83 protein-coding genes, 26 pseudogenes and 1 riboswitch (1 of these 110 running past the window's edge) are annotated in these 115,343 nt (G+C 52.0%); of the genes and pseudogenes, 54 read left to right on the top strand and 55 right to left on the bottom strand.

What is annotated here, in order from left to right:
• Positions 1-291, bottom strand: partial view of an ABC transporter ATP-binding protein gene (locus tag DO97_RS12430; protein WP_036533805.1) — the 5' portion only. The gene continues 705 nt to the left of window position 1, outside the view; only the first 291 of its 996 coding nucleotides appear in the window; it begins with the start codon at positions 289-291; its stop codon lies beyond the left edge, outside the window.
• 26 nt (positions 292-317) lie between these two features.
• Entirely contained in the window at positions 318-1,739 is a 1,422-nt protein-coding gene (locus tag DO97_RS12425) for a PP2C family protein-serine/threonine phosphatase (RefSeq protein ID WP_036533802.1), read from the bottom strand.
• 365 nt (positions 1,740-2,104) lie between these two features.
• On the opposite strand from DO97_RS12425, the gene DO97_RS12420 reads away from it, so the two are divergent.
• The 3 genes and pseudogenes from DO97_RS12420 to DO97_RS31225 all read left to right on the top strand — a co-directional run.
• A complete protein-coding gene (locus DO97_RS12420) occupies positions 2,105-2,356 on the top strand; it encodes a hypothetical protein (RefSeq protein ID WP_162182991.1) in 252 nt (83 codons plus the stop codon).
• On the top strand, positions 2,353-3,453 hold the full coding sequence (locus DO97_RS12415; protein WP_052128689.1) for an AI-2E family transporter: 1,101 nt from the start codon (positions 2,353-2,355) through the stop codon (positions 3,451-3,453). The genes DO97_RS12420 and DO97_RS12415 overlap by 4 nt, the downstream gene beginning before the upstream one ends.
• Before the next feature lie 72 nt (positions 3,454-3,525).
• Positions 3,526-3,636 (top strand): annotated as a pseudogene (locus DO97_RS31225) (IS5/IS1182 family transposase); the annotation flags it as partial.
• Between the two features lie 31 nt (positions 3,637-3,667).
• Here the strand turns inward: DO97_RS31225 and lpxB are convergent.
• The 6 genes and pseudogenes from lpxB to purC form a co-directional block, all read right to left on the bottom strand.
• Positions 3,668-4,885: pseudogene (lpxB, locus tag DO97_RS12410) on the bottom strand (lipid-A-disaccharide synthase).
• Positions 4,885-5,709 (bottom strand): acyl-ACP--UDP-N-acetylglucosamine O-acyltransferase, encoded by an 825-nt coding sequence (gene lpxA, locus DO97_RS12405; protein WP_036533797.1) that lies wholly within the window; start codon positions 5,707-5,709, stop codon positions 4,885-4,887. Before lpxA ends, lpxB begins: the two are co-directional and overlap by 1 nt.
• Before the next feature lie 95 nt (positions 5,710-5,804).
• A pseudogene (gene fabZ / locus DO97_RS31220) lies at positions 5,805-6,319 on the bottom strand (3-hydroxyacyl-ACP dehydratase FabZ).
• Between the two features lie 64 nt (positions 6,320-6,383).
• Positions 6,384-7,239 (bottom strand): annotated as a pseudogene (gene lpxC / locus DO97_RS12395) (UDP-3-O-acyl-N-acetylglucosamine deacetylase).
• Positions 7,240-7,289: 50 nt separating this feature from the next.
• Positions 7,290-9,497 (bottom strand): BamA/TamA family outer membrane protein, encoded by a 2,208-nt coding sequence (locus DO97_RS12390; RefSeq protein WP_081980737.1) that lies wholly within the window; start codon positions 9,495-9,497, stop codon positions 7,290-7,292.
• Between the two features lie 225 nt (positions 9,498-9,722).
• The gene (gene purC, locus DO97_RS12385) at positions 9,723-10,463 is read right to left on the bottom strand and encodes a phosphoribosylaminoimidazolesuccinocarboxamide synthase (protein WP_036533790.1); all 741 of its coding nucleotides are present in this window, start codon (positions 10,461-10,463) and stop codon (positions 9,723-9,725) included.
• Positions 10,464-10,688: 225 nt separating this feature from the next.
• Between purC and DO97_RS12375 the strand changes: the two genes are divergently transcribed.
• Complete coding sequence (locus tag DO97_RS12375) at positions 10,689-10,913, top strand: hypothetical protein (RefSeq protein ID WP_156120556.1); 225 nt, start codon at positions 10,689-10,691, stop codon at positions 10,911-10,913.
• Between the two features lie 41 nt (positions 10,914-10,954).
• On the opposite strand, the pseudogene DO97_RS31215 reads toward DO97_RS12375, so the two are convergent.
• A pseudogene (locus DO97_RS31215) lies at positions 10,955-12,452 on the bottom strand (glycosyl hydrolase family 57).
• 285 nt (positions 12,453-12,737) lie between these two features.
• Here DO97_RS31215 and glgA point away from each other — a divergent pair.
• Positions 12,738-14,213: a glycogen synthase GlgA gene (gene glgA, locus DO97_RS12360; RefSeq protein ID WP_036533781.1), complete on the top strand. Its 1,476-nt coding sequence runs from the start codon at positions 12,738-12,740 to the stop codon at positions 14,211-14,213.
• A 27-nt stretch (positions 14,214-14,240) separates the two neighbouring features.
• On the opposite strand, the gene DO97_RS21105 is transcribed toward glgA, so the two are convergent.
• The 3 genes from DO97_RS21105 to DO97_RS12345 form a co-directional block, all read right to left on the bottom strand.
• Positions 14,241-16,256: an ATP-binding protein gene (locus DO97_RS21105; RefSeq protein ID WP_052128688.1), complete on the bottom strand. Its 2,016-nt coding sequence runs from the start codon at positions 16,254-16,256 to the stop codon at positions 14,241-14,243.
• Positions 16,257-16,269: 13 nt separating this feature from the next.
• Entirely contained in the window at positions 16,270-16,989 is a 720-nt protein-coding gene (locus DO97_RS12350) for a response regulator transcription factor (RefSeq protein WP_036533779.1), read from the bottom strand.
• A gap of 199 nt (positions 16,990-17,188) precedes the next feature.
• A complete protein-coding gene (locus DO97_RS12345) occupies positions 17,189-17,878 on the bottom strand; it encodes an esterase/lipase family protein (protein ID WP_036533776.1) in 690 nt (229 codons plus the stop codon).
• A 246-nt stretch (positions 17,879-18,124) separates the two neighbouring features.
• On the opposite strand from DO97_RS12345, the gene DO97_RS12340 reads away from it, so the two are divergent.
• On the top strand, positions 18,125-18,532 hold the full coding sequence (locus DO97_RS12340) for an NINE protein (RefSeq protein ID WP_036533774.1): 408 nt from the start codon (positions 18,125-18,127) through the stop codon (positions 18,530-18,532).
• A 40-nt stretch (positions 18,533-18,572) separates the two neighbouring features.
• Here DO97_RS12340 and DO97_RS12335 read toward each other — a convergent pair whose 3' ends face one another.
• Complete coding sequence (locus tag DO97_RS12335; RefSeq protein WP_162182992.1) at positions 18,573-19,352, bottom strand: class I SAM-dependent methyltransferase; 780 nt, start codon at positions 19,350-19,352, stop codon at positions 18,573-18,575.
• A 138-nt stretch (positions 19,353-19,490) separates the two neighbouring features.
• Between DO97_RS12335 and DO97_RS12330 the strand changes: the two genes are divergently transcribed.
• A complete protein-coding gene (locus DO97_RS12330; protein WP_036533770.1) occupies positions 19,491-20,003 on the top strand; it encodes a ComEA family DNA-binding protein in 513 nt (170 codons plus the stop codon).
• A 7-nt stretch (positions 20,004-20,010) separates the two neighbouring features.
• Here the strand turns inward: DO97_RS12330 and lepB are convergent.
• Positions 20,011-20,584: pseudogene (gene lepB, locus DO97_RS31210) on the bottom strand (signal peptidase I).
• A 146-nt stretch (positions 20,585-20,730) separates the two neighbouring features.
• On the bottom strand, positions 20,731-23,697 hold the full coding sequence (locus DO97_RS12320) for a tetratricopeptide repeat protein (protein WP_081980735.1): 2,967 nt from the start codon (positions 23,695-23,697) through the stop codon (positions 20,731-20,733).
• A 417-nt stretch (positions 23,698-24,114) separates the two neighbouring features.
• Here DO97_RS12320 and DO97_RS12315 point away from each other — a divergent pair, with 417 nt between their 5' ends.
• Positions 24,115-24,858: a peptidylprolyl isomerase gene (locus tag DO97_RS12315; protein ID WP_036533876.1), complete on the top strand. Its 744-nt coding sequence runs from the start codon at positions 24,115-24,117 to the stop codon at positions 24,856-24,858.
• Here DO97_RS12315 and DO97_RS12310 read toward each other — a convergent pair.
• Both DO97_RS12310 and DO97_RS25155 read right to left on the bottom strand, forming a co-directional pair.
• A complete protein-coding gene (locus DO97_RS12310; protein ID WP_204368612.1) occupies positions 24,848-25,549 on the bottom strand; it encodes a glycosyltransferase family protein in 702 nt (233 codons plus the stop codon). The genes DO97_RS12315 and DO97_RS12310 overlap by 11 nt on opposite strands.
• A complete protein-coding gene (locus tag DO97_RS25155; protein ID WP_204368611.1) occupies positions 25,539-25,835 on the bottom strand; it encodes a glycosyltransferase family 2 protein in 297 nt (98 codons plus the stop codon). The genes DO97_RS12310 and DO97_RS25155 overlap by 11 nt, the downstream gene beginning before the upstream one ends.
• Before the next feature lie 143 nt (positions 25,836-25,978).
• Between DO97_RS25155 and DO97_RS12305 the strand changes: the two genes are divergently transcribed.
• The gene (locus DO97_RS12305) at positions 25,979-26,650 is read left to right on the top strand and encodes a DUF2301 domain-containing membrane protein (RefSeq protein ID WP_036533767.1); all 672 of its coding nucleotides are present in this window, start codon (positions 25,979-25,981) and stop codon (positions 26,648-26,650) included.
• Positions 26,651-26,698: 48 nt separating this feature from the next.
• Here DO97_RS12305 and DO97_RS12300 read toward each other — a convergent pair whose 3' ends face one another.
• Positions 26,699-27,688, bottom strand: coding sequence for an SPFH domain-containing protein (locus DO97_RS12300; protein ID WP_156120555.1), 990 nt, complete (start codon positions 27,686-27,688; stop codon positions 26,699-26,701).
• Complete coding sequence (locus DO97_RS12295; protein WP_156120554.1) at positions 27,685-27,900, bottom strand: hypothetical protein; 216 nt, start codon at positions 27,898-27,900, stop codon at positions 27,685-27,687. Before DO97_RS12295 ends, DO97_RS12300 begins: the two co-directional genes overlap by 4 nt.
• A 642-nt stretch (positions 27,901-28,542) precedes the next feature.
• Here DO97_RS12295 and rpsB point away from each other — a divergent pair.
• The 3 genes from rpsB (at position 28,543) to DO97_RS12280 (ending at position 31,209) form a co-directional block, all read left to right on the top strand.
• Positions 28,543-29,334 carry a 30S ribosomal protein S2 gene (gene rpsB, locus DO97_RS12290; protein WP_036533763.1) on the top strand — a complete coding sequence of 264 codons (792 nt, stop codon included), beginning with the start codon at positions 28,543-28,545 and terminating at the stop codon, positions 29,332-29,334.
• Positions 29,335-29,380: 46 nt separating this feature from the next.
• Positions 29,381-30,121 (top strand): translation elongation factor Ts, encoded by a 741-nt coding sequence (gene tsf / locus DO97_RS12285; protein ID WP_036533760.1) that lies wholly within the window; start codon positions 29,381-29,383, stop codon positions 30,119-30,121.
• Positions 30,122-30,252: 131 nt separating this feature from the next.
• A complete protein-coding gene (locus DO97_RS12280; RefSeq protein WP_036533758.1) occupies positions 30,253-31,209 on the top strand; it encodes a hypothetical protein in 957 nt (318 codons plus the stop codon).
• Between the two features lie 4 nt (positions 31,210-31,213).
• On the opposite strand, the gene DO97_RS12275 is transcribed toward DO97_RS12280, so the two are convergent.
• Complete coding sequence (locus tag DO97_RS12275; protein ID WP_036533756.1) at positions 31,214-32,683, bottom strand: AAA-like domain-containing protein; 1,470 nt, start codon at positions 32,681-32,683, stop codon at positions 31,214-31,216.
• Between the two features lie 1,265 nt (positions 32,684-33,948).
• On the opposite strand from DO97_RS12275, the gene DO97_RS21100 reads away from it, so the two are divergent.
• From DO97_RS21100 to DO97_RS12255, 4 genes are all read left to right on the top strand, one after another.
• Complete coding sequence (locus DO97_RS21100) at positions 33,949-34,914, top strand: hypothetical protein (RefSeq protein ID WP_052128686.1); 966 nt, start codon at positions 33,949-33,951, stop codon at positions 34,912-34,914.
• Positions 34,915-35,478: 564 nt separating this feature from the next.
• Positions 35,479-36,108: an SGNH/GDSL hydrolase family protein gene (locus DO97_RS12265; RefSeq protein WP_036533754.1), complete on the top strand. Its 630-nt coding sequence runs from the start codon at positions 35,479-35,481 to the stop codon at positions 36,106-36,108.
• Between the two features lie 209 nt (positions 36,109-36,317).
• A complete protein-coding gene (locus DO97_RS12260) occupies positions 36,318-36,902 on the top strand; it encodes an HD domain-containing protein (RefSeq protein WP_036533751.1) in 585 nt (194 codons plus the stop codon).
• Between the two features lie 405 nt (positions 36,903-37,307).
• Positions 37,308-37,718 carry a hypothetical protein gene (locus tag DO97_RS12255; protein ID WP_156120553.1) on the top strand — a complete coding sequence of 137 codons (411 nt, stop codon included), beginning with the start codon at positions 37,308-37,310 and terminating at the stop codon, positions 37,716-37,718.
• Between the two features lie 28 nt (positions 37,719-37,746).
• Here the strand turns inward: DO97_RS12255 and hisF are convergent.
• From hisF to DO97_RS31205, 4 genes and pseudogenes are all read right to left on the bottom strand, one after another.
• Positions 37,747-38,518, bottom strand: a pseudogene (gene hisF / locus DO97_RS12250) (imidazole glycerol phosphate synthase subunit HisF).
• Positions 38,512-38,935: pseudogene (queF, locus tag DO97_RS12245) on the bottom strand (preQ(1) synthase). The pseudogenes hisF and queF overlap by 7 nt, the downstream one beginning before the upstream one ends.
• Before the next feature lie 74 nt (positions 38,936-39,009).
• Positions 39,010-39,471: a hypothetical protein gene (locus DO97_RS12240; RefSeq protein ID WP_036533747.1), complete on the bottom strand. Its 462-nt coding sequence runs from the start codon at positions 39,469-39,471 to the stop codon at positions 39,010-39,012.
• 15 nt (positions 39,472-39,486) lie between these two features.
• A pseudogene (locus tag DO97_RS31205) lies at positions 39,487-39,848 on the bottom strand (Spx/MgsR family RNA polymerase-binding regulatory protein).
• A gap of 69 nt (positions 39,849-39,917) precedes the next feature.
• On the opposite strand from DO97_RS31205, the pseudogene DO97_RS12230 reads away from it, so the two are divergent.
• Positions 39,918-41,217: pseudogene (locus DO97_RS12230) on the top strand (inorganic phosphate transporter).
• Here the strand turns inward: DO97_RS12230 and DO97_RS12225 are convergent.
• The 4 genes and pseudogenes from DO97_RS12225 to DO97_RS21095 form a co-directional block, all read right to left on the bottom strand.
• Positions 41,218-44,469 carry a valine--tRNA ligase gene (locus DO97_RS12225; protein WP_036533745.1) on the bottom strand — a complete coding sequence of 1,084 codons (3,252 nt, stop codon included), beginning with the start codon at positions 44,467-44,469 and terminating at the stop codon, positions 41,218-41,220.
• A 420-nt stretch (positions 44,470-44,889) separates the two neighbouring features.
• Positions 44,890-46,489, bottom strand: a pseudogene (locus tag DO97_RS31200) (B12-binding domain-containing radical SAM protein).
• A gap of 473 nt (positions 46,490-46,962) precedes the next feature.
• The gene (locus DO97_RS12215) at positions 46,963-48,549 is read right to left on the bottom strand and encodes a B12-binding domain-containing radical SAM protein (RefSeq protein WP_036533742.1); all 1,587 of its coding nucleotides are present in this window, start codon (positions 48,547-48,549) and stop codon (positions 46,963-46,965) included.
• 425 nt (positions 48,550-48,974) lie between these two features.
• Complete coding sequence (locus tag DO97_RS21095) at positions 48,975-49,328, bottom strand: RsmG family class I SAM-dependent methyltransferase (protein ID WP_072016438.1); 354 nt, start codon at positions 49,326-49,328, stop codon at positions 48,975-48,977.
• Positions 49,329-49,630: 302 nt separating this feature from the next.
• Here DO97_RS21095 and DO97_RS12205 point away from each other — a divergent pair, with 302 nt between their 5' ends.
• Positions 49,631-50,068: an acyl-CoA thioesterase gene (locus tag DO97_RS12205; protein WP_036533739.1), complete on the top strand. Its 438-nt coding sequence runs from the start codon at positions 49,631-49,633 to the stop codon at positions 50,066-50,068.
• Positions 50,069-50,334: 266 nt separating this feature from the next.
• Entirely contained in the window at positions 50,335-51,219 is an 885-nt protein-coding gene (locus DO97_RS12200; RefSeq protein WP_036533736.1) for a universal stress protein, read from the top strand.
• 15 nt (positions 51,220-51,234) lie between these two features.
• On the opposite strand, the gene DO97_RS12195 is transcribed toward DO97_RS12200, so the two are convergent.
• On the bottom strand, positions 51,235-51,465 hold the full coding sequence (locus DO97_RS12195) for a hypothetical protein (protein WP_036533731.1): 231 nt from the start codon (positions 51,463-51,465) through the stop codon (positions 51,235-51,237).
• A gap of 127 nt (positions 51,466-51,592) precedes the next feature.
• Positions 51,593-53,107, bottom strand: coding sequence for a helicase C-terminal domain-containing protein (locus tag DO97_RS12190; protein ID WP_036533728.1), 1,515 nt, complete (start codon positions 53,105-53,107; stop codon positions 51,593-51,595).
• Between the two features lie 529 nt (positions 53,108-53,636).
• On the opposite strand from DO97_RS12190, the gene DO97_RS21085 reads away from it, so the two are divergent.
• Both DO97_RS21085 and DO97_RS27690 read left to right on the top strand, forming a co-directional pair.
• The gene (locus DO97_RS21085; protein ID WP_052128683.1) at positions 53,637-55,361 is read left to right on the top strand and encodes a serine/threonine-protein kinase; all 1,725 of its coding nucleotides are present in this window, start codon (positions 53,637-53,639) and stop codon (positions 55,359-55,361) included.
• Between the two features lie 4 nt (positions 55,362-55,365).
• Positions 55,366-55,548, top strand: coding sequence for a DUF8082 domain-containing protein (locus DO97_RS27690; RefSeq protein WP_476703522.1), 183 nt, complete (start codon positions 55,366-55,368; stop codon positions 55,546-55,548).
• Between the two features lie 23 nt (positions 55,549-55,571).
• On the opposite strand, the gene DO97_RS12180 is transcribed toward DO97_RS27690, so the two are convergent.
• Positions 55,572-56,477, bottom strand: coding sequence for a c-type heme family protein (locus DO97_RS12180; protein ID WP_338038633.1), 906 nt, complete (start codon positions 56,475-56,477; stop codon positions 55,572-55,574).
• Between the two features lie 104 nt (positions 56,478-56,581).
• On the opposite strand from DO97_RS12180, the gene DO97_RS12175 reads away from it, so the two are divergent.
• Positions 56,582-57,439, top strand: a complete 858-nt coding sequence (locus tag DO97_RS12175; RefSeq protein WP_036533722.1) for a phosphate/phosphite/phosphonate ABC transporter substrate-binding protein — start codon at positions 56,582-56,584, stop codon at positions 57,437-57,439.
• 218 nt (positions 57,440-57,657) lie between these two features.
• A complete protein-coding gene (locus tag DO97_RS12170) occupies positions 57,658-58,164 on the top strand; it encodes a DUF8082 domain-containing protein (RefSeq protein ID WP_036533719.1) in 507 nt (168 codons plus the stop codon).
• Positions 58,165-58,183: 19 nt separating this feature from the next.
• Here the strand turns inward: DO97_RS12170 and pdhA are convergent, their stop codons facing one another.
• The gene (pdhA, locus tag DO97_RS12165) at positions 58,184-59,218 is read right to left on the bottom strand and encodes a pyruvate dehydrogenase (acetyl-transferring) E1 component subunit alpha (RefSeq protein WP_036533717.1); all 1,035 of its coding nucleotides are present in this window, start codon (positions 59,216-59,218) and stop codon (positions 58,184-58,186) included.
• A 247-nt stretch (positions 59,219-59,465) separates the two neighbouring features.
• Between pdhA and DO97_RS25150 the strand changes: the two are divergent.
• The 3 genes and pseudogenes from DO97_RS25150 to DO97_RS12150 all read left to right on the top strand — a co-directional run.
• Positions 59,466-60,726: pseudogene (locus DO97_RS25150) on the top strand (J domain-containing protein); the annotation flags it as partial.
• A 188-nt stretch (positions 60,727-60,914) separates the two neighbouring features.
• On the top strand, positions 60,915-61,763 hold the full coding sequence (locus tag DO97_RS25145) for an ARC6/PARC6 family protein (RefSeq protein ID WP_204368609.1): 849 nt from the start codon (positions 60,915-60,917) through the stop codon (positions 61,761-61,763).
• Positions 61,760-62,722 (top strand): AEC family transporter, encoded by a 963-nt coding sequence (locus DO97_RS12150; RefSeq protein ID WP_036533704.1) that lies wholly within the window; start codon positions 61,760-61,762, stop codon positions 62,720-62,722. Before DO97_RS25145 ends, DO97_RS12150 begins: the two co-directional genes overlap by 4 nt.
• Positions 62,723-62,743: 21 nt before the next feature.
• Here DO97_RS12150 and malQ read toward each other — a convergent pair whose 3' ends face one another.
• The 3 genes and pseudogenes from malQ to DO97_RS31195 all read right to left on the bottom strand — a co-directional run bounded on the left by malQ (position 62,744) and on the right by DO97_RS31195 (position 66,834).
• Complete coding sequence (gene malQ, locus DO97_RS12145) at positions 62,744-64,261, bottom strand: 4-alpha-glucanotransferase (RefSeq protein WP_036533697.1); 1,518 nt, start codon at positions 64,259-64,261, stop codon at positions 62,744-62,746.
• A 62-nt stretch (positions 64,262-64,323) separates the two neighbouring features.
• Positions 64,324-65,350, bottom strand: a pseudogene (locus DO97_RS12140) (ABC transporter permease).
• Positions 65,351-65,475: 125 nt separating this feature from the next.
• A pseudogene (locus tag DO97_RS31195) lies at positions 65,476-66,834 on the bottom strand (UDP-N-acetylmuramoyl-tripeptide--D-alanyl-D-alanine ligase).
• A 311-nt stretch (positions 66,835-67,145) separates the two neighbouring features.
• Between DO97_RS31195 and DO97_RS12130 the strand changes: the two are divergent.
• On the top strand, positions 67,146-68,438 hold the full coding sequence (locus DO97_RS12130; protein ID WP_204368608.1) for a hypothetical protein: 1,293 nt from the start codon (positions 67,146-67,148) through the stop codon (positions 68,436-68,438).
• 81 nt (positions 68,439-68,519) lie between these two features.
• The gene (locus DO97_RS12125) at positions 68,520-69,347 is read left to right on the top strand and encodes a transporter substrate-binding domain-containing protein (protein WP_052128682.1); all 828 of its coding nucleotides are present in this window, start codon (positions 68,520-68,522) and stop codon (positions 69,345-69,347) included.
• Between the two features lie 120 nt (positions 69,348-69,467).
• Here DO97_RS12125 and DO97_RS12120 read toward each other — a convergent pair whose 3' ends face one another.
• Positions 69,468-70,910, bottom strand: coding sequence for a dolichyl-phosphate-mannose--protein mannosyltransferase (locus tag DO97_RS12120; RefSeq protein WP_052128681.1), 1,443 nt, complete (start codon positions 70,908-70,910; stop codon positions 69,468-69,470).
• A gap of 265 nt (positions 70,911-71,175) precedes the next feature.
• On the opposite strand from DO97_RS12120, the gene DO97_RS12115 reads away from it, so the two are divergent.
• Entirely contained in the window at positions 71,176-71,598 is a 423-nt protein-coding gene (locus tag DO97_RS12115) for a cyclic nucleotide-binding domain-containing protein (RefSeq protein WP_052128680.1), read from the top strand.
• A gap of 85 nt (positions 71,599-71,683) precedes the next feature.
• Positions 71,684-72,568, top strand: a complete 885-nt coding sequence (locus DO97_RS12110) for an SDR family oxidoreductase (protein WP_036533694.1) — start codon at positions 71,684-71,686, stop codon at positions 72,566-72,568.
• On the opposite strand, the gene DO97_RS12105 is transcribed toward DO97_RS12110, so the two are convergent.
• Positions 72,565-73,164, bottom strand: a complete 600-nt coding sequence (locus DO97_RS12105; protein ID WP_072016437.1) for a MiaE family protein — start codon at positions 73,162-73,164, stop codon at positions 72,565-72,567. The genes DO97_RS12110 and DO97_RS12105 overlap by 4 nt on opposite strands.
• A gap of 249 nt (positions 73,165-73,413) precedes the next feature.
• Between DO97_RS12105 and DO97_RS27685 the strand changes: the two genes are divergently transcribed.
• From DO97_RS27685 to DO97_RS12095, 4 genes are read left to right on the top strand one after another with little or no spacing between them, the layout of a single operon-like run.
• A complete protein-coding gene (locus tag DO97_RS27685) occupies positions 73,414-73,578 on the top strand; it encodes a ferritin-like domain-containing protein (protein ID WP_275575012.1) in 165 nt (54 codons plus the stop codon).
• Between the two features lie 10 nt (positions 73,579-73,588).
• Entirely contained in the window at positions 73,589-73,894 is a 306-nt protein-coding gene (locus tag DO97_RS27680) for a ferritin-like domain-containing protein (RefSeq protein ID WP_275575011.1), read from the top strand.
• A gap of 19 nt (positions 73,895-73,913) precedes the next feature.
• Positions 73,914-74,036 carry a hypothetical protein gene (locus DO97_RS27675; protein WP_275575010.1) on the top strand — a complete coding sequence of 41 codons (123 nt, stop codon included), beginning with the start codon at positions 73,914-73,916 and terminating at the stop codon, positions 74,034-74,036.
• 23 nt (positions 74,037-74,059) lie between these two features.
• Complete coding sequence (locus DO97_RS12095) at positions 74,060-75,388, top strand: homoserine dehydrogenase (protein WP_036533688.1); 1,329 nt, start codon at positions 74,060-74,062, stop codon at positions 75,386-75,388.
• A gap of 35 nt (positions 75,389-75,423) precedes the next feature.
• On the opposite strand, the gene gatC is transcribed toward DO97_RS12095, so the two are convergent.
• From gatC to DO97_RS12080, 3 genes are all read right to left on the bottom strand, one after another.
• Positions 75,424-75,705 (bottom strand): Asp-tRNA(Asn)/Glu-tRNA(Gln) amidotransferase subunit GatC, encoded by a 282-nt coding sequence (gene gatC, locus DO97_RS12090; RefSeq protein ID WP_036533685.1) that lies wholly within the window; start codon positions 75,703-75,705, stop codon positions 75,424-75,426.
• Between the two features lie 63 nt (positions 75,706-75,768).
• The gene (locus tag DO97_RS12085; protein ID WP_036533684.1) at positions 75,769-76,290 is read right to left on the bottom strand and encodes a photosystem I assembly protein Ycf3; all 522 of its coding nucleotides are present in this window, start codon (positions 76,288-76,290) and stop codon (positions 75,769-75,771) included.
• A gap of 88 nt (positions 76,291-76,378) precedes the next feature.
• The gene (locus tag DO97_RS12080) at positions 76,379-76,651 is read right to left on the bottom strand and encodes a hypothetical protein (RefSeq protein ID WP_036533682.1); all 273 of its coding nucleotides are present in this window, start codon (positions 76,649-76,651) and stop codon (positions 76,379-76,381) included.
• 98 nt (positions 76,652-76,749) lie between these two features.
• Here DO97_RS12080 and DO97_RS27670 point away from each other — a divergent pair, with 98 nt between their 5' ends.
• The gene (locus tag DO97_RS27670) at positions 76,750-76,881 is read left to right on the top strand and encodes a hypothetical protein (RefSeq protein WP_275575009.1); all 132 of its coding nucleotides are present in this window, start codon (positions 76,750-76,752) and stop codon (positions 76,879-76,881) included.
• A gap of 459 nt (positions 76,882-77,340) precedes the next feature.
• Positions 77,341-80,112 (top strand): DUF3536 domain-containing protein, encoded by a 2,772-nt coding sequence (locus DO97_RS12070; RefSeq protein ID WP_239651695.1) that lies wholly within the window; start codon positions 77,341-77,343, stop codon positions 80,110-80,112.
• Positions 80,113-80,422: 310 nt separating this feature from the next.
• Here the strand turns inward: DO97_RS12070 and DO97_RS12065 are convergent, their stop codons facing one another.
• Entirely contained in the window at positions 80,423-80,647 is a 225-nt protein-coding gene (locus tag DO97_RS12065; protein ID WP_204368607.1) for a cyclic di-GMP-binding domain-containing protein, MshE-related, read from the bottom strand.
• 244 nt (positions 80,648-80,891) lie between these two features.
• On the opposite strand from DO97_RS12065, the pseudogene DO97_RS31190 reads away from it, so the two are divergent.
• Positions 80,892-80,999, top strand: a pseudogene (locus DO97_RS31190) (IS1/IS1595 family N-terminal zinc-binding domain-containing protein); the annotation flags it as partial.
• Positions 81,000-81,422: 423 nt separating this feature from the next.
• Here DO97_RS31190 and tkt read toward each other — a convergent pair.
• The 4 genes and pseudogenes from tkt to DO97_RS12045 all read right to left on the bottom strand — a co-directional run bounded on the left by tkt (position 81,423) and on the right by DO97_RS12045 (position 86,362).
• Positions 81,423-83,430, bottom strand: a pseudogene (gene tkt, locus DO97_RS12060) (transketolase).
• Between the two features lie 50 nt (positions 83,431-83,480).
• Positions 83,481-84,762 (bottom strand): annotated as a pseudogene (fabF, locus tag DO97_RS12055) (beta-ketoacyl-ACP synthase II).
• 84 nt (positions 84,763-84,846) lie between these two features.
• Positions 84,847-85,092: an acyl carrier protein gene (gene acpP / locus DO97_RS12050; protein ID WP_036533677.1), complete on the bottom strand. Its 246-nt coding sequence runs from the start codon at positions 85,090-85,092 to the stop codon at positions 84,847-84,849.
• Positions 85,093-85,498: 406 nt separating this feature from the next.
• Positions 85,499-86,362, bottom strand: coding sequence for a hypothetical protein (locus DO97_RS12045; RefSeq protein ID WP_036533674.1), 864 nt, complete (start codon positions 86,360-86,362; stop codon positions 85,499-85,501).
• A gap of 370 nt (positions 86,363-86,732) precedes the next feature.
• Here DO97_RS12045 and DO97_RS26610 point away from each other — a divergent pair.
• The 5 genes and pseudogenes from DO97_RS26610 to DO97_RS12025 all read left to right on the top strand — a co-directional run.
• Positions 86,733-87,398: pseudogene (locus tag DO97_RS26610) on the top strand (protein kinase domain-containing protein); the annotation flags it as partial.
• Between the two features lie 241 nt (positions 87,399-87,639).
• Positions 87,640-88,479 carry a WD40 repeat domain-containing protein gene (locus tag DO97_RS12035; protein WP_072016436.1) on the top strand — a complete coding sequence of 280 codons (840 nt, stop codon included), beginning with the start codon at positions 87,640-87,642 and terminating at the stop codon, positions 88,477-88,479.
• On the top strand, positions 88,448-88,552 hold the full coding sequence (locus tag DO97_RS24415) for a WD40 repeat domain-containing protein (protein WP_072016435.1): 105 nt from the start codon (positions 88,448-88,450) through the stop codon (positions 88,550-88,552). The genes DO97_RS12035 and DO97_RS24415 overlap by 32 nt, the downstream gene beginning before the upstream one ends.
• Positions 88,553-88,702: 150 nt before the next feature.
• A pseudogene (xth, locus tag DO97_RS12030) lies at positions 88,703-89,486 on the top strand (exodeoxyribonuclease III).
• 12 nt (positions 89,487-89,498) lie between these two features.
• Entirely contained in the window at positions 89,499-90,386 is an 888-nt protein-coding gene (locus DO97_RS12025) for an SDR family oxidoreductase (protein ID WP_036533672.1), read from the top strand.
• A 104-nt stretch (positions 90,387-90,490) separates the two neighbouring features.
• On the opposite strand, the gene metK is transcribed toward DO97_RS12025, so the two are convergent.
• The 3 genes from metK to DO97_RS12010 all read right to left on the bottom strand — a co-directional run bounded on the left by metK (position 90,491) and on the right by DO97_RS12010 (position 93,704).
• Positions 90,491-91,759 (bottom strand): methionine adenosyltransferase, encoded by a 1,269-nt coding sequence (gene metK / locus DO97_RS12020; RefSeq protein ID WP_036533670.1) that lies wholly within the window; start codon positions 91,757-91,759, stop codon positions 90,491-90,493.
• Positions 91,760-91,962: 203 nt separating this feature from the next.
• Positions 91,963-92,703 (bottom strand): HAD family hydrolase, encoded by a 741-nt coding sequence (locus DO97_RS12015; protein WP_036533669.1) that lies wholly within the window; start codon positions 92,701-92,703, stop codon positions 91,963-91,965.
• 17 nt (positions 92,704-92,720) lie between these two features.
• Positions 92,721-93,704 (bottom strand): 30S ribosomal protein S1, encoded by a 984-nt coding sequence (locus DO97_RS12010; RefSeq protein ID WP_036533668.1) that lies wholly within the window; start codon positions 93,702-93,704, stop codon positions 92,721-92,723.
• Between the two features lie 187 nt (positions 93,705-93,891).
• On the opposite strand from DO97_RS12010, the gene folP reads away from it, so the two are divergent.
• Positions 93,892-94,785, top strand: a complete 894-nt coding sequence (gene folP, locus DO97_RS12005) for a dihydropteroate synthase (RefSeq protein ID WP_052128675.1) — start codon at positions 93,892-93,894, stop codon at positions 94,783-94,785.
• Here folP and thiC read toward each other — a convergent pair.
• Positions 94,782-96,155: a phosphomethylpyrimidine synthase gene (thiC, locus tag DO97_RS12000; protein ID WP_036533846.1), complete on the bottom strand. Its 1,374-nt coding sequence runs from the start codon at positions 96,153-96,155 to the stop codon at positions 94,782-94,784. The genes folP and thiC overlap by 4 nt on opposite strands.
• 6 nt (positions 96,156-96,161) lie before the next feature.
• Positions 96,162-96,255: riboswitch (TPP riboswitch) on the bottom strand.
• Between the two features lie 138 nt (positions 96,256-96,393).
• Between thiC and DO97_RS11995 the strand changes: the two genes are divergently transcribed.
• The 3 genes and pseudogenes from DO97_RS11995 (at position 96,394) to DO97_RS11985 (ending at position 99,577) form a co-directional block, all read left to right on the top strand.
• The gene (locus tag DO97_RS11995; RefSeq protein ID WP_036533667.1) at positions 96,394-96,756 is read left to right on the top strand and encodes a single-stranded DNA-binding protein; all 363 of its coding nucleotides are present in this window, start codon (positions 96,394-96,396) and stop codon (positions 96,754-96,756) included.
• Positions 96,757-97,311: 555 nt separating this feature from the next.
• Positions 97,312-98,323: pseudogene (locus DO97_RS11990) on the top strand (Fe(3+) ABC transporter substrate-binding protein).
• Between the two features lie 234 nt (positions 98,324-98,557).
• The gene (locus DO97_RS11985; protein WP_036533666.1) at positions 98,558-99,577 is read left to right on the top strand and encodes an HMA2 domain-containing protein; all 1,020 of its coding nucleotides are present in this window, start codon (positions 98,558-98,560) and stop codon (positions 99,575-99,577) included.
• 178 nt (positions 99,578-99,755) lie between these two features.
• On the opposite strand, the pseudogene DO97_RS11980 reads toward DO97_RS11985, so the two are convergent.
• Positions 99,756-101,427 (bottom strand): annotated as a pseudogene (locus DO97_RS11980) (ABC transporter permease).
• Positions 101,428-101,587: 160 nt separating this feature from the next.
• Here DO97_RS11980 and DO97_RS31185 point away from each other — a divergent pair.
• Positions 101,588-102,762: pseudogene (locus tag DO97_RS31185) on the top strand (ABC transporter ATP-binding protein).
• A 970-nt stretch (positions 102,763-103,732) separates the two neighbouring features.
• Here the strand turns inward: DO97_RS31185 and DO97_RS23935 are convergent.
• Positions 103,733-103,942, bottom strand: a complete 210-nt coding sequence (locus tag DO97_RS23935) for a hypothetical protein (RefSeq protein ID WP_156120551.1) — start codon at positions 103,940-103,942, stop codon at positions 103,733-103,735.
• Between the two features lie 491 nt (positions 103,943-104,433).
• Between DO97_RS23935 and DO97_RS11965 the strand changes: the two genes are divergently transcribed.
• Entirely contained in the window at positions 104,434-104,865 is a 432-nt protein-coding gene (locus DO97_RS11965; protein WP_036533662.1) for an ester cyclase, read from the top strand.
• Between the two features lie 235 nt (positions 104,866-105,100).
• On the opposite strand, the gene DO97_RS11960 is transcribed toward DO97_RS11965, so the two are convergent.
• From DO97_RS11960 to DO97_RS11955, 3 genes and pseudogenes are all read right to left on the bottom strand, one after another.
• Positions 105,101-106,180: an O-linked N-acetylglucosamine transferase, SPINDLY family protein gene (locus DO97_RS11960; RefSeq protein WP_239651694.1), complete on the bottom strand. Its 1,080-nt coding sequence runs from the start codon at positions 106,178-106,180 to the stop codon at positions 105,101-105,103.
• Positions 106,107-107,348 carry a tetratricopeptide repeat protein gene (locus DO97_RS21065; protein ID WP_239651702.1) on the bottom strand — a complete coding sequence of 414 codons (1,242 nt, stop codon included), beginning with the start codon at positions 107,346-107,348 and terminating at the stop codon, positions 106,107-106,109. The genes DO97_RS11960 and DO97_RS21065 overlap by 74 nt, the downstream gene beginning before the upstream one ends.
• Positions 107,345-108,452: pseudogene (locus tag DO97_RS11955) on the bottom strand (TIGR03032 family protein). The gene DO97_RS21065 and the pseudogene DO97_RS11955 overlap by 4 nt, the downstream one beginning before the upstream one ends.
• 198 nt (positions 108,453-108,650) lie before the next feature.
• Here DO97_RS11955 and DO97_RS31180 point away from each other — a divergent pair.
• The 6 genes and pseudogenes from DO97_RS31180 (at position 108,651) to DO97_RS21050 (ending at position 114,740) form a co-directional block, all read left to right on the top strand.
• A pseudogene (locus tag DO97_RS31180) lies at positions 108,651-109,524 on the top strand (MBL fold metallo-hydrolase).
• 323 nt (positions 109,525-109,847) lie between these two features.
• Complete coding sequence (locus tag DO97_RS22230; RefSeq protein ID WP_204368606.1) at positions 109,848-110,288, top strand: DUF4129 domain-containing protein; 441 nt, start codon at positions 109,848-109,850, stop codon at positions 110,286-110,288.
• On the top strand, positions 110,285-111,472 hold the full coding sequence (locus DO97_RS11940; protein WP_052128670.1) for a DUF4350 domain-containing protein: 1,188 nt from the start codon (positions 110,285-110,287) through the stop codon (positions 111,470-111,472). Before DO97_RS22230 ends, DO97_RS11940 begins: the two co-directional genes overlap by 4 nt.
• A 45-nt stretch (positions 111,473-111,517) precedes the next feature.
• Positions 111,518-112,496: pseudogene (locus DO97_RS31175) on the top strand (AAA family ATPase).
• Positions 112,493-113,810, top strand: a pseudogene (locus DO97_RS11930) (DUF58 domain-containing protein). The pseudogenes DO97_RS31175 and DO97_RS11930 overlap by 4 nt, the downstream one beginning before the upstream one ends.
• A gap of 369 nt (positions 113,811-114,179) precedes the next feature.
• Positions 114,180-114,740, top strand: coding sequence for a type IV pilin-like G/H family protein (locus tag DO97_RS21050; protein ID WP_052128669.1), 561 nt, complete (start codon positions 114,180-114,182; stop codon positions 114,738-114,740).
• Between the two features lie 157 nt (positions 114,741-114,897).
• Here DO97_RS21050 and DO97_RS11920 read toward each other — a convergent pair.
• The coding region (locus DO97_RS11920) for a transposase (protein ID WP_036533660.1) at positions 114,898-115,343 on the bottom strand (446 nt) is incomplete at its 5' end.

Genomic DNA, 115,343 nt, shown 5'->3' with positions numbered 1-115,343 from the left:
AAAATGCAGAAACCCTTCGACGGTCATTTCGGGATAGAGGGGGGGCGTTTCGGGCAGGTAACCAATTTGTCGCCGCACCGCCATGGAGTTCTCGTGCACCTCCCAGCCCGCAATTCGGGCAGTGCCTTCGGTGGCAGGGAGATATCCGGTTAAGATGCGCATGGTGGTGGTTTTGCCAGCCCCATTGGGGCCCAGAAAGCCCAGAATTTCACCCTGCTCTACCCGAAAGGTGACATCGGTAATGGCACGATGGGTGCCGTAGGTTTTACTGAGATGTTCAACTTCAATCATCGATGTCTACCCACTTACCTATCACTTCAGCTGCTGACCGCTTGAGGTTTCACCTGCATCACAATCAAGGTCATATCATCTTCGTTACAGCGATGGGAGCCAATAAACTGCTGTACCTGATCAAATAGATACTCTAGAATCTCTTGGGGGTTCAAGCAATGCTCACAGGCCCAGCGAAAGGCGCGGATCAGATTCTCTTCATCAAAGCGATCGCCACTTTGATTCCCCGCATCGGTGAACCCATCGGTGTAATAGATTAAGGTATCACCGGGGGAGAGCTGCACCTGAGCATCCTGGTATTGGGTACTGGCATCTAAGCCAATCAACATTCCCAGGGTATCCAGGCGTTTAATGGTATTCGTTGCCGCCTGCCAGAGTAAGGGCGGATGATGAGCCGCATTGCTATAGTGGAGAATCTGGGTTTGGGGGTCATATTCGGAATAAAACAGGGTAACGAAGCGGTGGGAATTTTCTAGATCTGCGTAGTACACCAAGTTCAGATGTTGCAGAATCCGGGCGGGGGAGTGGCCGTTTAAAACCTCAGCCCGCAGCATTCCCCGGGTCATGGTCATAATCAGCCCCGCCGGGACGCCCTTACCCATGACATCCCCGATCGCCAACCCCCAACAACTGGACTGGCTATCTTCTACCGGGCTAGCGGCATGATGGACGGGAATGAAATCGTAGTAGTCGCCCCCGACGCGGTTGGCTGTTTTGCAATGAGCTGCTAAGGCCACCCCAGCAATTTGGGGACACTGGCGAGGCAGGAGTTGGCGCTGAATTTCCGCCCCAATTTCCAACTCCCGATCCAACCGTTCCTTATTGCGCAGCTCGATCTTGAGTTCCTCATTGGCGATCGCCACCGCAGTTTGATCGGCAACGAGACGGACTAACTTTTGCCGGGTTTCAGTCCAATCGTAGGTTGGATCTTCGCTAAAGACGTAAAGTCGTCCGCGTTCCACATTTTTGACGAGAATCGCAGTGCCAAACAGTTGAATCTCCGACCCCAGATAATGACTCACTTGATAGTCCAGTGCCGCCATGCCTCTGTAGGTGGGGATCACCCCGGTGGGGCCAGGGGTGGCAGTTGCCAACGAGGTAGTCGTTACCTGGCGGGAAACGGTTTCCAGTGCCCTGCGGATATCTTGACAGTGGGAGCTATCTTGACAATGCAGACGTGCCAAACTCACCTGACCGTTAGGTTTGAATAAAAATAATGCCCCCCCGTCTGCATCGGTGACGCGGCTCGCCATCAGCGGGATCAGTTCCAAAAATTGGTTTAAATTGTTAAAGCTGCGGAGGGCATAGCCGAGAGAACTAAGCAAGTCCTGGGTTTTGTGCTGTTCCCGGTGTAACCGAGCCACCAGTTCCTTCAAGGCAAACACGGGGGTCGAATTGCTTCGATCCGCAGGCTGGGGTGACGATTTAGGAGCAGGTACAGTCGTCATGGGGCTAAGACAGCTTGTTCACACAGGTGGGAAAATCGGGAGGAGGCCAACCCCTCCCCCAAAGCCAGATCTCTTTCCTCCGGTCAGATAGCTTAACACTATCTGGCGACCCGATCGGAGGCTTAATAGTTGACAAGTACCAATAAAACACGTTAACCCACCAGAAGGAGATCTATCAGCCATTGGCAAGGGCATTGATCCTTGCAATTGCGTAGTTTGCACCTCATTCTAGCGAATGTGTTGATTTTGTTAATAATATTTTCAATTGTGAGCAATTTTACAGGGGTTGTTATTGTCGGCTCACAGTTGTAGATGTGACTGTAGATCTCACTGGATCTGATTTGAAATTCCTATTTTCCCTGCTGATGCGTAGTAATCTGAGTTTTCTTAACAAAGTCCTGCTGCTTTCTGTCTTGCTATCCCTGCTGATCAAATATGGTGGCAAACTGCTGCCCCTGAACGCAACGTCTACGACGGCGGCGATCGCGGTGGTCGTGCCGACGCTGATCATGGCGGCGATTTTAGGTTGGCGCGCCCGACGATTCTCGATCACAGGCAATGCTCAAAGACAGCTCTGGGAGCAACGCGAACCTTCATCAAGGGAGTCTGGGCTGTGAAATTTGGCGCATGGCTGGGTTTGATCGCATTGATGCTGTCCTTATACATCCTGTGGCAGATTCGACAGTTACTGTTACTGGTGTTTACCGCCGTGGTGCTGGCAACGGCGCTCAATCGTCTGGCCCGGCGCTGGCAACGGCTGGGAATGCAACGACCCTGGGCGGTGCTCGCAGCGGTAGGCGTTCTCGTGCTGTTCTTCACCCTGGTGTTTTTTCTGATCGTGCCGCCGTTCACGGAACAGTTTCAGGAGCTCCAACTGCTGGTGCCTCAAGGACTCGACCGGATCACCCACTGGTTGAATAGCTTTAAGGTGCAGTTGCCCCAACAGGTGGAGGAGGTGATCCCCGACAGTGAACATCTGTTGCAGCAGATGCGCCCCTACGCAAATCGGTTGCTGGGGGGGTCGCTGGTGCTGGTTTCTGGGTCCTTGAATTTTGTGTTAAACCTGCTGTTGCTGCTGGTCTTGGCCCTGATGTTTCTGGCCAACCCGCAAGGCTATCGCCAGCTGTTCATCCGGCTGTTCCCAGCCTTCTATCGCCCTCGGATGGCGGAGATCTTAAGTCACACGGAAACTGCCCTGGCCGCTTGGATTGTGGGGGCACTGATGAGTATGGGTGTGATCTCGATTCTGAGTTGGCTGGGGCTGTTCCTATTACAGGTAAAACTCCCCCTTGCGAATGCCGTGCTGGCGGGGCTGCTAAATTTTATCCCCAATGTGGGGCCAGCCTTTAGCGTCGTGCCGCCCATGGCGATCGCCCTCTTGGATGACGGTTTGAAGGCCGTATTTGTATTGATTCTTTACTTTGGCATCCAGCAGTTTGAAAGTAGTCTGCTGACACCCTACATCATGGCGCAGCAGGTGGCCTTGCTCCCTGCCCTCACCTTACTGTGCCAAGTCTTTTTTGCCACGATCTTCGGCTTTTTTGGCTTGGTGATGGCGATTCCCTTAACGGTGGTGGGGCAGGTGTGGCTGCGGGAAATTCTCGTCAGAGATGTGCTGGATCAATGGGGGGGGGGTCAGTGGCCTGGGTCAGTTGGTGGCGGTGAAGGTTCCCCCGGAGGTGCCGATGACGGCGGCAGATCAGGGTTCTCCTAAACCCCTCGCATCCTCCCCCCAAGCTCCAGAGGACTCTGTGGTTTAGAGCCAGGAAATCGCCTATCCATTCCCATGGCCACCAGATGGAGACTGAGTGAGTCAGGGGTGTGCCGTCTGATCCATAAAGTAGAAGCCTTACTGATGAGATCTGGGAAGTTTCGTCTGCCCGGGAAAAAGCAGTTATATCAGAACGCTTACACCTGGGAGGTTGTAGTCATTTTGATTGACGCAATAGGTCTAGTTTCAAAATTGCCAGAGCTGCGCGATCGGCAACTCCAGGCTCCCCCAAAGACTGCCGCATGGCTTGATAGTCCTGCTGAATTTGCTGCCGTCGAGTAGGGTTGAGGAGGAGATCTAAGGATTCCCGGACAATATTGGGAGCGGTGGCCTTTCCCTGGAGTAATTCCGGCACAATCGGGCGCATTGTCACCAGGTTAGGGGGGGCCATGAAGGGAATGGAGAACTTCAAGAGATGCTGCGCCACCCAAGCGGTGAATGGACTAACCCGATAGATTACCACCTGGGGTACCTGCATGAGAGCGATTTCCAGATTCACCGTGCCAGATTTAGTGATGGCTAAATCCGCCGCCGCGATCGCACAGCGCCGTAACCAATCCCCTTGGGGATGCCCCCTGTCTGGCACCAGTTGGGCCCGTAACCCAGCAGCGGCGATCGCCTGTTGCAGGTGAGCACGATAGGCTTCTAAAGAAAGGGGAATCCAAAATAAGGGTTGCTGGGGGTCAGTATTGGGGATCTGGGCTTGCAGCTGACGGGCAGCTTCTAGGATCACGGGTAATAAAGTCTGCAACTCCTGCTGGCGAGAGGCGGGTACCAAGGCGATCGCCCATTGATTGGGGGCAATGCCCAAGGCCAGCCGCGCTTGTTCTCGACTGGGAGCTGTGGACATTTGATCCAACAGGGGATGCCCAACCCAGGTAACCGCCGCCCCTTGCTGCTGATAGTAATGGGCTTCACCGGGAAACACTGCCAGGAGCTGATCGGTGAACTGGACAATCCGCCGAGTATTGCGTTGATTCAGGGACCACACCCATTCCTGGGGGGTCAATGTAGTAGACGATGGGCACCTGGGGATAATGCTGACGGGCAAACCACCCAATGCCAAGATTTGGCCCCATATAGTCAATCAGGACAATCACATCGGGGGAGTACTGCCGCAGATAGCGTTTGGCTTGGCGCTGCACGGTCAGGGTTGGCAGCAAATAGGGGAGGGATTCCAGGAGTCCAATGGAGCCAATGTGGCTGGGTTTTCCCCAACAGGGTCGACCCCTGCCGCTGCCATGCGATCGCCGCCGAGGGCGGCAATTTCCAAGGGAATTCCCAGTTGCTGAGCTTGACGACGCAAAGCAGCAATTAACAGCGCACCTTGGAGATCCCCAGAGACTTCCCCGGTACTAATAAAGATGCGGGTCATCAGGATTCCATGGCTGCGGAACGGCGACTGGGAATCAAGCCCCGCCGTTCCGGGGTTTGTGCACTACGGCAAAACTGGCGCAGATGTTGCAAGGGCTCGCTATCGGGGAGCAAATCCAGTTGGTCTAGGGCTGCACTCAGGGGTAAGCCCTCCCGGTAGAGCAGACGAAAGGCCTTTTTCAGGGATTGAAACACCTGTCCCGCCTCGAGTTCCGTAAAATTGGCTCGTCGCAGTCCTACTAAGTTGAGCGATCGCACCCGGGAGGGATTGCCCTCCACCAGCATATAGGGCGGTACATCCCGATCAATCCGACTCATCCCCCCCACCATGGCCAGTCGCCCAATGTGCACAAATTGATGCACTCCCAGAATGCCGCTAATGCGAGCCTGGGATTCTACCTGCACATGCCCTGCCAAGGCGACACCGTTGGCAATGATCACCTGATTCTCAAGCACACAATTGTGGGCCACATGGGCATAGGCCATCAGGAGATTGTTGTTGCCAATCAGGGTAGCTTCCGGGGCACGGGTGGCGCGATTGATGGTGACATATTCCCGAATCCGATTGTCATTGCCAATCTTCACCCAACTCGGAGAGCCGTCGTACTTGAGGTCTTGGGGCTCCATCCCAATGGCAGCCCCCGGAAAGATTTGATTGCGATCGCCAATCTCTGTCGGCCCTTCTATGACGACATGGGCCCCAATCACGGTTTCTGCTCCAATTTTGACATCGGCTCCAATCACAGCATAGGGGCCAACCTGAACCGTCGAGTGGATCTCAGCCGTGGGATGGATAACAGCAGTGGGATGGATCAAGGTTGTCATAGAAGCGACTGGCTGCGAGGTTGAGAGAGAAGCAGGTTGTCTAGGGATGCTGGAGAACAATGACACAATGCTAGCCATTCACCAATGAGGAGGCGCTAATCTACGAGGGAAAACATCAACTCCCCTTCTGCCGCCCGCTGACCGCCGACCTCGGCAACCCCCTGCATTTTGCCAAAGCGACGGCGTTTGATACAGAGCAGTTCCACGGTCAGGATCAGTTGATCCCCCGGTACCACCGGGCGACGGAAGCGCACACCATCAATCCCAGCGAACAAAAACAGTCCTCCCTGCGGCATCTCTGGCATTTGGGTCATGACCACCCCCCCACCTGGGCCATGGCTTCCACAATTAACACCCCTGGCATAATCGGGCGACCGGGAAAATGCCCCTGGAAATGCGGCTCATTGAAGGTCACATTTTTCACCCCCACTGCCCGTTTCCCCGGAACATACTCAATAATCTTGTCCACCAAGGCAAAGGGATAGCGATGGGGGAGCAGTTTGTGGATATCCTCAACGGTGAAAATGGTGGCAGGTGCTGCCAGAGGTGTATCAAGGGGAACGGCGGGTGTACTCGGTGTAGTGGTATGGGTATCAGTCAGTGGAGACATAGGGCAGACATCAATAGGTGCGGATAGGGAGGATCTCCTGATCTAGATCAATGGCAGGGACGGCTCAGGACATCTGAGAGACCAGGGATTGCGCCAACTGCAAATGCAAGGCATGGCTGGCCTTATAGGCTAGATAGTGAGCCTGGGGCAGTGTCCCCAATAAACTGAGATCTCCTAATAAGTCTAGAAGTTTATGGCGCACCGGCTCATTCAAAAATCGCACGGGGGGGGTTGAGCCATCCCTCTGGCCCACACACAAGGGCATTTTCCAGACTGCCGCCCTGAATCAAGCCCTGGCTTCGCAGGTACTCAATTTGATGGGCTAACCCAAAGGTACGCGCTGGGGCGATCGCTTCTGTAAAGCTAGCTGCGGTTTCCGTGGGGGACCAACTGTGCCATTGATTGCCAATAGCGGGCAGTTCAAAGTCAATACCATAGGTAAAGCGATGCTCCCCAGCCGGAAGGGCAGCCACAAAGGCATCTCCCTGCTGCACCCACAGGGGTTGCCTTAGGACAGCCCAGGAGCGAGGCACGGCTTGAGATTGCAAGCCCACGGCGGCGATCGCCTGCACCCAACCCTGAGCCGAGCCATCCAATAGCGGGATTTCGGGGCCATCCACCCGAATTTGAACATTGTCCACCCCCAACCCCAGCAACGCGGCCAATAAATGCTCCACGGTACGGATTCTGGCCTCGCCGACCGCCAACTCCGTGGAAAGCGCCGTTGGATACACCTGCCCAATCGCTGCTGGAATCGTCGGCGCAGTCGGTAGATCAACTCGCACAAACTCCCGACCCCGATCAATCGCTGCCGGACAAATTTGCACCTGGGTCGTTTGGCCGGTATGGAGACCAATCCCAACCTGTTCGACTACGGCCCGGAGTGTGTGCTGGACTTGCGACCGGATTCCCACTGGCATTCTAAGTTCCCCAGGCGATTGCAGGTGCTGGGAGTCTGCTGCTGATTGCATTAGAACCGCTGTCCAATCCCGAAGGAAAAGCGACCATCCCCCTCGTTGTTAATACCATAGTCAACGCGGATGGGGCCAATGGGTGAATTAATACGAACCCCTAGACCTCCGCCAAAGCCACTACCCGGCAAACCCCGCGCACCGGATGGATCCCCCGGCACAGAACTGCCAGAGCCTAGGTCACTGGCTGCATCAAAGAACAACGCACCACTGAGAATCGAAAACAATGGGAAGCGATATTCAGCCGTACCCTGAACAAAATACCGACCACTGCCCAGTTCCCCATCGGCATATCCCCGGACGGAGTTACTCCCTCCCAAGGCAAAGGCTTCATAGGGGGGGAGATCCCCAAAAACCCCGCCGGTTTGGAAGTTAAAGGCCAAAGACTGGGGGCCGGGTCTGAAGCTGACAAAACGCACTGGAATAAAGTAGGTATAGCTGGCGCGGACACGGTTAAACAGAATGCTGCCGGAACCAACGGGAATCGACTGCTCCATACCCATGCGCAGCAGGGAACCCTTAGTGGGCAGGAGCGGATCATTCCGGCGATCGCGGGTGAGACCAAAGACAATCGTGGTCAGGTCATCCACCCCGGAGTTACTAAAACTCAAGAGTTCCCCGGTATTGGCGCGGGGACTGAGAACCCCATCGGCATCCCGAATCGTTACGTGTTGGTAGATCATGCCCAGGGAGGCCACCCAATTCGCTTTCACAAACGGATTTTTTGCCAAGGGACGGGAAAAACTAAAGCCCCCCCCCACCCGTTGTACCCGTGGTTCATCCCCATTGGGTAATCGAATCGTCGTATCATCGCCGTCAAACACCAAAGAAATGGACTGCCGTCGGAAAATATTCGTCGTGAAGGAGGTGCGGTAGGGGTCACCCTTGATCCAGGGATCGGTGAAGCTCAAATCAAATAATAATTCTCGCGTACCCAAAACCAACTCTGCCCCAATTTTCTGGTTGCGGCCCCGGAAATTTTGCTGCTGATAGCTAAGGGTTCCAAACAAACCACTGGCAGAACTGAACCCAGCACCAGCGGCGATGGAGCCGCTATTTTTCTCGGCCACATTCAAGACCACCACAACTTGACGAGGATCCTTACCGGGATTGAGGGCAACCTTCACATCCTCAAAAATTCCCAAACCAAACACCCGCTGTAGATCGGTTTGAATGGTATTACGGTTAAAGACATCTCCCGGTTTCAGCTGTAACTCACGGGTGATCACATAGGGGCGAGTCCGACCGCGAATTGGCCGCCCCTTGGCATCGACTTCTTCGCCCTCTTTGCTGACATAGCGAATCTTAATTTCCTCAATCTGACCCTCGGCAACTTCCAGGGTGACGGTGCCGTCATCTGCCACCTTGGGAGAACCGACAACCTGGGCGAGCACATAGCCGTTATCCTGATACCACTTATTCAGCTCTTTGATGCCGTCCTGCAACTTGCGGAAGCTTAACGTCGAGCCATACTGGGGGCTGAAGATTTTCTCAACTACAGCGGGTGGCAGCACCTTAATGCCAGTGGCCTGTACCTTCGTCAACACCGGATTAGGTTGAACCACAAAGGTAACGCGCACTCCCAGGGGCGTATCCGAGGGGTCAACCCGGACAGTGGCGAAAAAACCTGTGGCAAAAATTGCATTCACATCCGCTTGCAGTTGGGAGCGGGTTGCAGTTCTCCCTGGCTGGGTACGGATGGCTCCATAAACCGCATCTTGGAGGGTGCCATCGACCCCCTCAACGAACACCTCTGAAACCAAAACCCGGGGTTCTGACTCATCGGTTGCAGCGGGTTGAGTCTGAATGGGAGACGGCACCGTTGGTTGTGCCGGTTGGGGGGGAGTGAGATCAACCTGGATAGGATTTGGAGATGTGTTCTGGGGGGTGAAGTTGAACCGAAACTGATCGGGAGCCTGCTGTATCTGGGACGGCGTTCCTGGGGCAGCGGGTTGTTCTGGTGGAGGCCCATCGGCAGCGGGGCTAGGGGGAGCCGAGGCTGGTTGCTGTGCTAGCACCGTGTCAGGGATGGGTGCAGCCTGAGGGTATCCTTCCCCCACTGAAGGATGCGGCTCGTTGACCTGGGAAGCTACCAGGGCTTCCGTCTCGAGCAGTCGGGCATCTAAAGCCTGTCCTCGGGTGGGGCTGGCAGCGCAAAGGGTTGCCGTTGTCGCAACGGCTGCCACCAATACGGGAGATAGGCGCATTTTGTTCGATTTAATAAGCACTTCCACACCACATCCTGTGTTTGGACAGGTCCATAAAATCCATCGGCCAGCAGGGCAAAGCAAATGGTGAAATTCTACCGCATCGCGGCTCTGTCAGATTGGCAGGTTGCCTGAAAAGACCGTTTAGGAGTCATAACGTTGGTCAGCGCCGAGACAGCTGCTGCCAACCTGGGACTACGGAAAGGGTCAAGCCCTCTATTTTGCTTAGACACCCTGGGTGGTGACCTGGGTCAATACCCGCTCTAAAACGAGTTGGTAAGCAGCCGCCACTTCACCTAAATCCTGACGAAATCGATCTTTGTCCAAGATGCGACGATTGGGGTCATTCACCGTTTGATCCCAGAGACGGCAAGTATCGGGACTGATTTCGTCCGCCAAGATGAGATTTTGTTGGCGATCGAGGCCAAACTCTAATTTGAAGTCCACTAGGTTAATAGCACATCTTTGAAAAAATGCTGAGAGCATCTCGTTGACTCGCAGTGCCAGATGCTGCAATTGTTCGATCTGATCCGGTGTAGCCAATTCCAGCAGCAGTAGGCGATCGCGGGTGAGCAGGGGATCTCCTAGGGCATCATTTTTGTAATAGAACTCGACGAGGGGATAGGGCAAAATCGTGCCCAAGGTCAGCCCCGTTTGCTGACACAGGCTCCCCGCAGCAATGTTGCGCACGACCACCTCTAAGGGCACGATCTTCAGAGCCTGTACCCGCATTTCAGTTGCCGTGGGCCGATCAATAAAGTGATTGGGAATGCCACTAGCCGCTAACTCCTGGAATAGATAACTCGAAATCGCGCAGTTCATCTCCCCCTTCCCAGAAATACTGCCCCGCTTTTGGGCATTAAAGGCCGTGGCATCGTCCTTGAAAACGGTTAATAGGATGTCTGGATCCTCAGTTTTATAGAGGATTTTTGCCTTACCTTCGTACAGCTTCTCGGGTGTAGACATACCAGGGATAGAAATTGCATGACGCTGAAGGGGCTCGTCTGACTATAGTACCAGAGGTGCAATTGTTGCAAAACATGAAGAAAGCTCTCCGCAGAACCCCGAAGGAATGGGGTTGTCCGCCACGGGATCGGCACCCGACCCCGCAAAAATCCGTGAAGCTGCGAATTCAGCCTGATGCTGATTCCCGCAAACTAGGAGCAGCTGAATTGACCGTGATGGAGAGCCATGATGAAGCTTCAAACTTTGATTGAGACCGTATTGGAAAGTCGAGTCCTCACCTTCCCCCAAGAACAGCAACTGAATGACCTCATGTGGTCGCAGCAAACTGACCCAGCTGATCTGGAGGCGCTCCAGCAGCTAGTGGAGGCATTACTCAGCCGCAAAGTGCAACAGCTCCAACCATCCTTCGCTGGATCATCCAAGTTCACAGCGATCGCTTCGCTGTCCTGATCGAGCCTAGTTATCGACGACCAACCTGACGGCACCGATCCTCAAGTCAATAAGGCGGCTCCGCGACGATAGATCTCACGGGCATACTCCGTCCAAGCACCCTGACCCCAGTAACGAAAACAACTGGTTTGTAGCAACAGGTTATATAACAGGGCTTCCTGATAGTCAGGCCGCTGGGTAACATTGGGGTCAGATTGCACCAGTGGATCGTATTTCTGATGGAAGGCCGCACTGAGTTGATTCATCGGCTCGAGAACGTTTTCGTAGCCGGCCACCCAACTGAGGTTGTTAGTCCAGGATGCCCCATCCATGTGGAAGCGGTGATCGGTTTGCTTCAGATCCTGGATTGCCTGCTCCACCGCTGCGGAGGTGGCCTCTTCCGGGTTGACGCGCTGCCAAATCTGGTGTTGCTGTACCGCCTGACAGGTTGGGTAATCTTCGGGACTGACGCCCGCTGCTGTGATCATTTCTAAGTACTCCGTGCCATTCAAACCCACGACACCGGAGCGCCCGTCACCCTGTTGGCGAATCTCCTGCCAAATTCTGGGAAAGTCGCGGGGAAATTCATTCATCATCACCCCACCGTTTTCCCCATCGGCAATTTGAGTCACCAGGGAGGGAATGGTGCGATCGCCTAGGGTCTGTCTGCCCCATCCTTTGGCTTCAAAGTAAGGTTGCATCTGAGCTACTAACTTGGTATCCGACCCCTGGGGTTTTAATCAGCGCCGTGATCCAGACGCTATCACCCTGGGAATTCCGAGCTACCAGGCGATGGGGAATATATTTCTGTTGCTGCCGTAATCCTGACCCATCTAGATTTTCAACGGAATGCTCTTGAACCATCAGCCAGCGATAGCCGCAATCTCTCAAGGCTTTGATGTACTCATACAGCGTGTCTGGGTGATTGGGCAAATGCATTTCCGGGGGGGAAAAGCCCTTCACCCGCTTCAGAGCTGCCTCCCCAAAAATCGCAGCGAAGGACTGTTGCCAAGCTTGAATGTGCAGCTTGATATCAGGAATCGGGGTGGAGGGAACCACCGCATGACTCCACATGGTTCCCAGCCATTCCACATAGGGCTGATATTGGGACTCACAGGTGATGCGTTTCAGACGGGTGAGGATGTCATGGCGACCCATTTGCTGCAGTCCCCACAGGAGATTGCCCGAGTAGTCAAGCATGATGCGGGGATTACATCCCTGGGAGACTAATTCTGGAATCAAGTCCCCCATGCGGGAGTAACACCAGGCAAACACACTGGCATTATGGTTATCACCCTCCCCTGGGTGCTCAAACATGTACTGAAGGTTGCTGATTAAGGCACCCTGGGTGCCTCCCGGAATGGTGGGCTGATGCATGTGCAACGCACAGGCAAATCCTGCGGTGATATCTTCCTGGCGGAGATTTGTCGTGGATAAAAATACCGGATCAGGATGATTCACGACGGCACTGATTGCCGCTTCCTGCCCACAAATATTGGGTAAACCGGAATTCATTGCCTCTAAATTCGATAAACCAGGAGACCTTAGTTGTGCAGACATCGATTTTCCTCAGTGAGTGCCAATGGGTTCTTGTTTCACCCCATGCTTAGCGAATTCATGGTTGATCATATTCGACAACCCTGACCCAGGGATGTAGGTTGAATCCTAGGGCTAACTTGGTGATAGTCATTGGTATAGCTGCTCCTCGGTCGCTAGAACCCTCTCCAGTCATTGCGGTTTCTCCGGGCTGGTTCCATAGGAGCAATTCGTCCACATTCTTTACCCAAAAAATATATACTTTTGTGAAGTTCAGTTGATCTGTTGACATTTCAGTAAGGAGTAGGGATGTACATCGTACAGGTTGCCTCTGAGTGTGCCCCTGTCATCAAAGCTGGAGGCTTGGGTGATGTGGTTTATGGACTCAGTCGGGAGTTAGAGAATCGCGGTCATACCGTTGAGCTGATTCTGCCCAAGTACGACTGTATGCGGTATGACCACATTTGGGGACTCCATGATGCCTACCGTGACTTGTTAGTTCCCTGGTATGACGGGGCAATTCGTTGTCAGGTCGATTGTGGTTGGGTTCATGGGCGGCTGTGCTTCTTTATTGAGCCTAACTCGGATGATTATTTCTTTAATCGCGGCTGCTATTACGGGTGCTCAGATGACCCGATGCGATTTGCTTTCTTTAGTAAAGCAGCGCTGGAGTTTTTATTAAAAAGTAACAAACGCCCAGATGTGATCCATTGCCATGATTGGCAAACGGGACTAATTCCCGTCATGCTTTTTGAGATGTATAAGTACCATGGGATGGAACATCAGCGTGTCTGTTATACCATCCACAACTTCAAACATCAGGGAATCGCCGGGGCTGACATCCTCCAGGCTACGGGACTGAATAATGCGACCTATTATTTTCAGGACGAACGGCTCAAAGACAATTTTAATCCCTTTGCTTTGAACTACATGAAGGGGGGAATTGTGTTCTCAAACTACGTGACGACGGTTTCTCCCAATCATGCCTGGGAAGCTCACTACACAGATATGGGCTGTGGATTGGGGCATACGCTCCACTTGCATCAACATAAATTTTCCGGTGTCTTAAACGGCATTGACTACGATATTTGGAATCCCGAAATTGATCGCTACATTCCTCACCCTTACACCGCAGAAAATCGGGAAGGCAAGGTGAAAAATAAACAGGCGCTGCGGCAACGGTTGCTGTTGCAAGATACTGACAAACCCATCATCTGTTACATTGGTCGTCTCGACCAGCAAAAAGGGGTGCATCTGGTTCACCATGGCATTTACTATGCCCTGCAACAGGGGGCTCAGTTTGTCTTGCTGGGGGCAGCAACAGAACCGGGAATTCATTCCTGGTTCTGGCATGAGAAACAGCATTTGAACAACCATCCAGATGTGCATTTAGAACTGGGCTTTAACGAAGAACTCTCCCACCTGATTTATGCGGGTGCCGATATGATTGTCGTTCCCAGCCACTACGAGCCCTGTGGATTGACCCAGATGATTGGCTTGAAGTATGGCACGGTTCCAATTGTGCGGGGTGTGGGCGGGTTGGTGAATACGGTCTTCGATCGCGACTACGACGAGTCTCATCCCCCAGACGCACGCAATGGCTATGTTTTCTTCCAGACGGATCACACTGCCATCGAATCCGCGATCGATCGCGCCCTGGAACTGTGGCAACACCATCCCCAAGCCTTTGCCCAACTGGTTACCCAGGGCATGGATTACGACTATTCCTGGAATCATCCGGGTGAGAGCTATGTGGCAATTTACGATCGCATCCGCCACCAGTGAGGTCAGGTTGCAGCTTCACTGTCAGGGCTATTGGGGATTGAGAACCTCACGAGTGAGGGGTTCAACGAGGCTCTGGAGGGGCAGGGTAATGGTAAATCGGGTGCCTTTACCGACTTTGCTGGCGATCGCAATTTTGCCCCCATGGAGTTGCACACAGTTTTTGACAATGGCGAGTCCCAAACCCGTGCCGGGGATATTTCCCACATTGCGAGCTCGATGAAAGGAGGCAAACAACTGTCGCAAGTCCTCCTCGGGAATGCCAATACCTTGATCTTGAATTTGAAATATGGCTTCCTGGGACTGACAGGTGAGCTTAAACCAAACCGTGGGGCTGTTGGGGGAGTACTTGATGGCATTTAGCAATAAGTTGGTGAGGATATGACGCAACAGAGTCTGATCCATCGAAGCTGACCCGCAGTTGCCGTCCTGAAAGAACAGGATGTTGTGACTACTATCGGCAATTTGCTTCACCTCCTCGACTAAATCGAGACAAAATCGGGACAGATCGAGGAGCGTAGGTCGATATTCTAACTTTCCAGCTTCGGCCTTGCTAATGGCTAGAACATTCCCCAGCAAGCTGGTCATGCGATGAATGGCGGTGTAAATTTGCTGAAAATGACGCTTCTGCCGTTCTTCAGACCACTTATAACCAGCATCCGCCAGCAGTTCTGTAGAAGATTGGATGGTGGTCAAGGGTGTCCGCAGTTCATGGGAAACCATGGTAATGAAGCGGGACTTCAGCTCCCCCAGTTCCTTTTCTTTTTCCAATGCCTTGCGAATATCTTCGGCGGCCTGCTTGCTTTCGGTAATATCTTCCACCGTTCCTACATGACCCAGCAGTTTGCCGTTGTCTGTGAACATGGGAGAGGTGCGGGCAGCTACCCAACGCCCCAAGCCCACGGGGGGCTGAAACCGAAACTCAATGGAGAATTCCCTGGCTTCCTGGGTATAGGCTTGCCATTCGTTGACCACCAGGGGGCGATCACTGGGATGGACAAATTCTAACCACCCCTCTCCCAAAGCTTCTTCAAAGGTAAAGCCCGCGATTGTCTGGAAGCAGGGGTTGGTGTAGGTACAGTGCCCCGTCGTATCTGCCAGAAAAATGCCCACGGGGGAACAGGCGCTTAAGGAACGGAACAACTGCTCACTTTCTTGAAGAGCGGCCTCACCTCGTTTCTGAGCAGTGATGTCAATGCCCACAAACACCGCCGCCTGTCCCTGTTGATAGGCTTGGGCAATGACCAAATAGTTTTGGGGGACAGCCTCAATCTCAACGATCAGTTCTCGAGTCGCCGTAATCACCTCACTGGCAAAAAACTCATGGACAAAGGTATTAAAATCAGATTTTTGTAGCTCTGTTTCGCCATCTAGAAAGCCAACAGACTTACCAACAAAAGCCTCAGGGGTATGGTTAAAGGCCTGGGCCAAGTAGCGATTCACCCCAAGGTACTGAAGATCAGAACTGATCCAAGACACCAGTCCCGGCACAGCATCAATGACCGCCTGGAGCCGCTCTGTGGTCAGTTGCAAGGCAGCCCGTGCTAGTTTGTGTTGGGCAATTTCCCGTTGGAGTTGCTCATTCGATTGCCGCAAAGCCGCTGTGCGTTCCTGAACCCGAATCTCCAGGGTTTGGTTGGCGGCTTCTAGCTGTCGATAGAGTCGGGACTGTTGAATCAGGCGTCTTACCCGTTGCAACAGTACTGCCCAGTGAATGGGTTTGGTGATGTAATCCGTGGCTCCGACTTCAAAGGCCCGATCCACCGATTCTTGATCTTCCAGAGCCGTAATCATCAGTACGGGAGAATATTGAGCCCCAGGGAGTTGCTGAAGTTGAGCACAGCAGGTGAAGCCATCCATCACCGGCATGATGGCATCTAGTAACACAATGTCTGGCTGGTTCTGGCTATAGAGTTCCAGACACTGCCCCCCATCCCAGGCTTCTTGCACGCGATATCCCGCCTGTTCCATCACCTCACGGAGTTGATAGCGCATAACCTTTTGGTCATCCGCGATCAAGATCAGAGGTGCGTCTAGCTGCTCCATGGGCTGACAACATTTAGCTGGGAATTAAGCCATGCTGGCGCAGAAGTTTCAGCGTTGACAGCGACAGCAGCTGGGGGGATTTAATACACTGTTGGAACAACTCGGGGTTCTGGGTAAATTCTGTTTGGAGAATGTCAAGGTAGAGATCGCTGCGATGATCTAAAGTCGGTCTGCGGCCATCACCGGTAGCATCATTTTCCAACATATAAATGGCGAGTTTGCAGCGCGTCACGGGGTTGGTGAGTTGTTCAAAGAAGTCGCGCAACACATCTCCTTCCGCATTGGCGACTAAATTCAGCTCTTGGAGTCGCTGCTCAATGGCCTCAACCCGATAACGTTCCATATTCACACGGGTTGTCACTGCTGCATGTTTTTTCAGCTGGGTATGGATGGCTGACAGTAATTCTTTTTTCGTGAAGGGCTTGGTTAGGTAGTCGTCTGCCCCCAGGTTCATCCCATAACGGGTATCACTTTTCTCTGCCTTTGCTGTCAAGAAAATGAAGGACACTAACTCGGTTGTCGGGTTACTTTTCAACGCCGTTAACACCCCATACCCATCCAATTCCGGCATCATAATGTCGCAAATCACGAGGTCAGGAACATGATTTTGTGCCCACAGGACACCCAGGAGGCCATTGGCAGCTCCGACGGCTTCCATGCCTTCATCCTCCAGCATTTCTAAGATATTGGAGCGAATGGCATCCTCATCTTCAATGACTAAAATTTTTCCCATAAATAAAGATTCCAATTCCGAATTAATAACGATCACCCCAGGCGATAGGGTGAGTGGAGCTGCAGCATCCTCTTCAGCCGGGATAGGTGAGGAGGGGCGTCATTGAAATTTGCTGATTTTTAGAGTCTGGTGGAACCATCATCTTCTGGAACTTCTTGATCAAACTGGGGAATGAACAGCGGCAAACCAATGGAGATTGCTACTGTAAATATGATATCCAGGATGGCAAGACCTCGGGAGATCCATACCATAAACTGCCTGGTTTGGGGGAGTGTTGAACTTGGTCGAGCACCACATTCTCGGCTCCCTCTAAGTGGGCAGCCGCAATCGGGATAATCCCATCCCCCCAGACATTCCCCTGTCCATCCGTCAGTTGATAGCTACTGTAAGCAATCCAGGCACCCCAGCGGCGTTCTCCATAGATAGCTTTCCCCGCGACACAGACATAACGAACGTTAGGGTAGAATGCCCCCGGATAATGGGTATTTACAAAGTCTAGATTCCTGAGTGTCCAACGCTCCCGACTGCGATGGGGAGTGCCCAGGGTCACCAGGGTCTTGATCTGAGGGTGAGCCGCCCAGGGTTCTCCCCCTGAACGCCCCCAATAGGGCTGTGCCCCCAGATAAATCCGGGCAATCCAACCCCCGGCCGAATGCCCCACCAGGTTCACCTGGGATACCTGGTATTGTTGCAGCACCTGCTGGATGGTGCGATCGAGGGGCTGCAAAATTGGAGCCATGGAACGTCCACCAACCGTCGGCAGCCAGTCCTGCCGCCGCAGTGGCACTGTGACCACTGGATATCCCTTGGCTTGGAAAAACTGCTCCAGGCCACGATAGGCTTCCGCACCGGCAAAATATCCAGGGAGAATAACGGTCGGCAGCGGCATAAAAATGGGTTAAATTCCAGGGCAGATCTACCTGAATTAAACCATGATTCCACCATGGTCATGGGCGGAGTCACTCCTCGGTCGCTAGATCGGCCTCCGGCCATCGCCCGGAACTCTGGCGAGATTTCTGAGTCTACAAGACCAGATATCCGAGGGCAAAGTTGCGGTGATTTGCCCCAGAGAGTGGCAGAGTGATGGGGGATCTGTCATCTTCAAAGTAAGTGGTTGCAATTGTTGTGCTTCAGTATGTTGAGTAAGCCCAAAAGTCGGATGATTGCTATCCTTCTGGCCTTCATCGGCACCGTGATTCCCGTTGCTGGGCTCCACAAGCTGTATCTGGGGCAATTTGGTTGGGGCGTGGTGTACCTGCTGCTGTCTTGGACGCCAATTCCCCATGTAGCCAGTGCCATCGAAGGGGTTTGGTACCTCACCCAAGACCCAACACAGTTTGATGCCAATTTTAATGGCGGCGTTGTCCCGATCCTATCCCAGTATCCTGCCGCCTCGATCTCGCCACCCCCTACCGCCATCGCCCAACGGGTTGAAGATGTAGCGGGAGCGATGCGTCAACTGGATCAACTGCGGGAGGATGGGCTGATTTCTGAGTACGAGTTTGAGCAAAAACGGCGACAATTACTCGATCAAATTGTCTAAAGATCACGCGCATCTGTGGCTTGTTATCTTCCGTTCTGTTTCACAGCTTTCGGAAAAGGTAATTTGGATTTCTTGAAACCAATTTATATTGATGCCCTGAGGCAATTTCCCGAGTTAATTGATTGACTTCCCAGTGACTAAAGTCAGCAGAGTCATCGAAAAGAATGAATCCGCCGGAAACCAGCGCCTTATCAGTATTCTCAAAATCTCGTTTTGCAAACTCGTACGTATGATTCCCATCAATGTAACAAAAACTAATCTCACCCCCAAGCGTTACTGGGCGATCAAATACATCAACAACCTTCTGGTGATTAAACCAGCCGAGAAAGAATTCGTCAGACAAACACTCGATAGTATAGGGTAGTCTGTTGGCAGTGAAGGTCTGCATGCTGCGAATAAATGTACTTTTCACATATGCTTGATAAGCATCATGAGTAACGGATGGTGAGTCTCCGAGAGGCGCTCCAAGTTGTTGGCCTTCAAATTCCCATTTATCGCAAGTAAAAATCGGATTATTCTTCGAGTGCTTGTCAAGCAAGGAAGACAAGACGACAGTCGATAGGCCACAAAATGAACCGATTTCCAATACTGGCTTCCCCGGTGGCATGTTCGCCACCGCATACTCCATTGCGTCTACATTGCCCTGCCCCAACATCCCTGGGACTGCGAAGCGAACCCATGTAAGAAATTCATTGGTTTGTTGTTTCCCTGCGTTGTTGTGTCCCAGCTTAGGGTCAATGCGATTTGCCAGATAGCGCAACCCACTCGCGACAAGACCCCGCACGCCAGACTGGCGCAATTTGTATTGAATTCTTGTCAATATGCTCATGTCTATAGATCGATTTGATGATTAGAAGGGACATAAATCCCCCCCTTGCAAAGTTGAAGTCCCGCAGATCTTCGGGAGGATGCGTCACCATGATAGAGTATCCAAAAACTGTTCCCCGCTGCTGAAGCTTTGAACCCCTTCCCTGCCTCCCTGCGATCGCGCATTCTCAATGATCCCTATTATCGGCTGCGATCGCTCCAGGAAATTCAGATTGCCGCCTCCCTAGGGGTCAAAATTGATGCCAATCAAGCCTGTGTGGATGACTGGTTGCGATTACCCGGTCTCTCGATTCATCAAGCCCGAATGCTAGTCAATCTGAGTCAATCAGGGGTTCAGTTCCACTGCTTAGAAGATCTGGCGGCTGCTTTGAGCCTACCTGTGCAGCGGCTGAAGCCTTTAGAACCCGTTTTAAGCTTTCATTTTTATGATGCCGACAGTATCTTTACTGTGACCACAGTGAATGTCAACACCGCTGCCCTTGAGCACGTACTGGCAATTCCGGGGATGGATGCAGGGCTGGCAAAAGCCCTCGTCGAACAACGGCAGCAAACGGGTCTTTATCGCAATCTAGCTGATTTACAACAACGGCTCTCCCTGCCCGCGACCTTGGTGACAGAGTTAATGCACTACCTGCGGTTTTGAGGCCAACCTAACCGACGGGGCCAAACCGATTCAGGGGCCAGAAGCGAAAGCAGGCACGACCAATAATGTTCTGCTGTGGGAGAAATCCCCATATGTGGGAGTCATTGCTATTGTTGCGATTATCCCCCATGACAAAATAAGTCTGGTCGGGTACCTGCTGCGGCCCCCATCGATACTCTGGAGCTGCGGCAATGTAAGCTTCCTGGAGGGGTTGCTGATTCAGATAGACCCTCCCCTGGGCGATCGCCACTGTCTGGCCCGAGGCTGCAATCACGCGCTTAATAAAGGCATCATCGGCATGAAACCCCAAAACTTGCAGCTGGGGGGGTCGGCTCAAACACAACAATGTCCCCCTTGGCAGGGGGGCGAAATCGATAGGATAGCTTTTCAACAATCAGGCGATCGCCTACTTGCAGGGTGGGTAGCATGGAATCCGAGGGAATAAACCGCGGCTCAGCTACCAAGGCGCGAATCAAAACAGCCAAGAATAGGGCAAGAACCAGGATCGGCACATTCTCCCGGAGAAAATTCCCCAAACTAAACGGAGAAGCGGTACCCGAATCCTTGTCTTCTAATGCCATAGAGCACAACGCGACTACTGTAAAACTCTCCCGTCACTATAGCGTGTTTCCCGCTATCTCCCGTGGAATGGCGGTCGCCTATTCAAGCGTGCAGTCCATCCCCTAGGGAATGCAAATGCCTAGAATCTTGAGCTAGGCTCATTCAGCTAGCCATGGTTCTTTTTGAACAACACTTGGTTCAGTAGGTAGGTGATACTGCTATTATCGGGTTCCAGTTGCAGCGCCATTTGGTAAAAAACAATGGCACCATCCAACTGATGATGGCGGAACAGCACATTCCCCAATTTCAGGTATAGTTCCGTATCATCGGGTTTAATTTCCAGCGCTTTATGATAGTTTTGCAAGTCATCTGGATTTTCCAAGATTGCCTGATTGAAGCAATTCAGCGCTTCTCGCAAATCGCCTTGGGCTCGCTTAAATAGCGCATCGCCGAGCTTTTGGTGCAGATAGGGAATGTCCGCAGCCAATTGTCGGGCATGGCGGTAACAAGCGATCGCCTCCCCCCATTCCTGTTCGTGAAACAAGGCTTCAGCCAAGCTGTAGTAAGACCAGTGGAAGTCGGGTTTGAGCGCGATCGCCCGTCGCAGGGGAGCAATAGCGTCCTGCCAGCGGTCGGCTTTGATCAGCACTTCTCCAAGATTGTTGTAAGACCAGCTAAAGTTTTCATTCAGTTCAATCGCCTGTTGATAGGCCGTTGCCGCTTCTGACCAGCGCTGTTCTTTTTGCAGGGCATCCCCCAGTTTGTGGTGGGCTTCCCAGAAGTTGGGTTGGAGTGCTGCGAGTTTCTGGTAGCAGGGGATAACGGCTGCCCAGTCTTGTTGCTGCTCTAGCAAATTGACAAGGCTGATATAGGCATCGGTAAAGTCGGCCTTCGCCGCAATGGCCTGCCGATAGGCTGAAATGGCTGCTGCGCCGTCACCCTGGGCTGCTAGGGCTTTACCCAGACTGTAGAGAGAGTCAGGATGCTGAGGATGCTGCTGGAGGGCTTGTTGATAAAAGCTAATGGCTTCTTGCCACTGTCCCTGACTACTGAGCAACTCACCGAGGTTGTGATAGGCCGCATAGGAGCCAGAACCCATTTGGACAGCTTGCCGATAACAGGCGAGGGATTCTGCCACCTTCCCCTGTTCCACTAGGGTATTGCCTAGCGTCAGGAGATCCTCCGTCGTCGCTAGTTTTGGATTGAGGGTGAAGGCTTGGTACAAAGCAGCACTAGCCTCATCGGCCTGCCCCACTTGTTGCCAGAGGGTGGCGAGATCTCGGTGGGCCTCCGCAAAGCTGGGTTTGAGGGCGATCGCTTGCTGGTAACAGGCGATCGCCGACTGCCACTGTTGTTCCCGTGTATAGAGGCGACCTAGTTTAGCCTGGACTTCCGCAAGGTTGGGTTCAATTTGCGCCACGCGTTCATAGATGCGAATCGCTTCCGGAATCCGTCCCAGGGCTTCCAGAGAATTGCCCATCATCTTGCCAGCCACAGCAAGATCAGGTTTCAGTTGCAAAGCTCGTTCACAGGCGGCGATCGCCTGACTCCATGCCTGCTGCTGATAATAGGTTTTCGCTTGTTGAAGGTAGATGCCTGGATCTTCAGGCTTTGAATCTTCAGGCTTGGGGGCGATGGATGGGGGGACGACCCCATTGCGGATAGGCAGGGGAATGGGGCTAGGTAACCTCTCCTGGGTCGGCAGGGGAGTGGGAGGGGGCAGACTCTCCAGCTGCTGGGAAGGCGTGTTTCCCCCCGCCGTCATCAGCTCAATGGCCCGTCGATAATAGGTCGTTGCTTCCTGGGATTTCCCTTGTCGTCCCAGGGCTTCGGCCAAATTCTGGTAAGCCCCCGCAAAATGAGGGTTTAACTTCAAGGCACCTTGATAACAGTGAATCGCGGACTCTAGCTTTCCGTGAGTGAGGAGAGAATTGCCCAGGTTTACCAGGGATTCAGGGCTACTCTGATCAGGTTCTAGCTGGAAGGCTTGATACCAACACTCAGCCGCCTCAGCAGGGTTACCTGCCTGTGTCCAGACCTTTGCTAAGTTGCGGTAGGCCCCCGCAAAGTCTGGTTTGAGCGCCAGTGCCTGCTGGTAGTGGGCAATCGAAGGTTGCCACTGTTGTTTCTGGGCATACAGACTCCCCAGATTGGCAAATACCTCTGCCATGCTGGGGTCGAGGGCGATCGCCTGCTGATAACATTGCATCGCCTGCTCTGTCTGCCCTTGAACTTGCAGGGAATTCCCAAGAATTTTATAGGCGAGGGCTGCATCGGGTTTGATCTGGAGTACCCGTTGACAGGCGGCGATCGCCTGGGGCCACTGCCGTTGCTGATAATAAGTCTGAGCCTCTTGTAGATGGGCTTCAATGGCTTCAGTATTGGGATGGTAGCCGTTTTTGACCGGGCTAACGGTCGGGTTCGGTTGGCTGGTGATTACGGTATGGGGGATTCCCTGTCCCGTGGCATTGAGTTCAATGGCCTTGCGGTAATAGACCACCGCTTCGTCTAAGGCTCCTTGCTGGCGCAGGGCCTCCGCGAGGTTCTGGTAGGCACCTGCAAAATTGGGATCTAATTGGATGGCCTGACGATAACAGCGAATGGCCTGGGGGAGTTGGCCTTGCTGCAACAGGGTATTCCCCAGGTTGACATGTTCGGCGGGTTTAACCGTGTCGGGTTCCAGGGTGAGGGCATGGAACCAACAGTTGGCGGCAGCGGTGGGTTCATTAATCTGGGTCCAAACCTTTGCCAGGTTACGATAGGCTCCGGCAAAATCGGGCTTCAAAGTAATTGCCTGCTGGAAACAGGCCACTGCTTGCTGCCATTGGTGTTGTTGAGCGTACAGGCTCCCTAAATTGGCGTGAACCTCTGCCATTTCCGGTGCCAGGGTCACAGCCCGTTGATAGGCTTGCATGGCTTCTGGAATGCGGCCTTGACTCTGGAGGGCGTTACCCAGTAGTTTGCTGGCCAATGCTGAATTGGCATCGGTGCTCAGGGCATTTTCGCAGGCCGCGATCGCCTCTAAATGCTTGCCCTGAGACAAGAAGGCTGCCGCTTGCTCTGTGAAATAACGAGCCACTAATTCTGGATTCACAGTTGGATTCACCGTCGAGGCCATGCTTGAAGTTTCCATAGATTGAAGTCAGCTCGTTCACCGGATCAGCATCATCGATCCTGAATTGCACAGATAAACTAATGAGCTAAGAAACTGGAACGGTCTGTTAACTCCCCAGTCCCTGAAGCTTAAATATAGATACAGACTAAACCTAAAAATATCCTCAAACCCTTGTATCAATACTATGATGTATGACGCGACCTAAGGGGTCAACGGCCAATGCTAGATGCTATACCTAAATTATCCAGGTAGTTTTTGTCCCCTATTCCTCCCATGGGGGCAGGATTGGGTTTATCCAGGGGAATGGAGACCGAGGTGCCTGAATCATGGCGTTGCCCAGCGCAACCCGATCGTGCTTCGTTGAGGGGGCGAGACTACCCCGATACCAGCGAATTATCTTTTTTGCAATTAGGAAGCAATTTGGACAGAGATCATATGGTGAAGCGATTCCAAGTTGGCGAGACAGTGATTCCCCTCCATGAATTGCCGAATCGTTTATGCCGATATCAATTAATGCCCCAATTCGTGCGTCATTTAGTTCTAGATGCCGCGATCGCACCGTTCACCAAGACTGAAGTAGATCCCCAGCTCGCCCTCGAAGCTTTCTGTCAGCAGCATCAACTCTTGACTCCCGAAGCCCAAGCGGCATGGCTACAACAGCAAGGCATGACCTCCGAGCATCTGCGTGACGCAGCAGTGCGCCAATTTTTGATTGGGCAATTCAAGCAGTCCACCTTTGGGTCGAAGGTCGAGTCCTACTTTATGAAACGGAAGCCAGCCCTGGATCGGGTGATGTATTCCCTAATTCGTACCAAAGACATCAGCCTTGCCCAAGAGTTATATTTCCGCTTACAGGAGGGAGAGCAGACCTTTAGTGACCTGGCAACCCAATACTCCCAGGGGCCAGAGGCTCAGCGAGGGGGAGTAATTGGTCCCATTCCCCTGAGTAGCCCTCATCCTACGGTTGCCCGTATTCTTGGCATGAGTCAACCGGGGCAACTGTGGGCACCCTTTCCCCTAGACGAGTGGATTGTAATTATTCGCCTGGAAAAACTTCTGAGCGCTCAATTGGATGAGGCAACTCGAAACAGCTTAATGGAGGAATTGTACGAAGAATGGCTGCAAAAGCAGATGCAGAAAATCCTAACTGAGATGTCTACCCTCGTCTCTAGCACTTAGGGCTGTCTAGCACCCAGTGCATCAACTGTTGCCACTCGGGTGACTGCCCTAGGGCATCTGCGTCTAGGCTGCCGCCAACGCCCCTCGTAAACTGGCTAAAACTTTCCAACCAGTTGACGATGGTCTCAACAGTGGAGTAGGGTGTGTAGGGCCAAGACCGTTGTAAGTACTGCACCATGATCTTGGGGCTACCCGTGTGATAGAGCAACCAGGCAATCCAGACAAAGGTGTTGTACCGGATATGGTTTTCCATCATTCGCACTGGGACGGGTAGTTCTGGTTGAGCAAAGACTCGATCAATGACGATTTCCAAGGATCTAGCCTGAGCCAAACTCTGGTTAAAGGCACTTTGTCCATGTTGACGATAGCAAACCGTAATCTGCCGTAACCAATCGGCTTTGCAGCCCAAGTAAGCCAACCGCAGCACTAAATCAGTATCTTCTGCCTGGTGTAACTGCGGATCAAAGCCTCCGGCTCGCTCTAGCCAACTGCGACGGAACATCATGGCACTGGGTAAAATTGGCTTCCAGCGCAGCCAATTTTCCAGGTTCAGGCGCGGCGTATGGTGCCAGGGTTCCACGTCTGTTAAGGGGTCGCCGTCCTGGGTAACTCGCCGCCAGCCACTATGGACAATGCCTAGCTCCGGCTGGGCATCGAACACGGCAACCTGAGCGGCTAACTTATTGGGCAAAAAAAACGTCGTCCGCATCTAGAAAGGCAACTAATTCGCCTTTCGCTAAGTTGATGCCTCGATTCCGAGCACTGGAAACCCCCTGATTTGGCTGGTACTCATAGCAAATCAACGGCCAAAATAACTGGAGCTGCTGCCGCGTCTGATCGGTGGAACCATCATCTACCACAATCACCTCGTAGGAGGGATAGGATTGGCTGAGAATACTGGTCAATGCCTGATGGATGTATCGTTCGCAGTTGTAGACAGGGATGACAATGCTGACGTGTGGTGCAGTGAGCTTCATTGAGGCTTGACACCCATGGACGAGGAACAATTAACGGAGGGGGTGGTTGACTTCTGCATTGTAGTGCGATCGCGTCCCTCGATAGACTTGAGCCAGTGCCTCTCGTAGTTTGTGAACTTAACGCTAAAAACTGGTACCCAGCCATGACTCAATCCACTGCACCAACTCTTTACCAAGGACAGTTTGGTGAATATACCATTACCCAGGGCGATCGCCGTGGGGTCGTGATCTATCGCATCAGTTTGGGAATTGCCGCTCTCAGCTTTGCCCTGGGAACAGGTTTAGCCCTGTGGCAAAGTCAGAATCCCGGGGTGTTGTCAGCCCTTACCGGACTCTACGGTATTTTTTGTCTGGCTTTGGGGGTCAGCCTGCTCACGATCCACATTTACATGGCGTTCCTGCATCGCCTGCTGCAACTGTTTTGGGTGATCGGAGTCGTAGCCGCTGGGGCGATCGCCCTTCTAAGTCCGACACCCCTGGTGCTGACAATCTATCATCAACCATTGACCCTGCTGGGGGTTGGCTTTACCTTTGCGGCCTTAACGGGGATTTTCTTCAAAGAAGCCGTTTGCTTTAATCGCCTAGAAACCAAATTTCTTACCCCAATGATTCCATTGTTGCTCTTGGGGCACTGGAGTGGGTTGCTGTCTCTGGGTGTTGAACAGAAGCTGCTGGGGTTGTGGGCGGGGTTGTTTGTGATCTTTGCCCTGCGCAAAGCCTTCCAAGATATTCCCGCAGATATCGGGGACAAAAGTGTCTTTGCCTATCTCCGCGATCGCCGCACCACAGGCACCGTTCCTGTCAGCGATTCATAGATCAGTGATTCAGTAAGTAGTTCACGAACATTCCCTAGCATCAGCATGCTAGGGATTTCGTTTAGCGTTCCCCCCCAATTGCACATTGGGACTCTGGATCACCGGAGCCTGCTGACCATCCCATTTGTCCACCCGCGCTCGCTCCACCCGCAGCCGCTCCCACTCCAATAATTGCGGTGTAATTGAGTTGGCTCGGAGACGATTGGATTCAGCTTCGGCACGGGCTTGCTCAATCGTCACTTGAGCTTCTCCCTTGGCACGGGCCACATTGGCAGCAGCTTCCGCTTCAACTTTGCGGCGATTCGACTCCGAGGTTTGTGCTGCTTGTTGAGCTGCAAATTGCTCATTAATACTCTTCTGGATATCCGGTGGCAATCGGAGTGGCCCCAAGAGAGAAATATCTTGAACCACCACATTGGGAAATCGCTTTTGCGTACAATCGATCACGCCATTCACCAACCGTTGTTGGTTGGTCGAGAGCATCGAAGGGGTGAGTTTGAGATTTTCGGCAACACTAGAAAAGCAGTTTCGTAGACCATTGCGTAATTCATTGGCACGGAATTGATCGGGGGTTTTGCGATAGGTTTCATAAAACTGATGTAATTTCGTTTTTCTCGTCTGTCCCGGCAATAACTCGGTGGAAAATCCAAAGGAAATCCCCACATCCGCAGACACCGGGCTACCGCCGACGGAAAACACAATTGCCTCATCCGTGGGGGAACCTTCTGTGGCTGCTTGAGTGAAGGGATAGGTATTCACAAATGTGGGGAAGACAACCACTTCTTCCGTATAGCCGTTGTACCAGACCCGTCCGGTCACCACCTCGGCATTTTCAATGCCTTTATCGCCGCCGTACAATTGAATTTTCAACCCTGCAAAGCCCGGTTCCACAGTCCTGATGTTGGTACCGGGAACAACCCCACAGGCACTGAGGCTGATCCCTAAAATCCCGGTGAGGAATAACAGCCGTGGGCAGGTAGAGAGGGTTGAGCTGGGAATTCCTGGGAAAGACGGTGGGGTTGTCGCGATCAATTTCATTGCTTTCGGGCTCCATGGAGGAAATCAAGGGGAGAGAGGTGCAGTGCTTGCCAATCTGGATCGTTCTGAACCGCCGTTAGTATGTCCAATTGATGGCGAACTTGAGTTGGGGAGAGGTGCAAAAACGGCTGCCAGCTGAGGTAGGTATATTCTGGGAATCGAGTGATAAATATCCGCCGAGCCTGTTGGGCACTCCGAAGCTTGTAACTCACATAGACCACAGATCCAAGGAAGAGACTCAGAACCATCATCCAGATCAAAAATCCAATCAGGGGCTGATTTGAGTTTAAAAAAACTCGGTGCGATCGCAATCAACACCAGCGACAGCAACAACTCTAAAAGACCCACCAGGCACCATTGACGTAGTATCTTCATTGGTAACGGTATCCCTCCTGATCACCCAAGAACCCCATCAATAGCTAAGACTTATAGCGGTTATCAATTTACTGAAGCACAGTAACAGCAGTGAGTAAACCAACCGAGTAAGTTCTCTACCGTCACTTCTGGAAATGCGGTTTCTAACGCTTTGAGCAAATCAGGATACGTCCTTGCCCCAAGATGACGGAACATGGGCGTTGCTTAACCCAAGTATGAATCGCCAGTTCAAATCTGCAGTGCATCAGGATTGATCTAGGCTAATAACCCATTGAGGTGCGTTGTTGGGACACGGACAAAAAAATCCATCAATACACAATTGTGGTAGCCTAGAGAAGTTGTCAAAAAATCGCACATCCAGGGTTTCGGGTGTTTTGAGTGGGTTGTAGACCATTAAAGGGCATTCATTGCCTTAAATTCTGTGATCACTACCTCAAAATACGCCTGGGTGGAGGATTAACCCGAATCAGGAGTTGAATATGCCCGTACTTTCGTTGGCTCAAATGATGGAGTCAGGGGTTCACTTTGGTCACCAGACTCGCCGCTGGAACCCCAAGATGTCTCCCTACATTTATACGTCCCGCAACGGTGTCCACATCATCGATTTGGTGCAGACCGCCCAATTAATGGATGATGCCTATAACTACATGCGGACAGCCTCTGAGCAAGGCAAGCGCTTTTTATTCATTGGCACCAAGCGCCAAGCTGCGGGGTTAATTGCTCAAGAAGCCTTGCGCTGTGGGGCTTACTATGTCAACCAGCGCTGGTTGGGGGGGATGCTCACTAACTGGGCAACGATTAAAACCCGTGTGGATCGCTTGAAGGAACTGGAACGGCGGGAAGAAACCGGCGCGTTGGATCTCTTACCGAAGAAAGAAGCCTCCATGCTGCGGCGGGAACTGTCCAAGCTACAAAAGTACCTGAGTGGTATTAAGCCCATGCGTCGCCTCCCCGATGTCGTGGTGATTGTCGATCAGCGGCGTGAGTATAACGCGGTGCAAGAATGCATGAAATTAGGGATTCCGATTGTGTCCTTGTTGGATACCAACTGCGATCCGGATTTGGCCGATATTCCCATTCCGGCAAACGACGACGCAATTCGTTCGATTAAGCTAATAGTGGGTAAACTCTCTGATGCTATCTACGAAGGTCGCCACGGTCAATTAGAGACCGACGAAGACTTTGAAGATTACGAGGGCGCTGAGGGAGAGTTTGACGAGGAAGAAGCAGACGCTTTCATCCCGGATGATGACGAGGAGACAGAAGCTTAAGCATCACTGAAACCTGTCAATTTAGCGAAGTAGGAACTAAAACACAATGGCAGACATATCAGCACAGCTCGTCAAAGAACTGCGCGAAAAGACTGGCGCAGGGATGATGGATTGCAAGCGAGCCCTCAAGGAAAATGAGGGTGACATGACCAAGGCCATGGAATGGCTGCGGCAAAAGGGCATCACCTCGGCTGAGAAAAAGACCGGGCGCGTTGCGGCTGAGGGGCTTGTGGGTAGCTACATCCACACTGGAGGCCGGGTGGGCGTCCTGGTTGAAGTCAACTGTGAAACCGACTTTGTTGCCCGTCGGGAAGAGTTTCAGAGCCTGGTGCGAAACATTGCCATGCAGGTTGCAGCCTGCCAGAATGTGGAGTACGTGAAGGTGAGTGATATTCCCGCAGACATTGCAGAGCGGGAGAAAGCCGTTGAGATGGGTCGTGATGACCTCTCTGGGAAGCCTGAAAATATCAAGGAAAAGATTGTTCTAGGGCGGATTGAAAAGCGCTTGAAGGAACTGTCCTTGATGGATCAGCCCTACATTCGTGATCAAAACATCACCGTGGATGAGCTGGTGAAGCAGGCGATCTCCCAACTGGGTGAGAATATCCAGGTACGACGCTTTGCCCGGTTTGTCTTGGGTGAGGGCATTGAGAAGGAAGAGTCAAACTTTGCCGATGAAGTCGCAGCTCAGATGGGTCAACAAGCGGCACCCGCTCCCAGTCCAGAACCAGCGCCTAGCCCAGAACCAGCTCCGGAAGATAAAAAAACCAGCAAAAAGAAGAAATAGCTGACTGAAGGCGGGAAGCAGGGAAATGGGGAATTTAGAAATCAGGAGAATGGTAAATTCTGGTTTCTGGTGTCTACCCTATCCAACGTTTCCCGCTGTAGGTTGCTATCCAGTGAGCGGATGATTGCATCATGGGGCGATCGGTTGAGCGAATTGATCGAGATATTTCAGAGTTAAAGCTGGCGATCGCGGCAATCGCCGATCAGCTTTATCACTGCTATGGGCAGTATTTAGCAGCTCTGGGACAGTCTGTCCGACAGCAACTCATCCTAGCTAGTTACTATATCTGTACCCAATCTTTTCCCCAGGCCTTTTTACAACTTTCATTCAGCCAGCGGCAAAAACTGCAACAAGCGTTGCTGGTAGTGGCGAAAGAGGCCCAACACCATCTGACGCAACAATTAGATCCCCCAGGGATGACTCCGTTGCCACCCATAACAGCACCTCTCCCGGTTGCCACTGAACCCGAAGCATTTTTTAACCCGGAGGTGGCAGAGGCTGCCCCAGAGAGCGCTGATTTACCAAGTAAGGAGATAGCGGAGCTTCCAGAATTGCCGCAGAACACTACCCCCCAACCCGTCACCGATCCTAGAGAACTGCTGCAATGGCAAGAACACCTGGAACAGGCGATCGCCCACACCCTCCGTCAGGTGTCCCTGGAGGTCAATCGCCACTTGCAGCAGTTGGAAATTTTACCCCCGCGACTTCCAGAACCATTACTAGAAATGGCCGTAAAAACCGATGCTGTAACCGAAACCGTTGCCAGTCCCCCCAATATTCTCGATCTCACCCTGGATGCCATTGCGGATTTAAGTTCTGACAAGGGCGATACTGAAGAAATTTCTTTTCTCAAGGCTCTACCATTGCGGATTGTGGCGGTGCATCTCCGATTGGCGGAAATTGAATTCGCCGATGCTACGGTGAAGTCCTGGCGCAACCATATCCGGAGCTTGTCTGCCCAACTCTCTTCCTTGGAGGGACAATATCAGCGAAAACAGCAGGAGCGGGCGATCGCTGCGGCTGAGGATGCCTGGCGGGCGAGTTGGTTTGATGCCAATGCCTTGGCGGAGAACGAGTCGAGAGGCTAGGGCATTAGATGATTGGATCCGGCAGCCGCTTGCGGAAAAATGGACGAAATAGCTCGCAAGCGAGGCTTGCCTGAAACCCTTGCAGATGTACCAAGCCCAGCTGTTGTAACTGGGAGCCTTCCTCGGCCCCGCAATCCACTGGATCTAACTGCCTGACAATCTGGGTAAACACTGTCCATAAGTCAGGATAGCGTTGCAGGTTCCACCACTGCTGTTGTAAATGTTCAGCATAGATTGCCAAGTCAACCTCAGAGTTTTCTAACAGTACTTCCAGGGTGATCGTCTGCTGCTGTAGATGATAGAATGCCAATTGCAAGCGATAGGGATGTCCTCCCAAAAGGGTAATTAATTGCTTGATTTGTCGGGCGGTGATCTCCTGTCCACATCGTTCTGATAGATCCTGTACCTGAGCAGTGGTAAATTCAGGTAAGTTGATCACTACCCCTGTGTTCAAGAGGGCGGGATTGATCGAGAGCGGCATCAAGATTTCAGTGGAATAAACCGTTACGAGTCGGAGCTTAAACCAAGGATTTCTATCTGGAACCCTTGCTTTAGCTAGCTTAGACCAGGTTCGCAGCAGTAAGAGAAATTCACGAGCAATGTCCGGGTAGGCAAAAAGCTGATTGAGTTCATCAATTGCCATCACCAGCAGGCAAGCGAGGTTGGTTAAGAGAACATCCTCGAAGTAGTCGGTGGCATTTGATTTGCCGCCTAAGGAATGATCCCAAAAATCGGCGATCGCATTTGACACACCCAACTGCCGACTGACTCTGGCACAGAACCATTTAAGGAAGCTTTCAAGGCTTTGTAAAATCTCGGCATCTGCGAGTTGCAAACTCAGGGAAACCGTGAGAGAGCCTTGCGTGTTCGCGTAAGCCAGTATCCGTGTCATCAGGGAGGTTTTGCCCATTTGCTTGGGGGCACGGATATTTAGCAGCGCCCCAGGTTGCTGAATAGCTTCATAACAGAGAGATTCGAGGATGGGTCGGTCAATGTAAAAGACTGAACTTAGGGGCATCTGACCGCCCGGAGTGGTTGGGAGACGCGGTTGCAGCTTGTCTTGTCGTCGATCCATGTTGTGGGTTTGAGGGGTATTCCTAGGTTCGCGCAGCATCTCTGAAGGAGAATCGCAGTCAGGATCAAGGTTGAAGAAGGCTTCAGGTGCTTGCCCAGAACCAATCTCGGCAATAGTGTTGGGAGCAGGTTTGAGGTAGAGGTAATCCTCCGTTAACAAGGTGAGATTAAAAGCAGCGAAACAGCACTTCAAAGTTCGCTTATCGACGCCTGCCGAGCCGGTAAAGATTTTGCTGAGGGTCGTGGAGGTTAAACCTGTTTCCTCACTGAGAGATTCGAGTGTGTATTTAAAGTTGTGCTCAATTTCTGCATTAGCTTTTGCCTGATTGAGTTTCCTGGAGCCTCGAGCCGTCAGAGTAACTCCTCGCCGTCGCCCATGGTTTCTCGATTGGGATTGCATTATTGATTCATAAAAGATCGAGAAAATTTTGTTTGATGTTCCAGGGTTCAACCAGAATCAGTCGGTTTAGTGGAAGTTAAGGAGCAATCTACCCTAGACCTCTTACCCAGGTAAAGAGTAAAAATTGATGCTGATATCTTTATATTTCTACTGAGACTTCGGTCTCAGCGCACGATAAATATCCTTTGGGCTGGCAATTCTGCTACCTAACTATTGTCTATTGTTTGAATTCGCCGAACCCACATTAAGCATGAAAAAATCATTGAAAAGTAAAGGTTTTTCGAACTGATAAAGAAGCTAAATATCTTCGGCCAGAGAAAAATCAAACACTAATCATTCGCCAGCCAGAGTTAAATCCATGAGAATGTTATAAAAGCGACTTTTGATACGTAAGTTCTGACGATTATGCTTTGCATTATTCTCTGAAATATCCATAATTTTTTGTAATAAAAGGCTCAGAGAATAGAAATCCAAAATTTAAAAATCCTCAATAATGCTCTCTTCTTTAGCCGCTGCTAAGTGCCTATCGGAAGTGCCTTAAAGCCCTGCTGTATTTAGCTTCTGAAGTTTTCAGTTAAAAATACTCTTGGAGATAGATCAATCAGCCAAAAGGATTAACCTGCCTGATTGGAGACAGGTAATCGTCACAAAAGTTAGGAGTCTAGCATGGATGAGTCTGTCCACCAGTCGATCAACTCCGTACTACCCTGAGATGGTTACATTTTATGCTGCTGATAATAGTCTCTATATCTAGGAGCAGGAGATGTGATATTTCAAACCTGCATGCTTTTGCTAAAAGAAAATCAGAAGTAAATTCCTTAACTTTGGGATTTTTATAAAGTTAAAAAACTCTTCTAGAAATGGTGAAAAGATAACTAGATCTTCGATATTTACAACCGAGACAGAGCCTAGGTTTGGAATATTTTTAAGAGGATGTTTTAAAAGTCTTCCTGGGTGTATCCAACCACTCAGACCACCTAGAGACCGCTACGACAGAATCAGGGTTTATGGATTTTAGATTGCACCACTGAGTCGTATTTGAGGCTCAAGACGACCCTTTTAAAACATCCTCTAAGGCTAAATCCTTGATTTTTTCTTAAAATTGCAAACTTTAATGGTGTTGAGAACACAAAATCCTCATTATTGATTCATGAGCGATCCAGAGAAAAAAAGAGAAAAACTCTCATTCTAAACATGAAAAGATCGCCTTGGTTGCGACGAATTAGATAGAAAATTCATACCCCTAGAAAGGAGGAAAATGTTTCATGGAAACAACACAATCTACAACAAGCACAAATGGCAGATGGATGTCAGCAACAGCATTTGTGGGAGGGAGTGCCCCCAAAGGCTGCCCTTCATGGGAGGAACATCGGGAACGAGATGGCTGTAGCGAAGAAGCGTGCAACGCTGCGAAAGACGACGCGGTGCGTGCGCTCAAGCAAAAGCTAAAAGATCACGGGCATGATGCATGTTCCCCCTATGTCCATGCAAGGTCTACGTGCCAAAAAGGACCAGGGTGTGAAAGCAGCAATCAAGAGGGTTTGGTAACCACAGGCGAAGGGAGTTTGGTAACCACAATTGCCTACCGACCGCCCCATCTTGATGTCGCAGCTGCTCAACCCTATTTTTTGACTCTCCAAAACAACTCAGGGCGGGATTGGGTTTTATATGTCTACCAGACATTGCCGAAACAGACATCCACGATGTTATCACTTGCTTGGTTTGCCAGCCCTTATCCAATTGCTCCTCAGGATTCAATAGAATTCCAGTGGTTTATTGATTACAATTTTGTCTGGGGTGATACAGGTATCCTCAAGCCTGGAATCAAGTACAAGGCAAGTGGGCCAAGGGACGCAAATCCAACAACATTGAATTCAACAACTTTTGGCTATAATTCAGCAGGTTCACCAACTCTGAGTACGCCACAGCTAGATCCAGAAAATAAGGGAACATTAGTCATCAACGACTTGGGTAATCTACCTGACCTCAAGTTCTCGGTAGGAATAGGAATGTCAGGAGTCGGCACATTTGTTGAACAAGCTGGTCCAAATTTACAGCACTTTTTTACACCCACTCCCGTATATTGGGTTGGAGCTGCCACTGAAAGAAGAGTAGGAGATGTTCTAGATATAAAGACAGTGACCCGAACTGCTCCAGTCATGTATGAGGTAGGAGTCTTTGAGAAGACGATGATACTCAATAGCTCCAACCAATGGGTTAGTGGAAGCTAATTAAGCTGTTGCGCGTCCAAACTGCATGAAACTAGGCGCAAAACCCATGCATCATGGTGATCGTCTCGAAAAAATAAATGCTGATTAGCTTATTTTCTAAATGCCGTAATTAAGGGGTAGGGCACGTCAAAGCAAACCGATAAGCTGGCTAAGCAACTCGAAACATTCTCGGACTTTCAGATGAAGTCCGAGAATGGGCGAAATAGAATGCGTTAACTACCCGATGCTGTAAAGCTATGCCTGCGGCAGGCTATGCCAACGCTCCGCCAAAGGCATATACTGGGCAATACAGCACGGGCTTGCCAATTCATCCCGACACTGAACCGCTCTTAAGTCAACAAAATTCACATCTATAGTCCGGGGTTTCCCGCAGGATTTGCTACATTGGAGCAATTGGCTATCAAATTGATATTAATCAGGTACTACTGGAGCACATTAGCTGATTGAGGAAGGGCGATCGCTGAGCTTTTAATGGACGATCTGGAACCGCTATACCTCCGGAGTGAACTGAAGGATTAAAATCTTGGAAACAAAAGTTCAGCCTCAAATCTGCTGGAGTTGTACATGGGACATGTAGTACTGGTGGGGGACTCCATCTTCGATAATGCCCGCTACGTCCCAGACCGATCGCCCGTAATTCATCAACTCCGCCAAACACTTCCCCCAGGGTGGATTGCATCCTTGCTGGCGGTGGACGGTAATATCACTGCCGATGTCGCCACCCAGCTCAAGAAGCTGCCTTCAGACACGACACACTTAGTCGTCAGCGTGGGGGGCAACGATGCCTTGAGCGCCAGCAGTATCCTCTCGGCAATGACTTTGACGGTAGGGGCAGCACTGAGCCGCATCCACAAAATCCACACGGACTTTCAGAGTTCCTATCGGGCGATGCTCAGATCGCTCTCCACGGTTGGGAAACCCACCGCAGTTTGCAGCATTTACGACACCATTCCTGGGCTGGGAGCCGCAGAGCAAGCCGCATTAGGTGGATTCAATGAAGTGATCTTCCGCGAAGCGTTCTTAGCCGGAATGCCAGTCATCGATCTGAGGGTGATGTTTGATCAGCCGTCAGATTACTCCCCTATTTCACCCATCGAACCATCAGAGCTAGGCGGGGCAAAGATCGTGCGGGCGATCGCCGAAATCGTAACCACACATGACTTTGAGAGCCGTCGGAGTATGATCTATCTCTGAGACAATGGCACTAAATTAGGCATCAGATCGGGTGGTCGATATCCCTAGAGCTTCAAAATATGGTTACAGTAAAAAAGTAGGCAGTCAGAGAAACGTGCCGTGAAAGTGAACCCACTCCAGACCTTTGCCCGTTCCCAGGTTTCCTGCCCCAAAAGTATCCATAGACCCCTAGCCATCGCTGGGGGTTTTGCATTTACAGGAGGTTCCCCATGGTGAGTGATCGCTACAATAACGCTTTGGAATATGCTGCATCGTTACATAGCAAACAGACCCGCAAAGGCACAGCCACCCCCTATATTTCTCACTTAATGGCAGTTTCGATGATTGCTCTAGAGCATGGAGCTACTGAAGATGAAGCGATCGCTGCTTTACTCCATGATGCGGTGGAAGATCAGGGCGGGTTGCCAACCCTGGAGGCGATTCGGGAACAATTCGGGGATACAGTTGCCGCGATCGTGAAGGGGTGTAGCGATTCGGTTGCAGATACCAGTCAGGGAGAAACCAAATTACCTTGGAAAGATCTCAAGTTAGCCTATATTACCCATATCAAATCTGCCAGTCCATCTGTCCGTCTCGTTTCAGCCGCAGACAAACTGCATAATGCTCTGTCGATCTTGCGAGATTACAACGCATTAGGCGATGAACTCTGGAACCGCTTCAATGGTAAGAAGGATGGAACCCTTTGGTATTACCGTTCATTGGTAGCTGCCTTTAAGGCCAAGGGACTGACTCCCTTGGTGGAACGCTTAGATCAGGTGGTTACTGAATTGGAGCACAAAGTTCAGCTAAAGTAGCAGCAGCCCCGTGCTCTACCGCAGGTGAGCGTCGGGAGGAATAGGAGTCCGGCGCAGATCCGGAGCCAGACAATCATCTATCGGGCATACTGATAACCTATTTCTGATCAGATAAAATGGGGCTATGAATCAAGTCTTGACTATCTCCTGCAAGCACAAGGTCAATCAGTCGCAAACCTAGAAATTGGATGCGACGCCCATCTGCATCGTTGCAAGGGAAAAAGCAAAATGAGCCTCTTCTATAATGCGTTTTTTATTAAAACGCCAGCGACTGAAAGTAACCTCAAAGACCGTTTTAGCCAAGTCAGTAGGATTCCTGACTCGGAATGGGTGGTATGCGATTTTGGGGATAGCTATTTAGATGGACTGTTTGAACCTGGAACTTACTTCACAACCGAGATCTCGTTGCAATTTGGCGAAACTATTTTTATTTGTGTAGACACCAGCAATGATCAACTGGAATATGAACATTCCAAGGAAGGAAACATCCTACGAAAACTATGCTGGTCTTTCGACGGTTGCCAATCTACCTGGGAATGGGTTGAGGGAGAACCAGAGCCCTGGGAAGATCTAGCCTTGTTTTCAGAGGAAAATTTTGACAGGGCACGGGAAATATTTAAATACAATGAACATCTGGAGCTGTTAGCTCCAGAAGAACTTCTGGCCAAGGAAAAGGATCTGCGGACAATTTGGGATCATCGGCAATACATGCTGGGTGATCAGTGGCCTTTAGGGGATGCCACCATAGGGATTTCCATCCAGAAGTATTTTGGATTAAAATCACCCCTTGATGATCTCGAAGAATCTGCATTTTAGTGAAATCCGATCACTGCTCCGGCCAAACCTAGTAAGTACGCACTGGTACACCATGAGCCCCCAGATGGGCTTTGATCTCAGCCACCGTCAACTGACCGTAATGGAGCAAAGAGGCGAGGAGGGCGGCCTCTGCCCTACCCTCCGTCAATGCCGCCTGAATATGATCGCAGGTGCCCGACCCCCCCCGAGGCAATGACGGGAATCTGAACTTTTTCGGCAATCTGGCGGGTCAGCTCTAAGTCATACCCTGCTTGAGTACCATCGGCATCCATGCTGGTGATCAATAATTCCCCAGCCCCCCGTTGCTCCATTTCCTGTGCCCACTGCACGGCATCAATGCCGGTATTGTCTCGCCCTCCCCGGACATAGACATCCCAACCCGGATGAGCTGGATCGCTTCGTCGGCGCGCATCAATGGCGACGACAATACATTGATTACCAAATCGTTGACTGGCTCGATTAATCAGATCGGGGTCGCGGACTGCGGCGGAGTTAATACTGACCTTGTCAGCTCCGGCTCGCAACAAATGCTTAATGGTGTCTAAATTTTGAATCCCGCCCCCTACCGTCAGGGGAATAAAGACCTGCTCGGCAGTACGGTGAACCACGTCCAGGATGATGCCGCGATCTTCATGGGTGGCCGTGATGTCTAGGAATACCAACTCATCGGCTCCGGCCTGATTATAGGCTTGCGCCAGTTCCACCGGATCGCCAGCATCCCGGAGATCGACAAAGTTCACCCCCTTCACTACCCGACCCGCTTTCACATCCAGGCAGGGTAAAATTCGTTTAGCTAACATGGGGCTTGTTTTTGATGGCGAACGTCAATCACGGTATGCACATTCCCACGGGGGGTAAAAATCCCCTGTGATCCGAACCTCCAAGGGATCAGCAGCGGCCACAAAGTCATCCAAGATCTGATTCACCGCTGCTTCGTGGGAAATATAGCGATCGCGATAACTGTTGATGTAGAGCTTTAGCGACTTCAACTCCACAACCGAGGCATCGGGCACGTAGGTAATCGCAATGGTGGCAAAGTCTGGATAGCCAGAAAAGGGGCACTTACAGGTGAATTCCGGCAGGGTAATGGCAATCTCATAGCGGCGTCCCAGTCGGGGATTGGGGAACAAGGTGAGTTGGCCTTCGGCAATCAAGCGTTCACCATACTTGAGTTCTGGTTCCGACACCGACCGAGATTGTACCGAGGAGTCACTCATGGGGAGAACGTCAGCAACAGGTATTTCCAGTCTAGAAGTTTCTGGTGAATCTTTCGGATTACCAGGGAATTTTCTCACTTGGAGGAGGGTTGGTGGTACTCCGCGATTACTTCTTCAATGCCCGGATTCGCCTTGGCTTTGCCTCTGACAAAAACAATAGGAGAACCTGCTTGCATCACTTGATCGACACGGTCGATCGCTTCAAAGTCCGTGCCTGAGTCGGAGCCAAAGGCAACGCTGCTGGCTTGCTGAACGGGGATGTTGTGTTGGATCAGTTGACGGGTTAACTCCCGAGTTTTTACCCCCTCGGGACTATCACAATCTGGCCCTACAACCAAGACCTGATGCGGATTGGCTGCCATGGCATCGGGGAGGGGAGCTGACACAAACCCATTGCTAGAAACCGCAGCCGGGGGACTGGTTGAGCTGAGTAACTTGGGCACACAAGCCAAGAGGGCACCCACGAGCAAGAGTCCAAGGAGTCGCATTGCAGCTTTGCCAGGAATCAGGATTGCTCCGATGATAGCAACTCCCATTCCTCCCCCGCATCCTTAGGAGCCTAGACCCAAGGTTTGACGAATGATATCATCAGCATCCCGAAACCCCACCAGCACTGCCTTCCCATCTTTGACAAACAGGGGGCGCTTCAGCAGCATCGCATCTTGAGCAAAGGCGGCGATCCACTCCTCGTCCGTCCAGCTATCTTTTTCGCTGCCCAAGGCTCGGTAGGATTGACCAGAGGTGTTTCGCATTGGCTTTGCGCCTAAGGACTGCACCCAACCCTGAATGAGTTTTTGGGTGGGGGGTGTTCCTGGGTGTTAATGAACTCATAGGCAACGCCGTTATTGTTCAGCCAGGTGAATGCTTTTTTGCAAGTACCGCAGTTGGGGATTCCGTAAACTTGAATCGACATGCTTGGAAGATTTGAAACGGCTCTATATAGTTTAGGCGGCGAGCGATCGCGCCGTTCTGTCTCAAGATGATGATTCTCCTCGTGAGTCTGCTGGCCTTTTACCTGGCCTGGAATCTGGGTGCCAATGATGTGGCCAATTCCATGGGAACATCCGTGGGTTCCAAGGCTGTAACCTTGAGGCAAGCCCTAGTGATTGCGGGGATTTTAGAGTTTACAGGAGCGATCTGCTTCGGCCAGCAGGTGTCAGAAACCCTGGCTATCCAGGTGGTCGATCCCGCCCCATTCGGTGCCATGCCAGAGGTATTGCTGTTGGGGATGGGGACAGTGTTGCTGGCCAGTGGCATTTGGCTCAATGTGGCGACTGGGTTTGGTTGGCCGGTCTCCTCCTCCCATGCAGTGGTAGGGGCGATCGCCGGGTTTGGATGGGTGGCTGGGGGTGTCGAGGCTGTGGACTGGCACTCGCTCCAGGGTATTGCCTTGACCTGGATGGTGACACCTTTGGTGAGTGGGGGACTTGCTGCTCTGGGCTATCGGGGAATGCAATTTTGGATTCTTGATCAACCCCATCCCCTGCAACAGTTGCAAGAATGGATTCCCTGGCTGAGTGCCCTGCTGCTGAGTGTGTTCGGTGTCTTGGTGCTGCCTTCCCTGAGCCTGAACCTGCAAACATGGCTGTTCCCAGATCTTGTCCTGCCCACCCATAGCTTGGCGCTGGGGCTGGGGGCGATCGCCCTGGTGATGTTGACGGGTTCCAGTTGGCAACGCCTCACCCAAGTCCGCAGCCAAGTGGGACTCTCCCCCCAAAACCTCACCGAACAGATCATGGCTCACTTTCAAGTTCTGAGTGCCTGTTTTGTGGCCTTTGCCCATGGTTCCAATGATGTGGGGAATGCCATTGCCCCCCTGGCTGTGATCGTCCAAATCCAACAAACCGGGGCAGTGCCCACGGATCACCTCCATCTCCCCCTGTGGATGCTTGTCTTGGGTGGTACCGGGATCGTAGCTGGGTTAGCTGTCTGGGGTCACCAGGTAATTACCACCATTGGCGAACAGATTACCCCCCGTCCAGCCCAGTGCGGGTTTTTGTGCCGAATTGGCAACAGCGGCGACGGTGCTGTTGGCTTCACGCCTGGGTCTCCCCGTTTCTACGTCCCATGCCCTCGTCGGTGCAGTTGTCGGCATTGGGTTGATTCGAAGTTGGGGGCGACGATCACCCCTAGAAATTCGGTTACAGACGTTAAGGGGAATTCTCCTCGCTTGGTTGCTGACCATTCCTATGGCTGCTGCCCTAGCAGGTAGCTTATTTTGGGGCTTGCACCAATTCTGCCCCTGGATTGCAGCAGGGATAAACCAATCAAGTGCACTTTAGTTAAGTTAACCCTGATAGGCGATCGCGCAAGATTTTGGCCTGTTTCTCTGCTTCTGTTAGGTTATCTTTGGCTCCCTGCACAACTTCAACGCGGGCCTTATCGACAAAGTTAGGTTGACTCAACCGAGTAGACAGCGAAGCGATCTCGGCCTCCACCTTACTCAGGTCTTTTTGTAATTTCCCTCGCAAGGCCGCAACATCAACCACCCCTGCGAGGGGAATTAATACTTGTACGGTGCCGACCACCCCGGCGGCCATTTGAATTTTCTGGGGAGCAATTACAGGTTCTAAGATTTCTACTCTCTCTAGATTCCCGAGTTGTGCTCCCCTCAGAACCATCTCCGGAGAGGGTGACAGCGGCAGCGCCACGGGTGGTTGCAGGCTGGAACGCAGCTTTAACATCGCCTCCGGCAGAGGCTGTCCCAGAATCGGTTCCATTTGGGTTTGAACCAGCTGGGAGAATTCCTGACGGGATTTCGCCAGCACCACGTAACGGGCTAGGAACCACAAGGTATAGACTAGACCCACCAGTTGAAAACACCCCGGCAAGAGGGGCATCGTATTCAGAGCCGCCAAGAAAGACTGAATCATTTTCAGCACTACCAGGGCAACCACCACCAGACCCATCAGCAAGATCGGACGGTGATCTTGGGGGGCTGGAGCCGCGACTCTACGATCGGCAACGGGTTCAGCAATGATGGGGGGCACGGGGGCACGGGGGCTGCTATCCCCAACTCCTGGATCAAGCGGTGGCAGAACCTGAGCAGGGGGTTCAACAATGTCTAGGGTGTCCACCTTGGCTAAGTCTTGAATGTAGGTAGCTCCTGCCGTCAGGATCTGCCGCTCCCGTGGGCTTTCGCTTTGCAGGGTGGTTTGCACCTTAACACTGGGCTTGATATCAGACTCCGCCCGGAGATTGCGAATCGTGCGAATCGTATTGATCAACAGTTCAAACTGTTGTTCTAAGTCAGGGTTAATCAGGGTGGGGTCAGCCTCAGGGTAGGGTTGCAACGCCAGGGTTATAATCCCTGACTTCCCATTCCCCTCTTCATGAACCGTTGTCTGGGTCAGGGTTTGCCAGATTTCTTCCGTAATGTGGGGCATCAACGGGTGCAGCAGCTTGAGAATTCCTTCCAGCACCAAGGCTAAGGTTTGCTGGGCGGTGCGGCGGGAAATCGGGTCATCCCCCTGTAACCGCGACTTCACTAACTCAATGTACCAGTCACAAAAGTCCCCCCAGATGAATTCATAGAGTCCTTTGGCGGCTTCCCCGAGACCATAATGATCCAGGTAATTGCGGGTTTGCTCCACGGTTTGGTAATACCGGGACAGGATCCAGCGATCGCTCATTTCTAAACTGTTGAGATCCTTCAGTGTCAACTGTTCTGGGGTTTGACCATCCAAGTTCAGCATCACAAAACGGGAGGCATTCCACAGCTTATTGGTGAAGTTACGGGCCGCTTCCACGGAGGCCGATTCATCGGTTTTGCGGTTATATTCCATGCGGATATCCTGGCCAGCACCAGCTACCTCTCGAATTAAGGTGTAGCGCAGGGCATCGGTGCCGTACTTGTTCATCAGCAAGAGTGGATCAATGCCATTATTCGCTGACTTGGACATCTTCTTGTTGTTCTCATCCCGCACCAGTCCATGAATGTAGACCGTCTGGAAGGGCATTGCTCCCGTGAAGTGTCCTGCCATCATCGTCATCCGAGCCACCCAGAAGAAGATGATATCGAAGCCCGTTACCAGTGTTGTTGTGGGATAGTAACGGCTCAAATCTGCTGTTTGCTGGGGCCAGCCTAAGGTAGAGAAAGGCCAGAGTCCCGATGAAAACCAGGTATCGAGGACATCGGGATCTTGCATCAACTGTACATCGGGGCCAAATAACTCTTCGGCCTGCTGTCGGGCTTCCGCCTCGGTGCGGGCAACAAAAAAGTGGGTTTGATCGGTAATCTTGCCCTCGGTGAGGCTGACCACATACCAGGCGGGAATTTGGTGTCCCCACCACAGTTGGCGGGAAATGCACCAGTCCTTCAAGTTCACCAACCAATCTCGATACACCTTAGTCCACCGTTCAGGTACAAAGGCAGGAGATTGATGCTGATCAAGAGCGATCAGGGCTTGCTGGGCGAGGGGTTCAATTTTGACAAACCACTGGGTTGAGAGCAGCGGTTCCACTGGCACCTTGCCGCGATCGCTATAGGGCACTGTGTGCTTGTAGTCTTCGACTTTGACCAGACAATCCAATGCCTTTAACTTTGCGACCACCTGCTTGCGGGCTAGAAAGCGATCCTGTCCCTGAAATTCCCCCGCATGCTCGTTCAGGGAGCCATCTTTGTTCATGATGTTGATGAAGGGCAGCTGATGCCGCTTCCCCATTTCAAAGTCATTGGGATCGTGGGCAGGGGTGACCTTGACACAACCAGTTCCAAAGGTCGAGTCCACGTATTCATCGGCAATAATAGGAATCTCGCGATCCACGATCGGCAGTCGCACCATTTTGCCAATGATTCCTTGGTAGCGATCGTCCCCTGGATTGACCGCCACGGCAGTATCCCCCAGCATGGTCTCTGGGCGGGTGGTGGCAACTTCCACAAACCCCGTGCCATCGGTTAAGGGATAACGAAAGTGCCAGAGGTGACCGTTGACTTCTTGATTGTCTACTTCTAGATCAGAGACCGCAGACTGACTCGCAGGGCACCAGTTAACCAGATACTCACCCCGATAGATCAACTCCTGTTCATGCATCTGCACGAAGGCTTCGATGACGGCTGCTGATAAACCCTCATCCAGGGTGAACCGTTCCCGCGACCAGTCCACAGAAACCCCTAACCGCCGCAACTGATTGACAATCGTCCCACCCGATTCTAATTTCCATTCCCAGGCACGTTTCAGATACGCTTCGCGACCCACGTCAGAACGGCTCTTCCCCTGGGCTTGTAACTCTCTATCTAGAATTGTGCTCACCGCAATACTGGCGTGGTCAGTTCCCGGTAACCACAGCGTATTCCGCCCAATCATGCGGTGATAGCGGACAAGAGTATCGATCAGGGCGCTCTCAAAGGCATGCCCCATGTGTAGACTGCCGGTGACATTTGGGGGCGGAATCACGACACAGTAAGGCTCGCCGGGATGATTTGGATCCGCTTTGAAAACTTGATGGTCTTCCCAAAATTGCTGCCACTTCGCTTCGGCGATCGCAGGGTCGTACTGACTTGATAGGGTTGGGATCGTCGCAGTTGCAATCATGGGGAATGCTGAGTCAGGATAAAGCTTCTCTTACTCTAGATTCTGCCACAGCCGGAGTTGAATCTTGTCAATGTCGCAAAGCGTGAATACAACGCAACCCAGAAGTGTTGAATCTTGATGGCAAAACTTTACAATTTGGACTTTGGAGGGCTTTTAAAGCCCTATTTATTGAGAATAGAGGCATTAACTGGGTTGATTGGCACCTCAAGTGAAATACATGATCTACAAAAGCAACCCAATTTCTGAGCTTGAAGCTAACCTTCAACACTTCTGAACCCAACCATATTGGCTGCGCCTTGCTTGTTTGAAGTCACCTGAAGGCGATCTCTGATCAATCCAGCAGAACTAGTGAACACCTCAAGCATCTATCTGTTCCATGCCCCTTGCATCAGCCCTGTCACCCACGCCAGTGCTCAGATTTCAAGAAACAGCTGCGACCTCTGCAACTGCTGCGACTAACGGTTTGGTCAGCGCTTCTGCCGCTAGAAACTGGGCAACCTGCTCTTCAATCTCACGTCTGACAATTTGGCGATATTCCAAGAAATGTTCAATTTGGGCACAGACAGCTAGATAGCTACTGATGCCACCAGGATTGTAGCGCCCCATTCTCCAGAGATTGAACCAGAATTGCCACCGGGTTTTGCGCAAGACACCCTGACGCCAGCAGATCGTTAGTAACGCCCGGATCGTCACCCAGTTGATGGGTTTCTTCGCCCCTTTCCCTTTCTTCGGATAGGTGGCTTCTCCAAGAATCCGAAAATGACGATAGGCGCGATCGAGGAACCGTTTTGGATCGTACAACTGGTCAAAGGCTTCTACGTACTCAGAGGCAATCTCTTCCAGGGGACGGGTGGGCACAAAGTTCATTAAGGTCGTTTGGTTAATATTGGCAGACTTACTACGCAGTCGTCCTTCTCTTGCTAAGCGATGCCAGAGAGCTGTGTCTGGAAGTGCTTGCAGCATACTGAACAGTGCGGTGGGAATGGCAGTTTGTTCGACAAATTGGACAATTCTTGCCCCAGCACCGGGTTTCTCACCATCAAATCCAATGATGAAACCTGCCATGACTCGCAACCCCGATCGGGTAATGGCATTCACGGCGCCACTGAGGGAATCCCGCGTGTTTTGAAACTTTTGGGTCAGGGTTAAACTCGCTTCGTCGGGAGTTTCAATCCCTAGAAACACAGCCCCAAAATTACATAGCACCATCAGATCCATCAGCTCCTGATCGTTGGCTAGATCGACTGAGGCTTCTGTGGCGAAGGAGAAGGGATACTGGTGCGCCACCATCCAGGGCTGCAATTCCTTGAGAAACAGTTTGACGTTGCGCTTATTGCCGATGAAATTGTCATCCACCATAAAAACTGCTCCGTCGCCACCCCAGTTCGTAGAGGCGACTCAGTTCTTGCAGCAGTTGATTGGGAGCCTTGGTGCGAGGCTTGCGGCCATACAGCACAATAATGTCGCAGAATTCACACTGGAAGGGACATCCCCGCGAAAATTGCACGGACATTTCGGCATAGGCATCAAACTCCAGCAGGTCAAACCGAGGAACCGGAGTGGTGGTAACGTCAGGGCGTTCACCATTGGATCGGAAGATGCCGGAGGCTTCACCTTGGGCGATCGCGGCAACAAACAAAGGTAAAGTAATTTCCCCTTCATCCAGAATTAAATAGTCTGCCCCCACTTCCATGACTTCATGGGGGAGTGCAGTAGCATAGGGTCCCCCCACCGCAACACGCTTGCCTCGCCGTTTCGCTTCCTGGATCTGCTGGAGCAAATCTTCTTTTTGCACAATCATGGCAGACAGGATCACCAGATCAGCCCATTCCCATTCCCCTGGGGTGACTTCACCCACATTGCGATCAACCAACTTAAATTCCCAGTCTTGGGGCAGAATTGCGGCAACGGTCACCAACCCCAAGGGTGGTAACATCGCTTTGCGATCCAGCAAAGCCAGCGTCTTTTCAAAAGACCAAAAGCTTTTAGGAAAGCGCGGATATAGAAGTAAAACGTTCATCATTAATCCTGGCCCTTTTGTAAAATGTTAAAGTTATATGTTTTTAACAGCGTCTTGAAAAAATCTAAGGTATCAACTTCAGGCCAATATGAAGAGGATCCATCGCCCCATAGATCACCCTTCTCAGCGCAGCGACCTACTAAAGTGAAATTTATTTTGATAAACCCTTGCTCCTCAGTACCCGACCCAACTTTTGAGCGTCAACTGCATGGCTCAATCATAATGCCTTAATCAGACCTTAGCAGTATCAATACTGGAGGTGATATGGCATAAGTAATTTATAGCCATCGCCACAAACTTTTGTGTGTTGGTGTGTCAGGCAGTTTCCCAGCATTGGCGTTTAACAGTCTGAATCATGTCCTCATCTGCCTGACCAACGCTATAACTTGTGAGGGATAAAATCACCCAACCCTTCTGGATTCTGAAGTCAGAACCTACCGCAGGTAATTGAGAACCGCTATAGGCAAGAATATTCAAGAAACAGCTACAACTTCTGCAATCTTTGCTATTTCAGGCTTGAGCCGTGCTTCCCCTTCTAGAAACTTGGCAACCTGCTCTTCAATCTCATGTCTGACAATTTGACGATACTCCATAAAGTGTTCATTGTGGGCGCATACAGCCAAATATTGTTCGACAACGGCGGGATTACGACGCACCATGTCCAACAAATGATGCCAGAATTTCCAACGAGTTTTGCGCAGGATGCCTTGTCGCCAACAGACAATTAGTAAGGCTTTAACCACAACCCATTCCGGCCATTTGAATGGCGGTTTGACACGGGGTGCTCCCAATTTGAGAAAGTAACGATAGACCCGATCAAGGTAATGAGAGGGTTCATAGAGTTGACAAAATGCCTCAACATACTCGCCGGCAATCTCTTCCACCGGGCGGGTGGGAACAAAATTCATCAGCGTTGTTTGGTTGATATTGCCGTCTTTAGCGTGTAAACGACCTTCTTTTTCCAGACGATGCCAGAGGGCAGTATGGGGTAAGGCTTGCAGCATCGCAAAGGTGGTTGTGGGGATGCCGGTCAATTCGGCAAAATCGGCAATACGTTGTCCTGCCCCTGCTTTTTCGCCGTCAAATCCAATAATAAATCCCGCAATCACACGTAGACCAGATTCCGTCACCCGATCGATGGACTCCAACAGCGGTGTGCGCGTATTTTGGAACTTTTTCGTCAACTGTAAACTGTCTTCATCCGGCGTTTCGATGCCCATAAAGACGGCGGCAAAATTACACTCCAGCATCAGATCAATTAATTCTTGATCCTGGGCCAGATCCAATGATGCTTCCGTATCGAATCGGAAGGGATATTTATGGGATCTTTGCCATTCTTTTAGCTCCTTGAGTAAGAGTTTGACGTTGCGCTTATTGCCGATAAAGTTGTCATCTACCATAAACACACCGCCCCGCCAGCCCAACTGGAAGAGATAGTCCAATTCACCCAGCAGTTGTTCCGGGGTTTTGGTGCGGGGCTTGCGTCCGTAAAGAACAATAATGTCGCAAAACTCACACTGGAAAGGACAGCCACGGGAAAACTGCACCGACATAGAATCATAGTCCCGCAGGCTGAGGAGGTCATAGCGGGGGATAGGCGTATCGGTAACAGACGGTTTCTCGCCATTGGCAGTGAATCGTCCTTTTTTATCGCCGCGATTCCAGGCTTCTACAAACAGGGGTAGGGTAATTTCCCCTTCATCCAAGATGAGATAATCCACCCCTGCCGCTTCCATATCTTCCGGCATGGAGGTTGGATAAGGTCCCCCGACAGCAACAGGTTTGCTAAATTGCTTGGCCAGCTGAATCTGCTCTAAAATATCGTCTTTCTGGACAATCATGGCGGACATAATGACGAGATCGGCCCACTGCCATTCCAGATCAGTCACCGCACGAATATTGCAATCAACCAGCTTAAAGTCCCAGTCTTGGGGCAGAATGGCAGCGACCGTGACCAGACCCAAGGGGGGTAACAGAACTTTTCGATTGACCAATTCTAGAATTTTTTCGTAAGACCAAAAGCTTTTGGGAAAGCGCGGATATAGGAGTAAAACGTTCATAAGAGATCCTGGTCTTTTGCGGCGGTGCTAAAGTTATATCTTTTTAAGAGCGTGTTGAAGAAAACTCTAGGGTATTAACCTCAGGCCAGTATTGAAGACAACGTTGCGCCCCTAGACACAAATTTTACCGTTGATAAATGCTTACCTCCTCAGCATCGGGCCAGGTTTTTGAGAGTCAATTGCATGACTTAATATTATGGCTCAACTTAGACCTTAGCAGTATCAATGACGAGATGGGCAGCCAGCAACCAATTCAGATCCTCCCTAAAGGGGATATTTCGCTGGAATCCCCACCGCCCGAGGAAATTCGGCGGGGGTGGATCGTTGCCTCTCTAGGCTCAGGTAATGACGACTGCTCTGGCTGATGGGTGTGACGACGGCCTCAATGGCGGTGATTCGACCACCCAGTTGCTCGACAACAGGGGCTAGGGCAGTGGTATCTTCCCCCGTCCATTGTCTCCCCGATAGAGAATGGCACCCCCCCGCTCTCGCAACAGGGGCAGGGCATATTCAGCACAGACCGATGCCGTACCCACGGCTCGCACCAGTGCCAGATCATAGGCCCCACGGTGGGGCGGCAATTGGCAGACCTGTTCGGATCGACCCACCAGGGGACGAAGGGTTTCCAGTTGCAGGGTGGTCTGAAGTTGCTGTAAGCAGGTCACTTTTTTCTGGATCGAATCCAACAGGGCGATCGCCGACTTAACTCCTGATGTTGGCGATCGCCCGTCTTGTTTTGAGCCACCACAGCATTTGCGATCGCTCTTTCTGGGTCCCACCTTTTGCCTGTTTCAGGCTTTTTCCAAGTATCCTGCTTTCTGCGTGATTTCCAGTTTTAGTCTTCCTGCCATCCCTGATTTGCTCTCCCAATATCTTACTTGACTTCATTTTTGATTAGTATTAAGTGTGGGAACAGTGTGAATCTTTATCTCTTTATCAGGATGGCCGGACAAGATCGTTGTCGTCAGTCGGTCAGTTAATTGTCATTCAATCCCCTCCCTCGTTCAGTAAAATCAAGAGTACCAACAGGGAAATCTGCAACTGTTCGCTGGATTCTTTCGCCCTTGACACCCCCCAGCGTATGACCTACCAATTTAAGACGCAGCGACAGGTCGAATTCGCTGAAACTGACATGGCCGGAGTGGCACATTTCACCCATTTCTTTCGTTGGATGGAAGCAGCAGAACATGCATTCTTTCGCTCCCTGGGTATTTCAGTTCTCCCATCCATGGGGGATCAACCTCCCCTTCTCTGGCCGCGTGTTCAGGCTACCTGCGACTACCGCCATCCCCTGCGGTTTGAAGATCAATTGGAAGTTCACCTGATCGTGGCTAAGAAACAGCCCAAATCTCTGACCTACACCTTTATTTTTCGCAACCTCACGCAGCAGCCAGATATTGAAGTGGCACGGGGACAATTAACCGTGGTTTGTGCGACTGTTGACCCGGTTACTTCCCAGTTGACGAGTCAGGAAATACCAGCGGCGATCGCGGCCAAAATTACAGTTGCCCCCCAATGATCTCGTTTTTTTAAAAATTTTCTCGGCCCACCAACAGCCAGGATTAAATCCAGCATCGTGAATTGAATTGCCAAGGCACTGGTCTTTTAATTGCCGTTTTTCACGATCTGTTGACTCTGGCAATCTGGGCAATTCATAGGCTAGAATCCAATCTCTGTCATCAATTCTAGCAATCATCCTTTAGAAGACCAGTGCCAAACACAACAAGAGTGGTAGGGTGAAGGGAGAAATATCCCTGGGTTGATCGATTTCCGAGATGGACTTTTATGTTTCAGCGCTGCCTAGTCTGTACTGACTTTGCCGATGGCTTGCACCGCCTCATTCATTTTGTCCCCGACTTAGCGGCAGGGGGCATTCGTCATTTGGTGTTTCTGCACAGCGTCCCCCTCAACGAGGGAGGGGGCATTCCCCGTATTGACACCGAAAAAATAGAACAGGCCCAAACTCGGCTATCATCTGCCTTGCAGCAAGTGCCAACCGGAGTTGAGGTGGTTGTAGAAGTCCAGTCAGGGGATCCTGTGGAACGGGTACTGGCGGTGGCAAAAGCCTATGGCTCGGAAGTAATCCTGATGGGGATGCCCAGTCGTAACCTGTTGAATGAAAAGTTATTTGGTAGTAACACCATCGCGGTATCCCAACGCGCTGAAATCCCGATTTTGAATTTGCGGCCTGCGATGACCGCTGCTTTTACCGCAGAAGAGTTAGCTTTGCGTTGTCAGCATCTGTTTCGCTATCTGCTGCTGCCTTACGATGGCAGTGATTCCGCTCAATTCTTGGTGCAGCAGATTCAGCACTATGCCCAACACCAAGTCAGTGATTCCCTGCACCAGTGCTTGCTCTGTTGGGTGGTTGAGGAAGGAACCCGTCAGGATGCTCTGGCTCATGCCACAAAGGTGCAGCAAGCGGAAGCTCAACTGGCGATCGCGAAAACGAATCTGGAGTCTGGAAATCTAGCAGTCACGGTAGAGATCCGGCGGGGAAATCCAGTTACAGAAGTACTCGCAAGTGCTCAGGAACTTGATATCAGCGCCATCGCCATTACCTCTGAGCACTGTGGCAAATTCTGGGAACTCTCCATCCCCAGCTTTGGGGGTGAAATTCTGCGACGCAGTTGGCATCCTGTGATTTTCTTTCCCCAGCAACAACGCTGAAGCTATCTTGCTGTCTTAGGGCAGACGGTAAAACTCCCTAGGTTGGAGAAGAACTTCGCCGCAGTCAGGCACCCAAGCGACCCAGGAGCCACCCAAGACTTCACAGAGTAAGAATGCCTCATCGAAGCTATAGGGGGTTGGGAGATCCCGGAGTTTTACCCAGGTTCCAGTTTGTGATTTAAACTCAGCCTGGAATGACTGCCCATCCCCAAGGGGAACAACTGGTTGTAAAGTACTAAAACTCATAAATGCAAAGCTAAATCTGTAACTTAAGCTACAAAAAAATCCCTGTCGCCACAAGCAAATGTCCTAAAACTTTACTGTCTCAAGGTACTGATGGAAACCGCGTTTCTGGTATCAGTTGGGATGGCAACTAATCCAGCAGTGAAGAAAACCGGACACCAGACTCCAAATAGTTAATCCGCGCCAGGGGACTTAAAGCGGTGAGCACCTGCTTGCCATAGCTGCGATGCAACACCCGGCTGTCAAAGAGGGCAACCGTTCCCTGTTGGGATCGCACGGGAGCGATCGCTCGTTGGAGGGTACTTAACGCCGTCGGTAATAAATACAGCCGGAACCAGTCCTGGTGAGATCGCTTGTAATAGGCGACCCGTCCGGCGACGAGGGGGTTTTCAAGGGAGGGAATCGGGAGGGTAGCGATCGCCAATAATCGGGGCGCGGGGAGTTGGCCTTGATACTGTTGCCAGAACTCCCAGCCCGTGACCAGAATTCCGTTCGGTTCCAGGCTGGTTTTTTCGACCTGCACACGGGAGCCAAACTCCGCCGCTAGCACCGTTGCTAGTTGTGCCTTCAGGGGCATGTCTCCGACCACGATCACGGTCAGATCTAGAGTCACCGCTCGCAATGCCAACATCTGGCGAATTTCCTGCAGCAGGGCGGGCTGAAACTGCGGTGTATTCGGCATGGGCAAGTGATCGGGAAGATAGAGCTGAATCAACTCCTGCTGGCGGTCGGGGGCAAATTTCAGACAGGTGAGATCACGAATGCCGATGCGCTGGCGATAGAGCGTTGCCTCCGCTTCTAAATCCAGAGCATTGCCAATCAAAATCACCGGTTGTTGAGACCACACCGTCCCTAGCACGTCTGCCACATCCGAGGGAGCTGTGTGTAGCGAAAACTGTCCTGACGGTCGAGCAATGGTCATCCACGTCAAGGAGGTCGAGAGTTGCCATTGCTGCCAGAATTGTCTCCACAGGGGAGGGGTATGGAGAGGGAGAACCTCCTGGAGGCGGTTGTAGAGATAGTTCAGAATCTCCCGCTCTCCTGGGGATATCAGGTGGCACTCATAGGGATTGGGCGGGTGGTGAAACACCGATCGGGTCAGTTGGATCTGGGTCTCTCGGATTACCTCTAGCAGGGGGGGATGAGCCAGCGTCAGGTGATGCCAGTCCTGGGGATGCAAGTCGAGGGTAAGAGCGCATCGTGTCCAATCTTCTAAATCATCGACGCCATCCAGAATGGTCAGAATGCCTGCAGGAAACTTTCCCAAGCCCGTGATCCGATCCAGCAGCCAGATCTCGGGCGTCGTCAGCAGTAACCCCTCAAAAGTTGGATCTGGCCAGCGATCGCTCTGAAGCATCGGCTTCGGAGTTTGGATCCACTGCTGTAGTTGGGGAATTTCCACCATCAGCAACCATTGCTGCACCGCAGCGGTGGCCACAATCATCGCTGGCCCTGGCCACAGCAACAACGGCATCAGATAACTGAGGCGATAATGTTCCTGGGTTCCCGTTTGCATTAAAGCACTGCGTTCCAAGCGCAATGCTCTCGCCACCAACCGCGCCATCGTCAAATGATGCGGCCAATGGGGTTGGCGCTGTTCCCGCAGGAATGCATAGAGTTGCTGATGGACTTCTACTTCAATCACAAACGGTTCACTTGAGTTAGACCACTGTATCTAGATCCCTGGGGGGTGATCAAAAAACCCGGAGTCCTACCCCGGCTTCATTTTTGCACTTCCAACTCCATCAGGATAGTGCTTTGAGCAATTGATAGTAGCGTCTGGCAGCGGTCTTGACAGCAACCCCAGTCCACAGGGTGGGGGTTGGTTCATTGAAAAAAAACTCCTCAGGGATGCAGCCCAGCAGTTCAAGGGTTTGGGGATACGGTTTGGGGAGTTTTCACCTGGGTATCATCAAGGGTTACCCTTGATCAGGGCTGAAATGGCAGCAGCCAAAAGACTCTCCAGCGGCAGATCAACACGCTGGCGGCGGCTTGGGATATGGTGATGGGGAGCAAAAAATTGTCCAGAAAAGCTTTGTACCTAGCAGAGGTCAGATCCTAGACCAGCAGGCAATCTGCAACCAGATCAGCAAATTAATGTAGGGTTCCAGGGTATCTGTTGGGTATGCTGTGAATCAAGTTTTCAGTTCACTCACACAACGGGAAGTTGCTACATGAGTTCCCTGCCCCAGCCTGATTCTCAACATCAGCGCTTGATTGGTGAAAAAAACCGCTATCGTCTGGAACGGCGTTTGGGCCAGGGCGGGATGGGTGAGGTGTATCTAGCCATCGATATGTTGCTGGGAAAGCAAGTTGCACTCAAACTTTTGAAAGCTGCCTTGGTGGAGACGGAAGAGGTACGGAAGCGGTTTGCCCGCGAGGTGAGTCTGTGTGCAGCCCTCAGTAGCGAAAATATTGTTCAAGTCAGCGACTACGGCATCACCCCAGAAGGTCATCCATTTTTTGTGATGGAGTATTTGAGTGGACAGACCTTAGGACAGTTACTCCGGCGGGAAAAACGACTGGCAGTTGAACATACGGTCGCCATTATCAGCCAGGTGTGTACTGGGTTACAACTCGCCCATCAGGGGGTGGTACTGCAACGTCAGGGTAGCCAGACAGTTGAGCGAGTCAAGATTGTTCACCGTGATTTGAAACCGGACAATATTTTTCTGGTGCCGACGGGCTTGGGTGAATTGGTGAAAATTCTTGACTTTGGCATTGCCAAAATTCTAGATGGAGAAGCAGAACTGACGAATCTGCAAACGGATATGTTCATTGGCACCTTCCACTATGCGTCCCCAGAGCAACTAGAGGTAGCAATGGATCTGGATGGTCGGGCTGATATCTACAGTCTCGGGATGATGCTCTATGAGATGCTCAGCGGTACCGACCCCTTTGGTTTGATGGGCAAAACCGGGGGATCAACGGCAAGCTCTTGGATTCGAGCCCACACCAGCCTGCCCCCCAAGCCCCTGCGATCGCAACCGGGGTGTGAGACCTTGCCCTCCGCTTTAGAAGCCGTGGTGATGCAGTGCCTCCAAAAGCAGCCCAGCCAGCGATGTTCAACGGTAGAGATTTTACAGCGGTCTCTGCGAGCGGCGATCTCCCCTCCCCTGATCTCTCCGACCCGTCCTTTGGTTGCTGGCAATTTTGATACGACCGTTGGTGCAGATGCTGCGGCTCCTGCCAGTAATCCACCTGCTGCCCTCCCAGTTCCAGAGGGCACGAATCCACCAGCGACAACCCTGCCCCCTCCAGAGAAGAACCCTGGGGAGTTCCCCTCTACGGCCATGGAGCAGAAAATTTCCACCCAGTTATCCGATCTAACGCAGAATTCCCAACGGGAATTGGCCACTTTACTGACCCAAGTCATTGGTCCCATCGCGCCCCTGTTGTTAAACCAAGCTTTAGTCGAAGGACTCACCTGTGACCAGTTGTTGGAACGCTTATTAAATCAAATCCCAGCGCTATCACGTCCCCAGGTGCAGGCACAAATTCAATCGCTGTTTAACCCCGCATCCTTAGAAGTTGCAAAACCAGCTGCGAATCCGACCCAACTTGCCCCTGTCGCCACGGAAGTCCAATCTTCTCTTCCGAGTCGTTTGAACTTACCGCCCCCCCTAGCTCACAAACTAGAAGCCCTCCTGACCCAGGCGATTGGCCCCCTGGCTCCCTTGCTGCTGCAACAATCCCTGAAACAGGCGGCAACCTGGCAGAGCTTTATCCAAGGATTGCTGATGCAAGTCCCGGAAGCAGCTCGGCGATCGCTGCAAGCCCAAGTGTATGAACTCCTGCAAACCCAGTCCCTCGAAGACTTTGATCCCCGTTCTCCCACCCAATTGACAGGGGCGATCGCCCCAGAAACCAGCCCAGCCAGTCCCCCCCGTCGATCGTGACTTTATCCAACGATGTGAGATTGAACTGGCAAAGTCGATTGGCCCCATTGCCCCCTTAGTGGTAAAAGAGGCACTGGCTGAAATCCCCCATGCCTCTCGCAGTCAGTTGGTGGCAGCCCTTGTCCAACGCATTGCCAACCCTCAGCAAGCTCAAGCGTTTCAGGCGGTCTTGCTACCCTCCAGCTGAGCCATCGGAATCGTTGCCCTGTCTTAATTTCGGCGTTGACTCAGCATCTCCATAGCCATTACCAGACTGGTTTTCATCCGGGTAAAAGCCGTGGCCAGGGTTCCCATTTCATCACGGGACTGGACATCAAACTCCGCCGCCATGTTGCCAGTACTGACTTCATTGGCAGCTTTGGCAATCCGATTCAGGGGCCGAATCACCGCCCGTCTGAGAAATAGATTCATCACCAGTAGGGCAATGGCAAACGCTGCAATCACAATTCCCATAATGGTGACAAAGGATCGTTGGGCACTGGTGATAATCTCCCGAGCAGGAACAGAAATTATTTGTGCCCCCACAATGTCGTTCAATTTCCACCCGAAGCCATTTTCACTGCCGTAGGTGGCGATTAAACTTTTGGGAGCAGCCTCTGCGGTACTATGACAGCGAAGACAGCTTTCTTTCTTAATAATCATCGGGCGAGCAATGTAGTACAATTCACCCCCCGGTGTCGAGCGATACCCACTGAGTTCCTTAAGGCTGGAGTTATTACGGAAGCTTTCAACTATCTCTGACTCAAAACCATCTGCTTTGTCCCGTAAGTTTGTGGGATTAAGGGTAGCCTCTTTGTAGAAGAAATCATTGTACTCAGGGTTTTTGCGAAAGTCTTCAAAGGTCTCCCGAGCCGCATAGCCCGGTACTGTTTGGGGCAAAAATGCTGATTCCGTCTCCAGCCGAGGTGCCAATTCTGGATTCACTTGGGTGGAGGTATAAGTCCGCACCGAGAGCATGGTTTGTAATAACAGATTGGCTTTAGCCTGAACGACGCTCTCAGCCACTTGATTCAATGTTCTTGACAAGGCTACGCCACTAATTAAGACCGCTCCAATGAAAATTAATAGCAATAGCAAACTAAATTTGTTACTAAGAGACCAATGCTTGATCATCATAAGTCTGTAGAAAATTAAAAGAAAATCACGTTACAGCCTAGCACTAGGATATCAATCAGTACAGTCAGAGCCTCACAGTTCCCATTGAGTTAGTTGCTTCAACCATGATTCCACGTCGACTCCTCTTGTATCAGATCCTCGCCTTACTATCGGGTTGTGCAGCTTTGCAGACGGCTTCTCAAAATGGTTCTGGAAAGTTAACAATTGGAATTGTCACCTATGGTGAAGGCAATCGATCCCTGGATCAGTACCAGCAGTTTCTTACCTATTTATCCGGACAGTTAAGGACGCAGATTGAACTGGAACCGGCCTATAACGAGGTCAAGGCTTTGGAGCAAATTCAGCGCCAAGCTTGGTCTTTAGTATTTGCTCCTCCAGGATTAACCGCGATCGCCATTGCCAAAGCTCAATATCACCCTCTGTTCCCCCTGCAAGGGGTGAATAATCTCCATTCGGTGCTGGTGGTGCTACAAGATAGCCCGATGAAGCAAATTTCTGATCTGGCCAATCATCGAGTGGCGCTGACCCAGCCTGGTTCTGCTACGGGGTATTACCTGCCTCTCTACGATTTGTATGGCCTGACCTTAGCAGCTGTCCAGATCGCCCCTACCCCCCAGAAAGTTCTGGAGTGGGTGGATCAGGGGGCAGTGACTGCGGGGGCGATGGCCCAAGATGAATTCGCTCGCCTGCGCCCTCAATTCCCAGTCGGCACCTTTCGGGTGCTGCACACCAGCCGCAAAATTCCCCCTGGTGCGGTCTTAATCAGTCCCAGTGTGGAGCGTAACCAGCAGCAGTTGATTCAGCAGGCGATGAACGCGGCCAGCCCGGCGATCGCCACGGAAGCTGGGTATGTTCCCAATGCGCCGCCCCCTGACTATGGGTTTCTCATCCGCTTTATTGAGAAGGTGAAGCCGATTGAAACGCACATCCATGAGCAACCAGCCCCGCTATTCCAGCACTGATCACTTCCCCCAGGCTTCAGACCCTACTTTAAGTAAGTTTACGCATGTATTTTGGATTGTCCTGATACAATGTCGAAACTAAATCAGCGGTGTGATGCCGTCTCATCGGCAAATTCCATCACCACAGGATTTAAGCACCAGCCAGCTAGGTAACCAGCTGCCATGCAACAAGGTTTAAGGCTTGAGAGGATTGTCAGCGTTACTATCGTGAGTTTCTAATGTTGCTACTACACGATCAAGATTTAGAACTATTGGGTTCTTCCCAGTCAACCTCAGCAGAAGCCAGGTTTCTGGGTCGGGTCTTTGTCAAAAAACAGTCCTTTCCCAAGATCAGTCGTCAAGAAGCACTCAAGTGTTGTCGGGGCTATCTTGATACGGGAGACTTTTGTGTCCTAGTCGAAAGTTCAGCGGAACTCACCCTCTGGTTTCAGAAGCCAGCTGCATCGCCATCCCAGACAACGACCACTCCAGAAACAACTCCCGCTGGCACCACCAGTCCGCCTAAGTTGAAGTTCAGCAATGCCCTATCCGCCGCTCAGCAGAAACAACTCGAACAACTGCTGGCTGAGGCGATCGGCCCCATCGCCTCTTTATTGATCCAACAGCTGGTGCCAGAGGCAAGATCCACAGCCGACCTATTGAATCACCTCGCGGCTCGGGTGCCCGAGCCTTCTCGGCAGCAGTTCCTGAAGCGAGCCCAGTCGCTACTCCAGTCATTGCTATAGGGCTGCACAGGGAGATCACTTAGGCATCATCTTCCACAAAGATATAACGATAAAGCTCACTGGGGTCGGGTTCTGGGCTCTCCTCGGCGAATTTCACTCCTTCTTCGATCACCGCTTGGATTTTGCGATCAATGGCCTTGAGCTCTTCCGCCGTTGCCAACTGCTGCTCCGTGAGGTAAGTCGCCAGTCGTTTAATAGGATCGCGCACCAACCAGAAATCTTTTTCATCCTTCGAACGTAATTCATCCGGATCGGCCAGGGAATGGCCTCGGAAACGATAGGTAAGGGCTTCAATCAGGGTGGGGCCTTCCCCGGCTCGGGCTCGGGCGATCGCAGCTTCGGCAACAGTATGCACAGCAAGCACATCCATGCCATCGACTTCGATCCCAGGCATTCCAAAGGCGGCGGCTTTTTTATAGATTTCGGGTACAGAGGTTGCTCGCTCATGAGACATCCCAATGGCCCACTTATTGTTTTCCACCACAAAGAGAATCGGCAACTTCCACAACACGGCCATATTCAGACACTCAAAGAACTGACCATTATTGCAAGCGCCATCGCCAAAGAAGCAGGCCGTTACCTGGTCAGCACTGGCATCTCCCATGACTTCACGCCGATAGCGGGATTGAAAGGCAGCTCCCGTCGCCACCGGAATCCCTTCCGCCACAAAGGCAAACCCACCCAGCAACCGATGCTCAGCAGAGAACAGGTGCATCGATCCACCCCGGCCTTTGCTGCAACCCGTTGCCTTCCCAAACAACTCCGCCATTACTTCCCGGGCGGGGACACCTGCACTCAGGGCATGGACATGATCGCGGTAGGTACTACAAACATAGTCGTCAGAACGCATCGACTTGATCACACCGGAGGCAACCGCTTCCTGGCCGTTGTACAGATGGACAAAGCCGAACATTTTACCCCGGTAATACATCTCAGCACACTTATCTTCAAATAGCCGCCCTAACACCATGTCTTCATAGAGCAGCAGACCGGTTTCTCGGGAGAGGGTTGCTGGGGCGGGGGCAAACGTCGGCACAATACGTTCCTGAATCATGAACGGCAATCAGCTCCTCGTGAAGATTCTGAATCTTGGCAAGCAAAAAACAATAAGACTACTTATCTTATCCCAGATAGTTTTGATTGATAGTGCTATACTTCCGATTTAATCAAGACCAGTTTATGATGGGGGCACTCCCTGTGTCACTCCCGGTAACTGGTGCCCCACGGGTCTCGCTAGTACCTGTCGGGTTCACTGAAGTTTGAAGTTGTTTGAAAGTCGTTCACTGCTGGGGAAGTGGACTGTGCAAATTCCACTGGACTACTACCGGATTCTTGGCTTGCCTGTCCAGGCAACGGTCGAACAATTGCAGCAGGCCCACCATGACCGGAGGCTGCAGCTTCCGAGACGTGAGTACTCGGAACGGGCGATCTTGGCTCGCAGACAACTACTGGATGAAGCCCATGCCGTATTGTCTGACCTCGGGCAGCGCCAGTCCTATGATGCCGGGTTTCTCCTCCGCACCTATGAGCTAGCCACTGAGACCCCCGACGCTGATCAGATTACTCAAGCGGATACCGAACCCGATCCGCAAATTCCTCGAATCGAAATCCATGATGAACAATTGGTCGGGGCGCTGCTGATTCTGCTGGAGTTGGGTGAGTACGAACTGGTGCTCGACCTAGGTCGTCCCTACTTAGAAAAACCCCATCCTCAACCGTTACAGGTCAACAAACCTCAGGTGGTGATCACCGATATCCTGTTGACGGTGGCTCTAGCCTGCCTAGAGCTGGGACGGGAGCAGTGGCAGCAGCGCCAATATGAAGCGGCAGCTGGTTCCCTGGAAGTTGGTCAGGAATTCCTGCTCCGAGAGGATTTGTTTCCAGCGGTGCGAGACGAGATTCAAGCGGATTTGTATAAGCTGCGACCCTATCGAATCTTAGAACTCTTGGCCTTGCCGACCCACCATACCGCCGAGCGCCGCAAAGGGCTGCAACTATTGCGGCTGATGCTGAATGAACGTCAGGGCATTGATGGCATCGGGCATGATTACTCTGGACTCAGCATTGATGACTTTTTGCGATTTATTCAGCAATTGCGGGACTATCTCACGGTAAGTGAGCAACTGGCCTTATTTGAAGAGGAAGCCCAGCGTCCCTCTGCGGTGGCTACTTATCTAGCCATCTATGCCCTCTTAGCCCAGGGATTTGCCCAGAAGCAGCCGTTGCTGATCCGACGAGCCAAATTATTGCTGGGGCGGCTACAGGGTCGCCAGGATGTCTATTTGGAACAGGGAGTTTGTGCCCTGCTCTTAGGGCAGACCGAAGAGGCAAGTTATCTGTTGGAGCACAGTCAGGAAGAGGAAACCCTGAATTTTATCCGCATGAGTTCCCAGGGGGCACCGGATCTGCTGCCGGGTTTGTGTCTGTATAGTGAGCAGTGGCTCCAGCGGGAGGTGTTTCCCCATTTTCGAGATTTGGCGGAGCAAGGGGTTTTCGCTGAAGACCTACTTTGCCGATCCCCAGGTACAGATCTACCTGGAAGAACTGCCCAACACCGTCGAGGGACACCCCCCCCGTAGCTACCGTTCACGCCCCGCGCCCCGGATCGGGGCTGGCTACTGCGACCCTGAAATCATCGACTTCTCAGCCTCGGCAGCCGACCCCCCCTCACCCATGGGCAGGGAGTCTCTGCGACCTCAACTGCGACGGCTCGCGCTGTGGATGCTACGATGGCACCAACCGTCATCCCCATGTCTGAGTTGTCAGCGGGAGGAGTAGACTGGGAGAGGCAGACTGCGGTTTCGTCGTTGGTCTATCCAGGTACAGCCTCACCAGAAACCTATGGTGGTGAATGGTTGCAGGATGCATACACAAATGGCTCCAACGGTGGGGGAGAAAGTATGGCAACGCCGACAGTGCTGCCTCGGCAGAAAATGGGTACAACAACGATGGGGCGATCTCTGGGACGGACAACCCATCCCCGATCGTTGCGGAAGAAACGGCGGCTGCGAGCTGTGTTGGTGATTGCCTTAGGAACCGGGGCGATCGCCCTGCTGACGGTGCAGACCTATCGGTGGTTGACTGGGCTATTCTGGAGCACCCCATCCCTAGAGCTGGTCGGTGAACAACTGAGTATCACCCTCGATCAACCGCCAATCCCAATTCCAGAACCCAAAGCAGCTTTGCTGCCCCTACCTCCGACCCATGCAGAGGCGACCCTGACCCAGACTGTGGCTGAAAAAACCATCCAAACCTGGTTGGCCACCAAGGCGATCGCCCTCGGCCCCGATCACAAGATTGATCAACTACCGCAGATCTTGGCGGAACCAGCTCTCTCTGCTTGGCAGCAACGGGCAACGGAAGCCCAGCAACAGGGCTGGTACTGGAAATATCAACATAAATTAGAGCCAACTTCCCTGAAGTTACTGGAGGTCAGCCCCAATCAGGCTCAAGTGCAAGTACAAGTGGGGGAAGCAGCTGAACTTTACGAAGGGGGACAGTTAAACTCCAATGCTTCCTATGATGCCCAGCTCTTGGTGCGCTATCAACTGGTTCGTAACGGCACTCAGTGGCGGATTCAAGATATGGCAGTGCAATGACCGATGCCCTTTTGCATGCCTATACGCCACTGATCCTGTGGATGGGACTTGGTTTAATACTCTTTCGATTTATCCCCCAGGATTTCCCCAGATTCCTCGGACGGGGTCTTTACTGGGTCGGTGGCCCGTTGCAAATTTTGGCCTTAGCTCGGCGTACTGACTTTGCCCAGGGGGTGGGAATGGCTCCCCTGGTGACCTTTGCAGCCTTGGGAATTGGCTTAGGGCTGGCAGCTTTGTGTTTGTTCGGTTTCCAGCAACTAGCTCACTATCCTGCCCATCCCCTCGCATCACGGTTTGCTTGGCTAGGGGAGCGATCTGCCCAGGGCAGTTTTCTATTAGCTGCAACCCTGGGCAATACTGGCTACGTAGGATTGGGACTTTCTCCTGCCTTAATTGGCACTCACCATTTAGGATGGTCCGTTTCCTACAGCATTACCCATAGCTTAGTTGGGGGATATGGCATTGGAGTCATGCTAGCCAGCCGCTTTAGTCGCCCCGAACAGGATAATCACTGGTGGTTACAATTGCGGGATGTCCTTTTGGCGCCATCTCTCTGGGCCTTTGGCTGCGGCATCTTCACCCGCACATGGGAACTCCCAACCCTGATTGATTCCGGACTCCAACTCTCCCTGTGGCTGATCATTCCCAGTGCCTTCTTGTTAATTGGGATGCGTCTCAGCCAACTCCGAGGTTGGAGCAGCTTTCAACCTGCTCTTTTACCTGCCACGGTTAGAGTCTTGATTGTGCCGATCCTGATTGGTTTGGGCACCACTGGCGTGGGTCTTTCCGGCGATCCCCGGTTGGCCGTGGTGCTGATGGCAGGGATGCCAACGGCCTTTGTTGGCTTAGTTCTGGCTGAAGAATATAACCTGGATCGGCAACTGGTGGCTGGGAGTATTGCCCTGACAACCATGGCACTCTTGGGCACCATTCCAATTTGGTTACTGCTGTTTCACTAGCTCTGGCCCCCCGAGGTTCGCTTACTCGGATTGTGAATTAGGCTGCGGGGCACGGCCAAAGCGTTCTGTTAGATCTTGGAGTTGCTCCCTTAAAGCCTGGGTTAAAGCATCCGGTTGATAGCGCCAACCCCAATTGCCCTCAGCTTTGCCGGGGAAATTCATCCGGGCTTCTGTTCCCAGTCCTAATAGATCTTGGAGTGGGATAATCGCCTGATTGGCGATGGAACTCAAGGCTAACCGAATTAAATCCCACTGCACACCATCGGAACTGATTGATCCCAAATAACGCTGGAGGGAAGTTTGTTCATAGGGAGAGAGTTGGGAAAACCAGCCAACGGTCGTGTCATTGTCGTGAGTTCCGGTATAGACAACACAGTTACGCTGGTAATTAAAGGGCAGATAGGGATTCCCAGGCCCAGAACCAAAGGCAAACTGCAAAATTTTCATCCCTGGAAACTCAAAGCGATCGCGGAGAGCCTCGACTTCAGGGGTAATGATCCCCAGATCCTCCGCTAAAATGGGCAGCGTCCCTAACTCCTGCTTGAGTACCTCGAATAATTCCGTGCCGGGAGCCTCCACCCACTCTCCCTGGATTGCGGTCTCTTCTCCCTGGGGGATCGCCCAAAATGCTTCAAACCCTCGGAAGTGATCTATACGAATGATATCCACGTATTCAAGCATGCTACGGAAGCGCTGAATCCACCACTGAAAGTGAGATTGTTGCAGGTATTCCCAGTTATAGACCGGATTCCCCCAGAGCTGCCCGGTGTCACTGAAATAGTCCGGTGGCACCCCGGCCATCCAGGCAGGTTCCCCCTGCTCATCCAAGCAGAAGTTTTGAGGGTGAGCCCAGACATCCGCGCTGTCGTGGGCGACGTAAATGGGAATGTCCCCAATAATTTGAATCCCCTGTTGATTGGCGTAGGCTTTCAACGCGGACCATTGGCGAAAGAACTCAAATTGCAGATATTGGTGCAGGAAAATTTCTGGCCCTAACTGCCGCCGCCACTGTTCCAGGGCAGTGGGTTGTCGCTGGACAATTTCCAGTTCCCAAGTCTGCCAACTGGCACCATTGTGGGCTGTTTTCAGAGCCATAAACAGGGCATAGTCCTCCAGCCAATCCCGCTTGGTCTGGCAGAACTGCCGAAATGCATGCTGGTCATCAATGGATGCCTGATGTCTAAAGGCATCGCAGGCTTTGCGGAGGAGGGCAAATTTGCTGGGGCCAACGCTGGCGAAATCAACACTTGTCGAGGAAAAGCTGGGCAGATCTTGCCAGTCGGCTGCAGTCAGTAAACCGGAGGCGGCCAGTAGTTCTGGGCTAATTAAGAGGGGGTTCCCAGCCATAGCGGAGTAGCACATGTAGGGAGAGTTGCCATACCCAGTGGGGCCGAGGGGTAAAACCTGCCAGAGTTGCTGTTGACTCTGATGTAAAAAGTCAATAAAAGCATAGGCAGCGGCCCCTAAATCCCCAATTCCAAAGCGGCTGGGAAGAGAAGTAGGATGGAGCAACACACCGCTGGCTCTGGCAAATGGCATAGGGGATCGGAGGATAGGCAAACACCCCTATCATACGCCCTAAGCTTGGTGCCCTCTGCGTCTTAGTAACGAATCCGTGGGTCGATGTAGGCATTCACCAAATCGATCCCAATGCTAGCGATCGCCACGAGGGCGGCAAAGAAAACCACGATCCCCTGCACCGTCGGATAATCCCGCAGGGAAATGGCTTCATACAGTCGATTCGCCAGTCCCGGCCAGGAGAAGGTCACCTCCGTGAGAATGGCTCCCCCCAACAGAGCGGCAAAGGTCAACCCCAACACGGTAATCACTGGGATCAAGGCATTTTTAAGGGCATGGGCTAACAAAATTCGGGATTCTGGAATTCCTCTGGCTCTTGCGGACTCCACATAGTCGGCCTGCAAGGTTTCCCGGAGATTCACCCGGACAATGCGTTCAAAAATGCCACTAATGAGAATTCCCAGGGTGAGGCTGGGGAGAGCCAGATAGTGCAGGGTGGCCAGCAACTGATCTAGATGGCCATGAAACAGGCTATCCAGGAGGTAGAGTCCACTGGGCCCCTCAGGAGGTGTCAAGTTGAGGGGAAAGCGAGTCCCCAGAGGAAACCAGCCCAATTGCACCGCGAAGACGAGTTGCATCAACATTCCCAGCCAGAACAGTGGAACGGCATAGGTAACAATCCCAAAGAGCCGCCCCCCCACATCCAGATAAGTATTGGGCCGAGACGCTGAGAGAATCCCAATGCCAATGCCCACCACCAGGGCAATGACCATGCTACAGACCGCCAGTTCTAGGGTTGCGGGGAAAAACTGCTGAATAATGACCCAGACTGATTGCCCCCGACTGGTTAGGGAGGTGCCCAGATCCAAGTGCAACAAATCCCCAAAATACTTGCAGTACTGCTGCCACAGGGGGGCACCCAACCCCAATTGTTCTCGCCAGGGCTGCCTTGGCGGCGGCGGGAGCCCGGGGGCCTAGAATCGCATCCACCGGATCGCCCGGCGTCGCCCGCAGGAGTAAAAACACCACCGTGGTAATCGTCCACAGCATTAGGGGAGCCAACAGCAGACGTAGCAGAATATAGGCTTGCAGAGCACGGGAGCGAGACATGGCAGCAACGAGGAGGCAGTTTAAACAGGATTGCAACCGAGTGTACCCCTGACGCTGCCCCTTCAACATTTTCTCCGTTGGCAGGGATCAGGGATCAGTTGGCATTGATCGGCGATCGCCCAGCGTTAATCGGGGGTGGCAAAATCAACCCGCAGGGCTGCTACGACCTGATCCAGCCCCACCGCCCGCGAAGCTTTGAACAAAACGCGATCGCCCGGTGCTAAAAAGATTCGCAGATGGGCAACCAGATTGGTGTGGCTGTCATAGCGCTCGCAGGGGACAGCACCTGCTCCAGTAGCTAGGGCACTGGCCTCTGGCTCTGCGGCCAGAATGCACAGGTGATCTAACTGGAGTTGTTGAACCATCGCTCCCACTTGCTGATGGAATTCCGCCGAGCGGTCTCCCAACTCTTTCATGGTGCCCAGAACCGCAATCCGCCGCTGACCTGGGGTGGCTGCCAAGAATTGTAGGGCGGCAATCATTGACTCCAGCCCCGCATTGTAGGTCTCATCCAGAAGCACCATATCCTGGGGCAGATGATACTGTCGGGCGCGTCCCCCCGGTAGGGTCACGGTCAATCCCTGGGCCAAGGGTTCCCAACTCACCCCCCAGCACCTGAGCGACGGCCAAGGCTGCCAGGTAGTTCAGGGCATTGTGTTGACCAGGAAGGGGCAAGGGCAATTGCATCCCGCCAACGGAAAGGGTTTGAGCATCCTGTAGCGTGCCCTGAATGGTTCCCCCCGTCAAACCGTAGGTAATGGTTTTCCCCGACCAGACCTGGGCAGCGGTCTCCAGGAGCAGGGGATTGTCCTGATTGAGGATGGCAATGCCCGAGGGTGGCATAGTGGTGAGAAGTTCACACTTGGCCTGGGCGATCGCCTGCTCAGAACCGAGTCGGCCAATATGGGCTGTCCCCACATTGGTAATCACCGCGATATCGGGGCGGGCGATCTGGGTAAGCAGGGCAATCTCTCCGGCGGCCCGCATTCCCATTTCCACCACGGCATACTGATGAGCCGGTGTCAGTTCCAGGAGGGTTTTAGGAACGCCAATTTCATTGTTGTAGTTGGCCTGACTTTTATGCACCAACCCCATGGTTGAGAGCACAGCAGCGATCAGCTCCTTGGTGGTGGTTTTCCCCACAGACCCTGTAACAGCAATCAGCGGCTGGGAAAACTGGTCGCGCCACCAGCGGGCGATCGCCTGATAGGCTGCCAGGGTATCGGGCACCTGAAACAGCGGTAGCTGGGGATGGGTAAACCCCACCTCCACCACCGCCGCGATCGCCCCCCGGCTGGATTGCCGTCTCGATGAAGCAATGGCCGTCAAACTGTTACCCCCCGCAGGGCTACAAACAGATCCCCTGGCTGGAGGGTACGGGTATCCGTCGTGATCCCCTGAATCCCAGTGGTCGGGTCAACGGGAAGGTGGGGACTGACAGCGAGGATTTGTGCCAGTTGAGAGAGGAGCAGAGAACGAAACATCGCCACGAGACTGAAGAAGGTTTCCCAAAAACACAACAGAAATTTCTACCTGTGAGGCGGATCACAGTGTTCCGCAGGATCGCCAGATAGGATTGTGAAGGTTCCGTAAAGGGTGATTGAAGTTCTAGTCAAGAATGGGTACTGGGTGGATACACATTTGAGGTTTAAATTGTAACCTGATTAGAAGTATGAACCCTGAGAAATGCGGACGAATCTGGTAATAAAACGATACAAATTGCAGACTAGTTCCTGGCTCGGTCAGTGATCCCAAGATTTCATTACTGTTCATCTGGGTAGGAGCCTCAACCGCCGTGACGACTCAATTGAATCGTTACCAACGCCAAAGTAGCAATGAAGAGCAGCAACTCTACGACCACTTCTTAAGTTTGGTTCAGGTTGAGGGGCCTGAGCAGCTATTACAGCGTTTTCGGGTGCTCTTTGTTGAAGGGGTCGGCTATCCCGATGCTCAAATCTCTGTGGCACTAGATAAATTGACTGCGGCGAAAACCGCAGATCAGAACTTTGGCTATATCTTAAATCGCTGCTGCCACATTTTGATCAACCGCTGGCAAGCTCGCCTGGGGCCGAGTTCCCAAAAAGCCATTCCCGCGTTAATCGCCCTGTTTAAAAGTAAACCCTCGCGCCCCGTCACCGAGTATGCCCGTGCCCGAACCGTGCGACGGCTGCGAGATCTGGTACAACAGTTTACCGAGAGTGAGCAATATTTAACCTTGCATCGCTTGGCCCAAGTGACAGGGGAAGCCGATATCTCTCCCACTGATAATGGTGCCTTGGGCAACTATATTCGTCGCTATCCCTACCTCTATGAGCATTGTTTGCTCGGTGAAGGTAGTAGTGCCGAAAATCAGCAAATTGTCCGGCAATTGCAAACCCAAGCCCAAGCAAAATTTGAGCAGGATCTCTCCCAATTCCTCACCTGCCAAGTCCGGCACACCCAGATTGCCCGCTTGGGATCCCCCGCCACCGCCAACCGGATTATTCAGCCCGTTCCCAATCCCACGCTGCTCAGCGATCGCGAATTAGGGTTTGCCCTGAAGCACTTTGTCGGCAAAGTCGATGGGGCTAATACCTGTCGGGATCTAGCCCAACGGTTTCAGGTGCATGCGCACCAGGGAGGTTCCTATCGAGGGTTCAAAGATGATCTTTATCAATATATAACCGCAGGAGTCGATACGACCTATGGCAAGCGGCAATTCAATCAGCGGCTCTATAGCTTTCTTAAGGACAGTAACCCTCAATATGATGCTCACAAACTCAATGAGTTTTTAATGGTGAGAACCTGCACCAATCTGTTGAATTTTTTGGTGGTGGAAAGTCCCCAAAATCCCCATCACTTTGTTTTTGTTGACTTGATCAGCAATATCGGAGCCACCTTAACCACGGGTCTGCTGCTGCGGGTTGTCCTGCTCTGCCGCAAGGTCAAGCCTTACTTAGAAAAGCGCTTCGCCATCCTGTTTGGCCACTATGAGTCTTACACCAAGGTGGGAGTTCAATGGCTTGTGAAAGCCTTAGAGAACATGAACATTGCCCTAGCCACTAATTTTGGCAAGGCGGACTTTTCCTCTATTCACCAGATTATTTAATGGGGCATTGTCCCAAGACTCAATCTCCCTGATACAGTTTGAGAAATCAGTCGGTATGATTTCTCGGAGGAACCCCGCGGCATGATCCAGGTGCAATTACTGAAGTCCCCCCTCACCCAGGTATTTGCTCGAACCTTGACCACAACTTTGGTTACAACCCTGTCCTTGACCTTACTGGCGAGTCAGAGTCCTGCCCAATCAGTCGTTCCTGCTGCACCAACGACCCAGCCGACCCTAGTGATGGGGACGGAAACCGACTATATCCCCTTCGAGTATCGCGACCCAGAACTAGGGGCAAACGAAATTGTCGGGTTTGATATTGAGGTCGCCAAATATATTGCCCACAAGTTGGGATTTGACCTCCAGTTACAGGGGATGAAGTTTGAGGATCTAATCCCAGCACTGCGAGCCAGACATCTGGACTTTGCGATGTCAGCCATCACCCCCACCTCAGAGCGGCGGCAAGTCATTGACTTCTCAGAGATTTACTTTGAGTCAAGCAATACGATCGTAGCCCCCAAAGGTCATAACCTGAAGCGACTCTCGGATCTTCAAGGTAAAACCGTCGGGGTACTCAGTGGCACCATTCAGGAGCGGCAATTGTTACAACTTGCCCCGACCCTGCCGCGCTTAAAGATTCAGTCATTTAAGCGCACCACTGAGATTATTGATGCGGTGCGGGAGGGACAGGTGGATGCTGCCATCATTGAAGATACCGTGGTGCAAGCCTATCTGGAGAATAATCCCACCCTGGAATTTCAGGTGATTACTGAACAAGCTCCGACCGGTGTGGCGATCGCCTTTCCCAAAGGGTCGAAGTATGTGAAGGCGTTTAACCAAGTGCTGCGTGAGATGAAAGCCAATGGGGAACTACGCCGCCTCGTGCGCCAGTGGTTTGAAAATCAGTAGCCCCGCCAACTCCCTCCCATTTTTTTCATCGATCTTCCCCAGGTGGCAGTGTTCGGCGAAAGAGTAAAGTCCTTAAAACTTCGCCAGTTCATGTTGTGCCGAAGCCAGACTCTCAACGTACTAAATCCAAGAGGGAAACCACATCCGCAGGCGAAATTCGTCGGGAGACAGGGGTAACCCCAAGTAGATCGGCAACCAAAATCCAAAGGCTAACAGAATCACCCCCGCCACGCCCCAACTCAACCTCCGTAGCCATGGCTCAGGACTATCTAGCCACTGATCCACGAGGTTCGCGATCGCCAGGAAGCCAAACACAACGGCGAGTAAGTAGAGGTAAATAAAAGTACAACGACTCACCCCTGACCAAGGGAGAAAATTAGCGGCATAGTTGACAACTAAATAAAGGGTCACCCCTGGTTGGGAAGAGGCGGGGGGCAACACCCAACCCGATAACCCCAGCCCCCCTAATACTGCTTCGATGGCAATCATCAGCCCCATCAAAAGGGCGATCGCACTCAACCACCAGAGGAACGGGTTACCCATGGCCTGGACATCATAGACCACCTGTCCGGTTCCTGCGGGCAGGGGTGGATGGAGGGGTGGCAGCGGGTCGGTAAGGGCATGGGTGGTTTCATAGAAATAACTCATGGGCCGGATCATCCAGGGCCAGGTATACCAGGCAGAACAGTAGGGATGAATCGCAGGCCCATTCCCCATGTGGGCATGATAGTTAAAGATTTGTTGATGAACCGTCCAGAAGCTAACGCCATTGATCTGGAGATGGGGAATCCAGACCAGACCATAGACTGCGATTGGCAGTAGACCCAAATACAGCAACAGGGACTGTCCTGAAATTCGAGCGATTTGCCGAAGCGGCATCATCAGGTCTGGGGGTAGGGGCGATCGCCGTCGATGCAGCAGTCGGGCAATCCCCCAGATCAGATAAAGCCCCAACAACAGCCCCAAGCCATTCCACTTCACCGCAATGGCAGCCCCCAGAGAAAGACCAGCCAAACCCAGCCACAGCCATTGTCTCGACCGTCTCAGAGATCTTAGAAAAAACCAGTGCCCTAGGAGGCCAAACCCAACCAGGTAAATATTAATCAGCCCGTAGCGCGACTCAACCAATAGCAGCCCGTCAACGGCAGTAAATAACCCAGCCAGAAGGGCAAATCGCCGCCGTTGGCTTAGTTCATAGGCAATCCCAGCCACGATCAGGGGCAGAAAACTGCCAACGAGGGCATTGAGCCAGCGATAGCTCCAGGGAGGGCGCATACTCCCGGTGAGCCCATTCATCGCCGTTTCGGGAAAGAGATCAAGCCTCTCACTGAGCCACATACCCAAGGCAATCAGGTACTTCCCCAGAGGCGGGTGGGCATCAAAGAAGGGGGTATGGGTCAAATAATCATGGGCATACTTGGCGTAGTAGATCTCATCAAAGACAAGGGCATTAAACCGCTCCAGACCCCAGAAATGGAGGATCAGGGAGAACAAAAAAATTCCCACGATTCCCAGCCGAAACCAGGATAGGAACGGGGGTGAAGGCTGGGTAGAGGCAGTCATGGGGCAGATTGCCAAGATTCTGATCGGAGCACCATCGCTTCCGCCGTCGTCGGTTGAGGAACTGGATCTACTTCCATGGCAGTTGGAAGGGATGGTGCTGTTTGAGTACCCAGAAATCGAGCACCCTTGCTGACTCTGGAGAGACAGGAACGGTGTTGCACCCGTTAAAAACTGCTCAGGATGATCACCGGGACAAACTGGGCATACTCAGCATAATATCGAACTGACCCATTCGGCATCCTCCGCATCAGGGGATAAAGTGGTGATGGAGAAAGGTCAATTTATTCTGAGTGTTTTGAGCGAAGCCGATATTGGCTGGATGCGGCGGGTGGGTAAGGTGGAAGAAATCCCCGCTGGAACTGTTTTAATTCAGGGGGGGCAACCCCTGGATTGGTTTTACATCATCCTCTCGGGTCACCTGACAGTCTTTATCACGGCTCCAGAGAAGAAGGAAATTGCCACAATTGGGGTGGGTGAAATTCTCGGGGAAATGTCCTTTGTCGATGCCAGTCTGCCCTCAGCCACGGTGGCGGCTCTGGAAGATTCCTTAGTACTCGCCATTTCCCAGCAGCAGCTGGCTGCTCAATTCGAGCTTGATCATAGTTTTGCCCATCGCTTTTATCGAGCGATCGCCCTGTTTCTCTCCAGTCGTTTGCGGCGCGTGATTGGCCAACTGGGGTATGACTAATCCATCGAAGAGTCATTTAGGATTTGTCTATGGAGTCAGGGAATAGCAGGCTTAAACGTGGAGTACCACTCAACCCTAAAAAAAACTGCTGATCACGGGAGCCAGTGGCTTCTTAGGCTGGCATCTCTGCCGATTAGCCCAGGCTCAGTGGCAAGTTTACGGCACCTACCATACCCATCCGATGCAGAGGCCCAGGATGACCCTGCTGTCCTTAGACCTGCGAGATTATGCAGCGATGCGGGAACTGTTTCATCGCCTGCGACCCGATGCCGTGATTCATACAGCGGCGCAATCGCATCCCAACTGGTGTCAACGCCATCCGAAAGCCGCCGCTGCCATCAATGTCATCGCGGCCTGGAACCTGGCGGGTTTGTGTGCAGATCTGGCAATTCCCTGTGTCTTTACCTCCACCGATCTAGTGTTTGATGGCTTGCATCCTCCCTACGCAGAAACAGATGCCGTTTGCCCCATTAGTTTCTATGGGGAACAAAAAGTGGCGGCTGAATTGGGGATGCGATCGCGCCATCCCGGCGTTGCCATTGGTCGCATGCCGATAATGTACGGGGTTGCTCCATCGGCTCCCAGCTTTCTGCAACCATTGTTGGCAAACCTGGAAGCAGGTCACCCCATCTCCTTATTTACAGATGAGTTTCGGACGCCCGTCAGTGGGCTGACTGCTGCCCACGGTCTCTTGATTGCCCTCAATCAATTACAAGGAGTCATTCATCTCGGCGGTCGAGAGCGGCTCTCGCGCTATGAATTTGGCTGTCTACTCCTTGAGGTGTTGCAACGACCCCTGACCCAACTTCAAGCCTGTCGCCAGCAAGATATCCCCATGCCCGCCCCCCGCCCCCCCGATGTGTCCTTGAACAGTCAGCGAGCCTTTGACCTGGGGTATCACCCGCTCTCGGTACGGGAGGAATTACTGCAATTGGGTTTAAATGCGACTTCTGGGACAGATCTTCCCTAACTGTGGATCCTCGGTTCTGGATGCAGGGTGGAAAGAATCTGGCTTTCGACCACGGCTAGGGCTTCTAGCCGTTGACTCACAGAGTCTCGATCAAAGTAGGTCGTTGCCAATAGCCAGTAAACCCCATAGTGGCGAGCTTCCGAAGCCATCAGCTCCTGGTAAAAGGCCGCCAGGTCGGGTTCTGGACAATGACGAGCGAGTAAGCCCAAGCGCTCATGGCTCCGAGCCTCAATCAGACCACAGACCAGGAGCGTATCCAGCAACCGCTGAGGTTCTTGCTTCCGGATCTGGGCATTTAACAGAGTGCCGTAGGGAGGGGCTGGTAGCAGTCCGAGGGCAATCCCCCGCCGTTCCAGCCATTGGTTCACCTGCTCAAAATGTTGCAGTTCTTCCTGGGCGATCGCCGTCAGCATCCGCACTAACTTTGTATGGGCAGGATAGCGAAACATCAGGTTTACTGCCACCCCTGCGGCTTTGCGTTCACAATGGGAGTGATCGAGCAACAGGGTATCTAAATGGGCGATCGCCTGCTCCACCCAGCCTGAGGTCGTTGGTTGCTGGAGAAACTTGATCGAGGGGAGATCTGCCAACATCATCGGTTTGCTTGAATCGCTTCAGCTTTACTATCGCAAAAATGATGGAACCCGATCCCCGTGGGGCGGAGGGGCAGAGCCAATTCCCACAGACTCGTCCTCTGGCGGCAGAGATGATCCGATGCAAGTCGCAAATCATACTCATAACGAGTATGATTTATTTAGATAGCAAGAGCACCTCATCTAATTGTCGCAGTTTTTGATTGTGGGACAATTTAAAAATCCACTTGCAACACTTACAGGGATAAAGCCATGACCGCCACACTCCAAACCAAAGCCACTGCTCTGATCACCGCCCTCAACCGCCAACAGGCAAATGCATTGGTGGCATTTCTCAATTACAAAAAATATCATTGGCTCACCTTTGGCCCTTTGTTCCGGGATCTGCATCTCCTGTTTGAGGATCAAGGGGGGTGAGATTTTTGCCATGCTTGATGAACTGGCAGAACGCAGCTTAATGATTGATGGCACCCCCGTTGCCGATCCCGCCCAGTACTTGCCCACAGCAACGGTTCAACCCTCCATCGGTCAGCTTTCCGTCCGCGACATGATTGCAGAGGCCATCGCCACCCACGAGTTAATCATTGGGGAAATGCATGAGGACGCAGAACTGGCAACCAATGCCGGAGATATTGGTACCGCAGATCTCTACACCCGACTGGTGCAGGTGCATCAGAAACACCGCTGGTTCTTAAAAGAAATTATCAAAAAAGGCGACAACCTCGTTGTCTAGCTAGCCTGGGGGTGAACGGATGCGTCGGCCTGGGTTCCAGCGTCACCTTTACTGGGGCGATCCCCTCCGGGTTCTATTGGGAATCACCCCCATCGATCCCCGTTGTCGACAGGCTGGCTTGGCCTCCTACAATGTTGGGTGATACTCTCGCTGGATCAATCACTCGTGGCGTTCAAAATTGGTTTACTGGGGTTAGGTACCGTCGGTACGGGTACGGTACAAATTTTGGCAGATCCCGCCCAGCGTCATCCGCTGGTACAGGAATTAGAACTTTATCGCGTGGGGGTACGAACCCTTGATAAGCCTCGTAGTGTGGAGCTTCCAGCTACGTGTCTGACGACAGATCTAGCCTCGATTGTCACAGATCCCAGTGTCGATATTGTCGTCGAAGTTCTAGGTGGCCTTGAGCCTGCCCGTACCCTGATCCTGCAAGCGATCGCCCACGGCAAGCATGTGGTCACCGCCAACAAGGCCGTGATTGCCCGCTACGGTGAAGAGATTTTTACCGCTGCCGCCCAATCGGGGGTCTATGTGTTGCTGGAAGCAGCGGTGGGTGGCGGCATCCCGGTGATTGAGCCCCTGAAACAATCTCTCTGTGGCAACCGGATTCAAGCCATTATCGGCATTGTCAATGGCACCACCAACTACATCCTGACGCGGATGCAGCGAGAGGGAGGAGATTTTAGCGAGATTCTCGCCGATGCCCAGCAGTTGGGCTATGCAGAAGCAGATCCCTCCGCCGATGTTGATGGCTTGGATGCCGCCGATAAGATTGCCATTCTCGCCTCCTTAGGGTTCGGGGGTCGAATCAAACTGTCAGATGTTTACTGCGAAGGGATTCGTCAGGTCAGTGCCGCCGATATTACCTATGCTGAGAAATTTGGCTTTGTGATTAAGCTGTTGGCGATCGCCCGCCGGGAGCCGCTGCCGCTGGGGATCGATCTGGAGCAGCTTCAGATCCGGGTACACCCCACCCTGATCCCTCACCCCCACCCCCTCGCCAATGTCAATGATGTCTATAACGCCATCTTGATTGAAGGGGATCCCGTCGGCCAGGTGATGTTCTATGGACGGGGAGCCGGAGCTGGTCCCACCGCCAGTGCGGTGGTGGCGGATGTGCTGAATATTGCTGCCCTGTTGCAAGTCGGGCGCAGTGGGCTCACCCACACCGATGGCACCCCCCTCCTAGACCCCTTACTGGCTTGTTCCCACCAGCACTACTGTGCCATTGCCCCCATGGCCGAATTGGTGACCCGCTTTTATGCTCGGTTCCTCACCCAAGACTACCCTGGTGTGATTGGCAAACTGGGAACCTGCTTCGGTAACCATGATGTCAGCTTAGAGTCAGTGGTGCAGACAGGCTTACAGGGAAATCTCGCTGAAATTGTAGTCGTGACCCACGACGTCCGCGAAGGTAACTTCCAGCAAGCCCTGGCAGAAATTCGCAACTTCGACTCCATCCATACCATTCCCAGCGTCCTGCGGGTGCTTTAAGCATCGCACCTACTCCGCAGCAACTTAATGCTAAATCACATAATCTTAGGCACCCGGAAGAAGTCGCCTTCGGCATCAGGGGCACTGGCTAAAATCCCTTCCCGGTTTTCGTAGAGACGATGGCGATCGGGACGGGTAACATTACTGAGGTCAATCACTCGTGCCGTTGGCTGAACATCGCTGGTATCGAGTTCACTCAACTGCTGAAAGTACTCAAGAATGCTACTTAATTGGGTTGTAAATTGTGTTTCTTCGGCAGGGGTTAAGGTTAAACGAGCCAGGTGAGCAACCTTACGAACTTGGTCAAGATCAAGCATGGAAAAATTTAGTTAATGAAGAATGCAGGATAGGGGCACGAACACACTAGCGTGCTGAAGCAGCTAAAAATACAAATCGACTTGAGAACGACCGGAGGTCTTCAGCCAGTTCTGGGCTTCGATGTAGTTGTTGGGGGCAATGCGAATTGCGCGCTTCCAGAATTCTGCGGCCTGATCAAATAACACCTCCGCTGCATCACGATCCCCAGCCTCTTTCAGCTTCTCGCCCTGATAGTGGTAGACGACCGCAATGTTATTCAGGGCTTGGGGGAGACGGGGGTTGAGTTCAATGGCCTGATGGTAATGCTCTAGAGCATTTTCGTGATCTCCATTGCTGGTGTGGATCAGACCAATGTTATAGAGAATATAGCTGCGATCGTAGGGATCTTCCTCTAGTTTCAGCGCTTCCTCATAGTTCTCTAGGGCTTCGGCATATTCCCCATCCGACTGCGCTGACATGCCATCCCGGTAGTAGGCAAACGCTTCTTTTTCTTTTTGGCTAGCCGGCAGGAACTTGAGAATCAAGTCTGCCATGACCGTAAAGGACTTGTCAATAAAATTATCGTTTCTCTGCGTTCTTGGCATGGTCGTCCCTAGGATTTAGCTAAATCGGACGGAAACCCTAACCCACGTCCCATCCTTACTAGTTAATTTAGCGCTAATTGACCCAGCTCTAGCGATCCGGATGCGCTTCGGGCAACGTAGCCGACGACCAAAGGCAGACCCAGAGGCGGTAATGTTCTTCTGAAGCCGTCACAACCACGGAAGTTTCCCCCTGGCGCTCTAGCCGACAAGCGAGTTGGTAGGCATAAAATCGTTGACTTGTCGAAAAGGTGTGGGTAAGCCGATATAACTGATAATGATGGCGCATTCCCAGCTGTACCGTATCTCTGAAATAGAATTTGAAGGGATGAATAGCGTCTTCGGGAACCAAGACAGGCAACATAGCTTTCCTTGGGTATTTAAGGTCGGTCTTTTTCAGCTTGAAGAGTGCTGCTCGCCTGCATCGTAGAGATACTGCCTAAAGCCTTAATTGAACCAGCGATGGGCTTTATCCGCCCACAATTGTCTCAGTGGGTAGGTAGAACCCTAGACGGGGAACCCGCCACCGATCTGGCTGGAGATCCGATGGGGAACTCTATGGTGGATGCAGTCAGTACCCAATGTCACGGCTAAAGTCATAATCTTTTCCAACATTCTCCCAAATGACTGCTCAGGTTCTAGCAATATTTAGAGTGTTTTTGCAACAAAATATTGCTATAAATGTTGCAACTGTAACGTTTTGCACTAAAAGGTGGAGATGCTTTTAAGCAGCTGCAATCTTGTCGTTGAATAGGAGTTGCATCAAAATTCGCATCTCAGAATAATCCTTCGCTAACCCTCACAGATCCAGCATTGAAAGTACTAGTTGTGGGAGTAGCGCGTTAAACAAGAGTCCCAATCTATGGGAGAGAAGCCTGGAATAGGTGGGATGTCACGTTACTTCTAATATTCGCAGAGGCGGGTAGACAGTATCCTTCTTCAGCAAATATAGCCCCATGCATTTTAGATCACCGATACAGATCGGCAACGGTTGCTCAACCTGACCTTCTCAACTACCACCTAGATTAAATTTCTTAAATTTCACCTCAATCTATGACATTAGCCCCTGAGTCGCCCACTTCTGGAACTGTCTCTTCCCTGGGATTTCTACCTGACAGCAGCTCGGCACTCCCAATGGAGGAGGATCGACGCTCCTATTTAACTGCGATCGCTCCTCCGAATAGTGCCCCGGAAGATGCCTCCAACCCGTTGCAGACAGCAAACGGTATCTATGTCACCATTCATGGTCACTTCTATCAACCCCCTCGGGAAAATCCCTATCTAGATGCCATTGAGCGTCAACCTAGCGCCATGCCGTTCCATGACTGGAATGAGCGCATCTATTATGAGTGTTATCGCCCCAATGCCTTTGCCCGGGTTCTTGATGATCAGGGGCAAGTGTTGGGGATTGTGAATAATTTTGAATACCTCAGCTTCAATATTGGGCCGACGTTGATGAGTTGGCTGGAGCGCCATGATCCCCAAACCTATCAGCGCATCCTAGAAGCGGATCATAAGAGTGCAGCTCGGCTCCAAGGGCATGGCAACGCGATCGCTCAAGTCTATAATCACATCATCCTGCCCCTAGCGAATCAGCGGGATAAAACCACCCAAATTCGTTGGGGTCTCGCAGATTTTCGCACCCATTTTGGCCGTGACGCAGAAGGGATGTGGCTCGCAGAAACGGCCGTTGACTACCCTACCTTGGAGGCACTGATTCAGGAGGGGATTCGCTTTACCATCCTGGCTCCTTCCCAGGCACTGCGCTGCCGTCCCCTGCCCACCGCAGAGGATCCCAATCCGCAATGGCACGAGGTCGGCGGGAATCAAATTGATCCCACCCGCCCTTATCGCTGCTTTCTCAGGGGGAAGACCGACGCAGAACCCGGCTCTTATATCGATATTTTCTTTTATGATGGCCCGATCTCTCGAGATATGGGTTTCAACGATGTCTTGAGCCACTCCCAACACTTGGCTGGACGTTTGGGCCAAGCCGTGCGCGGAGATCATCGGCCGACGCAATTGATTGCGGTGGCAACGGACGGCGAAACCTTTGGCCATCACAAGTCTGGGACGGAGAAGACCTTAGCCTACGCCTTTTTGGAAGAGTTTCCCCGCCGTAACTGGACGGTGACCAACTTTGCCCATTACCTCAGCCTCAGCCAACCGACCTGGGAAGTTGAACTCAAGCCAGTAACAGCCTGGAGCTGTGCCCATGGGGTTGATCGCTGGCAAGATAACTGTGGCTGTGGTGGGGAGGGGGGACACTGGCATCAGCAATGGCGGCGACCGTTGCGGGATACCCTAGATTGGCTGCGAGATCAGCTAATTAAGGTTTTTGAGGAGCAGGGCAAGCTCCTCTTCAAAGACCCTTGGGCCGCCCGAGATGCCTATGTTCAAGTCGTGGGCGATCGCAGCCCTGAAAGCGTCGAACAGTTCTTGGCCCAACACCGCAGTCACAAGCTGACACCGTCGGAACAGGTCGATGCCCTGCGCCTCCTTGAGATGCAACGACATGCCTTACTGATGTATACCAGTTGTGGATGGTTCTTTGAGGAACTATCCCGCCCAGAAGGGGTGCAGATTTTGCGCTATGCAGCCCGGGCGCTGGAACTTGCCGGAGATGTCGCAGGGGTGCAACTGGAAAAATCGTTCCTCAAGCGACTCGGCCAAGCACCGTCCAATGTGGACTGTTTTAAGACGGGTGCTGAGGTCTATCGCCAACTGGTGATTCCAGCTCAGATTAGCCTGGAACAGGTAACAGCACACTATGCGATTAGCTCTCTGTTCACGGCCTATCCGGCTGAACATCGGGTGTATTGCTACACCACCCACCAACTGGACTACCAGTTGCAACGACTCGGTGCCCTCACCCTTGCCGTTGGGCAGTTGCAAATTGTATCTGACATCACCCGTGAGACTGCTACTCTGATCTTTGCAGTGCTGCATCTCGGGGGCTGGGACTTTCACTGCTGTGTGCAATCCTTTACGGGTCGCCGGGACTACAATCGCATCAAGGATGTTTTGTTTAACTCCTTGCAACAAGCCAGTGCAGCCTACTCCATTGGCATAATGAATCAAACCTTCGCAGGGAATAGTGATTTCCAATCCCACACCTATAGCCTGCAAAACTTGTTTGGGGAAGAACGGCACCGCATCCGGCAACTCCTGACCCAAGAAACCCTGACCCGTCTGAATCACCTCTATACCCAGGTGTATCGAGATAACTATGGGGTCTTGATGGCCTTCCACCAAGACCAGATGTTGGTACCCCATGAACTCCAGGTTGCTGCTGAAATTGCTTTGGGACAAAGGGTTCTAACAGCACTGAAAGTTCTCGAGCAGGAACTGGGAGATTTAGGATCGGGGATGTCTCTAGGGGGGATGAGCGCTCTCAAGGAACTGGGAGCGATCGCGACGGAGGCCAGCCATCTGCGTTGTCATCTCAATCATCGAGAGGCTCAACAGACCTTAGAGCGTCTAATTGTGCGATCGCTCTATCATTTACTGCACAATCTTGATGCCACCCACGCTAACTTGGAGATGCAGTATTTAGAGCGATTAATTGAAAGTGGCTATAACCTGAATTTACCTCTGTCCCTTGAACGAGCCCAGGAGGTTTACTTTAACTGCTTCCCTGGACAGATTCTGCCACGATTGCTCAATTTCCAGCAACAGACGACTCCGACCCTTGACCTCCCCTCCGTTGCTGCTGATCGTTGCGCTACCTCTCAAAAGCTAGAGGCCAACTTTCTACGGCAGTTATTGCTGCTCGGGCAAAAACTGGGAGTCAACGTCAACTTCTGGCTACAGCAGTTTGCTTAAGAGTTGATTTGGCAACTAGGCAAAGGCAGGGCAGAGCAGCCGTGACAGCATCAACCGTAAATAGCTGAACTGCCCATGGGTAAGGGGATAGAAGGCTTCAACAGCTTGCCTTGGTAAAATGGCTTCCAGGGGTTGTTTGTAGTGCTAGTCATCGTCATCCCTGGGATGCTAGCAAATCATTTGAGGTGGCTGCGAGTGAGAGTAGGCCAGAAACGGGGGCGGTTGGGCAGCATCCTCAACCCAGAAGAAACCGCTTCAGACCTTCTCCCACCGTGGCTCTAAAGCTCTCGTTAAGGATACTTCACTGAAATTAGTCAATAATCCAAAATCCGGACTTGCGGAAGTTCTGTTCTGCTAGAACCCGCTCCAGTTGCTCTGATGACACAAAATTCATTTCCACCAATAACTCGCCCAGCGGCTTCTGACAACTGTGCTGTTGTGCTAGAGCCTGCTCTAGTTGTGTGGTGGAAATGAGTTTACGGTGGATGAGCAGTTCGCCGAGGCGAGATTGATTTAAAACCATTGCGTGTGCCATGTCACATCACGTCTGCAAGTTAAGTGGATCAAAATTAGCCTGCTTAAGCTTAGATTGTGATCCACTTCAACCCAGATTGGTTCCGGAGTCACTGCAAAATTTATGATCTGACATGTGAGCATAATGGTACGCCCAAGTACGCAGATTGTCAGAAGTCAACTACACTGCCAACCCTTAGTTTCAAATTCCGGTAGTGCTCAAGATGTAATGATCGAGAAGTAGAGTTTCACGGTGTTGTGCTCCTATGCCTGTCTGTCCTAGTGGTGCCTCTTCCCACACGGTCAAGAATGGTCACATCCACAATGGGAAACAACGGTTCAAATGCCATGATTGCGGACGACAGTTTATTGAACAACGAAGACCAGCAAGTAGGTCGCCCTACCTGCTGAGTTTAATCACACGACCGTTAAGGCTACCTGTCTATGAATGGCTCAAATCTTGGTGATTTAGAGTCTGCTGCCCAGTGAGATCAAATTAGTGGGGCAAAGTTTAATCATTGCTAGAGCCAAAAAATCCCCTCTTCTTAGCCACCTGGGATTTAGAAAAGGGGAATGGGTGACGAAACATCAAACACGAAGAATGCGGTTATAAATCACCCAGGCGGCTATTCACCCAAATCACCTTCATAAACCATGATTCGGCATTTTGCTCTTACGTCCCTCTCTCGCCGATCACAGTCAGCAAGTGACATCTAGAGATCGTTCAAGATTTTTGTGAGGGGAATTATAAACCCCCTCACAACACCGTTATCCATCCACTAAACGTTGACAGACGACTAAGCAAGGAGTGTTTTAGCTTGAGCAACGACGTTATCGACGGTGTAGCCAAATTTTTCCATGGCCAGACCACCGGGGGCAGAAACCCCGAAGCGCTCGACACTAATCATTGCCCCCTCCGAACCCATGTAACGGCACCAGCCGAAACTAGACGCAGCTTCGACAACCAGGCGCTTCTTGGTTTCCTTGGGCAGCACCGCCTGTTTGTAGTGGATATCTTGCTCCTCAAACAGTTCCCAGCAGGGCATAGAGACGACTCGGACTTTGTGGCCGTCGGTCCGCAGTTTCTCAGCAGCTTGAACACACAGGTGAACTTCGCTGCCCGTGCCAATCAGGATCACATCAGGGATGTCAAGGCTATCGGAGACAATATAGGCACCCCGAGCCACACCTTCAATTGAGGAGCCATCCAACTGGGGCAGAGCCTGACGGGACATCGCCATCAGTGAGGGCTGTTGCCGCCGCTCGATCGCCACCTTGTAAGCCCCCGAGGTTTCATTACCATCGGCAGGGCGGAACACCATGAGGTTCGGAATAGCGCGCAGGGAAGCGATGGTTTCAACAGGCTGGTGGGTGGGGCCATCTTCACCCAGGGCAATGGAGTCATGGGTCATGACGTAAATCAACCCCTGCCTGAGAAAGGGCCGATAACCGAATGGCTGCTCGCATGTAATCGGCAAAGACCAAGAAGGTCGCACAGTAGGGAATCAACCCAGAGTTGTGCAGGGCAATGCCATTACAGATTGCACCCATCCCATGTTCGCGCACCCCAAAACGGAGGTTGCGATTTTGATAGGAGCCTTTCTGAAAATCGCCATAACCCTTGAGTAGGGTTAGATTGGAGTGAGTCAGATCCGCCGAGCCGCCGATCAATTCCGGCAGTACACCGGCGATCGCATTGAGGGTTTTTTCCGAGGTCTGGCGGGTGGCCAAGGCCTTATCTTCCGGCAAGTAGGTCGGCAGAGATTTTTCCCAACCCTCCGGGCGCTTGCCACTAACGTAGCGTTCAAATGCCGCTGCTTCCTCGGGATACTGAGTACGATAGGCCGCCAGGACTTGATTCCAAGCTGCCTCCGTTGCCGCACCTTGGGTGACAGCTTGGCGGAAATGATTCAGCGCCTCCTCTGGGACCACAAAGGGGTCATAGCTCCAGCCGAGGTTTTCACGGGTGAGTTTCACCTCATCCGCCCCCAGGGCAGCTCCGTGTACCCCTGCGGTATTGGCCTTGTTGGGAGAACCATAGCCAATGGTAGTTCTGACCTTGATCAAAGAGGGGCGATCGGTGACGCTCTTGGCGGCTGCAATGGCATCGGCGATCGCAGTTAGGTTGGTGTCTCCATCGGGAACTGCTTGGACGTGCCAACCATAGGCTTCAAACCGTTTGCCCACATCCTCGGTGAAGGAGACGGCGGTATCCCCATCAATGGAGATGTGGTTATCATCATAGAGGGCAATGAGTTTGCCCAGACCCAAATGTCCAGCTAGAGAGCAGGCTTCTCCGGAAATGCCTTCCATATTGCAACCATCTCCCAAGATCACATAGGTGTAGTGATCCACCAGGGAGCAATCTGGCTTGTTGAACTTGGCGGCGAGGTGTGCCTCAGCCATGGCCAATCCTACCCCGTTGCAAATCCCTTGCCCCAGGGGGCCGGTGGTGACTTCCACTCCAGCGGTCATGAAGTTTTCAGGGTGACCGGGGGTGTTGGATTCCCACTGCCGAAATAGTTTGATATCGTCAAGGGTGACACTGTCGTAGCCGCTCAGGTACAACAGGGCATACTGCAACATGGAACCATGACCCGCCGATAGCACGAAGCGATCGCGGTTGAACCAGGCAGGATTTTTAGGATTGAACCGCATAAACTGGGTCCACAGCACATACGCCATTGGTGCTGCACCCATTGGCAGACCAGGGTGACCAGACTTTGCCTTTTCGACGGCATCAATGGCCAGAAAGCGAATCGAGTTGATGCAAAGTTGTTCGAGGGATTGGGTTGCAAGAGCCATAATTTCTACTACTCAATGACGACTTGGGGCTTGATTGGACACAGTCTGGGCTATTTCTGATGGTATTTCCTAAAAGCTAACGTGACGTTATGTCCGCCAAATCCAAAGGAGTTGGATAGGGCTACTTCCACCGACTGAGATCGACTGTGATGCGGCACATAGTCAAGGTCACACTCAGGATCGGGGTTCTCAAGATTGATGGTCGGTGGCACGCGGTCATGGGCGATCGCCATCACCGTCGCCACTGCCTCAATGCCCCCAGACCCCCCGGAGAAGGTGCCCCGTCATGGACTTGGTCGAACTGATGGCCACGCGATAGGCGGCTTCACCCAGGGCTTTCTTCACCGCCGCCGTTTCCGTGGCATCATTGGCGGGGGTACTCGTCCCATGGGCATTGATATAGCTCACCTGATCGGGAGTCAGCCCCCCATCTTTCAGCGCCAGTTCCATAGATTTAGCCGCTCCTGCCCCCCCTGGTACGGGTGAGGTGATGTGGTAAGCATCGCAGGTCAACCCATAGCCCACGATTTCAGCATAGATACGAGCATTTCGAGCCAGGGCATGCTCTAGGGATTCCAGGATCAGAATCCCAGATCCTTCTCCGAGAACAAAGCCGTCGCGATCGCGATCAAAGGGGCGACTTGCATGGGCAGGATCATCATTGCGCGTTGACATTGCCTTCATCGCAGCAAAACCAGCAACTGACAGAGGGGTGACCGCTGCCTCCGTGCCACCGCAGATCATGGCTTGGGCATATCCCCGCTGAATAAAGCGAAACGCGTCGCCAATGGCATTGGAACCAGCCGCACAGGCCGTGACCGAACAAGAATTTGGCCCCTTTGCCCCCGTGTGGATAGCGGTCAAGCCTGCTGCCATGTTGGCAATCATCATCGGAATCATGAAGGGACTACAGCGGTCTGGCCCTCGAGTCAGGTAGATTTCTTGCTGATCTTCCAGAACCTTCAGTCCGCCAATCCCAGTGCCAATCATCACCCCGACCTGATCGGCATTCAGGTCATCGATATTGAGTTGGGCATCGGCGATCGCCTGCTTGCTGGCCACGACCGCAAACTGAGCAAAGCGATCCATACGCTTGGCCTCTTTACGCTCCAGATAGTCAAGGGGATCAAATCCCTTCACTTCTCCAGCAATCCGGCAATCATGGCGGCAGGGATCAAACAGGGTAATCGCATTGATGCCATTACGTCCACTGAGCAGCCCCTCCCAATACTCTGCCAGAGTATTGCCAATGGGGGTCAGGGCACCCAAGCCCGTAACGACAACGCGCTGATGTTGCTCACCCGGAACCGTTTTTGGAACAGAATTGGTCATGACTTCAGTGCAAACATTTAAGACCTAATAGCCTGGGGATTGCCGCTGTTGAACCATGGAGCACCCCCCAGACCTATCCCTGGATCAAACAGCAACTTTCTTGCAGATGAAATCCACAGCCGACTGCACCGTCGCAATCCCTTCGGCTGCTTCATCGGGGATTTCAATATCAAACTCTTCTTCCAGAGCCATCACCAGTTCCACGGTATCCAGAGAATCAGCCCCGAGATCGTTGGCAAAGCTAGCCTCGGGCTTGACTTCACCCACATCCACACCAAGTTGCTCAGATACGATTTTCTGGACTTTCTCAAAAACTTCTTTCTCGCTCATACACTGTCCTTTGTCTGGTAGGGCGGCTACCAAAATTCACGCGGTTTTGGCATTGCTTCACTTTACTACGTTAATTGTCACTTAAAAAAAGCGGTAGGCTGATTTTGGCCTCCTGCTGGGGCTTGCAAGTGTTTGGACTTCTGATACTCGCTCAGGAGTTCGTAGAAAAGTCACTCATTCGTAGAACAGTCACTCATAGGTTGTCGCTGCAACTCTTGACCTAGCTAGAGCCGCTGGAGTCCCACGATCCTTCATCGGTTCAGCGTTGACCTTACCCTGACAAAGTGGTCCTTCTCGAAGCGTGGATCATCCAGGAGCGTCTTTCTCCCTCTACCTCTGCTGATTTTGCCTCAAGCCTGCAAGTTTTTGGAATTTCCGAGGGCGTTTTTTCTGGAATCATGTCATTTCAAAGTGCCATCCGAACTTGATTGCCAATTAAACTGAGGAACTGTCGTCCCGCATGTTGAATTTCCAGGAAACTGGCACAGTCAGCAGTTGGCTTGTAGATCCGGAACGCCCGCATGATTCCCAGGGTAGCCGCACTCTCTAGGGGGCCAACAAAACGAGTCTCCCGATCCAAAAAATAAGGTTGCTGCACCCAGGATTCCATTTGCTCCGCATTGAGGAAAAAACAACCCGAATGGGGATTTAAAGCTCTGCGAAAGGTAACGGGTGTCCCTAAAACCATGCCGCTGATTTCGGACTGTTGTTGGATGTCTTGATAGGGTTCGGTGACCCAAGGATTCAAATCTCCATCCACATAAGCTTTGCTAACCAGATCTCGCTCAGCGACTTCATAGCGATTGGGCTGCAGTAGGCTCATTGCACCAACCTGGCTCGTAAACCAACTCAATTTACTAAAAAACCAGGGGTCATGGAGAATCAGGTCATCCTCTAGAAAACAGTAATAATCGTACCTCCCCAGACCTGCTTTCAAGACGGTATGGGCTTCAAAACCCAACAACATTGGTTCTGCCTGGGTCGGGTGGTGTTCATACAGGTGGGATAAAACCGGTAGCTGCTCCAGCAGGTGGTGGTTCTGAGTGGTGCAAATCACAACCTTGATGTCGTGACCTTGGGGACGATTGGCTGCTACCGCCAGCCGCTGCCCCACCTGAATCAGGCATTGGGACTTACTAAACAGCTGGTGTAGGGCATGAATGCAGGCGGCGATCGCCTGGAGACGTTGCTGGGGAACAGCTCGTTGGGAACTATGACTCCCCCCGAGACTGGGATTAAAGAAGTGAGGAATGGTAAACAGGATACGCATCGGCACAGAGTCAGCGTGGCGCCAGTAGGAAGGATCGGTCTACGTGGTATTGTCAACCCTGGCCAGACTTTTGTTCAAGACGTTGAATTGACACCTACTCTCCATTCAAAAACCAAAGGGTAAGGGCAGAATTAAATTAATGCCTGCTGTGACTGGGGATAGCCCCTGACATTCCCCGCCGCCTATGAACTACTGCCTCCAACCCAACTGCCAAAAAACCACAGAATCTTGGACGGAAAAAACTTCTGCCAAAATTGTGGGGCCAAGCTGCTGTTGCAAGATCGCTATCGGGCTACAAGCTTGATAGCGCGAGGGGGCTTTGGCAGAACTTTTCTCGCAGTAGAAGAGCAGGAGTTTGGTTCCCAGCCCTGTGTGGTCAAGCAAGTTTTTCTTACCCAATGAAGACAACCCTGAGAGTGCCAAGAAAGCCGCAGAACTCTTTCAACAAGAAGCTCGCCGCCTCGACGAACTGGGTCACCACCCCCAAATTCCCCGGTTGTTGGCTTATTTTGAGCAAGATCAGTACCAATATTTAGTCCAGGAGTTTATTGACGGCCAAAACCTAGAAGATGAACTGTGGGAGCGGGGGGTGTTCAGCGAAGCCCAGATCTGGCAGTTGCTCACCGACCTGCTACCAGTGCTGGCTTTTATCCATCGGCACCAAGTGATCCATCGAGATATCAAGCCTGACAACATTATCCGCCGCCGCTCCGATGGACAAATGGTGCTGGTTGATTTTGGAGCTGCCAAGGTAATCACCACATCCTCACCGTTTCACACGGGCACCCAAATCGGTACGCCAGAATATACAGCTCCTGAGCAAGCGATGGGCAAGGCTCTCTTTGCCAGCGACCTGTACAGTCTGGGGGCGACCTGTATTCATTTGCTCACCCAGATGTCGCCCCAAAACCTGTTTGACGACTTAACTGAAACCTGGATCTGGCAGCGGTATACCCCAACTCCCGTGAGTGGCGAGCTAGCTCAGATTCTGAATCAAATGCTGGCGAAGGTGCCTGTCTATCGCTATAGTTCGGTCGCAGAGGTGCTGGAGGAGGTGACAGCACAGACAACGGTGACCCAGATAAGGAGAACAACCTCCCCCTCGGCAAGCGCCCTGATCTCGAACCCTGATCTGGTTCAGATCCAACCGCTGGATGCCCTGAATCCAATCGCTACCCCCCTTGGAGAACGGTCTGGTGATCCAGGAGGGGCGATGCCATTGACCCTCGCGCCCTGCTCAACTGATCCCGTACCCCCCCTGGAGATGTATCCTGACCTTGGCGGGGAATCCCGATCTGATGGCCTGGGTGAATACCGTCGCCTTCAGCCCAGGGGGACAGCTCTTAGCTACGGGCAGTGCCGACACGAAGATTCGACTCTGGCATCTCGAGACTCAAAAACTGCTGTATACCCTATCTGGACATACGGGTGCTGTCACCACCCTCAGCATCAGTGCCGACGGTAAGCTATTGGCAAGTGGTAGTGCTGATCAAACGATCAAGCTTTGGCAACTTGCCTCAGGGAACTTGCTCCATACCCTGACCGCCCATACAGGTGCCGTCACCACGGTAGCTCTGAGTCCCCAGGGTCAAACCCTCGTCAGTGGTAGTTATGACCAAACAATTAAAATTTGGAATTTACAAACACGGACGATCATTTACTCCTTCTTGGCACACCAGGGCAGTGTTAACACCGTGGCTTTTAGCCCCTATTGGGAATTTCTTGCCAGTACTGGGGATGATAAAACGATCAAGATCTGGCAACTAGCAACGGGAAAGCTTCTACATACCCTTTCAGGTTCGACCCACGCCGCGCGATCCATTGCTTTTCATCCGCTGGGCTTATCCCATCAGACGGCTCTGTTGGCCAGTGGCAGTGTCGATCAAACCGTGAAACTTTGGTCGATGCCGACACGACCGGGGGCCATTGCCCTACAGCTCCGGCACACCCTTTCGGGTCACACAGGCGAGGTGTGCTCCGTGGCCTTCAGTGCTGATGGGCAACTCCTGGCCAGCAGTGGAGCCGATAAAACCATTAAACTGTGGTCAGCGCTCACCTACGAATTCTTACAAACTCTGGAGGGACATGAGGGGGGTCATCCGGTTTGCCGCGTTTAGTCCCAATGGACAACTGTTGGCCAGTGGCAGTAAAGATAGTACGGTGAAGGTCTGGCGGCGATCGCCTGGTTGAGTTTCCTAAGTAGACCATCCACTTCATCACAGGGGGCGGTTGCAACGGGGTCAAGAAACCATCTACCCTGTCTAGTAGGCTCTGGCTCCGTTGGAGGCGACAGGCTTCTGAAGGTTGATTTGCAGTTGATTCCCAAGACCCATTGATCCCATGCAGATTGCTACCTGGAATGTTAATTCAATTCGCACCCGACTGGAGCAGGTGGAAGGTTGGCTCCAGGAGAATGCAGTCGATGTGCTATGCCTACAAGAAACCAAGGTGGTGGATGCTGACTTTCCCCAATCGCCCGTTTTTAGACTTGGGTTATCACCTCTATATTTCCGGGCAGAAAAGCTACAACGGTGTCGCGATTCTCAGCCGCACTCCGTTAAAAGATATCAAGACGGGCTTTGCTCCCCTCCTAGGTTCGGAGACGGCGGCCATTTTTGACGAGCAAAAACGGGTGATTGCCGGGGTAGTTGGCAACGTTTGTGTGGTGAACCTATATGTTCCCAACGGCACTGCAGGAGGTGAGAAGTATAATTTTAAGCTCACTTGGTTGCGGGCTTTGCGGGAGTATCTCAAACAGTTGCAACAGCGGTTTACCCATCTCTGGATTTGCGGAGATTTCAACATTGCTCCCGAGGATCGGGATATTCATGACCCCGTTGCCTATCACAATCACATCATGGCAACGGAACCGGAGCGTCAAGCCTTACAAATGATTTTAGAGTTGGGATTTGCAGACCCCTTCCGCAAGTTCACGCCTGAAGCTGGACACTATAGTTGGTGGGATTACCGAGCTGCTGCGTTTCGGCGGAATCTGGGCTGGCGGATTGATCATCACTACCTGACCCCTGCCCTTTACGAGCGCACAAAACAATGCTGGATCGACATCACCCCTCGGAAGCAGCTCCAACCCAGTGATCATGCCCCCGTCATTGTTGAACTTTAGGATGCGATCGCCATGTTTTTGGTAACTGGTGCCACAGGCGGATTAGGCCGTAGAGTGATTCGGCTATTGCGTGAACAATCTCAACCTGTGCGAGCCTTAGTCCGATTAACGGCTAATTATGCCGAATTAGAGCACCGGGGGGCACAGATTTGCATTGGCAGTTTGCTGCGATCGCCGGATCTACAAAGAGCCTGCACGGGCATTCAGTACGTCATCAGTACCCATAGTGCCAGTGAAGCTGCCGAGGGGGACGTGCAAGCGATTGACTATCAAGCCAATATTGACCTCATTGACCAAGCGAAAGCCGAGGGGGTAGAACATTTCGTCTTTGTTTCTGCTCTTGGCGTTGATCAAGGTTATGACGATGCTCCGGTTTTTAAGGCTAAACGAGCCGTTGAAAAATATCTGGTCAGCAGCGGACTGAACTATACGGTTTTGCGTCCTGCGAGCTTTGCCTCCAGTCTGCTCTCTGTGGCCCAACAATTTCGCCAGACCGGGGTCTATCTTTTGATTGGGAATCCCCAGCATCGCACCTCAATTGTTAGCCCCGATGACTTAGCTCAGATCGCGATCGCCGCTCCCACGACCCAGGGTGCCTGCAATCAGATTTTTGCTGTGGGTGGCCCGGAAGTCCTCCATCGCGGCGAAATTCCTAAAATTTTGGGCCGAGTGATGCAGCGAGAGCCAATGGTGATGCAGACTCCTTTACTGGGGTTTGACAGCATCAGAACCGTGATTGGGTTATTTAATCCCAAAACCCATGCTGAACTAGGAACCCTGCGAGTCTTACTTGCCCATGAGTTTTTCTGTACAACGAATGAAATTGAGCAATTGCAGGCGGTTTTTAATCTTCAGTTGGAAACCTTGGAAAGCTTTCTTCATCGATCGTTAAACCCCTAGAGAAAGGAGTGGTCATGCTGACATGGCCTGACTGTTCCTATACGGTTGGGAGTTGGGATCTCGCTCCCAACCCCCAACGATGCGGGGCGATTGGGACTGGGGGTTTAGGTTCTGGAACCCGTAATGGAAAGGGGCTGCTTTGCAGCTTCCTGCAACAGGGCTGCTTTGTCCGTTTGCTCCCAAGGCAGTTCCAGATCTGTGCGACCAAAATGACCATAGGCGGCAACATCCTGGTAGAAGCGTCCCCCCCGTTCACTGGGTAGATAGCGGAGATTAAATGCCTGAATAATTCCAGCAGGGCGCAGTTCAAAGTTCTGCTTCACCAGCTCTAACAACAGATCATCCTCTACTTTCCCGGTGCCAAAGGTGTCGATCATAATGCTCACTGGGCGAGCCACCCCGATGGCATAACTCAACTGCACCTCACACTTGTCTGCCAAGCCTGCGGCCACAATATTTTTGGCAACATAGCGACAGGCATAGGCAGCACTGCGATCAACCTTTGTGGGATCCTTCCCGGAAAAAGCGCCGCCGCCATGACGGGAATAACCACCGTAGGTATCCACAATAATCTTGCGTCCAGTTAGGCCGGAGTCTCCTTGGGGGCCACCAATGACAAACTTACCCGTCGGATTCATCAAAAATCGAGTCGTAGCATCTGGCTTGATCTCAATATCCCCAAACACGGGCTGCACTACCAGTGTCCAGAGATCCTCTCGAATCTTGGCCTGCACCGCAGCATCGTCGGAGATCTCACCAATGGTCGGGGAATGCTGGGTTGAAATCAGAATCGTATCAATGCCCACGGGGCATCCATCTTCGTAGGCAACAGTGACCTGGGTTTTGCCATCCGGGCGCAGATAAGGCAGTTGCCCCGTTTTCCTCACCGCTGCGAGTTTGCGGGCAATTCGATGGGACAAACTAATCGGCAGGGGCATCAGCTCCGGCGTTTCGTTGCAGGCAAACCCAAACATCAACCCCTGATCACCAGCTCCGATTGCGTCCAGTTCTTCATCACTGGCTTGTTCCCGGTGCTCATGGGCGGTATTCACACCCTGAGCAATATCGGGAGACTGACTATCAAGGGCAATCAGCACGGCACAGCTATTGGCAGAAAAACCGCTGTCCACACCCATGTAACCAATTTCGGTAATCTTCTTCCGAGCCAGATCGATGTAATTCACAGTGGCCTGGGTGGTTATTTCCCCTGTGATCAAGACCAGGCCAGTGTTAACAACCACCTCAGCCGCAACTCGACTGCTTGGGTCTTGAGCAAGAAGTGCATCCAGGATCGTGTCGGAAATCTGATCGCAGATCTTGTCAGGATGGCCTTCGGTAACGGATTCAGAGGTAAAGAGGTAGCGTCGAGACAAACAAGTATCCTCTCTTTGGCGAAACAGACAGCAACGACATTTGAGCGATTATACTACCTAAGGCGACCTAGTGAGCTGGGGAATGTGGCGGATGGGCAAGGAGATTAGCCTCCAGTCGTCACAAGGTCTAGCTTTGAATCCAATGATTAGAATTTCTAATGTGCAGGTTCAGTCAGCTGAGAACATTCTCAGACATGCAACCGTCAATTCTGGGAGACTACCAGCTGCTGAGGATGGGTGAGGATCACATCGGCGCTTAACAGATCGAGGGAACGATTCCAGCCCCAAGTTACGCCTACACAACCCGCTGTCCCAGCTGCCCGCCCCATTTGTATGTCGATCGCCGCATCACCGATCATCAGGGTGGCGTAGGGTTGCACCTCTAGTACTCGGCAGGCCTGCCAGAAAAAATGGGGATCTGGCTTTCCCAGTTGTGTTTCTGACCCCATCCATAGGTGAAATAGGTCTGCTAATTGATAGTAGTCTACAAAATCTGCCACCAGCGCCGGAGTATCCGCAGACAGAATCCCGAGCTTCAGATTCGCCGCCCTCAATGTCTGAAGCAGTTCCCAAATTCCAGGGAGTAAGGGGGTGCAACTAGCTTTTCGGGGTAACGCTTGATCGGCTGCCAGGAATGCGGACTGGACAACGTCAGCAGCCCACACCCAGGGATAGCCCAAGGCCGTCATTTCCAGCACCGCAGCGATCTCGCAGGCTTGACGACTGCCAACTGCCAAGAGCCCTGCTGGATCTAGATCTTCGTCTTCCAGTCCCCAGACTTTTAAAAGCCTACCTCGTACAGAGGGAACCTGCGCCACAATGGAATGGAGCCGCTGATGGCCTAGCTGGACGAGATAAGTTTCTGAGGTGGTGAGGGTACCGTCCTTGTCAAAGAAGACCCCTGCAATGCCAGAGAAAAGTTGATGACCACACCGAAGGAGCATCTAGGCAGCCATCCCGATTACTCAGTGTCTTCCGCACTGGGTAGTTCTTCAATCACGACTTCCGGTTCAGCTTCAGCTTCAACCGGTGCCACAGCGCCTGCCTGTTGAATTTGCATCCGTTCCCGGTATTTAGCAGCCATTTCCTCAGCTTTTTCGTAAACCACCTGGGGATTTTTCACCATATCACCCGGTTCAGGCTCCAGTTGCTTGGTGGAAAGAGAAATCCGACCTCGCTCTGCATCCAAATCAATGATCATCACCTTGACTTCATCATTGACATTGAACACACTGTGGGGGGTATCAATGTGGTCGTGGGAAATTTCAGAAATGTGCAGCAGACCGCTGACACCTCCGATATCGATAAATGCACCGTAGGGCTTGATACCACGAACCGTACCGATCACCACTTCACCCACTTCTAAGCGGTTCATCTTGCGCTCAACGAGGGCACGACGATGACTGAGCACTAGGCGGTTGCGCTCTTCATCCACCTCGAGGAATTTCAGGGGCAAATCCTCGCCCATCAATTCTTCCTTGGGCTTTCGGGTGCTGATATGGGAGCCAGGGATAAAGCCCCGCAGCCCTTCAATCCGAACCAAAGCCCCCCCGCGATTGGTGGCAAAAACTGCGGATCGTACAGTTGCATCCTCTGCTTGCAACTGACGTACTCGTTCCCAAGCCCGCATATACTCAATGCGACGAATCGAGAGGGTGAGCTGCCCATCTTCGTTTTCATCAGCCAGGATAAAGAATTCCCTGGTTTCATTGGATTGCAAGACTTCTTCAGGATTGTCCACACGATTGATGGACATTTCTTGAAGGGGGATGTAAGCAGCAGTTTTAGCACCGATGTCAATCAGAGCGCCCTTCGGCTCAAGACTAAACACCGTCCCCGGAACAATGTCCCCAGGGCTAAAGTGGTAGTCATATTTGTCGAGGAGGGCGGCAAAGTCTTCATGTGTGAAGCCGACATCTTTTACCATCAGTTCCTGATTGACCATGCTAATTGTTTCCTGCTAGCTATCTCCGTCGTGGTTGTCCGTATTGCCTGCATCACCCTTAAAGTCCGCAGGCTAAAGCCGGGGGGCTTCTAAAAATATTTTAAGAAATTTAGAATCCAGAAGATCAATCATATCCTAACTTAGTCCCATCTTGGATACTCTAGGTTGGGAATTGACAATCGATGCCATGTCAGAGCTATCTCAACCTGCTGTGAAAACAGCCGCAACCTTGATCCGACGACATCATCCCTTGATTTGGGGGCAACGCACCTATCTCATGGGCATACTCAACATTACCCCCGACAGCTTTAGCGATGGGGGGGAGTTTGAAACCGTAGAAGCCGCTGTCCAACAGGCCCAATCCCTGGTGGAGGCTGGGGCTGATTTGCTGGATATTGGCGGACAATCGACTCGTCCCCAAGCGGCAACCGTCTCCTTGGAGGTGGAACTGGGTCGGGTGGTGCCAGTGGTGCAAGCGCTACGAGGTGGATGTCTGGATCTGCGAGTACCGATTTCCGTGGACACAACCCGCGCCGCCGTGGCAAGGGCAGCCGTACAGGCAGGCGCAGATCTGATCAATGATGTTTCTGGGGCAACCTACGATCCAGAAATGCTCCCCGCGATCGCCGCTTTAGGGGTGCCGATTGTCTTGATGCATTCGCGGGGTACCCCCCAAACCATGCAGCAGTTAACGGAGTATGCAGACTTGATGGTAGAAATTACCGCGTGGCTCCAATCTCGGGCAGCCGCAGCGATCGCCCATGGCATTCAGCCCAGCCAAATCATCCTCGACCCCGGCATTGGCTTTGCAAAAACAGGGGCACAAAACCTGGAAATTCTGCGATCGCTCCCCAAGTTAGGGGCTTTGGGGTATCCCTTACTGGTGGGGCCGTCGCGCAAAAGCTTTTTGGGGGCGATTCTTAACCAACCGGAACCCCAAAAACGGGTGTGGGGCACCGCAGCTGCCTGTTGTGGGGCGATATCAGGGGGAGCAGACATCCTGCGAGTCCATGATCTGGCTGCAATGCGGGATGTCTGCCGGGTAGCGGATGCAATTTGGCGATCGCCAGGGTTGACCTAAACCTGAGCCATCTGTTCCTGAGCCAAGAATTTCTCTAACTCCGTCAGGGCATCGGCATCAACTTTGGTTTGCATCGGACAGAACTTCGGTCCACACATGGAGCAAAACTCTGCTGTCTTATAAATATCTGCGGGCAGGGTTTCATCGTGATACTCCTTCGCCCGCTCGGGGTCAAGAGCCAGTTCAAACTGACGATTCCAGTCAAAGTTATAGCGGGCGCGGGAAAGCTCATCATCTCGGTCTCTGGCACCAGGACGATGGCGGGCAATATCCGCTGCATGGGCAGCAATTTTATAAGCAATCAAGCCATTGCGGACATCTTCAGCATTGGGCAACCCTAGGTGTTCCTTTGGCGTGACATAGCAGAGCATGGCTGTACCATACCAGCCAGCCATGGCCGCTCCAATTGCTGAGGTAATGTGGTCATAGCCCGGAGCAATATCAGTTACCAAAGGACCCAAAACATAGAAGGGAGCTTCGGAACATTCTTCCATTTGCTTACGGACATTAAACTCAATCTGATCCATCGGTACATGGCCGGGACCTTCCACCATTACCTGGACATCATCTTCCCAAGCTTTACGGGTCAGTTCTCCTAGGGTTTTGAGTTCAGCCAACTGGGCGGCATCCGAGGCATCGTGGGTACAACCGGGACGGAGAGAGTCCCCCAAACTAAAAGAAACATCATACTTTTTGAAAATTTCAATGATGTCCCGGAAGTGGGTGTAAAGGGGATTTTGCTTGTGGTGGTGAAGCATCCAGCGAGCCAGGATGCCACCCCCGCGAGAGACAATCCCAGTGAGGCGCGTTTTCACCAACGGTAGATGCTCTATCAAGATTCCGGCATGGATGGTTTGATAGTCAACCCCTTGCTGAGCATGCTTTTCAATTACATCCAAGAAGTCATCGGGGGTGAGCTTTTCAATCTGGCCATGCACACTTTCCAGGGCTTGATACACGGGAACGGTGCCAATGGGTACCGGAGAGGCTTGAATGATCGCGGTACGAATAACATCTAGATTGCCACCGCCCGTGGACAAATCCATGACGGTATCTGCTCCATACTTCACCGCTAGGTGCAGCTTCGCAACCTCTTCATCCAAGCTGGAGGAATTCGGGGATGCCCCAATATTGGCGTTGACTTTACATTTCGAGGCAATGCCAATGGCCATTGGCTCGAGATTTGTGTGATTAATGTTAGCCGGGATAATCATCCGTCCCCGTGCTACCTCTTGCCGAATCAAATCTGCTGGCAGATTTTCCCGTTGCGCCACGTAGTGCATTTCTTCGGTAATCACACCCTGGCGGGCATAATACATTTGCGTGACGTTAACTTGATCCCGACGCTTGGCGACCCATTCTGTCCGCATATTCAGTTCCTCAATAAACAGCTTCCCTCCGCTGGTATAACCCAGGCTCAGGTTCTCAGGGTATAATCTCAGCCGATGCAAGGCACCCCTAGCTTGAGACTCGATTCTATCACTGTGCTCTAGCAAGTGGTAGCAGGTTCCCCAAATTTGATGGTTTGCAGCAATTCTCAGATGTCACTGTCCAGCCTGCAATCAATTCCGATAAAGTAGAGTTGCTGACCTTCAGTGCGGACGATATATGAGCCTCAATCATGTAACTCTGGTCGGGCGAGTGGGTGGAGACCCAGATGTTAAATACTTTGAGTCCGGGAGTGTAGTCTGTAACCTCACCCTAGCGGTGAACCGCCAAAGCCGCAACAATGAGCAACCTGACTGGTTTAATCTAGAACTCTGGGGTAAACAGGCAGAAGTTGCCGCTAACTACGTCCGCAAGGGGAGTCAGATTGGCATCTCAGGCGCCTTGAAGTTTGAACATTGGAAAGACCGCAGTACAGGTGCCAGCCGCTCAAAGCCAGTGATTCGGGTAGAACGGCTAGAGTTGCTAGGGTCAAAGCGAGATCAAGAGGCCAGTGCGGGATCAACCCCGGATGATGAATTTTAGGTGCATCTATGGGGATGATGCCAACCTGAGGCTGAGCCGTTCCTTTGGAACTAGGTCGGTCGGAGGTAAATAGTATCTAAACAGAGGACGCAACGGCTAACCGGAGTGCCCACAGGAAATGTATACGCTGTCATCTCTATAACCTCAGCCTAGGTACATTTGAGGGTAATCAATCGCAGAAATTCAGTCGATGGGCAATTCACATCAGCTGATGCCCGCCTTCGGCTCAAGGGTCTTGATCCACAAATAGAAAATTGACAGGCCACTAGATCACTCTCTAGATCACTAAGCTGTTGCGCATCCAAACCGCATATGAAGATGTGAAACCCTGACAGCACGGTAATCAACTGGGAAAAGTGAATGCCGATCAGGTTATAGTCTTGACAAAATTTTGGATTACTTTAACCTACCAATTAGTAATTAATCTCAATAAGGTAAATACTTTAAGGACAGGTTCTGGCTGAACTGTTCTTGAGGTTGTTGCGATTACACAGGAGCAAGTTGGATCGGCAATGCAAATTTCGAGACGTGGTTTTTTTAGCCTCTGGGGCAGCAATGGCGGCGGTTGCCGCGGATCAGTTGGGTCGTCCCCCTGTGGGCAACGCCCAAGCTAGTCGTGTCGTCAACCTCTACTCGGCACGTCATTACGATACAGATAAAGCGCTCTACGAGAATTTCACCCGCAAGACCGGAATTAAGGTCAATATTGTCCAAGCCGAGGCTGACAAGCTGATTGAGCGCATCAAAAGTGAAGGGGCTAATACCCCTGCCGATCTGTTGATCACCGTTGATGCTGGGAATCTCTGGCGGGCACAGTCCGCTGGTCTTCTCCAGCCCATACAATCGCAGATCCTGCAATCCGCAATTCCGGCTAGTCTGCGGGAACCGAACGGCTATTGGTTTGGCCTCTCAAAACGGGCACGGATCATTGTCTATAACAAAGCTCGGATTAAGCCTGCCGAACTCTCCACCTACGAAGCAGTTGCCAACCCCAAGTGGAAAGGTCGCTTCATCTGCCGCTCTTCTAATAACGTATACAACCAATCTTTGACGGGTTCAATTCTGGCGGCGAACGGGGCTGGGAAGACGGAAGCTTGGGCACGGGGACTGGTGGCTAACTTTGCCCGTCCTCCGGAAGGCAATGATACGTCCCAGATCAAAGCGGTGGCTTCGGGCTTGGCTGATCTGACCTTTGTGAATACTTACTATGTGGTTCGGTTAGCCAAGTCTCAAAAAGCAGAGGATCGAGCCATTGCCGCTAAAATTGGTGTCGTTTTTTCCCAATCAGGGCGATCGCGGCACTCACGTTAACATCAGTGGCGGTGGGGTTGTTAAAAATGCACCGAACCGGGCAGCGGCAATTCGTTTGCTAGACTATCTCGTCAGCCGGGAAGCCCAGGCAATCTTTGCCAATGGGAATTACGAATATCCAGTGATCTCTGGAGTCACCGTTGATCCGGTACTTGCCAGTTTAGGCACCTTCAAGGCCGACCCACTCAACGCTGCGGTTTTTGGCCGTAACAACGCTGAAGCGCTGAAGATCATGGATCGAGCCGGTTGGAAATAACCTGAAGCGCCATAAAAAGCGCTTGAGTGCTGTGAGCCTTGTCTTAACAGGATTCTAGGCTCTCCGTCACCCACTCAGTAGTAACTCAGACCTTACTGGTTAGGGAACTATAGGGTTGCTTGCGCTGGGGTACACTCTCAAACACCATTCTAGTAAGTGATTTCACTATATTTCATGTATTAAGGAGCTGTTATTTCTATATACTAAAAATATAATTAAACGGGGTAGATGGCCATGGAATCTATTCAAATTGGCTTGTTATTGTCGATTATATCAGGTGTATGTACAGCCTTTTGGACAGTTTTAATCTGGCGAGAAAAAGAGCAAAAGGAAGAAGAAAGAGAGCGGGACAAAAATGCTGCCCTCTATGTAAATCCATTTATATTAGCTGCGGAAGAACTACAATCTAGTCTTTATAGATATTTATCTGGAAAACAGACTAAGACTTTAGAAAACAAAGATTCTGAATGCTATGCTGGATTTTCTTCAGAAGCTCTAGAAATTCTCTATGTGATTGTCATCTATTTCGGATGGTCGCTTATTATATACCGCTACGGTCCCTACACAAGGGATAAAAGGGTCATCGAGCTGGCTCGCAAAATCTCTGAGACCTTTGCTAATTCCGATGAGTTTAGTTCAGAAGAGGCATTCTATTTTTCTTTTTCAGAGCAAAGAGCGCTGGGACTGAGGTTTGTAGAAGGCTTAAGCCCAACAAGTTTTATAGAAGAATCCAAATCTATTTTTACAGGATTTGAATCAGTTTCTCTTTATCATTTTGAAGAAGAAATAAAAAGTAGTCGCAATCAGTTATCGGCATTTTATATTAATATTCGCGATGCCCTTCATTCCATTGATAATTATAATGTCATCGAAGATTTGATCGAGCGAAGACGATTGGTATTAATTCAGAATTTCCTCGTGGATCTACTAAACTATTTAGAGGAAAAAGAAGGCTTCTCAGTTTCTATAAAGGCAAGACAGAAATCAGAGGTATATGTAAAGCGTCTGCTAAATTCCAGAAAGTCAGAAGATGATTATAGAATTATGCACCATACTCCTGGAAGGATTCGATTGTGGATTTCAAATTTATACCATCGTGAATCCTATGCTATGCAGTTACAATCTTTGTTGGAATCCTTGGCAAATGTTGAAGCCGTAAAAATGAATTTACCTGCTGCATCAATCATTATTAAATACAACCCAGTCATCCCCAAAAGTAAATTTGAGCAGCAGATTGTTGAGGTAATTCATTGAAGGGTTAACAGAGCAGATAGAACAGATGGTCGCTGGTCTTCGGATTCGTTATCAGACGCTATAAGTCATATTATGTAAGGGTTTTAGTCCTTATTCTTAAGTTTTCTTCAAGTCTGGCTACCAGACACCTCAAGACTTTATCACTAGCGTCAAAACCAGTGCTCTTAATGCTGACACCTTACTTCCTGGGTGAGTCTGCCCATCTGAGATTCAACAGAATTACGGGTATCAAGCCCACAAGAACAATTGCCAAGGCTGCTCCGGAAGCCTCGGCTAGCCGCTCATCGGCTGCCAGACTATAGACTCGCACGGCTAGGGTATCGAAGTTAAAGGGGCGAATAATGAGGGTGGCGGGTAATTCCTTCATCACATCCACAAAAACCCAGAGTTACCGCAGTCAACAAGCCCCGTCCCATGAGGGGCGCATGGATACGGACTAAGGTACTGAGTGGGCTGTGCCCTAAGCTGCGAGCTGCATCATCCAAACTCGGTTTGATCTTCGTTAAACTGGCATCAATGGTGCTGAAGGAAACGGCCAAGAATCGCACTAAATAGGCAAACACAAGGGCTGCGATTGTGCCACTGAGCAATAGACCGCTGGAAATTCCCCAGGTTGACCTCATCCAGGCATCGATGGCATTGTCCAGTCCGCCAACAGGTACCAGAATGCCGACGGCAATCACTGAACCGGGGACGGCATATCCCATGGCGGCGACTTGAGTCGCCAGACGCATCCCCAGATTTGGTTGCAGTCGCAAACCATAGGCCATCAGGAGTGCGATCGCCACTGCAATTCCGGCAGTTAGCAATGCCAGAAGTAAGCTGTTGTAGGCAAATCCCCAGAATTCTTCATTGAAGGTTTGACTCCAGTTTTCCAGAGTCATTTGCAGCAAAATTGCCCCAGGGAAAAGAAGCCCCAGTCCAATGGGGAGAAAACAGGCTAGCTGAGCAGCGATCGCCCGCCATCCCCGCAGCGAATAAGCCGCCAGTGGTTGGCGATGTGGGGCAGTTTGATAGTACTGGGCCTGTCCCCGAGCTCCCCGCTCTAGCAACACCAGCGCCAAAATAAACAGCAGTAAAAACGCCGAGAGTTGGGAAGCTGCCTGTTGTTCCCCCATGCCAAACCAGGTGCGATAGATGCCAGTGGTGAAGGTATCAACGGCAAAATACTGGACGGTTCCATAGTCATTCAACGTTTCCATCAATGCCAAGGATAACCCAGCCATAATGGCTGGACGGGCGAGGGGCAGTGCCACGATCAGAAAACTCTGCCAGGGACCACAGCCCAACATCCGACAGGCTTCTAAAGTCGAGGCTGACTGAGACAAAAAGGCAGTCCGTACCAGGAGATAGACATAGGGATAGAGGGTCAAGGTCAGTAGGGCGATCGCCCCCCAAAGGGAACGAATATCGGGGAACCAGTAATCTTGAACACTCTGCCAACCAAACCACCCTCGCAGGCTTGTCTGCACCGGGCCATAGAATTCCAATAGTTCCGTGTAGGTATAGGCCAGGATGTAGGCTGGAGCTGCCAGGGGCAAGAGTAAGCCCCATTCGAACATCCATCGTCCTGGAAATCGACACATGGTTACCAGCCAAGCGGTTCCCGTCCCTATCAGGACGACACCCAGCCCCACCCCCACCATCAGACCCAGGGAATTGGTGATGTAAGTGGCCAAGACCGTGGCAGCGAGGTGCTGCCAGATGGCTCCAGTATCCCGGAAAATGCCACTTAAGACGGTGAGAACGGGCAGGGAAATCAGCACCGCGATCGCCATCACTAGCATCGTCCAAGCACTGTAACGGTCTTGTCCCAGTGGCTGGATGATACGTTTGTAGAAATCTTGCATACAGACGGATTAACCTTAGAATAACTAATAAGAAAAATTAGCAAAAGTCTGAGAGATGTCTGGGAAGATTACTGATTTTAGTTTGCAACAAGCACTTCAACCCAACCATCATAATGCTAGCCGCGATCGCCCCACTACCAAGCCCGATAACCCAGGCACAATGCCCAGCAGCCAACCACTGATTCTGCAAGTGGATCAGGTGAGTAAGCAGTTTCCTCGCACAGCGCAAGCCGCCGTCCATGGGCTAACACTGGAACTGCGCCAAGGAGATTTACTCGGTCTCTTAGGCCCTTCGGGCTGTGGCAAAACCACGCTGTTACGCTTGATTGCAGGGTTGGAGGCTCCCCAAACGGGAACCATTTGCTTGGCAGGACAGAGGGTTGCTGGAGAGGACTGCTGGGTACCACCGGAACAACGGGACGTGGGCATTGTCTTTCAAGACTACGCACTGTTTCCCCATCTAACGGTACTTGAGAATGTTGCCTTTGGCCTCAAGCATCGGCCACGGGGTCATAGCCGCCGTTACCCCCCCCGACAACGTGCAACAACTCACCACAGCCGCGATCGCCCGTGTTGGCCTAGAGGGGTTAGAACATCGCTATCCCCACGAACTCTCAGGAGGTCAGCAACAGCGGGTGGCTCTTGCCCGTGCCCTTGCTCCCCAACCCAGCCTGATCCTGCTGGATGAACCTCTGAGCAATCTAGATGTGCAGATCCGTTTGCGCCTACGTCAGGAAATCCGCGACATTCTCAAGGCAACGGGCACCTCTGGAATTTTTGTCACCCATGACCAGGAAGAAGCTCTCTCGATTTCCGATCAGGTGGCGGTCATGCGCCAGGGGCATTTAGAGCAACTGGACACCCCAGAAACGATCTACAGAGAACCTGCCTCCCGGTTTGTGGCCGAGTTTGTCACCCAGGCCAAGTTTTTTGCCGGTTCGCTGTCACGGAGATCGCTGGGAACCCGAGATAGGAGGATTTCCAATTCAGCGTCTGACTGTGGGGCACAACAATCGTATCGAGAATCCGCTCCCCTCAGTCACCGCTGGGGAACTGATGATTCGGCAGGAAGAGGTATTACTAGAACCCGATGCAGCGGCGACGGTCGTGATTCGCGATCGCCAGTTTTTAGGTCGAGAGCATTGCTACTGTCTGATTAGTCGCTGCGGTCGAGAGTTTCATGCCCGCACGACAGCAGGCATGCCCCTGTCAGTGGGTACGCGGGTACAGGTATCAGTGGTTTCATCCGTACTGCGGGTGTTTCCCACCATCCAGGACGTGGAGACACCTCTGCAACAAGCGCAGTCATTGCAGTTTTGCGATCGCAGCAGGTAACGTTACCGTCACCCAAGAAGAATTTAACGACTGATGTTATGAGGAACAGCTATGATCAACCACCCACCACACTGATAGGCGTTAGGGTTCAGATGTTCGCATCTGCCAGGACTGTACTAACCAACTATCAAGGCAAGGAATCATGGTTACATCAGAAATCGTTATTGAGTCAGAACGAATGATTTAAGTTTCCCTACAGAGCAGGGAAGGGGGAGAAAGAGAGGTAGAAACGCCTGTTGGTTTCATTGACCTGGTGACAGATGAGCATGTGATCGAAATCAAGCATGTAACCGACTGGAAGGACGGTGCAAAAGTCTTGTTGTTGCTCAGTACCTTAAGAGCAAGAAGCCTCGTATTCACCTGTTTGGAGGCTATACAAGCGGCTTTAGAGACATGGTTGAGAAGGCTTATGAGTCAATTGGTGTGATTGTGACGTGGGAACAGGAATCTTTCTGAGTTTCTAGCTTAATGAATAATTTAACAAAACCTGTAACATGTATTGTAATCATGCTGTAATTTACTTATTACAGGTTTTCTATGACTGGCTTATATCGTGGTGGGCGTGGTAAACGTGCCCCCTATTCTACCCGTGTTGTTAGATTACCAGATCCAGTAATTAACTGTTGTGAACAACTAACAGAAATATGGGTTAATCAGGGAATGCCTGATCAATTCATACCATTTATGTCTCAACAATCTGCTATTGAAATTTCACAGATAATCTTGAGACAAAAAAACATCTCGACAATCTTTATCAAAGCTGTTACAGGTTTTATATTCTGATAGTTCAATTAGCCTTTGAAACTCCAAATTCTCAAAAAGAAAGCTGTTACAGGTTTTATTCATACTCTAGAGGATGCAACCCACGATGACCACTGAAAGATGGACTGATGAAATGCTGGACAGGCTTGTAAGCAGTGTGAACACTCTCGCCAGTGTGTGTGAGCAAAATACTCACTCTATAGGGCGGCTAGAAGGCTCTGTAGAGAGCCTCGTCAATGTCTCCCATGCAATCATCACCGAGCTGCAAAGGCAAGGTGTAGAGATTCGAGAAATGCAGGCAGAAGTCAGAGGACTTCAGACAGAGAACCGTCGTATCCTTGAGCAGCTCGTTAACCGCAACGGCGATCAGGGTTAAGACCGTCTGCTGCCCACGGTGAAGGGAATCAAACCAATACATACAAACTATATGCCAACCAAAACAATGCCCTTAGGGGTGTGACAGTTCAGGAACTGAAGTCACTACCTCTGGTGCTAGAAGCGGCAATTGACCCTGGTGCGCTACTCTTGAATGCAGCATGGAACTGTTTTTGCTGCATAATGATTTACTGCGCTTTGTTATACTGCTTGTGCGCTTGGTGAAGTAAAATACTTTTTTTAAAGCTTTGTACAGCAAGTACTTCAAGATCTTGCCGGTATAGCATTGGCTCAGTAACCGCTATAACAGTTCATTCTGGGTGGGCAGTCCTATGTGATGAGGCTTACTAGATTCTGGGATAGATGATACTTTCTAAGTTGGGTCTTTGCCCTCCAACTTTGTCGCTACTCCCAGACTTTCCACGAATAACTTAGCTGAGTGAGTGTTTAGCCGTTGGTTACCATGGCGCTACCCTTTTGTAGTGAGACGTTTTTGGCTTTGTTGATGTTGAGTGGGCGAGAGGGAAATAATTAATGACATTAACTGAAAATAAACAGATTGTACGTCGTTATATTGAGGAAATTTGGAATTTAGGTAATCTTGATCTTTTAGAAACTCTAGTTGACCCGCACATAGTTCGTCATACCATGTCCCCGATCACGGGAGGGGAAACAGGCGGTAGGTCAGCACTCAAAATTGATATAGCCAATATTCGCAACGCCTTTTCAGATCTGAATATGCGGATTGATGACCTCATTGCAGAAAATGAGAAGGTGGTAGTTCGTTGGCTGATCACTGGATTAAATACAGCTACACTCTGGAATATGGAACCCCATGGTAACAGAGTGAATTTGACAGGAATTTCAATTTTCAGACTTTCAGAGGGGAAAATTATTGAAATGTGGAATGAGTTTGACCATTACATTGCGGCCTACCAGATATTGACGTCTGACAAGACCAGCTAGAATCTCCAAATAGTATGGGAGTCCTGGTTGACTGACAAATCTTTCAGCGATCGCCTTCCCCGCCCTGCACTGAAAGTGCGGGTGAGCAACGAAGCCGTCAGCCTTTCAGGACTTTTGTCAGTCAATCAGATGGGAGTCACGTCCTGACAGGGGTTCCTCGTAACATGAAGTACACCTGAGTTAGACCGGGAAAGGGTTTTAGCTTATTACTTGTGCCACACTAAATCGGCAACTCCTATAGGTTCCATTTAGAAAATTCTGTGTGGAACGTAGCCTCCACTGCCTGGGCATGGGCCATCCCATGGCAAAGGGCAGAAGCTGCCATTTGTGGCCGTAACCTGGAGCGCAAGTTTGCTAGATGTTCGCGATTGGCTGCCAGAGTAACTGCTGTCGCAATATATTCCTGATGGCTATGGGTGATCAGTTCGGGGAGCCCCACGGCGTTCAGAAGGCTTAACCCTACCCGACTGACATGGGTGGAGCCAGCGAGGGTAATCACAGGAACCCCCATCCACAAAGCTTCGCAGGTGGTGGCTGTGCCGTTATAAGGAAAAGGGTCGAGGGCAATGTCGATATTGTTATAGAAGTTGAGGTGATGATCGGCGTCGGGAATCATGCCAATCAGCTTCACTCGTTGTGGCGGAATCTTCTGGGCCGCAAATAGGTCTAAATAATGCTGGCGAGTAGGTTCATCCTCAAGCCAACGAACTTTGAGAATCAGACGGGCATCAGGGACAGCATGCAGAATTTGTGACCACACAGCAATGACGCTGAGGGTGAGTTTGGGCAAGTTGTTGAAGGAACCAAAGGTAATGCGTCCCATAGTCTTACCAGGCAGATCTAACACCGCAGGGGCGGTGCTCAGGGGCTGATAACAGAGAAAGCAGCGGGGCAACCGCAGGAGTGTTTCGGTATGGTATGCCTCGGTGAGTCCCGGTGGATCGGCATCAATGTCGGTGAGTCGATAATCCATGGCGGCTAACCCCGTGGTGTTGGGATAGCCCAAATAGGTGATTTGTAGGGGAGCTGGCTTACGGGCAAACATCTGGAGGCGATTTTTACCCGTGTGCCCTGTGAGATCTACTAACACATCGATGCGATCGCCGAGAATTTGCTCATATAGCTCCTCATCACTCAGGGGGCGGGTCGATCGCCAATGGTGGCTCAGTTTTTGCAGCCGCTCTGTTACTGCATCCGGGGTGGCAACATCTGCATAGCAAAAGGTTTCAACCCGAGCCGGATCATGGTGAGCCAGCAGCGGTTCTAAGAAATAACTCACCGAGTGCTGATACATATCGGGGGAAACATAGCCCACCCGCAATGGCCGATCGCGCTCTCGGGGAGTCGCACTGTGAAGATGGGGGGGAAACCTCTGGGGTTATGCGCTGACCATACTGGCGATGCACCTCGGCGATCGCTGCTGGGTGGATGCGATCGCTGTAATTAAGGGTGTAGAGCAAATTGGAATTCAGGGGGTGGCAGTCGGGGTCTACCGCTAACCCAGCCTGAAAACTGGCGATCGCCGCTGCCACCTTGCCTTGATTATTCAGGGCGTAGCCGAGATTCAGATAGGCTGCGGTCAGTTGGGGCGCTAGTTTCACTGCCTGGTTGCAGTGATCCACCGCGTCGGTCAGTCGAGCCACCGCCACTAAGGCATAGGCAAGATTGGTATGGGCTACGGCTAAGCCGGGGCTGAGTTGAATCGCCTGCTCCAGAAACGTGATCGCCTGATCGAAGCGACCCAGATCATTGGAGAGGGAACCCAGGTTACAGTAGGCCATGGCATCGGTTGGATCTTGCTGCAGCAAGGTTTCAAAGCAGGCGATCGCGGCATCATAATCCCCGACTTGCTGTAGAACCATGGCTAAATTCACCCAGGCTGCTTGCAATCTGGGCTGGTGTTGCACCGCCTGTCGATAGGCAGCAATGGCCTCCGATCGCTGATGTCGAGCCAGGTAAGCATTGCCGAGATTGTAGAAAGCTTCGCCATCGTCCGGTTGGCATGCCAGGGCTTGCTGATACTGGGCGATCGCTGCGGTGAGATCGCCCGTTGCCTTGAGGACATTCCCCAGGTTCATATAGGCCGGGGCAAAGTTCGGCATCCGGGCGATCGCCTCCCGATAGGCTGCGGCTGCCCCTGACCAATGCTGCTGTTCCTGATACAGCTTCCCCAACTTGAAGTAGGCAGCTCCCAGAGTGGGATCAAGGGCGATCGCCTGTTGATAGGCCGCAATCGCCGCCTTCGGGTCATTGATTTGCAGAACAGTCCCCAAATTGAACCAGATTTCAGGCTGGTTGGGTGCCAGGGCAAGGGCTTGCCGATAATAGGCGATCGCAGCCTCTGGGTCGCCGAGGTGTTTGTAAACCGTACCCAGGTTGCCAAGGGCCGCAACGTCATCCGGTTGGAGCTGCAACACCTGCTGATAGGTAGACTGGGCTGCCCGGAAGTCTTGCCGTTGCTGCTGTTGCTCAGCCCTCCTCAGCAGTTGTGCTCCAACGTCGGTGCTAGAGATGTTTTTTTTTGACCGATGCGAATGATCCGGCGGACTTCATCGGTTCTAAAGCCGATGGCCATGGGCTGACGCACCTGGGGAAGGACGACCACATCGTAGAGTTCTTCCACCACGCCTTCCAAGCGCACCCAATGCACCAGATCCCCCGTGCGCAGATCAATCACCCCCAAACCACACCGGGGTTCCGCATCCCGCTGTTGCAGGGCATCGTCTAGGGCAAGGCCAGAAAAGGTCTTGTTATGACGGGGCTTTGAGAGACCGACAACGGCAAAATTGCCATAGAGGGCACAACCACGAAGATAGCCAGGGCAGAAGGTTACGGGTTCAAACTGCCCTTGTTTCAAGTCCACATAGCCCAAAAAGCCAGTCCCAGAGTTCAGCAGCCACAGCCGCTCTTGGTGCCAACGGGGCGAGTGGGGCATGGAGAGGCCACTGAGAATGATCTCGTTACTGGCAATATCGATCACACAGCCCCCATCCTGGCGGCGATCGCGCCAACCATCGGCAACATCACTACGGCTGACAGCGGTGACATAGCGAGGTTGCCCCGCTACGACTGCCAAACCATTGAGATGACACCGATCTTCCGCCGCCAACCGGGTAATAAAAGGAGGTTGCCACAGGGGAACAAAGCTGTGGGTTTCACTCACTGTTGCCAGACAACTGAACAGCGTATTGATAAACAACAGTTGTGGGGTACCCTCGATCGACACCCGCACCAGATCGTGAATATCCAGATCCCCCGTGACGTAGCTTAGGCGAGGGACATAGAGGCGATCGTAGCCTTGATACAACTGCCCAGGCTCGAGGGCATTATCAAACCGCCAGAGTTGATAGAGCGTACTTAAATACAACTGCGATCCATCCGCCCACAACCCCATACACCGCTCGAAGGTGCGTTCAAAGATCGAGAGGGAGCCGTCGGGTTTTAAACCCCAAGAGGAATAACTTCCCCGCTTGATAGGTCGTGAACCCCAAACTCAGCTGTTGCTCAGCTAACCAGGCGGTAAACTGGCGAGAGCAATTGATCTCTAGGCCAGGAGGAGATGCGTGATCAGAGGCGGTGGCGATCATGACGGAACAGTCACTCCATGAAGATGAAGGGCAATGGGATGCCTCTGCACCATGCTACCGTCAGTCCATGAAAACCAGGGCGAACTCCGATCCCAATCCTACAGGACTCATCCCCTCAGTAAGTCATAGCCATCATGAGTATGATTTAAGTATCAACGTCTTCCGACGCTGCTTAGTTTTGCCCGATAGGAGCAACCCATGGCGCAATTGCAACAACGCCGCCCGGAAAATGTCGGCGGTGATTTCTTTGTCGATCACAGCTGTATTGACTGTGATACCTGCCGCTGGATGGCTCCCGAGGTCTTCCACCAGGCTGGGGATCAATCGGCGGTCTATCACCAACCCACCCAGGACACCGAGCGATTACGGGCGATGCAGGCACTCCTAGCCTGTCCCACCGCCTCCATTGGCACCGTTGCTAAACCCACGGATATCAAACTGGCTCACGAGAGTTTCCCCATCTCCGTTGCCGCAAATATCTTTCACTGTGGTTACCATGCCGAAAATTCCTATGGGGCTGCCAGCTATTTGATTCAGCGACCGGAGGGAAGTGTGCTGATCGATTCCCCTCGGTTTGCCGCCCCCTTAGTCAAGCGTCTGGAAGCCCTGGGAGGCATCCGCTACCTCTACTTAACCCACCGGGATGATGTGGCGGATCATGAAAAGTTTCATCAGCATTTTGGCTGCGATCGCATTTTGCATCAAGACGAGATCAACGCTGGCACCCAGGGGGTTTGAAATCCAGCTCACCGGATCAGAGCCTGTGCAGCTAGACCCTGACTTACTGATTCTGGTGATGCCGGGGCACACCAAAGGGCACACCGTGCTGCTCTATGATCAGACTTTTTTGTTCACCGGGGATCACCTGGCTTGGTCTGAGGAACTCCAGCAGTTAATTGGATTTCGCAGGGCGTGTTGGTATTCCTGGACGGAACAAATTCAGTCCATGCAGCGGTTGGCAACCTATGAATTTGAATGGGTGTTACCAGGACATGGTCGGCGGTATCACAGCGATCGCCCCACGATGAAACAACAGATGCAGCAGTGTGTATCTTGGATGCAGACCCAATAGATTCATGGGGACGCAAACAGGCGACCCTATTCAGCGATGCTCGGAGAGTAGTCTTTGACCATCGCCTCTCTGGCCAGAGAAACCAATTGTTAAAACCTTCTGAGATGCATCGGGGATAGCTTAGTTATGGCAGTGGATGCCTACGAAAAGACCAATCTTGGCTGGCAATTGCATCAGTGGGGACAGCAGACTGAAGAATGGGTGGCGCTTAAGCTCACTCAGCTGCTCTCCAGGGTGCCGGATCTCCCCCAACTCTCCATTCCCATCTGGTGCCAAAACGCTTTGTTCTGGTTGATGCTGGTGATTCTAGGGGTGTTCTTGGTTTGGCTAGGGCAGAAACTCCTGGAAATCTTGATGCCCCAACTGGTTCAAGGGCGGCAACAGCGAACCCAGAATCGCCTCCCCCACCAACCCTCCCCCCGCGCAGACCTGCAAGCTGGCTACAGGCGGCCCAGGCATTCTATCGGCAGGGCAACTACCGGGAAGCCTGTCGTGCCCTGTACCTAGCCACCCTCCAGCAACTCCATGAAACTCATCTGATTCCCCACCAAGCCAGTCGCACCGATGGAGAGTATCTGCAACTGGTGGAGGCTCTTTACATGACTGCGGTGCTGCCCCACATCCAGCCATTGCAGACCCTGATTCAAACCCATGAGCGATCGCATTTTAGCCCTGACCCGATCTCTCGTCAGGAGTATGACGGTTGCTGGCAAGCTTATCAACAGCTGCAACTGCCGACCTCCCCACGACAGGAGGCGGGATGACGAAACGCCAACAATACCTCCTCGCAGGGGTGCTCGTGACCTTGTTACTGCTGACGTTGTTAGTTGCCCCCCAAAACAGCGATCGCCGTCGGGGGTCTACCTACAGCCGCACCCCGGATGGCTATGGAGCCTGGTATGAGTGGATGGCTGAGCGCGGCACGCCGCTGCAACGCTGGCGGCAGCCCTTCCAAAACTTTCGTGCCCCGCAGCTGAACACTCCGGCACTGCAATCAGTCTCTTCTGAGGCAGTCACCCCAGATCCCATCCCCCCGCCGACGGGCAATACCCTGTTAAGGGTGTATCCTCGCTTAGAAGCACCGCAGATATCCTCCGAGGAGGCTTTGTGGGTGGAGAAGGGCAATACCTTGATGATTTTGGGTGTCTCGGTGCCGGTGCAGGATGCACCGTTTAGAACTCAGCAGTCAAGCCCCGTTGGGCCAGTATTGATTGAGACCCGGCGTCGTTTAGGCAAATTACAACAACTAGAACCCGAAGTTACTGCAGTATTGTTGGGCGATCGCTTTGGGGCAGTGGTCTGGCAGCAACAGGTGGGTCGGGGGAGTGTGATCTATGCTGCCACCCCTTACCTGGCCGCCAATGCCTACCAGGATCAGCTTGATAATTATGAGTTTCTCGCGGCCTTGATCAGCGATCGAGGGGGAGAGCGTTGGGTGGATGAGTACCTCCACGGTTACAAATCGGAAACCATTCGGATGGCTGCACACCAGAAGAGTTGGGTGCATTACCTGGCGCAAACCCCATTGTTCATTGTCGGTGTGCAAGGGATCTTGCTATTACTGGTGCTAATTTGGGCCCAGAATCGGCGGTTTGGCTTGCCGCGATCGCTGACCAGCCCCAAGGTTGATAACAGTACTGCCTACATTCAAGCCCTGGCAACGGTGTTGCAAAAGGCTCTGTGTAGTGAGTTCGTGGTCGATCAGGTGGGCAAGGCGGAGCAACTGCAACTACAACAACAACTGGGATTAGGAGACACCCTCCTCGACGCTCCCACCTTGGTCAAGGCATGGAGCCAGCAAACGGGCTATCCTGGGACTGCCTTAGAACAGGTATTGCGCCCCCCGAGTCATCGCCTCCTGGATCAAGACTTGCTAATCTGGTTAGGGAAATGGCAGACCATCCGGGAGCAAACCCAGCAACGGGCACGTCCCACCGGATCGATCTGAGGGCAACTGTGCCCCTAGCTTCTCCCCTGCCAATGATCGCCTTGAATGCAACCCCCACCCTTGCTAAAAAATCCTTCCACAAACAGCCACCCCCTGGTGCAACTGAGTGATGCCCTCAGCCAGACGATCGTCGGGCAGAAAATTTTAGTCCAACAACTGCTGGTTGCACTGCTAACGGGAGGCCATGTGATTTTAGAGGGGGTTCCCGGCACGGGGAAAACCCTGTTGGTTAAAGTGCTGGCTCAATTAATTCAGGCTGACTTTCGCCGGATTCAATTGACCCCCGATATTCTGCCCTCCGATATTTTGGGAACCAGCATTTTTGATCTGAATACCAGTACTTTCCGCCTCAAACAAGGCCCAATTTTTACCCAGGTTTTACTGGCGGACGAAATCAATCGCACCCCCCCGGAAAACCCAGGCGGCACTGCTGGAAGCTATGGAAGAACAACAGGTGACCCTGGATGGGGAAAGTCTGCCCTTGTCCGACCTGTTTTGGGTGATTGCCACCCAGAATTCTCTGGAGTTTGAAGGCACCTATCCCCTTCCGGAGGCGCAATTAGATCGGTTTCTGTTCAAATTAGTGGTGGAGTACCCCGATGCCGCTGCCGAGCGGCAAATGCTGTTGAACAGTCAGTCAGGATTTCAATCTCGTCGCCAAGACCTAGCCCAGATCAAGCCCCTGGCAACAGTGATGGATATCTTGGAGGCGCGTCAAGTTGTCCGTGCCGTGCAACTCTCGGAACCAATTTTGGACTACCTGTTGGCTCTGGTTCAACGTACTCGCCAATACCCAGATTTAACCCTCGGAGCTTCTCCGCGCTCGGCGGTGGCTTGGTTGCAGGCAAGTAAAGCCCAAGCCTGGATATCGGGTCGGGATTTTGTCACCCCAGATGATGTCAAGGCGATCGCCCAACCCCTCCTGCGCCATCGATTGATCCTGCGACCCGAAGCCCAACTGGATGGTCTGCGGATGGATACGGTGATCAGCAATTTGCTGAAGCAAGTCCCCGTGCCCCGATGATACCGACATCCAGGGTCTATGGTTTATTGCTCTTGGGAATGTCGATCGCCACGGTGTTTGCCACCCTGGAACCCGGACTGCCCCAACTCGTGATCGCTGGCCTGCTTCTGGGGTTGTGGGATGCTTTCCTAGCGGGGATCACTATTTGGGATCACCACCAAGTCCAGTCCCGGCGGGTGAAGGTGCGGCGAGAACCTCTAGCACGGCTGTCGATTGGCCGGGATAATCCCGTGGTGATCGTGGTGGAATCCCGATACCCGTCAACGATTCAGATCCGGGATGCCTACCCCCCAGACTTTGCCGTTTCCACCCCAATCCTGTGTACCACCCTCACCGCCGGCGATCGCCAGGAACTCAGCTATACCATTCATCCCACCCAACGGGGGTCATTCAATTGGGGAGACATTCAGGTACGGCAACGCAGTCCCTGGGGTTTGGCATGGCAGGACTGGAAAATCTCCCAACCCCAAACCGTAGCGGTTTATCCCGATCTACTAGGATTGCGATCGCTGTCCATTCGTCTCGCCTTACAATCCACCGGAGCGGTGAGACAGTTGCGACGCTTGGGCATGGGCACCGAATTTGCCGAACTGCGGGAATATGCCACGGGAGATGATCCCCGCCTGATTGACTGGAAAGCCACCGCCCGCCGTGCGCGCCCCCTCGTCCGGGTGTTGGAGCCGGAACAGGAACAAACCCTGCTGATCTTGCTCGATCGCGGCCGATTGATGACGGCACAGATCCAGGGATTGGCTCGATTTGATTGGGGGTTAAATGCCACCCTGTCTCTGGCTCTGGCGGGGATTCATCGGGGCGATCGCGTGGGGGTCGCGGTCTTTGACCGCCAGATTCATACCTGGATTCCCCCAGGGCGCGGCCAGCACCATCTAGCTCAACTGGTGGAGCGGCTGACCCCCATCCAACCGACGATGCTAGAACCCGATTATTTAGGAGCCGTCACCGCCATCCTCAATCAACAGACGCGGCGGGCATTGGTGGTCTTGATTACCGACTTAATTGATGCCACCGCCTCGGCTGAACTGCTGGCGGCACTGGGACGGCTGACTCCCCGCTACCTGCCTTTTTTGTGTGACGCTGCGAGACCCCAAGGTTGATCACCAGGCCCACACGCCCACCCAGGATGTGAGCGCTGCCTACGCCCGTGCCGTTGCCCTCGACTTACTGTCGCAGCGGCTGGTGGCCTTCGCTGACCTGAAGCGGCGGGGGGTCTTGGTTTTAGATGCCCCTGCTAGCCGAATTTCTCAACAATTGGTGGATCAATATTTGCAGTTAAAAGCCCGCAATCGACTTTAGGGGCTGCTGCCGCAATACTCAAGACATCCTCAAGACGCTCATTGCTTCGCAATAGAGCGCTGGCTTCCCTGATTCACAGAAAAGGTTTTCGGATTAATCGGGGTTCTTCGCCCGTAGGGTTCTTAGCTATTACAGGGGTTTGTTGATGTCCTGGAAGCCTTTCGGAGGGCTGTGATTCCGTGAAGGTCAAAATTGATGTTCCATGAGTACTCGTGATCTACCGGAAAATCAGCCACTTCACACGATATTAAAATTCATCCTTAATTTATGAAGTGGTGTTGAACTTTAACGATTAACCTTTAGCACCAAGAATTACTATGATATAAAAAATTCAAGTTTTGCTATTTTTGATAAGTAGAATGTGTGATCATGAAGACTGAAATCAAATTAAAGTTTCTACAATACCTGTTTTCAGAAGAGAGAATTCAGAGGAGAGAATTTAGAACAGAGAATTCAGACGGTTTTACTCTAATTGAGCTACTGGTTGTTGTTATTATTATCGGTGTACTGGCTGCTATTGCCTTGCCTAACCTGCTGGCTCAAGTTGGTAAAGCGCGGGAATCTGAAGGTAAAAACGCCGTTGGCACGGTTAATCGTGCTCAACAAGCCTATCACTTCGAGCACAAGCTAATGGCTGATGGTAGTGGTAATAATGCCATAGCTCAAAACTTATTGGGAATTTCTCTCCCACATCAATATTACTTTTACTTAATACAAGCCTACCATCTTCCCTCGGGTAATGACGATGGCTATGTTAGTGCCTCGGACACAAACAGTGCTACTAACGGAACTCGCCCATATAGTGGTCAGATTAGTGCTACAAATGGTCAATATTCTCAAATTATTTGTCAAGGTAATACCGCTACAGTAGGATATAATTTTCCAAATAGTACAAGTGACTGTGGTCCTGACTACACCCAATTGAAGTAATACTTCGCCAGTTCAAATCTCATCAAGCAGCAATTCTAAATTCAAAATCTGATGGTCTGGCAATCGATCTGAATTTGGCATTGGTCAAATGTACAGTGTAACTATAGCAATCCGATTTGACTTACAAGCAAAAAGATCAAATGAAATATAGCATTTTTCACTCTTGTGAGGCGTAGTAGCAACAGTGAGTGAACCAATTTTTGAGGTTTTCCAAAGATACTTGAGAAAAAGCGTCTTCAATGGCATTAGCGAGATCGGGATAGCTGCGTGCCCCAATCGTCCGCAAAATATTTTTAATCTTTGAGAAGCAATTTTCTATCGGTGAAAAGTCTGGAGAATAGGGAGGTAAATAAATCAACTTAGCACCCACGTCCTCAATCAGCTTTCTGATCGTGTCATGGTTGTGTATCGAGTAGTTATCCATAATCACACAAGCTCCTTTCCAAAGTTTCGGAACCAGGTGGCGAGCAATGAAGGCTTCAAAGGTCAAACCATCGGTTGAACCGACGATACTTACGTTAGTGACAACGGTTTTGAGGCTGATTGCACTGATTGTAGAGACTCGTTTACCTCGCTTGCTGGGGCGCTTACCCCGTGCTCTTT

Source organism: Neosynechococcus sphagnicola sy1 (assembly GCF_000775285.1).
In the GTDB taxonomy this organism is placed as follows: Bacteria; Cyanobacteriota; Cyanobacteriia; order Neosynechococcales; family Neosynechococcaceae; genus Neosynechococcus; species Neosynechococcus sphagnicola.
This window is presented reverse-complemented; position numbering and strand designations above follow the sequence as displayed.

Bases quoted from the DNA above. Each gene is read 5' to 3' on its own strand.
- DO97_RS12425 (WP_036533802.1), bottom strand. From the start codon at position 1,739: ATGACGACTGTACCTGCTCCTAAATCGTCACCCCAGCCTGCGGATCGA.
- DO97_RS21085 (WP_052128683.1), top strand. From the start codon at position 53,637: ATGAGTTCCCTGCCCCAGCCTGATTCTCAACATCAGCGCTTGATTGGT.
- DO97_RS12315 (WP_036533876.1), top strand. From the start codon at position 24,115: ATGGTGAAGCGATTCCAAGTTGGCGAGACAGTGATTCCCCTCCATGAA.
- DO97_RS12240 (WP_036533747.1), bottom strand. From the start codon at position 39,471: ATGGGAGTTGCTATCATCGGAGCAATCCTGATTCCTGGCAAAGCTGCA.
- glgA (WP_036533781.1), top strand. From the start codon at position 12,738: ATGTACATCGTACAGGTTGCCTCTGAGTGTGCCCCTGTCATCAAAGCT.
- DO97_RS12070 (WP_239651695.1), top strand. From the start codon at position 77,341: ATGACATTAGCCCCTGAGTCGCCCACTTCTGGAACTGTCTCTTCCCTG.
- DO97_RS12225 (WP_036533745.1), bottom strand. From the start codon at position 44,469: ATGATTGCAACTGCGACGATCCCAACCCTATCAAGTCAGTACGACCCT.
- DO97_RS12085 (WP_036533684.1), bottom strand. From the start codon at position 76,290: ATGCCAAGAACGCAGAGAAACGATAATTTTATTGACAAGTCCTTTACG.
- DO97_RS12280 (WP_036533758.1), top strand. From the start codon at position 30,253: ATGGGGCGATCGGTTGAGCGAATTGATCGAGATATTTCAGAGTTAAAG.
- DO97_RS21100 (WP_052128686.1), top strand. From the start codon at position 33,949: ATGGAAACAACACAATCTACAACAAGCACAAATGGCAGATGGATGTCA.
- DO97_RS12150 (WP_036533704.1), top strand. From the start codon at position 61,760: ATGACCGATGCCCTTTTGCATGCCTATACGCCACTGATCCTGTGGATG.
- malQ (WP_036533697.1), bottom strand. From the start codon at position 64,261: ATGCCATTTGCCAGAGCCAGCGGTGTGTTGCTCCATCCTACTTCTCTT.
- folP (WP_052128675.1), top strand. From the start codon at position 93,892: ATGTCAGAGCTATCTCAACCTGCTGTGAAAACAGCCGCAACCTTGATC.
- DO97_RS12260 (WP_036533751.1), top strand. From the start codon at position 36,318: ATGGTGAGTGATCGCTACAATAACGCTTTGGAATATGCTGCATCGTTA.
- DO97_RS27675 (WP_275575010.1), top strand. From the start codon at position 73,914: ATGCGTCGGCCTGGGTTCCAGCGTCACCTTTACTGGGGCGATCCCCTC.
- DO97_RS27685 (WP_275575012.1), top strand. From the start codon at position 73,414: ATGACCGCCACACTCCAAACCAAAGCCACTGCTCTGATCACCGCCCTC.
- pdhA (WP_036533717.1), bottom strand. From the start codon at position 59,218: ATGATTCAGGAACGTATTGTGCCGACGTTTGCCCCCGCCCCAGCAACC.
- DO97_RS12300 (WP_156120555.1), bottom strand. From the start codon at position 27,688: ATGAAATTGATCGCGACAACCCCACCGTCTTTCCCAGGAATTCCCAGC.
- DO97_RS12340 (WP_036533774.1), top strand. From the start codon at position 18,125: ATGTTGAGTAAGCCCAAAAGTCGGATGATTGCTATCCTTCTGGCCTTC.
- DO97_RS12375 (WP_156120556.1), top strand. From the start codon at position 10,689: ATGATGAAGCTTCAAACTTTGATTGAGACCGTATTGGAAAGTCGAGTC.
- DO97_RS11995 (WP_036533667.1), top strand. From the start codon at position 96,394: ATGAGCCTCAATCATGTAACTCTGGTCGGGCGAGTGGGTGGAGACCCA.
- DO97_RS23935 (WP_156120551.1), bottom strand. From the start codon at position 103,942: ATGTATTGGTTTGATTCCCTTCACCGTGGGCAGCAGACGGTCTTAACC.
- DO97_RS12120 (WP_052128681.1), bottom strand. From the start codon at position 70,910: ATGACTGCCTCTACCCAGCCTTCACCCCCGTTCCTATCCTGGTTTCGG.
- DO97_RS25155 (WP_204368611.1), bottom strand. From the start codon at position 25,835: ATGAAGCTCACTGCACCACACGTCAGCATTGTCATCCCTGTCTACAAC.
- DO97_RS12065 (WP_204368607.1), bottom strand. From the start codon at position 80,647: ATGGCACACGCAATGGTTTTAAATCAATCTCGCCTCGGCGAACTGCTC.
- DO97_RS12275 (WP_036533756.1), bottom strand. From the start codon at position 32,683: ATGCAATCCCAATCGAGAAACCATGGGCGACGGCGAGGAGTTACTCTG.
- DO97_RS12175 (WP_036533722.1), top strand. From the start codon at position 56,582: ATGATTCCACGTCGACTCCTCTTGTATCAGATCCTCGCCTTACTATCG.
- DO97_RS21050 (WP_052128669.1), top strand. From the start codon at position 114,180: ATGAAGACTGAAATCAAATTAAAGTTTCTACAATACCTGTTTTCAGAA.
- acpP (WP_036533677.1), bottom strand. From the start codon at position 85,092: ATGAGCGAGAAAGAAGTTTTTGAGAAAGTCCAGAAAATCGTATCTGAG.
- DO97_RS12390 (WP_081980737.1), bottom strand. From the start codon at position 9,497: ATGCGCCTATCTCCCGTATTGGTGGCAGCCGTTGCGACAACGGCAACC.
- DO97_RS25145 (WP_204368609.1), top strand. From the start codon at position 60,915: ATGTCTGAGTTGTCAGCGGGAGGAGTAGACTGGGAGAGGCAGACTGCG.
- DO97_RS12105 (WP_072016437.1), bottom strand. From the start codon at position 73,164: ATGATGTTGGCAGATCTCCCCTCGATCAAGTTTCTCCAGCAACCAACG.
- DO97_RS12045 (WP_036533674.1), bottom strand. From the start codon at position 86,362: ATGCGTATCCTGTTTACCATTCCTCACTTCTTTAATCCCAGTCTCGGG.
- tsf (WP_036533760.1), top strand. From the start codon at position 29,381: ATGGCAGACATATCAGCACAGCTCGTCAAAGAACTGCGCGAAAAGACT.
- DO97_RS27680 (WP_275575011.1), top strand. From the start codon at position 73,589: ATGCTTGATGAACTGGCAGAACGCAGCTTAATGATTGATGGCACCCCC.
- gatC (WP_036533685.1), bottom strand. From the start codon at position 75,705: ATGCTTGATCTTGACCAAGTTCGTAAGGTTGCTCACCTGGCTCGTTTA.
- DO97_RS12025 (WP_036533672.1), top strand. From the start codon at position 89,499: ATGTTTTTGGTAACTGGTGCCACAGGCGGATTAGGCCGTAGAGTGATT.
- DO97_RS12205 (WP_036533739.1), top strand. From the start codon at position 49,631: ATGACCTACCAATTTAAGACGCAGCGACAGGTCGAATTCGCTGAAACT.
- DO97_RS27670 (WP_275575009.1), top strand. From the start codon at position 76,750: ATGGGCTTTATCCGCCCACAATTGTCTCAGTGGGTAGGTAGAACCCTA.
- DO97_RS12080 (WP_036533682.1), bottom strand. From the start codon at position 76,651: ATGTTGCCTGTCTTGGTTCCCGAAGACGCTATTCATCCCTTCAAATTC.
- DO97_RS12345 (WP_036533776.1), bottom strand. From the start codon at position 17,878: ATGCCGCTGCCGACCGTTATTCTCCCTGGATATTTTGCCGGTGCGGAA.
- DO97_RS12180 (WP_338038633.1), bottom strand. From the start codon at position 56,477: ATGATGATCAAGCATTGGTCTCTTAGTAACAAATTTAGTTTGCTATTG.
- DO97_RS12170 (WP_036533719.1), top strand. From the start codon at position 57,658: ATGTTGCTACTACACGATCAAGATTTAGAACTATTGGGTTCTTCCCAG.
- DO97_RS12320 (WP_081980735.1), bottom strand. From the start codon at position 23,697: ATGGAAACTTCAAGCATGGCCTCGACGGTGAATCCAACTGTGAATCCA.
- DO97_RS12420 (WP_162182991.1), top strand. From the start codon at position 2,105: ATGCGTAGTAATCTGAGTTTTCTTAACAAAGTCCTGCTGCTTTCTGTC.
- lpxA (WP_036533797.1), bottom strand. From the start codon at position 5,709: ATGACAACCTTGATCCATCCCACTGCTGTTATCCATCCCACGGCTGAG.
- DO97_RS12115 (WP_052128680.1), top strand. From the start codon at position 71,176: ATGGAGAAAGGTCAATTTATTCTGAGTGTTTTGAGCGAAGCCGATATT.
- DO97_RS12265 (WP_036533754.1), top strand. From the start codon at position 35,479: ATGGGACATGTAGTACTGGTGGGGGACTCCATCTTCGATAATGCCCGC.
- DO97_RS12215 (WP_036533742.1), bottom strand. From the start codon at position 48,549: ATGAACGTTTTACTCCTATATCCGCGCTTTCCCAAAAGCTTTTGGTCT.
- DO97_RS12015 (WP_036533669.1), bottom strand. From the start codon at position 92,703: ATGCTCCTTCGGTGTGGTCATCAACTTTTCTCTGGCATTGCAGGGGTC.
- DO97_RS12305 (WP_036533767.1), top strand. From the start codon at position 25,979: ATGACTCAATCCACTGCACCAACTCTTTACCAAGGACAGTTTGGTGAA.
- DO97_RS11940 (WP_052128670.1), top strand. From the start codon at position 110,285: ATGACGAAACGCCAACAATACCTCCTCGCAGGGGTGCTCGTGACCTTG.
- DO97_RS11965 (WP_036533662.1), top strand. From the start codon at position 104,434: ATGACATTAACTGAAAATAAACAGATTGTACGTCGTTATATTGAGGAA.
- DO97_RS11985 (WP_036533666.1), top strand. From the start codon at position 98,558: ATGGAATCTATTCAAATTGGCTTGTTATTGTCGATTATATCAGGTGTA.
- thiC (WP_036533846.1), bottom strand. From the start codon at position 96,155: ATGCGGACAGAATGGGTCGCCAAGCGTCGGGATCAAGTTAACGTCACG.
- DO97_RS12125 (WP_052128682.1), top strand. From the start codon at position 68,520: ATGATCCAGGTGCAATTACTGAAGTCCCCCCTCACCCAGGTATTTGCT.
- DO97_RS24415 (WP_072016435.1), top strand. From the start codon at position 88,448: ATGAGGGGGGTCATCCGGTTTGCCGCGTTTAGTCCCAATGGACAACTG.
- DO97_RS12195 (WP_036533731.1), bottom strand. From the start codon at position 51,465: ATGAGTTTTAGTACTTTACAACCAGTTGTTCCCCTTGGGGATGGGCAG.
- DO97_RS21105 (WP_052128688.1), bottom strand. From the start codon at position 16,256: ATGGAGCAGCTAGACGCACCTCTGATCTTGATCGCGGATGACCAAAAG.
- DO97_RS12350 (WP_036533779.1), bottom strand. From the start codon at position 16,989: ATGGGAAAAATTTTAGTCATTGAAGATGAGGATGCCATTCGCTCCAAT.
- rpsB (WP_036533763.1), top strand. From the start codon at position 28,543: ATGCCCGTACTTTCGTTGGCTCAAATGATGGAGTCAGGGGTTCACTTT.
- DO97_RS12010 (WP_036533668.1), bottom strand. From the start codon at position 93,704: ATGGTCAATCAGGAACTGATGGTAAAAGATGTCGGCTTCACACATGAA.
- purC (WP_036533790.1), bottom strand. From the start codon at position 10,463: ATGTCTACACCCGAGAAGCTGTACGAAGGTAAGGCAAAAATCCTCTAT.
- DO97_RS12200 (WP_036533736.1), top strand. From the start codon at position 50,335: ATGTTTCAGCGCTGCCTAGTCTGTACTGACTTTGCCGATGGCTTGCAC.